The organism is Saccharopolyspora sp. NPDC045941 (assembly GCF_056431445.1).
On record NZ_JBWKKU010000009.1, the window covers coordinates 57524 to 170395 of the forward strand.

The following is a 112872-nucleotide window of genomic DNA, read 5'->3' on the forward strand; positions in this document are numbered from 1 at the left end:
GTCCGGGATCGTGCCGCCGGAGGTCACCGCGAGCCGCTGCGCGCCCGGCCGCGCGCGCAGCTCGTCGTTCACCCGGTCCCAGACGATGCGAGCCCGCAGCTCGCCGAACTCCTCGCTGGGATAGCGGCCCGCCAGCATGTCCAGCACCGCGTGCAGCGCAGAGTCCGGCAGCCCCGCGTAGGGCGCGGCGCGCCGCAGCAGCGCCGCCAGCTGCGGCACCGGCCAGGTGTCCATCGCGACCATCGCCACGACGTGCTGGGCCAGCACGTCCAGCGGGTTGCGCGGGAACGCGAGCGACTCGATCAGCCCGTCCGCCATCCGCTCGGACACCACGGCGCAGCCGACGAGATCGCCCCGGAACTTCGGGAACACCACGCCCCGCGACACCGCGCCGACCTGGTGCCCGCCGCGCCCGATGCGCTGCAGTCCGGATGCCACGCTCGGCGGCGTCTCCACCTGGATCACCAGGTCCACCGCGCCCATGTCGATGCCCAGCTCCAGCGACGAGGTGGCCACCACGCAGGCCAGCCGCCCGGACTTCAGCTCCTCCTCCACCACCGCCCGCTGTTCCTTCGACATCGAGCCGTGGTGCGCCTTCGCGACGATCGGCGGGGCGCCGCCGCCGATCCCGGAACCGCCCACCGCCTCGGCCGGGAACCGCTCCAGGGGCACCGGCTCCTCGGCCGCGAGTTCGTTGATCCCGGCGGTGAGCCGCTCGGCCAGCCGCCGGGAATTGGTGAACACGATGGTCGACCGGTGCTCGCGGATCAGCTCCAGGATCCGCTCCTGCACCGACGGCCAGATCGACGTGCGCTGCTCCGCGCCCGCCGCCGGGCCCTCGACCTCGCCGGTCGGCGCGCCCAGCTCAGCCATGTCCGGCACCGGCACCTCGACCCGGACCTCGACCTCCTTGGCGTTCGCGGGCTGGATGGTGCGCACCGGCCGGCCACCGGCCAGGAACGTCCGCACCTCTTCCACCGGGCGGACCGTCGCGGACAGCCCGATGCGCTGCGCCGGCTTCGGCAGCAGCTCGTCCAGCCGTTCCAGCGAAAGCGCCAGGTGCGCCCCGCGCTTGGTGGCGGCCACCGCGTGCACCTCGTCGACGATCACCGTCTCGACGCCGCGCAGCGACTCCCGGGCCGCCGAGGTCAGCAGCAGGAACAGCGACTCGGGCGTGGTGACCAGCACGTCCGGCGGGGTGCGGGTGAACGAACGGCGCTCGTCGGCCGGGGTGTCCCCGGTGCGGATGCCGACCCGGATGTCCGGCGGGGCGCTGCCGAGGCGTTGTGCGGCCTGCCGGATCCCGGCCAGCGGCGCGCGCAGGTTCCGCTCCACGTCGACGACCAGCGCCTTCATCGGCGACACGTAGAGCACCCGGCAGCGCTGCTTCGCGTCGGCGGGCGTGCCTTCCGCGGCCAGCTTGTCCAGGGCGGAGAGGAACGCCGCGAGCGTCTTGCCGGAGCCGGTCGGCGCGACGACCAGCGCGTGCTCGCCCCCGGCGATCGCCTCCCACGCCCCGCGCTGCGCCTCGGTGGGCGCGGCGAAGGCCCCGCGGAACCAGTCGCGGGTCGCCGCGGAGAAGCCGTCCAGCACATCGCTCACCACTACATGCTGGACCAACGCCCTGACACCGACACCCGCGACCGGCATCGCCGACCGTCCACAAGGGCCCGCCGGGAGGTGATTCGGCACGAATGCGGGGGATCGGTACTTCCCGCCGCCGCTGACGTGGCAGCATTCGAGCCCGGAAGCTTCAGCGTGGGAGGGGGACGGGTGCGCGTCCTGTCAGTGGATCTCGGCACCTCGAACACCGTCGCGGTCCTGTCCGCGCACGGTCGGCCGCCGCGGGTGGTCGAGGTCGACGGCTCGGCGACCATGCCGTCCGCGGTGTTCGCCACCGAGGACGGCGGGATCATCGTCGGCCGCGACGCCGAACGCCGCGCCCGGCTCGACCCGTCCCGGTTCGAGCCGAACCCGAAGCGCCGGGTCGACGAGAGCACCCTGCTGCTGGGCGACAACGTCATCACCGTCACCGACGCGCTGGCCGCGGTGCTGCACCGGGTCGCCGAGGAGACCACCCGGCAGCTCGGCGGCGCCCAGCCCGACGAGGTCCGGCTGACCCACCCCGCGCAGTGGGGCACGGTCCGCCGCAACGTGCTGCTGTCCGCCGCCCGGTTGGCCGGTTTCACCTGCAACCTGGTGCTGATCCCGGAACCGGTGGCCGCGGCCGCGCACTTCGCGTCCTTCCCGGACCGGACCCTCGGCGCCGGCCAGGCGCTCGCCGTCTACGACCTGGGCGCGGGCACCTTCGACTGCGCGATCGTCGGAGCCACGCAGAACGGCTTCGCGGTGCTGGCCGAGGACGGCCTGGCCGACCTCGGCGGGTTGGACGTCGACCAAGCGCTGCTGGAGCACGTCGGGCGGCAGGTCTCCAACAAGGACCCGCAGCGCTGGCAGCGGCTGCTGCGCCCGGAGAGCACCGGCGACCGGCGGGCCCAGCGCGCCCTGCGCGAAGACGTCCGCGCCGCGAAGGAAGCGCTCTCCCGGCACCCGCAGACCGAGGTGCCGATGCCGGAGCCCTTCGAGGACGTGCTGGTCACCCGCGCGGAGCTGGAAGCGCTGGTGCGGCCGAGCATGTTGCGCAGCGTCGAGCTGCTGGCCGCCGTGCTGCGCTCCAACGCGATGAACCCGGAGCGCCTCGCCGGCGTGTACCTGGTGGGCGGTTCCAGCCGGTTGCCGCTGGTCGCCAGCCTGATCGGCGAACAGCTGCGGATCGTGCCGACGACGCTCGACCAGCCGGAGACCGCCGTTGCGCTCGGGGCGCACCACGTGTCCCGCGACGGTGCCGCGATGTGGACCCAGGACATCCGGTCCAGCCCGCAGTCGGGCCCGGTCGCCATCCCGCAGACCGGCCAGCAGCAGGCGCCGTACCGGGAGCCCGACACGGTCCGCACGTACCCCGTCGCGCCGCCCCAGCAGCAGCCCCACCCCCAGCCGCCCGCGGACGTGTCCCGGCGCAACCGCAACATGCTGGTCGGCCTCGGCGCGGTCGCGACCGTCGCGGTGATCGTCGCGGTCGTGGCGATCGTGTTCCGCGCCACCAACGGCTCCAGCGCGCCCAGCGCGGCGGATTGCTTCCAGCCCGGCACCGTCAACGCCGAGGGCTTCACCGCCTGCCTGGGCAACCTCGCCGGCACCGTTCCGGAGCACGCCAACTGCGCGCCGGGCTGGCAGCGGATCATGCCCGGCCTGCGGGAGCTCGACGGCACCGTGGTGTCCTGCTCGATCGGCAATCCCAACGAGGGCACCCAGATCGTCTACACCCAGCTGGACACGATGGAGGCCGCGCAGCGGCGCGCCGACCTGCTGCTGGAGTTCAACGGCGTGACCAGCGACCAGGTCGAGGCGGAGTGGAGCGGCAACGGCCTGACCGGCACCTACCGCGCGGTCACCAGCGACACCTTCGGCACCCTGGTGTTCACGGTCGAGGACCGCCCGCTGGTCGGCATGGTGCTCAAGCCCAACGGCGACAAGCAGCTCGACCCGAACAAGCTGGCCGACGAGTTCGAGAAGTCGGTCCAGCCGGGCACGGCCTGATTCAGCGCCGGTTGCGGCGCTCCCACAGGAAGCGCACCGCGAGCACGATGACCGCCAGCAATCCGGCGCCGATCACCACCTGGCCCAGCGGCGTCGACAAGCCGGTCGGATCGGCCTGCAGCAAGAGCAGCACACCACCAGGGTACGGGCGCCGCGTAGGCTGGCGGGCGATGCGCCACACTGCTTTCCGCCAACGCATGGCCGACGAATTCGGCCGGGTCCGCGCCGAGATGCTGGCCCAGGATCACGTGTTCTCGTCCCTCGGCGGGCGGACCGTCGACCAGGCGCTCGAGGCCGGGCTGTCGACCAAGGAGGTCTGGCAGGCGGTCTGCGAGTCCTTCGAGGTGCCCGCCGAACGGCGCTAGGGAGTGTTTCGAAATTGGTTTGCGTAGCGGTGCGGGTGGCGGCCCCCCTGCGGGAATTACCGCTGCCCCCTCGCTGCGGGATCCCCGACATCATGAATGACCAATTCACCACGTCGGGGCTGTCCTCGCTGGGAGAACTCCAGAGGAGTGGGCACCGTGGACCCGCGGCGGTGCGAGTTGAGTCCCACGCCGCAAGCGGCTACCGCCGCTTATAAACCACGACCTAGGACCCCGCTTCCTCCGTGTGCTCCGCGGTGCGGGGCTCCGCGGGCCGGCGTTCCGGGATCTCGAAGTCGGCCCACAGGTTCTGCGCGCTGATCTGCTGCTCGGGACTGCGTCCGGCTTCCAGGTAGTGCTGGTAGGCGCGGCGCCGCTCCTCCTGCATGTGCCGCCACGTCTCGGCCTGCACCAATCGGCTCTGCTCCGGCGTGGGGTTGCCGTCGGCCACGGCCTTCTCGGCCTGGCACAGCGGCTCGATCTCGGCGATCCGCCGCTCGTCGGCCAGCCGCTGTTCGGGGGCCTCCTCGATGGGCGGCTCGTGGTGCCGGTAGCGGACGTAGGGGTTGTCCGGCGGCAGTCCGCCGCTGACCCGCCCGTAGAACCCGAAGAACATCAGCAGCAGGCCCGCGATCAGGCTGAACACCACGTTCTGCAGCTTGAAGGCGAACACGTTCCAGGGCGTGTTCAGCAGGCCCAGGTTGATCAGCCCGGACAGGAAGAACAGCACCCCGATCGCGGCGGTGGTGGTGGAGGCGACCGGGCCGCCCCAGGCGGCGGCGCCGACCAGGATCGCGCCGACCACCACCGAGACCACGGCCAGCAGGCCGTTGCTGGACAGGCCGATGACGTCGATGCCCCTGGTGGTGAACAGCGGCACCCGGTTGGCCAGCCCGAGCACGCCGAAGGCCAGCAGGAACGCGCCGAAGATGCCCGCGGCGACCCGGTAGAACCGGCTCAGCGGGTGGTCTGGTGGCAGGTAGCGGTCCATTCGCATGGTCGGCACCTCCTCGGGGCCGGGCGGCCGGTTCGCCAGTCGGTCTTCCGAGTGTCCGCCTCGAACACGGTGATCGCACTGTCACACGGTCGGGTGACATCGCTGGCGTGTCGGGAAGTTGATCGAACATCCGTTCGTCTAAGATGGGGCGCGTGGGATCGGACCGCCGACGCACCCCGCGACGGAATTGTCGGTCCCTGCCCGTAGCGTCTGATCTGACACACGACGACGAAGTTCGACTCGACCGAGGTGGACCCCCGATGGCAGCGACACCGGACAAGGGCAAGGCGCTGGAGCTCGCGCTCGCCCAGATCGACAAGCAGTACGGCAAGGGGTCGGTCATGCGGCTCGGCGACGAGTCGCGCGCGCCGATCGAGGTCATCCCGACCGGTTCCATCTCGCTGGACGTCGCGCTGGGGATCGGCGGTCTGCCGCGAGGCCGCATCGTGGAGATCTACGGTCCGGAGAGCAGCGGTAAGACCTCCGTCGCGCTGCACGCCGTGGCCAACGCGCAGAAGCTGGGCGGCACCGCGGCGTTCATCGACGCCGAGCACGCGCTGGACCCGGAGTACGCCAAGGCGATCGGGGTGGACACCGACGCGCTGCTGGTGTCCCAGCCGGACACCGGTGAGCAGGCGCTGGAGATCGCGGACATGCTGATCCGCTCCGGCGCGCTGGACGTCATCGTCATCGACTCGGTGGCCGCGCTGGTGCCGCGCGCCGAGATCGAGGGCGAGATGGGCGACAGCCACGTGGGTCTGCAGGCCCGGCTGATGAGCCAGGCGCTGCGCAAGCTGACCTCCGCGCTCTACAACGCCAAGACCACCGCGATCTTCATCAACCAGCTCCGCGAGAAGGTCGGCGTGATGTTCGGCTCGCCGGAGACCACCACCGGCGGTAAGGCGCTGAAGTTCTACTCGTCGGTGCGCCTGGACGTGCGGCGGATCGAGACGCTGAAGGACGGCTCGGACGCGGTCGGCAACCGGACCCGGGTCAAGGTGGTGAAGAACAAGGTCGCCCCGCCGTTCAAGCAGGCCGAGTTCGACATCATCTACGGCATCGGCATCAGCCGCGAGGGCTCGCTGATCGACATGGGCGTCGAGCAGGGCATCATCCGCAAGTCCGGCGCCTGGTACACCTACGAGGGCGACCAGCTCGGCCAGGGCAAGGAGAACGCCCGCAAGTTCATGCGGGAGAACCCGGACATCGCCAACGAGATCGAGAAGCGGATCAAGGAGAAGCTCGGCATCGGCGCGACGCTGGACGCGGAGAACGCCGAGCCGGCGCCGGTGGACTTCTGATCCGGCCGACCACCTGCTGATCGCCTCTTGGACATTGGGTGCAGATGAACGGTGACGGTACGCGTCGGGGGAGCGGTGCGCGGCGCCGCTCTTCCGGCGACGCCCCGCCGGAAGCCGCGGCCGACGAGAAGTCGCGGCGCAAGCCGGACGATCCGGAGCAGCTGGCCCGGGACACGGTGTACCAGCTGCTCGCGGCCCGGGCGCGCAGTCGCTCGGAGCTGCGAAAGGCCTTGCTGCGCAAGGAGATCGACGAGGAAGTCGCCGACGCCGTGCTGCAGAAGTTCGTCGACGCGGGCCTGGTCGACGACGCCTCGTTCGCCGAGGAGTGGGTGCACTCGCGGCAGCGGTACCAGGGGCTGGGGCGCAAGGCGCTGGGCTTCGAGCTGCGCCGCAAGGGCGTCGACGAGAACCTGGTCGACGCGGCGTTGTCCACTGTGGATGTCGATGCGGAGGAGGAGCGGGCGCGAGAGCTGGTCCAGCGCAAGCTCCGGGCGATGGCGAACCTGGACCACGCGACCAAGATGCGCCGCCTCGTCGGGATGCTGGCCCGCAAGGGCTATTCCGAAGGCCTCGCCTTCCGCGTGGTGCGGGAGGAGATCGAGCGCTCCGGCGACGACGGGCCGGACCCGGACCTCGAATCCCCGTGACCGACAGCGTCGCGGCTTCGTCCGCCCGCTGAGTGAGCAGACCTGCCGAGCGGCCGGTGCGCGATGGCGCGCCGCCGATATCAGGAAGGCGGCGGTCTGCGCGATGAGCTACACGCCGTCCGTCCGGTACGAGCCGATGCTGGGCTCACTGTGCGAGCGGGACCCCGATCCCGGCGTCCGGGCCGATGCCGACCTGCTGCTGGAGGTCATGGCCGAGGTCGGCACGGGCGGGGTGTGATCCAGCCGGGCGGGTCGCGTGTGGGCCGCCTCTCAGAATGGGACGACGGTACCGGAATGTCGCCGCCGGATCGTAGAGTCGCCAGCCATGACGACCTTCGCCGACGTGCGGCACATCGTGTGGGACTGGAACGGCACGCTCCTCGCGGACAACGACGCAGTGGTGGCGGCGGTGAACGCGGTCTGCACGGCCTACGACCGCGAGCACATCGACATCGACGAGTGGCGGTCGGTGTTCAGTCGCCCGCTGCTGCAGTGCTACGAGCGGCTGCTGCGGCGATCGCTCGGCGAACAGGACTGGGCGCGCATCGACGTGCTCTACCACGAGGCATACCGGGAACTGCTGCACACCTGCGGACTCGCGCAGGGCGTGCCGCACGCCCTGAAAGACTGGGCGTCCGCCGGACGCACCCAGTCGCTGCTTTCGATGTGGTTCCACGACGAACTGGTCCCGCTGGTGACCGATATGGGCCTGCATGCGCTCTTCGAGCGCGTCGACGGGCTCCGCGACGACATCGGCGGCGGGTCCAAGGCCGAGCACCTGCGCCGCCACCTCGCGGCGCAGGAGATCGACGCGCGCGGCGTGGTGCTCATCGGCGACGTGCTGGACGACGCGCACGCGGCGGAGCAGGCCGGCACCAAGTGCGTCCTGGTGACCACCGGTGTGATGAGCCGGGCGGCGCTGGAGACGTCCGGATTCCCCGTGGTGGATTCGATTCCCGAGGCGCTGACCACCATCGCCGCCTGATCCTCACCAGGCCGACGGCGGGCTCGTCGTGACGATCCGGGTCCACGGCCCCGGCGGCACGTCGACGTCGTCGACGAACCGCCAGTCGACGACGTCGTGCTGCCCATCGAGCTCGCGCAGGCCGAGGCAGCCGTTCAGCGCGGGCGAGACGTCCATGCCCGCTCCGTTGAACCGGGTGTTGGCGGGTCGGCGGTCGTCGGCGCCGAACACGTAGGCCGCGTCGTCGTACTCGCCCGGCCCGGCGTCCTCGATCTGCCCGAAGCAGACCGCGGTGCCGTGCTGGATCCGAACCCAGCGGTTCTTCATGAAGCTGGTGGAGCGGTCCGCGGCGCGGCCCGCGTAGCCCGGATCGCCGGCCCACGGCACCACCCGGCCGCGCCGCTCGAACGCGGCCGGATCGTTGCGGTCGTCGAAGGGAAGGTCCAGGTAGAACGGGTTCTGCCGCGGCGTCATCCTGGTGGGGAAGAAGTCGTTGGCGGCGGTGCGCCGTTCGGTGTCGCACCGGCCGGCCCGCTCCACGCCGTCGCAACCGCCGTAACTCGCCAGCCAGTCGGCGTCGTAGGCCGACAACCGCTGGCTGCCGTCCGGCGAGCCCGGGTCGAGCACCTCGCCGACCCAGAACGTGGTGGCCACGATGCCGGTGTGCGGCGGATACGCCCGGCCGCCCGGTTCTGCCGCGTCTCCGCCGCAGGCCGCCGCGATCAGGACGGCGACCACGATCGCGCTCGCCGTCAGCAGAGCCATCTCAACAGGTAGGTCCACGGCAGGCGGGCGCAGACGGCCTCGGCCTTCGGCCTGACGTTCTCCTTCAGCCGGTAGTCGTCCGTGGTCAGCGAACCGGCGCGGGTCAGGGTGAGCCCGAAGCTCAGCCCGGTGGTGCCGTCCGGGGCCGCCGGTGTCGTCCACACCGCGGACGCCCAGTTCGCCGAGGCGGCGAACCACGGGCTGGTCGTCCAGTAGCGCCAGATGCCGTCCTGATCGCGGCGGTAGACGGCGAGCTGGGTGGGCGCGGTCGACTTGTACCAGGTGCTGAGCTCGTAGGTGTTGTTCGGGTGCGCGGTCGGCGCGGCCTCGCCCATGTCGAGCTGCTGCAGGAGTTTCGCCTCGCCGCTGGCGTATTCGGTGATGTCCAGCCGCTGCGCCCAGTGCCCGTCGTGCGCGTCGGCGATGCGGGTCCATTGTGGATTGTTCTGGCCCCAGCTGCTCTGCACCCAGCCGCGCGGTCCCGGCTCTTCCAGCGACGCGTTGACCAGCCCGTCGCGCGGCGCGGGCGTCGGCGGGTGGACCAGCGGGCGGAACCCGCCGCCGATCACCTGGTCGACCGTGCGCACCACCGTGCCGTTCGCCCGTCGCTGCGCCAGCCAGGACGCGAACTGGTCCAGCACGGCCGGGCTGATCGACAGCGACCCGCAGAAGTCGCAGGTCTGGTGCAGCACCAGCGGAACCCAGCCGCCGCCGGAGGCTTCGGCCCGCAGCACCACCTGCTGCAGGTCCGCCAGCGTCCAGTCGGGGGTGACCGTGTCGGTGCCGCGCACCACCAGCGGGTTCACCGGCGGTATCGACTCGGCCGGGGCGCAGTCCGAGCAGCTGTTCTTGGTCCGGAGGCTGCCGGTGACCCGCGCGCTGTTGTAACCGCAGTCCGCGGCCGCCTGCTCGGCCTCGCGGCTGAAGCTGCCGTACGGGTAGGCGAACGAGGTGGGCCGGAAGCCCCAGCCGACGAGGTTGGCCCGGTCCTGGCAGATCTCCCGGCGGGCTTCGTCCGGTGCGTCCCCGGCGAGGTCGGGGTGGTTGACGGTGTGCCCGCCGATCTCGTGCCCGGCCGCGGCGAGCGAGCGCAGGTCGTCGAGGCTCAGGTAGCCGCGAGTGCCGATCGATCCGGACACGACGTAGAAGGTGCCGCGCATCCCGTGCTTGCTGAGGATCCGGGCGCCGGAGGTCTGCGAGACGCTCCCGTCGTCCACGGTGAAGGTGACCACGGTGTGCGGTGTCTGGGCGTCGGCATCGCCTGGCATGCCGAGGAAAACGGCCAGCAGGGTGGCGCTGGCGCAGGCGAGGGTTCTCTTCAAGCCTCTGCGAGCCGGGCGTGTTCCGTCCATCGCACCTGACCGCCAACTGGTCGACGGATACTGACCGGCATCACGCTACGGACGGCACAGGCGGAGGAGGAACCAGTCGCTGCGGGGTGCCGGTTACCGCGTTTGACGGAGGCCGTGAGACTTTTCGGGCTGCTGCAGCGGCTGCTCACAACTCGCCTCGTGGCTGCGGAGGCTGTGCACCTCGCCGCGCGGCTTGAAGTGAATGGCCTGTGCACCTCGATAGACGAGGTGAACAGGCCTCGCGCCATCCGCCCGCAGCGGCCTGGACCCGGCTAGGGGCGCAGCGCGGCCGCGTCGCGGGCGAGCTGCTCGATCTGCGCCCAGTCGCCGGCGGCCAGCACGTCCTTCGGCGCCAGCCACGAGCCGCCCACGCAGCCCACGTTGGGCAGCGCGAGGTAGTTCGGCGCGGTCTGCGGGCTGATCCCGCCGGTCGGGCAGAACCGCAGGTCCGGCAACGGCCCGGCGATCGCCTTGAGGAACGGCACGCCGCCGCTGGGCTCGGCGGGGAAGAACTTCATCGCCGTCGCCCCGCGCTCGGCCAGCCGCATCGCCTCCGACACGGTGCTCGCGCCGGCCAGGAACGGCGCCCCGGATGCCTCGACGTCGTCGAGCAGCCGGTCCGTCGTGCCCGGCGTGACGAGGTAGCGGGCGCCGGCGTCGGCGGCCCGCTTGGCCTGCCCGGGTTCGGTGATCGTGCCGGCCCCGGCGACCATCTCGGGCACCTCGGCGGCGATGCGCTCGATCGCGGGCAGCCCGGCAGGGGTGCGCAAGGTGACCTCGATGGTGCGGATCCCGCCGCGCAGCAGCGCCTCGGCCAGCGGCACCGCGTGCGCGACGTCGTCCAACGCCACGACCGGCACCACGGGCGCGAGTTCCAGCACGTCGGCTGCAGTGTTCATGGGTGGTTCATCCGTTCCTAGTGCGTGTGACGTTCCGCCGGGGACCCGTGCGCACTTCGTGTCGCCATAGCGGCTCGAAGTGCTCACGGGTCCTGACCAGCGCTGTCATGCTGTCACGTCGGCGGGCTGCGCCGTCGGCGGCGCGAACACGCTGGCACCGCGATCGGCCCGCCCCACCGCCTGCCGGAACGCCGCGAACAGCTCCCGGCCGGTGCCGTACTGCGTCCCGGGCGCGGCCGGTGCGTTGTCGCGCGCGGCGAGTTCGTCGTCGGGCACCAGCACCTCCAGGGTGCCGCGGTCGGCGTCGAGCCGGACCACGTCGCCGTCGCGGACGCGGGCCAGCGGCCCACCCGCGCTGGCCTCCGGGGTCAGCTGGATCGCCGCCGGGATCTTGCCGGAGGCGCCGGACATCCGGCCGTCGGTGACCAGCGCGACCTGGTGGCCGCGGTCCATCAGGACGCCCAGCGCGGGCGTCAGCCCGTGCAGCTCCGGCATCCCGTTGGCCTGCGGACCCTGGTTGCGGATCACCACCACGACGTCGTGGTCCAGCTCGCCGGCCTGGAACGCGGCCGTGAAGCCGTGCTGGCCGTCGAAGACCCGGGCCGGGGCGGTGACGGCGCGGTGTTCCGCGCTGACCGCGGAAACCTTGATCACCGACCGCCCGAGGTTGCCGTCGAGCACCCGCAGTCCGCCGTCGGGGGCGAACGGCTCGTCGACGCCGCGCAGCACGTCCGGGTCCAGGCTCTTCGCCGGCGCGTCCCGCCAGACGAGCTCGCCGTCCTCCAGGAACGGCTGCTGCCGGTAGCGGTCCAGCCCGGGGCCGGCGACCGTGTTGACTTCCGCGTGCAGCAGGCCCGCGTCGAGCAGCTCGCCGACGAGCGTCTGCACACCTCCGGCGGCGGCGAAGTGGTTGATGTCGGCCGAGCCGTTGGGGTAGACCTTCGCCAGCGACGGCACGACGGCGGACAGGTCGGAGAAGTCGTCCCAGGTCAGCTCGATGCCGGCCGCGGCGGCGATGGCCACCAGGTGCAGCGTGTGGTTGGTCGAACCGCCGGTGGCCAGCAGCGCGACGACGCCGTTGACGATGGCCCGCTCGTCGATGATCTCGCCGATCGGCGTGCGGTCGGGCTGCACGACGCGGCGGGCGGCCTCCTCGGTGAGCGCCTTGCGCAGCGGGGTGCCCGGCGGCACGAAGCTCGACCCCGGCAGGTGCAGGCCCATGACCTCGACGACGAGCTGGTTGGAGTTGGCGGTGCCGTAGAACGTGCAGGTGCCGGGCGAGTGGTACGACGCCGACTCCGCTTCCAGCAGGTCCTCGCGGCTGGCCTTGCCCTCGGCGAACAGCTGCCGGATGCGGCTCTTCTCCCGGTTGGGCAGCCCGGAGGGCATCGGCCCGGCAGGCACCAGCACGGTCGGCAGGTGGCCGAACGACAGCGCGCCGATGAGCAGGCCCGGCACGATCTTGTCGCACACCCCGAGCAGCAGGGCGCCGTCGAACATCTCGTGGGAGAGCGCGACGCCGGTGGCCATCGCGATGACGTCCCGGGAGAACAGCGACAGCTCCATGCCGGTGCGACCCTGGGTGATCCCGTCGCACATGGCGGGCACACCGCCCGCGAACTGCGCGACGCCGCCGGCCTCGCGGACCGCGTCCTTCAGCCACGCCGGGTACTCGGCGTACGGCTGGTGCGCGGAGAGCATGTCGTTGTAGGCGGAAACGATCGCGATGCCGGGCTTGACCGCTCCGCGCACCGCGAGCCGGTCCGGGCCGCTGCACGCGGCGAAGCCGTGCGCGAGGTTGCTGCAGGGCAGCTCGGTGCGCGCCGGACCGACGGCCCCGGCCGCGCGGATGCGCTCCAGGTACGCGGCGCGGGACGCGGAGCTGCGGTCCGCGATCCGCTGGGTGACCTGGTCGACGACGTGCTGCATTGGCGGCGCCATTGATCGCCTCCGGAAGAATTGCGAAATGCGGGGCGGCGACGACGGTGGCGCCTCATGACGGCCATCACACTAACGGGTGTGGCCTGCATTTCACAATCGATACAGCTTGTTCACCTGCGGCGACCTCGACGACTCCTGGCCGGCTCGGCGCCGTTGGGCGCTCCACGCCCCCACTGCGGCCGCCGTCGGCCTGGGTAGAGCGCGCCGGTTCCTGCGGCCGCGATGACGAGGCCGGTGGTCAGCAGGACCGATGGCCGGAACCGGCGGGCGAAGGTGGCGCGGCGAGGTCGGCGCTCAGCGTCGGCAACGCCAGGTGCAGCGCGGAGTTGTTGATGGCCAGCAGGGCGAGCACGGCCAGCCCCGCCCACTCCCGCCGCCCGGCTGCCCGTTTCGGCTGATCCATGGGCCTGCACGCTAGGAAGCCCGGTCGGTCGAGCTCCTCTGCTGACCGACCGGGATGCGTGGCCCGTCGAAACCAGGTCGGTTGACAGAGGCGGTCGTGCGGCGTGCATCCATAGCTTTGGCGGCGTCGGATCGAATGCCGGACCGCGACGGGACGGCGCATCGGAAGGCTCGTGGACGTGGATCGATACGCGGACATCCTCAACAGCGCGCTGGAGCGCGTGGCCGACCTCGGTTTCGAGCGCGCCGGCGGTGAGCTGGCGAACCACGCGCCGATGGGCGCCGAGGCGATCGCCGTGCTCGGCTACTTCGACGAGGTCGCCCCGTGGATCGAGCGGTACCGCACCGGGCAGGAGCACTACGACCCACCGGAGGGCTCGAACCGGATCGACGCGGCGGACGAGTCGTCGTGGCGATCGGCGCTGGGCTCGTTCGGGCAGGTGGGGGACTGGGAGCAGCTGTTCCGGCGGGAACTGGCGGGCGAACCGTGGCGCGCGGTGCTCGCCCGGTGGTGGCCGAGGCTGACGCCGGGGATCTTCGCCGGGATGACCCACGGCGTGATCCGCACCGCGCACGCCGTGCGCGGGCTGGCGTCCGTGGACGAGCCGAGCAGCCTGCAGCTGGACGAGCTCGCGCGGGGCATGGCCTACTGGGCGGCCCGCTTCGTGCACCTGGCGGGGCGCGTCGGCTTCGACGGCACGGCGGCGTTGTCCGACGCGGTCGCGACCCTTCCGCGGCGGGGCCTGCCGGAGGCGCGCAACGTCGAGGAGTTCCAACGCGCCTGGGCCCGGATGGACCAGATCCCCGGGTACGACGCGGCGTTGCGCGCCCCGGCGTCAGCCGGTCCGCAGCAGCTGCTGAGCGAGATGACCGCCGAGTTCGCGGGGGTCTTCCTCGCCCATCCCGACTTCGTCCCGGCGCCCGCGCTGGTCCACGCCGTCACCGCACCGGCCGCGGTCCGGCTCGTCCTGCCGCACCTCCCGGCGGAGCAGCACCTGCCTTCGGTGGGCGAGCTGTGGAAGATGCAGGCGGCGCTGCTGACCACGTTCTCCGTCGGGCGCAACGAGAGGGAGGCTTCGAGGACGCTGGCCGCCGAGGTCGAGACGCCCGGTTTCGGCGAACTCGCGGCCAGGGCGGTCGAGCACGGCGATGAGCACGTCATCAAGTTCACCGAGGCATGCATGCGAGAGAACGCGTTGCGGCCCGATGACCGCTATGCCGCGGCCGCCGCTTCTGCGCTGCAGCGCACGCCGCGCGGAGCCGGAGTCACCGCCCGTCGAATCGTCACGGGCAGCTGATGGCCGGGGCTAGCCTGCGAACATGATCGTGGGACGAGCGGACGAGCTGGCTCGCATCGACGAGCTGCTGGTCGCCGCCCGGGCCGGCTGCGGCGGCGCCATGGTGATCAAGGGCGAGGCGGGCATCGGCAAGACCACGCTGCTCGCCCATGCCGATACCGGCGGCATGCAGGTGCTGCGCATCGCTTGCGTGGAAGGCGAAGCCGAGCTGCCGCACGCCGGGCTGCGCCTGCTGTTGCGGGGCCAGCGCACGGATGAGCTTCCCGCCGAGCAAGCCGGTGCGCTACGCAGCGCCTTCGGGCTGGAACCAGCGCGCGATGCGGATCGCTTCCTGGCGGGAATGGCGGTGCTGACCCTGCTGGAGCAGTTGGCGGCGCATCGCCCGCTGTTGTGCGTGATCGACGACGCCCACTGGCTCGATGCCGCTTCAGCGGAGGCGCTGCTGTTCGCCGCGCGCCGATTGGACGGTGATCGCGTCGCCGTGCTGTTCGCCGCCCGCGACTCGTACGCCCCGGACTTCCCGGGCCCGGGCGTGCCCGAGCTGCGGCTCGGCGGGCTGGACGAGACGGCGGCAGCCGATCTGCTCGCCGCCGACCTGCCCGACCTCGCCCACGCCGCGATCCTGCGCGAAGCCCGGGGAAATCCGTTGGCGCTGCTGGAAATCCGGCGCACGGGCCTGGGCTACGACCCGGGTGCGCCGCCGCCGCGCCACCCGGTCCAGCGCGGCTTCGCCGCCCGGCTCGCCGAGCTGCCGCCCCGCACGCGGACCCTGCTGCTGGTCGCGGCCGCCGCCGACGCCGGTGAGGCCGAAGCGGTGCTCGACGCGGCGAGCCGGCTCGATTCGTCCATAGTGGATCTCGCGCCCGCCGAGAACGCCGGACTGATCAGGCTTTCCGGCGGGGTGTTCGTCTTCGGCCACCCACTGCTCCAGGCCACCGCCTACCAGAGCGCCGAGCTCGTCCAGCGGCTCGCGGCGCACCGCGCCCTCGCCGCCGCCTTCGCCGGTCGGGCGGATCCGGCCCGCCGGGCCTGGCACCTGGCCGCCGCCACCCTCGAACCGGACGAGGACGTCGCGAAGGAGCTCCAACGGATCGCGGCCGACGTGCGCGGATGCGGTGGCTACGCGGTGGCTGCCGAGCTCCACCGGCGGTCCGCCGCGCTGACGCCCGATCCGCGTCGGCGGGGCCGCCGGCTGCTCGCGGCGGCGCGGGCAGCGGCCAACGCGGGCCGGCTCCAGCTGGCTTCCGGCCTGGTCGAGGAGACCGGCAGGTTCCTCACCGACCCCGTCGATCTGGCCGAGGCGGTCGACGTGGCCGCGGTGCTCGCCCACGAACAGGGCCGCCGCCCGTACCGCGAGCTGGTCGACGCGGCGGCCGACATCGCGGAACGGGCTCCGGAGCTGGCCGGGCGCCTGTTGTTCCGCGCCGCCAAGAACGCCTGGGAATCCGGTGATCTGGCTGCCGTCGTCGACGCCGCGGGCAGCGCGGACGCGCTCGGCCGGAGCAACTCCGCGCTGGTCGGCGCGTTGGTCCGGACGGCGACCGGGTTCGGCAGGCTCACCACCGGCGGAGCCGTGGACGGGATGGCCGCGCTGCGGGAGATGCGCACCGAGCTCGGGGTGATGTCCGGTTCCCTGCGCAAGCGCGCGGTCATCGTGTGGTCGTACGTGCTGCTCGGGGACTTCCGCACCGCGCGCGAGCTCGCCGCCGCGTTGGAGGCCGGCTGCCGGACGGACGGCGCGATCGGGCTGCTGCCCAACGTGCTGGTGCTCTCGGCGATGGCCAACCTGCAGCTCGGGGATTTCCAGGAGGTGCGGAAAAGCAGTGGCGAGGGGCTTCGGGTGGCCGAGGAGATGGGGCAGACCGAGGTCGCGAGCACGCTGGCGATCGTCCTCGCGCACCTGGCGGCGCTGGAAGGGGACGACATCCGGTGCCGGGAACTGCTCGACGCCGCGGTGCGCGCCGGCGCGCCGGCGGCCGCGATCCGGGCGACCCGCGCGCTGGCCCTCGCCGACCTCGCGGCCGGCCGACCGGAGTCCATCGTGGACCGAGCCGACGACATTGCCGCTGGCTTGACCAGGATGGATGCCCGCAACGGCCTGCCCGAACTGATCGAAGCGGCAGCGCGGGTAGGGCAACCGGAACGCGCGCAGGGCCCCTGCGACTGGTATTCGGACTGGGCGGCCAACCTCGGGCGTCCCTGGGCCGAAGCGGTAGCCCTGCGCTGCCGGGCCCTGCTCAGCGAGGGCGACGTCGCCGAACGGCAGTACGCCGCAGCCGTGCACCTGCATCGGGAGGGCGACGAGTTGCCGTTCGAGCGAGCCCGCACCGAACTGCTCTACGGCGAGTGGCTGCGCCGCCAGCACCGCCGCACCGACGCCCGGCCGCACCTCCGCTCGGCCCTGGACACCTTCGACCGCCTCGGCACCCTGCCGTGGGCGGAGCGCGCCCGCGACGAACTGCGCGCCTCCGGCGAGGGCCGCGGCGCGTCGGCCGATCCCGCGGTACGCCTCACCCCGCAGGAACGCCAGGTCGCCCGCCTGGCCGCGACGGGTCTAACCAACCGGGACATCGCGGCCCGCCTGTTCCTCAGCCCGCGGACCGTCGGCTACCACCTGTCCAACGCCTACCCGAAGCTGGGCGTCGCCTCCCGCCTCGAACTCGCCCGCCTCCCGGGCCTTCCCGAATGACCGCGGCGGCCGTGATGACGATCACGCTGCGGATGTGGTGTGCGTTTCACGATCGATGCAGCTTCCCGGAAATCCGGCCACGAGCACCCCGCCGCGTGCGGGATCATGGGTGGGGGAGTCGAGGAGTGAGGAGCGGGCCCATGCGGATTCGCGTGCTCGCCGCGGTGGTCGCCGCGGCCGCGGTGCTGTCGGGCTGCGGGCAGGACGCGCCGGTCGAGCCGAACGCGCTGCCCGGACCGAAGCCGCCTGCGCCGACCGCGGCGCCGACGAGCCAGGCCCCGTCGGCCGGCAACTCGGTCGAACTCGACACCTCCCCGACCCTCGCGCGGATCAAGCAGCGGCGCTTGCTCCTGGTCGGCGTGCGGGAGGACGCGCCCCAGTTCGTCACCCGGGACGGGGCGGGCGAATACCGGGGATTCGACGTCGAAATGGCCCGTGACCTGGCGAAACGCATCGGCCTGGACCCGACGCAGGTGCAGTTCCGGCGGCTGCCGTCGACCCTGCTGCTCGACGGCGTGGCCGCGGGCAACGTGGACGTCCTGTTCGGCGGGACCGCCGACAACCCGCAGTTGGCCCAGGTCGGGCCGTACGTGATCACTGGCAGCGAACGCTACCTCGTGGTCAAGTCCGACGACCGTAAGCTGGTCGAGGAGCTGCAGCGGATGCTCGACGAGGCGGTCGCGGACGGCAGTTGGCAACGCGCCTACGACGCGACCCTCGGCGCGGCCGGGATCCAGGCCCGGCCGGGCTCGTGACGGGGATTCCCGAAATGCGCTGACCACCACGACGCGACCGGGTTCGGGGACGAGGCCCCGGAGCCGCCTGCTCTCCGGAAAAGGACGTGCCGATTCGTCGGCGGATGAGCAGACTCGTAGTCCACCCCTCGTGCTCGTTGCCGGGCGGGGCCGAAGGCGGCCGTGCCCGCGGTCGAGCGCGACCCGACTCCAGTGAGGTGCCCCCAACCATGATCGACTCCGCGAGCGCTACGACCGCGGATGCCGGCCGCGAAACGACGCCACCGCGCGCCCCAGTGCTGATAGCAGTGCTGGTGGCCTCGGCGTTCGTGATGATCCTCAACGAGACGATCCTGAGCGTCGCGCTGCGCGAGCTCACCGTCGATCTCGATGTCACCACCACGACGGTGCAGTGGCTGACCAGCGGCTTCCTGCTGACGATGGCCGTGGTCATCCCGGCCACGGGCTTCCTGCTCGAACGCTTCACGCCGCGCCAGGTGTTCCTGGCCGCGCTGACGCTGTTCAGCGTGGGCACGCTGCTCAGCGCGCTCGCACCGGGCTTCGCGGTCCTGCTGGTCGGGCGCGTCGTGCAGGCGTGCGGCACAGCGGTGATGATTCCGCTGCTGATGACCTCGGTGATGCGCCTCGTGCCGCAGGAGAAGCGCGGCGCGACGATGGGCACGATCAGCATCGTCATCGCCGTCGCGCCCGCGGTGGGGCCGACGATCGGCGGCGCGGTGCTGGTCTCGCTGGGCTGGCGCTGGATGTTCTGGATCGTGCTGCCGCTGGCGGTGCTCGCGCTGGTCATGGGCGCGGTCTGGATGCGGTTGGACACCGAAACGCGGTCGGTGCCGCTGGACGTGCTCTCGGTCGTGCTGTCGGCCATCGGCTTCGGCGGCGTCCTGTACGGGCTGTCCTCCATCGGGGAGTCCAGCGGTGAGCCGCACCTGGTGGCGCCGTGGATCCCGATCGCGGTCGGCGCCGTCTCGCTCGCGGTGTTCGTGGCGCGCCAGATCCGCCTGCAGCACGCCGACCGGGCCTTGCTCGATCTGCGCCCGTTCACCAACCGCGCGTTCTTGGTGGCCCTGATCCTGAGCCTCCTGCTGTTCATCTGCCTGCTGGGCGCCGGGGCGATCCTGCTGCCGATGTACCTGCAGGCCGTCCTGCACGCCAGCACCTTCGTCAGCGGGCTGGCCGTGCTCCCCGGCGGGCTGGTCCTCGGCCTGCTCGGTCGTCCGGTGGGCCGGTTGTTCGACCGCGTGGGCGCCCGGCCGCTGGTGATCCCCGGCGCGCTGGCCATGGCGTTGTCGCTGTGCCTGTTCGCCGCCCTCGGACCGGGTTCGCCGGTGATCGCGGTCGTCGGCATCCACATCGTGCTCATGACCGGGCTCGGGCTGATGATGACTCCGCTGATGACCGAGTCCCTCAGCGTGCTGCCCGATCACCTCTACTCGCACGGCAGCGCGATCCTGGCCACCCTCCAGCAGGTCGCGGGCGCGTTCGGCATCGCGGTGTTCATCACCATCGCCTCCGTGGCGACCACCGACCCCTCCGGCGCGCCCGACGCGGTCGGTCTGCGCATGGCGTTCATCGTCGCCGCCTGCATCGGCGTGCTCGCGTTCGTCGCGTCGCTGTTCCTCCACCGCAAGCCTGCTCCGGCGGCGGACCGCGAGGAGTCGCAGGAAGAAAGCCGAGCGGTGTCCAAGTCGTGACGCTCGCCGTGCCCGGCCGGTGACTGCCGGCCGGACACGGCTCACCGCTACTGGGCCGCTGTCGGGATGGCTGCGTCGAGCAGGGATTCCGCGGCGGCCCTCGCGTATCGACCGCAGCCGGCATCGTTGAGCACCATCGAGCGGCTGGCGGCGCCGTCGGCGAGGATCGCGAGCTGTTCGACCAGGATCGCGGGCTCGGCGGCCCCGAGCGCGCCCACCAGCTCGGCCAGCCGGTCGGCGAGCCGCCGCTTCTGCTCGGCCGCGTACCGGTGCACCGGGCTCTGCGGGTCCGGGAACTCGGCCGCCGCGTCGATGAAGGGGCAGCCCCGGATCGGGCCATCGCCCTCGTCCGGCACCGCGAACAGCGCGAGGAGCCGCTCACGCGGTGCGAGATCTTCGCGGTCCAGCACGGATTCCATCGTGCGCCCGGACTCGACGAGGTGCCGGAGGTAGCCCACGACCAGCTCGTCCTTGGTGGGGAAGTGCGCGTACAAGGTGCGCTTGGAGACCGGGGCGGCGGCCGCCACCTGTTCCATGCCCGTCGCGATGATCCCCTGGCTCTCGAAAAGCGCGGTGGCCGCGGCGATGATGCGCTCGCGCCCGCCCCGGCCTCGTCGGCGCTGGACCGTCTGTTGCTCACCCACCCGCAAAGTGTACATATCCGTTTACTTAAAGTGGGTTCTGCGTGGTAGCCTCGCGGCGCGTTATGTAAACGCTTCCGTTTATCACGATCGAAGGGGAGAGCCTTGGCGGGCACCACGATGCGGAACTACTCGCCCGATCACGCCGAGGAGCTGATCCGCGGCCGGCGAGCCGTCCGCTCCTTCCGGCCGGATCCGGTCCCGGACGCGACGATGCGCGCCGTCTTCTCGCTGGCGAGCGCGGCTCCGTCGAACTCCAATACCCAGCCCTGGAGCGTCGAAGTCGTCAGCGGCGCGGCGCGCGACCGGCTGAGCGAAGCGCTGCTGGCGGCGCACGCGCAGCAACGCCTCTCCGTGGACTTCCCGTTCCGGGAGGACCTCTACGACGAGGTGCACCAGCGGCGGCGCAAGGACTTCGGCGAAGCGATGTACGGAGCGCTCGGCATCGGTCGCGAAGACCGGGAAGCCCGCGACGCCTACAACGCGGAGAGTTTGCGGTTCTACGGCGCGCCGCACGTCGCGTTGGTGTTCGCACCGTCCAATGCGGACGCTCGGATGGCCGCGGACGTCGGCATGTACGGGCAGACGCTGCTCCTGGCGATGACGGCGTACGGGATCGCCAGCTGCCCGCAGGGTTTGCTGGGCTTCTACGGGGACGCGATTCGTGAGTCGCTGGAGATCCGGGGCGGCAAGGTGCTTTTCGGTGTCTCCTTCGGATACGCCCGCGAATCCGCTCCGGTGAACCACTTCGCGGTCGGCCGCGCGGAACTCGGCGAGACGACGAGGTTCCGCGCGTAGCCGCCGGCCGGATCAGGTGGCGGTGCGCCGGGTTTCGGCGAGGCGCTGCAGGCCGTCCAGCTGCCACTCCAGGTGCTGCTCGGGGGACACCACGTCGGCCAGGCAGTCCGGTTCGCCGAGCCACCGGATGTAGTGCGGGTACTTGCCTTCCGCCCTGATCCGCTCCAGGTAGGGGTGCGCCGCCTCGGCGAGCTGGGCATCGGACACCAACCCGGTCCGTTCCCGCATCGCGCGTTCTTCCAGCAGCGCGAGCCCGGACTTCAGGGCTTGTCCGAGCACCGTGTTGACGAAGCCGATGCGGGTCGCGGCGTCCAGGTCCAGCTCGTCGACGGCGGCGAGGGCTGCGTCGTAGAGGCGCAGCGCGTTCGGTCCCAGCGGCGGCCGGCTGAACGACATCCGCGCGAACCAGGGATGCCGTTGCACCGCCGCCCATGCGGAGCGGCCCATTTCGCGCAGGCAGGCCCGCCAGTCGCCGGGCGGCGGGACGGTGATCTCGCCGTAGACCTCGTCGACCATCAGGTCCGTCAGGCCGTCCTTGCTGCCGACGTAGCGGTACAGCGCCATCGGGCTGCGCGTGCCGAGGCGGCTCGCGATCGCACGCATCGTGATCTCGCCGGCCGGGCTTTCGTCGGCTAGTGCGATCGCCGCGGCGACGATCCGCTCACGGCTGAGCTGCGTGGTGGCCGGCGGGGGCGGCGGCTCGTCGAACCAGACCAGGCCGCCCGGAGGTTTCGCAGAAGTCATTTGCCTCGGATACTAACCCGCGTGTACAACGTACATCGTGAATGTACAACGTACACAGACTCAGGTCTTGATCGTCGGCGGTGGACTCGTCGGGCTGACGACGGCGTTGGTGCTGCGTCACCACGGCGTGGACGTGACGCTCGTCGAGAAGCGCGCGACGACCTCGCCGCAGCCCAAGGCGCGCCGTTTCCACGTGCGCAGCCTGGAGATCTTCCGGGAACTGGGGCTGGCCGAGACCGTCCACGAGGCCGCGCGAGGGCTCGCCGACCACGACTGCATGGCCACCGGGCGGACCCTGGCGGAGGCCGAGCAGTTGCCGCCGTGGCGGCCGTCCGGGGCGGGCGAGTCGATGGACGTCAGCCCGGAGCCGCCCTGCCTGGTGGCGCAGAACGTGCTTGAGCCGGTGCTGCGCCGGGCGGCCGAGGATGCGGGCGCGGACATCCGGTTCTCGACCGCTCTCGCGTCATTCGAGCAGGACGCCGATGGAGTCGTCGCCGAGCTCGCGGGCTCCCGGCTGCGCGCGGCGTACTTGGTTGCCGCCGACGGGGCGCGCAGCCCGGTGCGCTCGGCGCTCGGCATCGGCCGCTCCGGACGCGGCGCCATCGGCGAGGACAACGTGAACGTCTACTTCCGCGCCGATCTCGCGGATGTGGTGCGCGGCCGGGAGTTCAACATCTGCCAGATCCAGCACCCCGACGCGCCCGGCGGGCTGGTCTCGGTGGACGGCCGGCTGGACTGGGTGTTCATGACCCCGGGCGGCGAGGTCGACCGCGACTGGCCGGCGCTGCTGCGCACCGCGCTCGGCGTGCCCGCGCCGGACCTCGAAGTCATGAGCGTGCTGCCCTGGCGGCCCGAGATGCTCGTCGCCGACCGCTACTCGTCAGGGCGGGTGCACCTGGCCGGCGACGCGGCGCACGTCATGCCCCCGTACGCCGCGGTCGGTGCCAACACCGGCATCGCCGACGCGCACAACCTCGGCTGGAAGCTCGCAGCGGTGCTCTCCGGCGCTGCGGCGCCGTCGCTGCTGGACAGCTACGACGCGGAGCGCCGTCCGGCGGGCTGGTTCGCCGCGGACCAGTCGAGCAGGCGCTCGACGGACCTGACGGCTACCCCCGATCCGACACTGGCGCATCCGTTCGTGCTGGCGGCGGGCGGGTTCCAGTACTCGACCGGGGCGATCTCCGGTGGTCCGGCGGAGGGCGGCGAGGCGGAACCGGTCACCGAGTTCGCGCCGGCCGGACGGGTCGGCACCCGGATCCCGCACCGCTGGCTGGACGCCGCCCGCACCAAGTCCACAGTCGACCTCGCCGGTCCCGGGTGGGCGCTGGCCGTGGCCGACGATCCGCGGCGCTGGCAGCCCGCCGGGATCCCGGTCCACCGCCTCGACGCCGACTTCCTGCGAGCGGGCGAGGGCATCCTGATCCGCCCCGACGACGTGGTCGCCTGGCGCGGCACCGATCCCGCCGCGCCCACGAACGTCCTGGAGGAGCTGCTCCGCGCGTGACAAAGCGAAGGGCGCCTCCGACCGGTCCGGTCGAAGGCGCCCTCCACTCGGCGCGGTGCTCAGTCGCCCGCCGTGGCCTCCGCCAGCGGCTTGGCGGCAGGAGCGAGCTGCCTGGTCTTCTTGGTCCGGCGGTTGCGCCGGTCCAGGTACGTGGCGAACCACGTGAGCAGCAGGCACATCGTGATGTAGATCGCCGCCACCACCAGGCTGACCGGGATGATCGGTCGGTCCAGCGTGGGGATGCCGCCGAGGTAGCGGGCGTAGTACAGCAGCTCCTGGTAGGTGATCAGGAAGCCGAGCGCGCTGTCCTTGAGCAGCACCACGAGCTGGCTGATGATCGCGGGCAGCATCATCCGGATCGCCTGCGGCAGCACCACGGTCCGCATGACCTGGTTCTTGCGCATCCCGATCGAGTACGCGGCCTCGCTCTGCCCCTTGGGCAGCGCGGCGACGCCGGCCCGGAACACCTCGGCCAGCACCGAGCCGTTGTAGAGCGTCAGACCGAGCACGACCGACCAGTACTGGCCGAAGTTCACGCCCAGCCCCGGCGCCGCGTAGTACAGGAAGAAGATCAGGATGACCAGCGGGATCGCGCGGAAGACCTCCACGATCGCCGTGCACGGCACCCGGATCCAGGCGTGGTCGGAGAGCCGGCCGAGCGCGAACACCGCGCCGAACGCCAGCGCGAGCACGGCGCCCATGAGGAACGCGCGGACGGTGTTCCACAGCGCCCCGAGCAGTTCCAGCTGGATCTGCTCGTAGAGCAGCCATTCCCACTTGCTCGCGTCGAACTGCCCCGTCTGGTAGAAGCGGAACACCACGTAGCCGAGCAGGCCCAGCACCACGACGGTGCTGACGACGCTGATGAGCCGGTTGCGCACGCGAGCGCGCGGTCCGGGGGTGTCGAACAGGACGCTGCTCATCGGGCCACGCTCCACCGCTTCTCGAAGCTCCGCTGGACCAGGGTCAGCGGGATGACCAGGATCATGAAGCCGACGGCGATCCAGATGAAGGCGTTCAGCGTCGGCTCACCCTGCTCGTTGAGGTAGGGGATGACCGAGCCGACCTCGGCCACGCTGAACCCGGCCGCGACGGTCGTGTTCTTCAGCAGCGCGATCAGCACGCTGACCAGCGGCGGGACCACGGCGCGGAAGGCTTGGGGAAGGATCACGTTGGTCAGCGACTGGGCGAACCCGAGCCCGATGGAGCGCGCTGCCTCGGCCTGCCCGACCGGCACCGTGTTGATCCCCGCCCGCAACACCTCGCACACGAACGCGGAGGTGTAGATGGTCAACGCGATCACCGCGGCGGTGAAGAACGGGAACTGGATCAGCTCCAGCTTGGGGTAGGCGAAGACGAAGAAGAAGAAGATCAGCGTCAGCGGCGTGTTGCGGAGCAGGGTCACGTAGCCGGCGCCGACCGCCCGCAGCGCGGGGACGGGGCTCACCCGCAGTGTCGCCAGGATCGTGCCCAGCACCAGCGAGCCGGCGGTCGCCAGCAGGAAGAGCTCGATCGTCTGCAGGAAACCCCTGGCGAGGACGGCACCGTACTCCACCAAGATGTCGATCAATGAGTACTCCTGAAGTAATCGGATGCCCAGGGCGCGGTCCGGCCCTGGGCATCCGATGACGGGATCAGTAGCGGTCCACCTTGGGTGGCTCGGCGGGCGAGCCGGACTTGCCGAGGGTGGCGTCGTAGACGCGCTTCCACTCGCCGTTGGTCGCGGCCTGCTCCAGGATGTCGTTGATCTTGTTGCGCAGGGCGCTGTCGTCGTGCGCGAGGCCGACGCCGTAGGGCTCCTCGGAGAACGGCTTGCCGACGACCTTCAGCTTGTCCGGGTCCTGCGCGGCGTAGCCCTTGAGGATGGCGTCGTCCGTGGTGACCGCCTCGACCTGGCGGTCGAGCAGCTGCTGCACGCACTCCGAGTACCGCTGGAACTCGACGATGTTCTGCGGCTCGGTGAGCTGGTCCTGCTTGACCCGCTGGATCGGCGTCGAGCCGGTCGCGGAGCAGACCTTCTTGCCCTTGATCGACTCCTTGCCGGTGATGTCGGTGTTGTCCGCGCGGACCAGCAGGTCCTGCCCGGCCATGAAGTACGGCCCGGCGAAGCTGATCTGCTCCTTGCGCTTGTCGTTGATCGTGTAGGTGCCGACGTAGTAGTCGACCTCACCGGTGGAGATCGCCTGCTCGCGCGCGGTGGACGGGATCGGCTTGTAGTCGATCTGCGTGTTCGGGTCGAACCCGAGCTGCGCGGCGATCAGCCGGGCGACCTCGATGTCGAAACCGGAGTACTGGTTGGTGACCGGGTCGCGGAAGCCCAGGCCCGGCTGGTCCTCCTTGACGCCGATCGTGACGCGGCCCTTCTGCTTCATCCGGTCGAACGTCGGAGAGCCCTGGACCTGCACGTTCTGGGCGACGTTCTGCTGGACCTGCGGTTCGCCCCCGCCGGGACCGCCTTCGCGCCCGCAACCGGTCAGCGCCAGCGCCAGCGACGCCGCCAGCACCGTCACCAGACGCATTTTCTTGGCTCGCATTTCGTCTCGCTGCCTCTCTGTGCAGTGGTCGGTCAGTGGGTGAGGATCTTGCCGAGGAAGTCCTTGGCGCGGTCGCTCTTCGGTGCGCCGAAGAACGACTCCGGCTCGGCGTCCTCGACGACCTCGCCGTCGGCCATGAAGAGCACGCGGTGCGCGGCGCGGCGCGCGAAACCCATCTCGTGGGTGACGACCACCATCGTCATGCCCTCGGCGGCGAGGCCGGTCATGACCTCCAGGACCTCGTTGACCATCTCCGGGTCCAGCGCCGAGGTCGGCTCGTCGAACAGCATCACCTTCGGCTTCATCGCCAGCGCGCGAGCGATCGCCGCGCGCTGCTGCTGTCCACCGGAGAGCTGCGCCGGGTACTTGTCGGCCTGGTTGGCGATGCCGACGCGCTCCAGCAGCTCCATGGCGGTTTCCCGGGCGGCGTCCTTGGCCTGCTTGCGCACCTTGATCGGACCCAGCGTGACGTTCTCCAGGATCGTCTTGTGGGCGAAGAGGTTGAACTGCTGGAACACCATGCCGACGTCGGCGCGCAGTTCGGCCAGGGCGCGGCCCTCGGCGGGCAGCGAAACACCGTCGATCTCGATGCGGCCGGAATCGATCGGTTCCAGTCGGTTGATCGCGCGGCACAGCGTCGACTTGCCCGAGCCCGACGGCCCGAGCACGACGACGACCTGCCCTCGAGGCACCTCGAGATCGATCGCCCGCAGTACGTGCAAGGAACCGAAGTACTTGTCGACCGCGGACATCCGGATCATCGGGGAGTCCGTGGAAGCTGCGGCCATTCGTTCTCCTGAACGCATCGGAATTGGATTCGTTGGCCGAAACTTAAGCCTCTGCTGGGGGATAGTCCAGACAGAACGGGCCAGGTGAGATTGCAACTCGGTTACGCTCCGAAGTCGCCAGTCGTGCCTGGTGCCTCACTTGTAGTAACCGCGTCGCGTGCGTCGAGGCCGCCGGGCGGGTGAATCTGCGATCTGACCAGGCGCTACCGTGGAACGGTGAGCACGAGGACCTACGAGATCCGAACCTTCGGCTGCCAGATGAACGTGCACGACTCCGAGCGGCTCGCCGGCATGCTGGAGGACGCCGGGTACGTGCGCGCGGATTCAGATGCGGCTGACGTGGTCGTGTTCAACACCTGCGCGGTCCGCGAGAACGCCGACAACCGCCTCTACGGCACTCTCGGTCACATGCGGCCGGCCAAGGACCGCAACCCGGACATGCAGATCGCCGTCGGGGGCTGCCTGGCGCAGAAGGACCGCGACACGATCGTCAAGCGGGCCCCGTGGGTGGACGTCGTGTTCGGCACGCACAACCTCGGCTCGCTGCCGACCCTGCTGGAACGCGCCCGGCACAACCACGAGGCCGAGGTCGAGATCCTCGAATCGCTGGACGTCTTCCCGTCCACGCTGCCCGCGCGCCGCGAGTCGGCCTACTCGGGCTGGGTGTCGGTCTCGGTCGGCTGCAACAACACCTGCACGTTCTGCATCGTGCCCGCGCTGCGCGGCAAGGAGAAGGACCGCCGCCCCGGCGAGATCCTGGCCGAGGTGCAGGCGCTGGTGTCCGAAGGCGTGCTCGAAGTGACGCTCCTGGGCCAGAACGTCAACGCCTACGGCGTCGAGTTCGGAGACCGCTTCGCGTTCGGCAAGCTGCTGCGCTCCTGCGGCGAGATCGAGGGGCTGGAGCGGGTCCGCTTCACCTCGCCGCACCCGCGCGACTTCACCGACGACGTGATCGAGGCGATGGCCGAGACGCCGAACGTGTGCCCGCAGCTGCACATGCCGTTGCAATCCGGTTCGGACCGGATCCTCAAGGCGATGCGCCGCTCCTACCGCTCCGAGCGGTACCTGAACATCGTGCGGAACGTGCGCGAGGCGATGCCGGACGCCGCGATCACCACCGACATCATCGTGGGCTTCCCCGGCGAGACCGAGGAGGACTTCGAGCAGACGCTGGAGGTCGTGCGGCAGGCGCGGTTCTCCAGCGCGTTCACCTTCCAGTACTCCAAGCGGCCCGGCACGCCCGCCGCGGACATGCCCGACCAGCTGCCGAAGGAGGTCGTGCAGCAGCGCTACGACCGGCTGATCGAGCTGCAGAACGAGATCTCCTGGGACGAGAACAAGAAGCTCGTCGGCCGCCCGGTGGAACTGCTGGTCGCCGAGGGCGAGGGCCGCAAGGACTCGGAGACCCACCGGCTCTCCGGCCGGGCCCGCGACGGGCGCCTGGTGCACTTCACGCCGACCGGCGCCATCGACGGCGAGGTCCGGCCCGGCGACGTCGTGCACACCACGATCACCCGTGCCGCGCCGCACCACCTGGTCGCGGACGCGGACATCACCGGACACCGGCGAACCACCGCCGGCGACCACTGGGAGGCGGGCGTGCGGCCCAAGACCTCCGGAGTCAGCCTCGGGCTGCCGTCGTTCGGAACCCCGCCGCCGCAGCCCGCCGAGCAGCAGGGATGTGCGTGTTGAGCAAGCCGGAAGGCGCGGACGAGTCGCGCCGCGAGCTGACCAAGTCGGAGCGCGAGGTCCTGCGCCGCATCGACCCCGGCTCGCGCGCGCTGGTGATCGCGTCGGTGATGCTCGTGCTCATCCTGTGCTCGCTGCTGCCGTGGGCCGGCGGTGCCGCGGGATGGCAGGTGCTGATGGGGCAGGCCGACCCGGCGCTCAAGGTCGGCCTGCTGCCGCGGCTGTTCGCGATCAACTCGACGATCGTCGGGATCGGCCTGGGCGCCCTGGCGCTGATCACCCGGCGGTGGATCGTCGCGTTCCTGGCCGGGCTCGCCGGCGTGGTGGTGACCTTCGAAGGCGTGATCGCGATCTGGTCGCGTCAGACCAGCGGCGTGGAGAGCCCGTCGATCGGCCTGCTGCTCGCGGTGGCCTGCATGGCGATCCTGGCGGTCCAGTGGATGCGGATCGTCTGGTCCCGCGACTGACCTCCCGATTCCAGGCGGGATCGAGGGTTTCGCCGAGGTTCCCGGCCGGGACCGCGGTGATCGTCTGATCCGGCTCGTAGTCTCGGCGGCATGTCACGAGACCTCGCCTGGGACGGCGGCTACAACATCCGCGACCTCGGCGGGCTGCCCGCTGCGGCGGGCAGCAAGATCCGTCGGGGCGCAGTCGTGCGCTCCGCCAGCCCGGCGTTCCTGACCGAAGCAGGCTGGGCGCAGCTGTGGGCGCACGGCGTCCGCACCGTCGTAGACCTGACCGACGACGGCGAGTCGTTGCCCGAGCTCGCGGCGAGGCCACCGGGGCTGAACAGCCTGAAGATGCCGCTGAACCCGGTGCACGACACCGAGTTCTGGGAGAACTGGGGCAATCGGCTGCACGGCACGCCGCTGTACTACCGGCCGTTCCTCGACCGCTTCCCGGACCGCACGGCCAAGGTTGTCAGCGCGATCGCGCACGCCGAACCCGGCGGGGTGCTCGTGCACTGCACTGCGGGCCGCGACCGCACCGGGATCATCGCGCTGGTGCTGCTCGCGTTCGCGGGGGTGGCGGCCGACGACATCGTCGCCGACCACCAGCTCAGCCACGACCGGCTGCGACCGATGTTCCACCGGCTCGGCAAGCCCGACCAGGAACCGTTCATCGACGAAGCGCTAGCCGAACACGGCACCACCAAGCACGAGGTCCTGCACTCGGCGCTCGACGCCTTCGACGCCGAGCGGCACCTGCGCGCCGGCGGCTGCGCCGACGCCGACCTAGACGCCCTCCGGGCGAGGCTGCTCGCGCCGCCCGCCTGACGGCGCGAGCGAAACGCCTACCGGCTGGCGATCGCCTGCTCCGCAGCCTCCAGCCACTCGCGCCACTGCGCGGCCTGCGCCTCCGCCTGCTTCGCACGGCGTTCGTCGCCCGCTGTGCGGGCCTTCTCGGCCTGCGCCTCGAACTGCTCCACCCGGTCGCGGAACTGGTCGACGCGGGCCTGCGCCTCCGGGTCGGTGCGCCGCCACTGCGCGTCGGCTGCCGACCGCACCCGGTCGGCGACCGTGCGCAGCTTGCCTTCCAGCTCCCGCATCCGCTCCCGCGGCACCTTGCCGATCTCGTCCCAACGCTCCTGGACCCGCTGCAGGTGGGCCTGCGCGGCCTTGAGGTCGGCGGACGGATCGATCTGGTCGGCCTCGACGAGCAGCTCTTCCTTCAGCTTGGCGTTCGCGGCGAATTCGGCGTCGCGTTCGGAGAACGCCTCCGAGCGGCGGCTGAAGAACCGGTCCTGCGCGGCGCGGAAGCGCTGCCACAGCGCCTCGTCGCTGTCCTTCGGGGCGCGGCCGGCGGCCTTCCAGTCAGCCATCAGCTGCTTGTAGCGGTTGGCGGTCTCGCTCCAGTCGGTGGACTCGGTCAGCGATTCGGCTTCCTCGACCAGCTCCTGCTTGTGCGCCTTGGACGCCGCGCGCTGCCGGTCGAGCTCGGCGAAGTGCGAGCCCCGGCGGCGGCTGAAGGCGTCGCGCGCCTTCGAGAACCGGCGCCACAGCTGCTCGTCGGTCTTGCGGTCGACGCCGCGGACCTTCTTCCACTCGTCGAGGATCTGGCGCAGCCGGTCACCGGCGCTCTTCCAGTGCGTGGATTCGGTGGCGATCTCCTCGGCCTCGACGACCAGCGCCTCCTTGCGCGCGATCGCGTCCGCCCGGGCGCGTTCCTTCTCGTGCTTCGCGCCCTCGACGGCCTGCTCGGCACGCGCCAGCAGGTACTCGATCCGGGCGGTCAACGCCGCCAGGTCGCCGATCACCGCGGCTTCGGCCAGCGACTCGTGCAGGTGCTTCGCGCTGGTCAGGGTGTGCTTCGGCTCGCCGGCGTGGGTGCCCAGCCGGGTTTCCAGCAGTTCGACCTCGGTGAGCAGGTCGTCGAACTTGCGCGCGTAGAGGGCCAGGCCCTCGGCCGCGTCACCGGCTTGCCAGGAACCGATCGCGCGCTCACCTTCGGGGGTGCGGACGTACACCGTGCCATCGGCGTCCACCCGCCCCCACTTGGTGGGATCTGCGGAAGCGGTCGGTACCGCCGGCGCAGCCGTGGGTGACCCGGTGGTGCTGGTGGTCGAGTCCGCGGCCGCCTTGTTGGCGACTGCCTCGGGGGTCGTGTCCTGGTGCGTCATGGCCGGCTTCCTCCTTGCGTGCCCGCTCCGATGCCCGTGTCCGGCACGGGCGCCCCGCATCGGCGGGGCCCAGCAAGCGTCGACCCGAACCGTTCGGTGGTCCGGCCGCCGCTGGCGCATTCAAACAGGTCAGGGCGCGAATCGGTACTCCGTCGCGGAATCGGTTCGCCGATGGATCGGCGCGCCGCGCGACGCGGTGACCGGGCCGGGCGCGTGACCTGCACGGGTTCATTGTCATCAGGCACCTGTTCGGTCGCAGCGGGCAGGGGGCGGGAAACCCGCGCCGTGTCCTGCCGCCGGTTGCGACTCCCTGCTCCAGTCAACTCGCCCGTGACCTCTACCGTGCACAGGTGTGATCACCCGTGTCGCTGTGGTGCCCTACCCGCCGTTGCTGGTTCCCGAACTGACCGTGCGGGCCGACCCGGAAACCGCTCGCCTGCGGGGCGCCTGTCTGCGCGCCGTGTCCAGTCTGACTGAATCTGCCGCCGAATGGGTGGCCGTTGGCGTAGATCAGTCGGGACCGGTGGTGCTCGGGCCGGACGTGGCGGGCACGTTCGCGGGCTTCGGCGTCGACGTCCAGGTCACGCTCGGCGGCGCCGGTACGCCGGATCCGCGGCTGCCGCTGCATGCGCTGATCGCCGGTCTGTTGCGCGAGCAAGCGGGAGCGCGCTCGGTGACGACGCACCTGCTGGCGCCGGACACACCGGCCGACGAATGCCTGCGGCTCGGCACCGAGCTGGCGGCGGAGGACGTCGGCCTCCTAGTGCTCGCCGACGGCACCAACCGCTCCGACGAGCGTTCGCCGTACCCACCGGACGAGCGCGCGAAGCCGGTCGACGAGCAGATCCGCGCCGCACTGGCCGATGTGGACACGAACGCGCTGCTCGCGCTGGAGCCGGAGCTGTGCGCAGAGCTGGGCGTCGAGGGTCGTGCCGCGCTCCAGGTCCTGCCCGGCGTCGTCGAGGCCGCCGGCGGAACCTGGCGCGGCGAACTGCTGTACTCGGCCACCCCGTTCGGCGTCACCTACCACGTGGCGACCTGGACCCGCACGGCCTGAACGGGTGTTGCCGCTGGTCACCCCCGTGAGCCCCAAAAAACCCACGGGTCTCGGCCGACCGGTCCGGGGCCGGGCGGACCGCTGTGCGGAAGGCCCGGCAGGCGCTTCTAAGGTCGAGGGGTGCAGTCCCTTTCGCATCTGGTGGCGATCGTCGGTCCCACCGCCACCGGCAAGTCGGACCTCGGCATCGAGCTCGCCGCGGCGTTCGACGGCGAGGTGATCAACGCCGACGCCATGCAGCTCTACCGCGGGATGGACATCGGCACGGCCAAGCTGCCGCAGGCGGAGCGCCGCGGCATCCCGCACCACCTGCTGGACGTCCTCGACGTCACCGAGACCGCCTCCGTGGCGGCTTACCAGGAGCAGGCGCGCAGCGCCGTCGAAGACGTCCTCGCCCGCGGCCGGACGCCGGTGCTGGTGGGCGGCTCCGGCCTCTACGTGCAGGCTGTCGTCGACGACCTGTCGTTCCCCGGCACGGACGCCGAGGTGCGGGACAAGTACGAGCAGGAGCTGGCGCGGGTCGGCCCGGACGAGCTGCACCGGCGGCTGCGGGAGCTCGACCCGGTGGCCGCGGAAGCCATCCTGACCAGCAACGGCCGCCGCATCGTCCGGGCGCTGGAGGTCATCGAGATCACCGGCCGGCCGTTCTCGGCGAACCTGCCCAAGCCCGGACCGCCCCGCTACGGCGCGGTGCTGATCGGCCTGGACCGCCCGGTCGAGGACCTGGACGACCGCGTCGACCGGCGCGTCACCAGTATGTTCGACGCCGGGCTGGTCGACGAGGTCCGGCAGCTGGAAGCGCTCGGACTCCGGCGAGGCCGCACCGCCAGCCGCGCGCTCGGCTACCAGCAGGTGCTCGCCGAGCTCGACGGGGAGGGCGACATGACCGCCGCCGCGGCCGAGACCGCCAAGCTCACCCGCCGCTTCGTCCGGCGGCAGCGCTCCTGGTTCCGCCGGGACGGGTGGATCCACTGGTTCGACGCCGCCGTCCCAACCCTGGCCACCGACGTCCGAACGCTGCTGACCTCGGGCACGGCTGAGCGTCAAGAGCCATCCGGGCGAAAGTAGACTGGACCCGTGCATTCCTCCCAGGGCCCCGAGTTCATCAAGGGCCACGGCACCCAGAACGACTTCGTCATCCTGCCCGACCCGGACGGCGAGCTCGCCCTCACCGACGAGCGGGTCCAGGCGCTGTGCGACCCGCACCGAGGACTGGGTGCGGACGGCGTCCTGCGGGTGATCCGCGCAGGTGCGCTGGAGGACGCCCCAGCCGACGTGCCGGCCGACGTGTGGTTCATGGATTACCGCAACGCCGACGGCTCGATCGCCGAGATGTGCGGCAACGGCGTGCGGGTGTTCGCCCGCTACCTCGTCGACGCCGGGCTGGCCGCCCCCGGTGAGCTGCCGGTGGGCACGCGCGCGGGCGTTCGACCGGTCCGGATCCACGACGACGGCCGGGTCACGGTCGACATGGGCCCGGCCAAGGTCTTCGGCGAGTCCACCACCAGTGCCTCCGGCCACTCCTTCGCGGGAGTCGCGGTGGACGTCGGCAACCCGCACCTGGCCTGCGTGGGCGACGTGGACCTCGCCGAGCTCGACCTGAAGACGGCGCCGCCGCACGACCGCCACCTCTTCCCGCACGGCGTGAACGTCGAGTTCGTCCGGCCGCTCGAGGGCGACCACATCCAGATGCGCGTGCACGAGCGCGGGGTCGGCGAAACCCGCTCCTGCGGCACCGGCACGGTCGCCGCCACGGTCGCGGCCCTGCGCGCGGCCGGCGCGGAAACCGGGCGCCGGGTGGTCCACGTCCCGGGCGGTACCGTCGAGGTGGAGGTCACCGCGACGACCTCCACGCTCACCGGCCCCGCCGTGCTGGTGGCGCGCGGGAACCTCGATCCCACCTGGTGGCAGCGGCCGTAAGGTGGGCGTCACAACAGTGCAAACGGGTAATGGCGGGCGCGACACGTGAAAATCGGTCGCGGACCGTGGGACAATGGTTTTGATATGAAAAATTCCCTGACCTGGTCCGCCGAGCCCGACCGCGATGCGGTCGAACCCGACGAATACGACCCCATCCTCACTGCAGAACCGTCCACGGGCGAGATGGAGCGCGCAGACCGTGCGTCGCTGCGGCGGATCGCCGGGCTGTCCACCGAGCTCGCGGACATCACCGAGGTCGAATACCGCCAGCTCCGCCTGGAACGCGTGGTGCTGGTCGGAGTCTGGACCGACGGCGACGCGGCGCACGCCGACGCGTCGCTGGACGAGCTTGCGCGGCTCGCCGAGACCGCGGGCTCGCAGGTGCTGGAAGGCATCATCCAGCGTCGCGACCGCCCGGACCCCGGCACCTATGTCGGCTCCGGCAAGGTCCGCGAGCTACGCGACATCGTCGTCGCGACCGGGGCGGACACCGTCATCTGCGACGGCGAGCTCTCGCCCGGCCAGCTGCGGCAGCTGGAGGAGAAGCTCAAGGTCAAGGTGGTCGACCGGACCGCCCTGATCCTGGACATCTTCGCCCAGCACGCCCGGTCCAAGGAGGGCAAGGCGCAAGTCGAGCTCGCCCAGCTCCAGTACTTCCTGCCGCGCCTGCGCGGTTGGGGTGAGGCGATGTCCCGGCAGGCCGGTGGCCGGGCGGGGGCGAACGGCGGCGTCGGCACCCGTGGTCCCGGTGAGACCAAGCTGGAGACCGACCGGCGGCGCATCCACAAGCGCATCGCCAAGCTCCGCAAGGAACTCGCCGCCATGCGCACGGTGCGCGGCACCAAGCGCGGTCGCCGCGAATCCAACGAGGTCCCCAGCGTGGCCATCGCCGGCTACACCAACGCCGGGAAGTCCAGCCTGCTCAACGCGTTGACGGGCGCCGGGGTGCTGGTGGAGGACGCGCTGTTCGCCACCCTGGACCCGACGACCCGCAGGGCGGGCACGCCGGACGGCCGCGAATACACGCTGACCGACACGGTCGGTTTCGTCCGGCACTTGCCCCACCAGCTGGTCGAAGCGTTCCGCTCGACCCTCGAAGAGGTCGGCGGTGCGGACCTGCTGGTGCACGTCGTGGATGGCTCCGAGGCCTCGCCGCACGAGCAGGTCGCCGCGGTGCGCGAGGTGCTGAACGAGATCTCCGAGGACCACGAGACGGCGATGCCGCCGGAACTGCTGGTCGTCAACAAGATCGACTCGGTCGACGCCACCCGGATGGCCGAGCTTCGGCGGCTGTTGCCCGCCGCGGCGTTCGTCTCCGCGCGAAGCGGCAAGGGCATCGAGGAGCTGCGCGAGGCCATCGCCGAGCGGCTGCCCCGACCTGACGTCTTCGTCGACGCGCTGGTGCCGTACACCCGCGGCGAACTCGTCGCGCGAGTGCACGCGGACGGCGAAGTGGTTGACGAGGAGCACACCCCGGAGGGCACCAGGATCCGCGCGAAGGTCCGGCCGGACCTGGCCAGCGCGCTCCAGCCGTTCGTGGGAATCGGGTGAGCACTGCCGGTGCGGGTGGTGCGGCTGTCGCCGCGCTGCTGCTGTCGGTGGCGTCGGGAGTGGTTCCGGCCGCCGCCGCGGAGCAACCGCTCGCACCGGTCGGGAAGTGCCGTGTCGGGGACAAGCGCCTAGCCGAGCTGTCCGGTCTCGCGTCGGACGGCTCCGCCTGGTACGCCATCAGCGATGGCGGCAGCTCGCTGCGGGTGTTCGTGCTCGACCCGACCGATTGCTCGGTCCGCGGAGTCCGGACGGCCTCCAACGATCCGTACGACGTCGAAGACCTCGCGCTGGGGCCCGACGGATCGCTCTGGCTGGCCGACACCGGGGACAACCGCCGCCGCCGGGACAACATCGGATTGCACGTGATGCCGCCGGGCGGCGACGCGACGCTTTACCACCTCACCTACCCGGACGGGCCGCACGACGCGGAAGCGCTGCTGCTCGACCGGGCCGGCGTGCCGCACATCGTCACGAAGGAACCGCTCGGTACTGCCGGGGTCTACCGCCCGAGCGCTCCCTTGGCGGCGGACCGCACCGCTCCGTTGGAGCGGGTCGGTTCGATCTCGCTGCGCTCCACCCAAACCCCGGGCGGTCCGGTGCGCGGCGCGTTCGGTTCGGTGCTGGTGACGGGTGGGTCCGTGAGCCACGACGGCACGCTGGTCGCCATCCGCACCTACACCGAGGCGTACGTGTACAACGCGCCGGACGGCGACCTGGTCGCGGCGTTCCACCGCGAACCACTGCGCATCCCGTTGCCGAACGAGCAGCAGGGCGAGGCGATCGCTTGGGAACCGGACGGTGCATTGCTGTCCGGGTCCGAAGGAAACCAGCCGGTCCGCCACATCCCCGGAGTCGCGGCGGCCGCGCGAACGTCCGGTGCGCAGGGCGAAGACACTGCGGCTCCACCGCCGGGCGGCGACGTGGACCAGGCCCAGCCGCCGACCGCCCCGGGCGGTACCGGGATGTCGACGGGGCAGGCCCTGTTCCTCGCGGCCGCGCTGTCCGGACTGCTCATCTTCGTGACCCGTCGGCTGCGCCGCCGCGCCCGCTAGAACCGCCGACCCGAGCGGCCTTCACGGGTTTCCATCAATTGCGGGGTGACCACCGGAGTGCACTCGCCGTCGCCGCTGCGGGATTCCCCGGCTCATGCCGAGCCCGGGAATCCCGCAGCGAGCGTCCGGTGGGGGCGCCGGTTGCCTGAAGCTCAGAGGCGTCGCAGCACCGCGACGACCTTGCCCAGGATCGCCGCGTCATCGCCGAGGATCGGCTCGTAAGCCGGGTTGTGCGGCATCAGCCACACGTGGTCGTCGGTTCGCTTGAACGTCTTCACGGTCGCTTCGCCTTCGATCATCGCGGCCACGACGTCGCCGTTGTCCGCGTCGGGCTGCTGGCGCACGGCGACCCAGTCGCCGTCGGTGATGGCGAGGTCCACCATCGAGTCACCGACGACCTTGAGCAGGAAGAGCGTGCCGTCTCCGACGATCTCCTTCGGCAGCGGGAAGACGTCCTCGATGGACTCCTCCGCCAGGATCGGGCCGCCGGCCGCGATCCGGCCCACCACCGGCACGTACGCGGGCTTGGCCTGCCCGGCCATCTCGGGGGAGTCGGGCTCGCCGCCGACGAGCACGCCGACGGTGCGTGGTCGGTGCGGGTCTCGGCGCAGGTAGCCCTTTCGCTCCAGCACGCGGAGCTGGTACGCCACCGAGGACGTCGAGGTGAGCCCGACGGCGTCGCCGATCTCGCGGACGCTTGGCGGATACCCGTGCTCGCGCATCCACTTCCTAATGGCCTCCAGCACCTTCAGCTGGCGGTCGCTGAGCTCGTCGGTCCCGCTGGGCTGCTCGGGCAGGGTGTTCACGTCGGCCCGGGAGTCGTCGTCCTTGACGTCCTGTACGCGGCCCTTGATCGAGCCGGTCGCATTCCTCGCCACCGCTGCCTCCTGTCCGTGTGAACTGCTCCGTGTGAACTGCGGTGCTGATCGCGGGGGGAGTGTCGGTCCGCCCGATTTCCACAGTAGACGCGAGAAACCCAGAGATCAAACACCTGTTCGAGTTAATTTTGGGCCTTAAGTCTCGCCTTGCGGTGTGCTCGTGGTACACAATCGCACGCAGGTTCGATCGAACATTCATTCGATCATGAATTCAGGTGCGGGAGGCGTCATGACCACGTTCATCGATGCGGCGAGGCGGGCGCGTCCCGTCGAGCGGGAGGTCGCCGACCGGCGGCAGGTGGGCGAGTCGGTCGCGGCGCCGCGACCGCGCCACGGCGTCCGGCGGGCGCCCGGTCGCGTCGTCTTCCGCGCGCCGGATGCGCCGGCCGAGGAGCCCGTCGCGGCGTGCGGCCGGGCTCGCCGGAACGGCGAGTGGCTTTGGCTGACCTCGGTGGCGATCTTCACTTTCCTCATTGTCATGCTGGTGGGGTTCTTCGGGCTCGGCGACGCGCCGGTGGCGGGCGGCGACGCGGTCGTCGAAGTGCACGCCGGGGACACGTTGTGGGGGATCGCGGGCCGGGTGGCGCCGGACAGCGACCCGCGCGCCGTGGTCGCGAAGATCGTCGAGCTCAACGGGCTGGACGAGGCCGCCCTGGAGGCGGGCCGCCTGCTGGTGGTCCCGGTCGGCGATTGATCGGTGTCCGGGTCGGTGCCGGGGGTGGCGTCGGCTGGTGATCGATCGACTGCCGGGCACCGCCGGGTGGTCGTCGTCGGGTGGGCGTCGGTGTGATGGCGGCTGGTTGCGGCCCGGTGTCCGGGGGTCCGGAGTCGCGGCTTCGGCGGCGACCAGCGGGTTCTCGCGGTCGGTGTTGAGCGGCGTCGGCCGGGCGCGCCGAGAGGGCGTGTCGAGTTTGCGTCGCGGTACGCCGCGGATTAGAGTCGACCACAACATCTAGTAGTTACGTCCGTGTATTTAGTCCATAGGTTGGGCTTGTAGGGTGTTCGAGCGCCCACGGACGGTGAGTTGGTCGACGGTCGCCGAGGTGTGGTCGCGGCCAAGCTGGGGAAGGGGGGTGAGGGCCGGTGCGGTGCCCGTTCTGTCGCGGCGAGGACTCCCGGGTCGTCGATTCGCGCGAGGTCGAGGAAGGCCAGGCGATCCGGCGCAGGCGATCGTGCTCGACGTGTGGTCGGCGGTTCACGACCATCGAGGAGCTGGTGCTTTCGGTGGTCAAGCGTTCCGGCGTCACCGAGCCCTTCAGCCGCGAGAAAGTGGTCCGCGGCGTGCGGCGCGCCTGCCAGGGGCGCCCCGTCGAAGAGGACGCGCTGCAGCAGCTCGCGCACCAGGTGGAGGACACGGTCCGGTCCCTCGGGGTCTCCGAGCTGCCCAGCCACGAGGTGGGGCTGGCGATCCTGGGGCCGCTGCGGGAGCTGGACGAGGTCGCCTACCTGCGGTTCGCGAGCGTGTACCGGGCGTACTCCTCGGTGGAGGACTTCGAGAAGGAGATCGCCGACCTCCGCGCGGCGCGCCGCGCCGCGCAGGCCGGTGCGGAGCAGAACGCGGAGACCGGCCGTGAGTAAGCCGCGTCGGCGGACGCCCCGCCGAGGGGGCGGAAACGCAAAGCGTCAGCCGGCGGCCCAGGGTGGGGCGCCGCTGAGGATTGAGGCACGACCGAACCGGACGGGGAGCCCGGACGGGGCCGACGAAGCACGACGAGCGAGCGACACGCGCGCGATCAAGAAGGAAGAGGGTCAGGTCATGACAGAGACCGTCGGTAGCCCGGCCGGCGCATCGGGGGAGTCGGCAACAGGTGCCCGCGAGGGCATCCGGGTGCAGCGCGTCTACACCACGGAGGGGGTGCACCCCTACGACGAGGTCAAGTGGGAGCGCCGCGATGTGGTGATGACCAACTGGCGGGACGGGTCGGTCAACTTCGAACAGCGCGGGGTCGAGTTCCCCGACTTCTGGTCGCTGAACGCCGTCAACATCGTCACCAGCAAGTACTTCCGCGGCGCGGTGGGCAGCGACGAGCGGGAGAGCAGCCTCCGGCAGCTCATCGACCGCGTCGTGCTGACCTACGTCGCGGCGGGCGTCGAGCACGGTTACTTCGCGACCGACGCCGACGCCGAGATCTTCGAGCACGAGCTGACCTGGATGCTCATGCACCAGGTGTTCAGCTTCAACTCGCCGGTGTGGTTCAACGTCGGCACCAACTCCCGGCAGCAGGTGTCGGCCTGCTTCATCCTGTCCGTCGACGACACGATGGAGTCGATCCTCGACTGGTACAAGGAAGAGGGCCTGATCTTCAAGGGCGGTTCGGGCGCGGGCCTGAACCTGTCCCGCATCCGCTCCTCGCGGGAGCTGCTGTCCTCCGGCGGCACCGCGTCCGGCCCGGTGTCGTTCATGCGCGGTGCGGACGCGTCCGCGGGCACCATCAAGTCCGGCGGTGCGACCCGCCGCGCGGCGAAGATGGTGGTCCTGGACGTCGACCACCCGGACATCGAGGAGTTCATCGAGACCAAGGCGCGCGAGGAGCACAAGATCCGCGCGCTGCGCGACGCCGGTTTCGACATGGACCTCGGCGGCGCGGACTCCAACTCGGTGCAGTACCAGAACGCCAACAACTCGGTGCGCGTCTCCGACGAGTTCATGCGCGCGGTGGAGAGCGACGGCCGGTTCGGCCTGCGGGCCCGGATGACCGGCGAGGTGCTGGACACGGTGCAGGCCCGCGACCTGTTCCACAAGATGGCGAAGGCCGCCTGGGACTGCGCGGACCCGGGCATCCAGTACGACGACACGATCAACGACTGGCACACCTCGCCGGAGACGGGCCGGATCACCGCGTCCAACCCGTGCTCGGAGTACATGCACCTGGACAACTCCAGCTGCAACCTGGCCTCGCTGAACCTGCTGAAGTTCCTGCGTGATGACCTGACCTTCGACGCCGAGCTGTTCGAGAAGGCCGTCGAGTTCGTCATCACCGCGATGGACATCTCGATCTGCTTCGCGGACTTCCCGACCGAGGCGATCGGCGACACCACCCGCAAGTTCCGGCAGCTGGGCATCGGCTACGCCAACCTGGGCGCGCTGCTGATGGCGACCGGCCACGCCTACGACTCCGACGGCGGCCGCGCGCTGGCGGCGGCGATCACCTCGCTGATGACCGGCACCGCGTACAAGCGGTCGGCGGAGCTGGCCGGCGTGGTCGGCCCGTACGACGGTTACGCCCGCAACGCCGAGGCCCACCAGCGCGTGATGCGCAAGCACGCGGCGGCCAACGACCTGGTCCGCACCTACCACCGCAACGACGCCGCCGTGCACAAGCTGGCGACGAAGGTGTGGCAGGAGGGCCTGGAAGTCGGTGCCCGCAACGGCTGGCGCAACGCGCAGGCCTCCGTGCTGGCCCCGACCGGAACCATCGGCCTGATGATGGACTGCGACACCACCGGCATCGAGCCGGACCTGGCGCTGGTCAAGTTCAAGAAGCTGGTCGGCGGCGGCTCCATGCAGATCGTCAACCAGACGGTGCCGCGCGCGCTGCAGGCGCTGAGCTACCAGGACGAGCAGATCGAGGCCATCGTCGAGTACATCGCCGAGCACGGCCACGTGGTCGACGCGCCGGGCCTGCGGCAGGAGCACTACGAGGTCTTCGACTGCGCGATGGGCGAGCGCTCGATCGCGCCGATGGGCCACGTGCGGATGATGGCCGCGGTGCAGCCGTTCATCTCCGGCGCGATCTCCAAGACGGTGAACATGCCGGAGTCGGCGACCATCGAAGAGGTCGAGCAGCTGTACTTCGAGGGCTGGAAGCTGGGCCTGAAGGCGCTGGCGATCTACCGCGACAACTGCAAGGTCGGCCAGCCGCTGTCGGCGGGGAAGGGCGACAAGGGCGAGTCGGAGAAGGCGGTCGAGAAGCAGATCGAGTACCGCCCGGTCCGCAAGCGCCTGCCGAAGAAGCGCCCGAGCCAGACGGTGTCGTTCACCGTCGGCGGCGCCGAGGGCTACCTGCACGCCGGTTCGTACCCGGACGACGGGCTGGGCGAGATCTTCGTCAAGCTGGGCAAGCAGGGTTCGACGCTGGCCGGTGTCATGGACGCCTTCTCGATGTCGATCTCGGTGGGTCTGCAGTACGGCATCCCGCTGGAGTTCTACGTCTCGAAGTTCCAGAACCTGCGCTTCGAGCCGGCCGGGATGACCGACGACCCGGACATCCGGATGGCCAGCAGCGTGCTGGACTACCTGTTCCGCCGGCTCGCGCTGGACTACCTGCCCTACGAGAAGCGGGCCCAGCTGGGCGTCTTCACCGTCGACGAGCGGGAGGCGCAGGTCAACGGCACCGATGTGGCGCCGGCCGGGCAGGACGCGGCCGTCGAGCTGGACACGATGCGTTCCACTGTGGACTACTCGAAGAAGTCCGCGGAGTCGAAGTCCGAGGAGCAGCGGGCGGGCAGCTCGACCGAGCTGCTGGAGCTGCGCCTGGGCAAGGCCGCGGACGCGCCGCTGTGCATGACCTGCGGCACCAAGATGCGTCCGTCGGGCTCCTGCTACCTCTGCGAGGGCTGCGGTTCGACCTCCGGCTGCAGCTGAGGCCGGGATTCATCGCGAATAGCACAACATCGGGCACCTGAAGCCAAGGCGTGAAGGTGCTGCTGGAAGGGGAGTCGGCCGAATCGGCCGGCTCCCCTTCCACGTGCGTGGGGGAGTGGGCTCGACCGGCCGCAAGGTGACCGCGAACCTGGCTCTCACGCTGGACGGGCGTTGCGGGCCAGGCGATTTCGGTGCGATCGCCCCGTGCACGACCACCGAGGTCGCGCGGATACCGCTGGCCGCGGTGACCGTTCCGCCTTCTCTTGATCAGCCTCGACGTGCTGCAGCGGCCGAACTCAACGCGCCCTGCAGCGCGCCGAGGCACGTCTCCCGCAGTTCTGCGCGGGAAAACGCCTCATTCGCCAGCCATTCCACGCAGATCGCGCGGACGAACACCAGCCACGCGTGCAGCGCGGCCGATGCGACCTCGCGGCTCAGGCCGCTGAGTTCGGCCGAGTTGAGGATGCGTTGCCGGAGCTGCCCCATCTCGTCGGCGATGATCGCCTGGATCACCGGGTCGCCCGACAACGTCCGGTTCGCGGCCAGCACGGTCTGCCGGTTCGCGATGAAATAGTCGATGTGCGCGTCCAGGCCGGCCGACACCTGTTCGGTCATCGGGCGGGCAGGGTCGACCTTCGCCGCGTCCAGCAGTTCGTCGGCTGCGCGCTGGTAGATCGCGGCGAACAGGTCTCGTTTGCTCGCGAAGTAGCGGTACAGGTTGGCCCGGGAAATCCCGGCCAGCTCCGCTACCTCCTCCATCAGCACGTCGTCGTAGGGCCGCGTCGCGAACAGTCGCGCGCCGATTTCGAGCAGTTCGCCGCGGCGCTGGTCCGGTGGCAGTCGTCGTCGTGCTCCCATGCCGGAAACACTAATTGACGCGTGTCTCGTACGGGTCGTACGCTCATCTCATTACGAGACATGTGTCTAGTAAGGCGGGTGCGGTGACCGGTACCGAAACAGCGAGCGGCAGGGCGAAGGCGATCGCCGTCCCCGGCGACGTCAGATCGCGTGCCTCACTGCTGAACCCCGACTACCAGGACGCGTTCGTCGTCGAGACCGGCGAAGAGGTTCCTCGGAACGCCGAACGCTGGATCCGGGAGGTTTTCGAATCGGCCCCGGTGCCCGTCCGCGCCTTCCTCCGGATCGGCTGGTCGCTGTTCGGAGCGCAACTCGGCCCGTCGGGATCCCCAGCGCACGTCCTGGGTTGGCAGATCGGCGAGAACCACCCGGACTGGATTCGCCTGGAGGTCTTCTGGAAGCTCGGATTGCGGGCGAGCCTGGTGTTGCGCGCGCAATCCTCCTCGATCGTTCTGGCGACCTTCGTCGAGCACCAACGCAGGGCCGCTCGAATCCTCTGGCCGACGCTGATTCTTGTCCACCGCTGGACCCTTCGCTATCTGCTCTCCCGCGCCGCGCGGCCCACCGTCATCCACAAGACCAGGGGATGAGGAGTCGTTTCAGAGAGCCCACCCGAAGGCTCTCGATGGGCGATTTCGCGCGAAATCGGCAGGCGGTCACGGCCCGCGAACCCGTTCTCCCACCACCTCTATGCTGGGGTGGGTCGTGACTGGCGTTCGGGTGGAGCACCACCGGGGAACGGCCCGGGCCGGCTGATCGCCGGCTCGCAGCCGCGCGCCTGGGTGCCATCGGAAGACCGACGCCCGAGGAGCGAACGTGGCCGAAACCCTCGATGTCCCCCTGATGTCCGGTACCGAACCGGCACGCGAGATCATGGCTCGCGCCGCCGAGCGCGCAGCGCGATTCGAGCAGCAGACGGGCGAAAAGCCTTGTCTGGCGACCGTTCTGGTCGGCGATGATCCGGCATCGGCGACTTACGTGCGGATGAAGCGGAACCGGTGCGCGAAGCTCGACATCGGGTCGCGGCACGTTCCCCTGCCGGCTTCCACCACGACGGAAGCGTTGGTCGCCGTGATCACCGAGTTGGCCGGTGATCCTGCTGTGCACGGGATTCTGCTCCAGCACCCGGTTCCCGGGCACATCGACGAGCGCGCGGCGTTCGACGCCATCCCGGTCGGCAAGGACGTCGACGGCGTCGGCTCGTCGTCGTTCGCCGCGATGGCGTTCGGCCGCCACGGCTTCGCTTCGTGCACGCCGGCGGGGATCATGCGTCTCCTCGATGCCCACAGCGTGGATCCGAGTGGCAAGCATGCCGTCGTGATCGGGCGCAGTCCCATCCTGGGGAAGCCGATGGCCATGTTGTTGCTGGCGCGCGATGCCACCGTCACGGTCTGCCATTCGAAGACCGGCGATCTGCCGTCCATCGTGCGGACCGCTGACATCGTCGTCGCCGCGGTGGGAAAGCCGGAGTTCGTGCGGGGCGAATGGCTCAAGCCCGGCGCGGTCGTGGTCGATGCGGGCTACAACGAAGGCCACGCCGGGGACGTGGCGTTCGACGAGGCCGGTACCCGGGCGGGACTGCTCACCCCAGTCCCTGGCGGAGTGGGGCCGATGACGATCGCGCTCCTGATGGAGCAGACCGTCGAGGCAGCCTTCCGGCAGGCGGGGCTTCTCTGACGTTCAGCGAAGGTGCCCGTACCGCTCGTTCAGGTCTTCGGCCGTGTCCGGGCTCTCCTCGCTGTCGGTGTATCCGGATTCCCACGGCACCGCGCAGGGCGAGTTGTGCTCGGGATCCGGGCAGATGACGCGGGTGAGCTCGTCCCGGAGGACGTCCATCTGGGGACGGGAGGTGAGCAGGCCGACCCGGATCTGGTGGATGCGCCGGGATCCGGTGTCGGCTTCAGGGTGCCCGAACCCCCATTGCCGGGGAAGGTCCTCGTAGAACTCGGCGAGCGGCATGGACGCCGAGTTCTCCTGTCGCGCAACGGAGAGCTGGTACGGCACTGCGCGGCCGTCCAGCAGCCGGGTCCATCCTTCGGTGAGCCGCGCTGTGTCTTCTTCGGTCGCGTAGAAGCCGATTTGGATCTCGAAGAGGCTTTCAGGCGGCACGGGTTCTCCAGGACGGGCAGCGGTTGGCAGTGCACTCGACGGTAGCGCGGGGCACGGGGCTACCGCTCGTCATTTGTTCGTTGCCGGGGGTTCTCCGCCGGTTGGCGTGGTGAGACCGAACTTCCGGCGGTACGTAGTGGGCGTGAGGCCGGTCCGGCGACGCATCTGGGCGCGCAGGTTGGCTGCCGTCCCCAACCCGCTCGCTGCGGCCACGCGGTCGATCCGGAGCTCGCCGCGCTCGATCAACCGGCAGGCCAGCGCCACGCGCTCGGAGGTGAGCCATTGCAGCGGCGTGGTTCCCAACTCGACCTGGAACCTGCGGTGCAGCGTCGCCGGGCTCACCGCGGCTCGCTCGGCCAGGTCGGCCACCGCCATCGGCTGGTCGAGCCGTCGCTGCGCCCAGGCCAGCACCGGGCCCAGGGATGCGTCCGGCACGGCCGCGACCGGCCGTTCGATGAACTGCTGCTGTCCGCCATCGCGGTGCGCGGCGAACACCAGTCGGCGGCTCACCGCATTCGCGATCTCGGCGCCGTGGTCGCGGCGGATGAGGTGCAGGCCGAGGTCCAGCGCGGCAGCGCTGCCCGCGGCGGTCAGGACATCGCCGTCGTCCACGTACAGAACATCCGGCTCCAGCCGGACCGCCGGGTAGCGGGCGGCGAACAACTCAGCCCACCGCCAGTGCGTCGTCGCCCGGCGACCGTCGAGAACGCCTGCTGCGGCCAATGCGAAGGTCCCAGTGCAGAAACTCACCAACCGGGCGCCCCGCTCGGCGGCCCGCCGGATGGCCTGCAGCACCGCAGGTGCCGGTGCCACCTCGGGATCGGGCCTGTTCGGGACGATCACGGTGCCGGCCTCCTCGACCGCTTCCAGGGTGGCCACCCCGGACATCGTGAACAGCCCGCGGTGCATGCGCACCGCCGGTTCGGCCGCGCAAAGCGTGCACTCGTACCACGGCCGGTCCAGCTCGGGTCGGCGCAATCCGAACAGTTCCGTGGCCACACCCAGCTCGAACGGGTTCGAGCCCTCGTCGACGATCACGGCAACCCGGTGCGAGGATTCTTGCGGCATGTGCAATTCCTAGCACTCCCGCGACGACTCGTCGCCGGACAGGATCGCGTCGTGAGTGATGAACCGATCGACCTGCAGGCCGCGCTGGGGGCCTTCGATGCCCTGTGGAGCCCCAGGATCGTCACGCAGGTCAACGACTACGACGTCCGGATCGCCAAGGTGGCCGGCGAGTTCGTTTGGCACAGCCATGACAACACCGACGAGTTCTTCCTCGTCCTAGAAGGAGAACTGGGCATCGGGCTGCGTGACGCCGACGGCGAGCGCGTCGTCACCCTGCCCCGAGGATCGGTCTTCGTCGTCCCCCGCGGCGTCGAGCACCGCCCGTTCTCGACCGGCGGTGCGTCCATCCTGATGTTCGAGCCGACCGGGACGTCGAACGTCGGCGACCGGCACGACCGGATCCCCGACCACATCACGGCGACCACCGGACACGCGCTCGCCTGACCAGTGATCGCGCAGCCGAGGCCCGCGCCGGTTGGTTCCGGCTCACGCGAATCCCCCGTCAAGCGGAGGGCGGCTCGGGTCAGGCGGTTACCGACCGCAGGCCTTCCCGGTACGTCGGGAACTGGGGCGCCCAGCCCAGCTCGCGCTTGGCCTTGCCGTTGTCCAGCCGGATGTGCGTGCGGACCAGCAGGGCATGCAGGTAAGGGGTGACGCGCAGCAGCCAGCCGGGAATCCGCCGCGGAGCGGGTGCGCCGACGGCGGCCGCCACGGCGTCGAGGTAGTCGTCCATGCCGACGGGCTCGTCGTCGACGATGTTGTACGCCTGGCCGGCGCGGCCGCGTTCGAGCGCGGCGACCGTCGCGGAGGCCGCGTCGGCGATGTGGATGAGGTGCATGGTCCCCGCCGGGCGGGGCACCGGAAGCCGGCGCCGCCGGGCCATGTCCATCATCGAGAGGGTGGACCGCTCGGGCCCGTAGAACAAGCCGTAGCGCAGCGCGATGCCGTCGATGCCCGCCGTGCCGAGCACCTGGTCCTCATTGGACCGGAGCGATCGCAGGTGGCGGTCGAATGCGCCGCGACCGGGCTGCCCGTACGGGTGTTCTTCGGTGAGGCGGGCCGGGCCGTGGTCGCGCCAGCCGTAGCCGAGGAAGAACGACTGCGTGATGAAACGGGTTGCGCCCAGGTTCTTCGCCGCGCGCAGCAGGTTGCGTGTGCCTTCCTCCCGCAGTGCATCGGTGGCGTAGAGATCGCGGTGGAACGTCGGCGTGCGGGTGATCGCCGTGGCCTGGTGGATCACCGCGTCGGCGGTTCGCCCGTCGAGGGCGGTGAGCAGCGCGTCCGCATCCATCACGTCGGCGACCACGGGTTGGACCCCGGCGGCGCGCAGGCGTTCGGCTCCGCTAGTCGTGCGGGTGAGTCCGAGCACGGTATGGCCCGCGGAGAGAAGTAGGGGGAGCAGCTCGGAGCTGATCGTCGCCGTTGCGCCGGCGAGCACGATTCTCATGTCAGATCTCCGTTCTGGTCGTCGAGCGGCGCAGGCTGCGCACCCGGGCCGCGAGCGCGACCGCGGCGATGGCCGAAACGGCCAGCAGGGACCACCCGTCGGACGGGTGGCCGCCGTCCGTGTCGAGCATGTGGTTGATCGCGTGCAGGATGTTGGTGAGCGCGAAACCCGCCAGCACGACGGCGAGGACGTCGCGCCACCACAGCGCGGCGAGCATCATCAGACCGATGCCGATCTGGAAGACCCCGGCGTCGTGGAGGAAGTGCTCGTGGTTCGGCCAGTTGGCCCACTGCGCGAAGCTCGCGGGCGCGAAGCGGCACCAGGCGCCGAGGATCACCATCATGGCCGCTCCCAGGACGGTGACCGTCGTGATGAAGGCGTGTCTGCGGGTTCTCATCTGCTGCCCTCCCGGGTCGGGTGAAATCCGGCGTTCGTGCAACAGACGAGACCGGCCGGGCGGATGTGACAGGGCCTCTCGTCGAGCGGACCGGGTGTCCAGCCGACCGATATTGGACAGCGCGTTCCAAAAATTGGTAGGGTCGCCGCATGGCACGACCGAGGTTGTTCGACGAGGAGCGGGCGCTGGAAGCGGCGATGCGCACCTTCTGGGCGAATGGCTACGAGGCCACCTCCACGCAGGACCTGTGCGAGGCGACCGGTCTCGGGCGCAGCAGCATCTACAACACCTTCAGCAGCAAGCACGACCTGTTCATGCGCGCGCTGGCCCGCTACATCAACACGACCTCGACCGTTCAGCTCGCGATCCTGGAGGATTCCGGGCGATCCGAGGTGGATCGCATCCGCGCGCTGCTCGCCGTGATCGTCGACACCGAGCTGGAGAACCGCCGCGACGGGCGCAGCTTCGGCTGCCTGACGGTCAACTCCACCGTTGAGCTCGCCGGGCGCGATCCGGAGGCTGCGAAGCTGCTCGATCGCGACAACGAGGCGCGGCTGGCCGCCCTGCGGGCCGTGATCGAGGCGGGGCAGCGGGATGGTGGGATCGCGTCCGCGCGTGATGTCGATTCGCTGGCCCGCTTCGTCAACGCGGTGATCGGCGGCATGCGGATCGCCGGGCAGGCGGGTGCCGATCGGGCCGTACTCGAGTCCATCGCCGAAACCGCCATGGACGCGTTGGTCCGCTGAAATCGCGTTCGCCCACCGCATGACTTTTTGTGCCCAAGTTTTGAACTGATCAATCTAAAATCTGGAGAGCGTCATGCCACGCGCCGTGTACATACTCGCCCTCGGCATCTTCGCCATGGTGACCAGCGAATTCGTGGTCGCCGGGCTGATGCCGCAGATGGCCGAGGGGCTTTCGGCCACCATCCCGCAGATCGGCTACCTCATCACGGCCTTCGCGGCGGCGATGGCCTTCGGCGGGCCGTTCCTGACCGTCGCGCTGCTGAAGATGAGCCCGAAACTCGCGCTGCTGGCCCTGTTCGCGATCTTCCTCGCAGGCAACCTGCTAGCGGCCACCGCCACCGGCTACAGCCTCATGCTGGTGGCCCGCATCGTGACCGGTGTGGCTTCCCAGGCGTTCTTCGGGATCGCCATCTCGCTCAGCGCGCAGCTGACCCGCCCGGAGGTGCGCGGTCGGGCCATCGCGGTCGTGATGAACGGCCTGATGCTCGGCACCTTGCTGGGCATGCCGCTGTCCACATTGGTCGGTGAGCGGTTCGGCTGGCGGGCGGCGTTCTGGGCCATCGCCGCGCTCGCCGTCATCGCCGCGCTGTGCACCGCGCTCGGCGTGCCGAAGCTGGGGCTAGCCGGCGATGAGGGGTACTTCCGGCAGGAGATCGTCGCGTTCCGCAAGCCGAAGCTGTGGCTGGTGCTGACCACCAGCACGCTCATCATCGGCGCCACCTTCGCCGCCTTCAGCTACTTCAACCCGATCCTCACCCAGGTCACCGGGTTCAGCACCGGCGCCGTCCCGCTGCTGCTCGTCGCCTACGGCGCCGCCACGGTGGTCGGCAACACGATCGTCGGACGCCTCGCCGACCGGTACACGATCCCGGTCCTGCTCGGCGGGCTGGTCCTGAACGCGGGCTTCCTCATCGGCTTCGCGCTGCTGGCGCACCTCAGCGTGCCCGCGGTCGTCTTCATGCTCGGCATCGGCCTGGTCGGGGTCACCATGAACCCAGCGATGATCACCCGAGTGCAGCGCACCGGCAACGCGCGGCCGCTGGTCAACACGGTGCACTCGTCCTTCATCACGTTCGGCGTGATCACCGGGTCCTGGATCGGCGGTCTGGTCATCGACGGATTCGGCCTGCGAGCGCCGCTCTGGCTGGGCGCGGGCCTGGCCGCGCTCGGCATCGTCACGCTCCTGCCCGACCTCGCCCGCCGGCGGCGGCCCGCGGCGCAACCTGCCGCGGAGCCGAGCCTCGCGAGCCAGTAGCCCGCAGTCGTGAGTGGCGGTGGCCGCCCTGGCGAGCCACTGCCGCTCATGCCGTCCGGCTAGACTCCGTGGCGTGATGACACCCGTTCATGCTGCTGTGGTCGATTAGTTACGGGCTGCTGCCCCGACCGGCCGACCGACGTGCCCGTGCCCCTTGGCCGGGATGTTCGTGCTGATCCAGCGACTCCGCTGTTGCTCGCCGGGTGCCGGGGCGCAAGCCGTCCACTTCTCACCTTTCGCAGGTCGCTGACCTGCGCTCGGCCGCATCAGCAGGAGCGGTTCATGAATCTTTCCCCTGGCAGTGCTGCGCGCCCGCAGCACGTCGTTTCCGAAAGCGGTGTCCTCCGCTGGCTTTCGGCGAACGGTTCGCGCCCACCGGCACGGATCGTCGACGCGGATGACCGGATGTCCGCGAACGAGGCGCACCGGTTGGTCTCGCGAGGAACGGGCTTGCTGTGGCACGGCGACTTCCACAACGCGCGCCAACTGCTCAGCGCCGTGTCTCGCCGCCTCCAGCGGAATCTGCGAGGCGGCTCGTCCGCTGCCGAGTCGTTCCGGCTGCATCGACAGCAGCAGGCGCGCCGAGCACGCGCGCTGGCGCTGGTTCTGGTGCGGCTCGATCCCGGTCATGCGCTGAACCTGCGGCGCGCGCCGGATGTCCGGACGGCGTGCCAGGAGGCGTACGGCCCGGCGGACACCCCGTACGTGGTCCCGCTGCGGGAGCTGCTCGGCGTGATCGGGGCTAGCGAATGGCGCCGGAAGGGCGTTCCGGTCCCGGCGCTCGGCGCGCGAATCCACCCGCACTACGGCGTTTTCGCCCCCACCAGAAGTGAGTACGTGGACCTGGTCGCCGGAAGCCCGATGCCCCCGGCGGAACTCGCCTTCGACATCGGCACCGGGACGGGTGTGCTGGCGGCGGTGCTCGCCCGCCGCGGCGTCGAACGCGTCGTGGCCACGGACACCTCGGCGCGAGCGGTCCGGTGCGCCGAGGACAACGTCGGGCGGCTGGGTCTCGCCGGGCGGATCGAGCCGGTGCAGGCCGACCTGTTCCCGCCCGGGCACGCGGAACTGGTCGTGTGCAACCCGCCGTGGCTGCCGGCGAAACCCCATTCGCTGCTCGACCACGCCGTTTACGACCCGGGAGGCCGGATGCTCCTGGAATTCCTCGCCGGGGTGCCGGGACATCTGAAACCTGGCGGCGAGGCTTGGCTGATCCTCTCGGATCTCGCCGAACGCCTCGGATTGCGCACCCGAGACGAACTGCTCACGGCCATCAGCGGGGCCGGGCTCCGCGTCGTCGGGAGATCGGAAGCCCGGCCGAGCCATCCGAAGGCTGGGGATCCCACCGATCCGCTGCACGCCGCCCGAGCCGCCGAAGTCACGACGTTGTGGCGGCTCGCGCCGGTTGGGGACGACACCATCCGGACGTAGCCTCGGGTCAGTCGTCTTGCTGCACGCGGTGTTCGCCGTAGCTTTCGTGCGCTGGCGGGAGCGGCGATTCGGTGCGGACCGCGTCGGTTCCGGCGAGGGTGCTGCAGCCGTGGCACCCTCGCCGGGCGGATGACCTGTCACATCCGGCAGGGCCGCCTCGTCCTACCGGTGACCAGCTCAGGAAGGACGGGTAAATGCAGAAGCCGATCCTGGTGACAGGTGGGACTGGCACGTTGGGCAGGGCAGTGGTGCGGCAGCTGCTCGACGCCGGGCACGAAGTGCGGGTGCTCAGCCGCGGTCCGCGCCCCGCGAACGTCCAGCACGGGTGGGCGACCGGGGATCTGCGCACGGGAGCGGGCATCGACGCGGCGACCTCCGATGTGGACGCGATCGTGCACTGCGCCACCACGCTGGGGCGCAAGGACGTGGCGGCCACCCAATGCCTGATCGACGCCGCGCGCCGCAACGAGGTCCCGCACCTGGTCTACATCTCGATCGTCGGCGTGGACCAGGTGCCGATCCCGTACTACCGCGCCAAGCTCGAAGCGGAAGAGCGGGTGACGAACTCGGGGCTGCCGTGGACGATCCTGCGGACCACCCAGTTCCACGACCTGATCGCCCGCATCACTTCGGCGCAGCGCCGGTCCCCGGTGGTCGCGGCGCTCGCCGGGGTGAACTTCCAACCCATCGACGTCCGCGACGTCGCAGAGCGCCTGGCAGAGCTCGCGGCCGGGGCACCGGCCGGCCGGGTAGCGGACATGGGCGGGCCGGAGGTCCGCAGTCATCGCGACCTGACCCGGGCCTACCTGGCTTCGACCGGGCGCCGCCGAATCCTGCTGCCGGTGAGGTTGCCGGTCGCGGCGTTCGACGCCTACCGCCGAGGCGGTCACCTCGCTGCGGACAACGCCGTCGGCCGCATCACCTTCGACGACTTCCTGGCCGGGCGGTGACGGCGCGCGCCTGGCTGCGGGCAGGCTTGATCTTCCTGACGTTCGTGCACGTCACAGTGGGTTCCTGGACGTTGCTCTTCCCGCACTCGTTCTACGGCCGGGTACCGACGGTGGGCGACTACCCGCCGTTCAACGAGCACCTCTTCCGCGATTTCGGCGCGATGAACCTCGCCATGGCCGTGGTACTCGGCACGAGTGCGGTGCTCCTGGAACGGACACTGGTCTACGTCGCGCTGACGTCGAACCTCGTCTGGGCGGTTCCGCACCTGGCGTTCCACGCCGCGCATCCGCCGCACACCGCGGGGATGTTGCTGGTGGTGGCGCTCGGCGTGAACGCGACGATCCCGGTGGTGCTGCTGGTGCTCACCCGCGGCGCTTTGCCAGCAGGTGAGCGGCGACGGCTGTCGCACCGGTGACCGCGAACACCGACGGCCAGGCACCGACCTTCTTGGCCAGCGGGTGCGAGCCGGCCAGTGCCGCCGTGTAGGTGGCGCCCAGCGCGAGGGCCGGCGCCACTCCGGTCCGGCGGCGGCACAGCTCCATCGCGCCCAGGCCGGCGCCCGCGGCCACCACGCCGCCCCAGTGCCGGTGCTTGGTCGCGCGGGCGACCGCGAAGCCGCCGATCAATCCGGCCGAGGTCAACAGGCTGGACGGAATGGACATACTCGCTCCTCGCGGGTTCGGTTGCGGCCCCCGATCCGACTCTACTGGGCGGCACGCGGTGAGTTCTGGCGTAAACCCGCCGGGAGAGTGTTTGACTTCGCTTTCCGCTGTAAGAAAGTGCTGGTGTCGATTCCCCTTCGGTCCCCGGGAGCCTGCATGCGACGCGTTCGGATGGGTCTGCTGGCGGCGGTTTGCGTCCTGCCGCTCACCGGGATGCCGGCTCTCGCGGAACCACCGCAGGGCCCGGTGTTCCAGGACGGCGAGGCACAACCGGTGTTCGACCCGGCGCAGGCGGTGCGCGAGGACCTGTTCGTCACCGCGCCGGTGGACAGCGATCGCGACGGGCAGGACGACGTCGTGCACGTCCAGGTGGTGCGGCCGGCGGAAACGACGCAGGGCCTGCGGGTGCCGGTCGTCTACCAGGCCAGTCCGTATTTCTCGGGCGGGAACGACGTGCCGAACCACAACGTCGACACCGAGCTGTACGTGCCCGAGAAGCCGGGCAACCGGACCATCCGCACCGCCGGTGGCGACGAACGCATCGCGGCGGCAGCCGACATCAGCTGGGCCTACGAGGAATATCTGCTGGCCAGGGGATATGCGGTGGTGTACGGCGAATCGCTGGGCACCGGGCTGTCCAGCGGTTGCCCGACCACCGGCGCCGAGAACGAGACGATCGGCGCCAAGTCGGTGGTCGACTGGCTGAACTCCCGCGCACCCGGGCACGACGCCTCCGGCGCGCCGGTCGAGGCGGCCTGGGCGACCGGCAAGGTCGGCATGATGGGCGTCTCCTACAACGGAACCCTGCCGAACGCGGTGGCCAGCACGGGCGTCGAAGGGCTGGAGGCGATCGTGCCGATCGGCGCGATCTCGAACTGGTACGACTACTACCGCTCGGACGGAGCGGTGGTGGCGCCCGGCGGCTACCAGGGCGAGGACGCCGACGTGCTGGCCGAGTACGTGCATACCCGGGCGGACCGGGAGCCGTGCCGGACGGTGCTCGACCAGCTCACGGCGGACCAGGACCGGATCACCGGCGACTACAGCCCGTTCTGGGACGAGCGGAACTACCTCGACGACGTCGACAAGGTCCACGCCGCGGTGCTGTCCGTGCACGGGCTCAACGACTGGAACGTCAAGACCCGGCAGGCCGCGCAGTGGTACGCGGCGCTGCGGGAACACGACGTGCCGCACAAGATCTGGTGGCACCAGTCGGGGCACACCGACCCGCTCCGGCTGCGGGAGCAGGAGTGGCTTCGCACGTTGAACCGGTGGTTCACCCGGTACCTGTACGACGTGCCCAACGGCGTCGAAGGCGAGCCGAGGGCCACCGTGCAGCGGGAGGACGGCAGCTGGTCGGACGAGGCCGAGTGGCCTGCGCCGGACGCCCGCGAGGTGACCTTGCGGCCCACCCCGGGTGGCCCCGAGCGAGGCGGGCTCACGGCCGCGCGGGCTCCGGGCCGGGTTTCGGAGGGCCTGCGCGACGACGCGGGCCAGTTGGCGGAAGACCTGGCGGCGGCGCCGAGTTCGCCGAACCGGCTCGCCTACTTCGGCGCCCCGTTGGCTGCTCCGGCCCGGGTCAGCGGCACGGTCCGGGCCGAACTGGCGCTGACTTTCGACCGGCCGGCCGCCAACGTGACGGCGCTGCTGGTGGACCAGGCGCCGGACGGCGCGGTCACGGTGGTCACCCGGGGCTGGGCGGATCCGCAGAACCGGCACGCGATCGACCGGACGTCGCCGATCGAGCCGGGGAAGAACTACTCGATCAACGTGGTGATGCAGCCCGACGACTACGTGTTCGCGCCGGGGCACCGGCTCGGGATCGTCGTGCTGTCCAGCGACCACGACTTCACGTTGCGCCCGAAGCCGGGTGCCGGGCTGGAGCTCGACCTGTCCCGCACTCGGTTCCAGCTGCCGGTCGTCGGGTCGGTCGAGTAGGCCGACCGCGACGAAGATTCGCGATTGAGGCGCCGAAACGGAGAGTAAGCGCCGAAGTAGTGATTCGATTGGCCCGTCCGATCGTCACTCCATAGTGGATATATCGGCCTATGCGGCCGAGTTGTCCACAGCGGACGGACCTGTCCACAAATTCCGAAAATGCCCTTTCGTCGACGCGGGTTCGGCGTCGATCGTTGCGGCATGACAACACGACTCAACGCCACCCTCTCGCTGACCGAGCCCGCCGACCTGATCGCCGCCGTGCCGCACATGCTCGGATTCCACCCGGCGCATTCGCTGGTCGTGCTGACCCTGCACGACGTGGCGGAAACGCCGACGTTCGGCGTGACGCTGCGCACCGACCTGCCATGCCCGATGGGTGTTTGCGGCTTCGGTGAGCACCTGCTCGACGGACCATTGGGCCAGCGGCGGATAGAAGCCGTGATCCTGGTCGTCGTCGGGGAGAAAACCAGCACCGCGGCCTGCGGCGACGCCTGCGCCGGTCGGTGCGAAAGCCTCGAACGATCCACAGTGGATGATCGCGATACCGGTCCGCCGCACGCAGACCTGATCGAAGTGATCCGCGGCGCGTTCCACCGCGCCGGGGTCGTGACGGCCCACGCGTTGTGGGTGCCGGAGATCCGAGCCGGTGCCGAGTGGGAGTGCTACGCCGATCCGGGCTGCTCCGGTGTGATCGCCGATCCGCGGGGTTCCGCGGTCGGCGCGGCGCTGGCCGCGGAGGGGGCGGTGACCTTCGGCAGTCGCGATGAGCTGCGGACGCTCGTCGCGCCGGAGTCCGACGAGGTCTTGGCGCGCTGGTCGGCGAAGCTCGACCTGCTGGCCGAGGAACGCGCCGAGGGCTATGACCCGGGAAAGGTCGCCCGCGACGTCCGGATCGTCTTCGCGGCCATCGAGCGCGTCGGTTCCGGTGCCGCGCTCACCGAGGACGACCTGCTGCGCGTGCTGGTCGCGGTGTCCGACACCAGGGTCCGCGACATCGCCCTGGGCACAGCGCTGGGCGATGCGGCCAGGGCAGCCGAAGAGCTGTGGCTGACCCTGGTCCGCAAGGCCCCCGACCCGGAACTGCCCGAGGTCGCCGCGCTGCTGGCGTTCTCCGCCTACCTGCGGGGCGAAGGGGTGCTGGCCGGCGCCGCATTGGAGCGGATCGAGCGGGCCCAACCCGACCACCGGCTCGGGATCCTGCTGCGGCAGGCCATCGAAGCCGGGATCTCACCGGCCGACTTGGCGGTCATCGCCCGCGACGCCGCCGAAGACGCCCAGATCATGCTCGAAGAGGACGGAGCCTGGTGATGAATCACGACGAGACGATCCGAAGCGAAATGCCTTGGCGGCGTTCAGGATCCCTGGCGCTGCCGGGTGAACTCCCAAGCGTCCCGCACGATCACCTCGAGGTCGGCGCGCTGCGGCGTCCAGCCCAGTTCCTCCCGCGCGCGCTGGCTCGACGCCACCAGCGTCGCCGGGTCACCGGCCCGGCGCGGCGCGACCTTCGCCGGGATCGGGTGGCCGGTCACCTCGCGGCAGGTGTCGATCACCTGCTTGACGGAGAAGCCGGTGCCGTTGCCGAGGTTGTAGATTCGGTGCCGGCCCGGGGCTGCGCTCTCCAGCGCCAGCAGGTGGGCGTCGGCGAGGTCGGTGACGTGGATGTAGTCGCGGACGCAGGTGCCGTCGGCGGTGGGCCAGTCCTCGCCGAAGATCTGCACCTGCTCCCGCTGGCCGAGCGCGACCTGCAGCACGATCGGGATCAGGTGCGTCTCGACCGTGTGCCGCTCGCCGAACGCCCCGTGCGCGCCGGCGACATTGAAGTACCGCAGGCTGACCGCGCCGATGCCGTGGGCGGCGGCGTAGGACGTGATCGCGTGGTCGATCGCCAGCTTCGTCGCGCCGTAGGTGTTCGTCGGGCGCGTCGCGGTGTCCTCGGTGATCGGCGTGACCTCCGGCTCGCCGTAGGACGCGGCGGTGGAGGAGAACACCAGCCGCGGCGTGCCGTGCTCGCGCATCGCGTCCAGCAGCCGCAGCGAGGTGACCACGTTGCCCTGCCAGTACTTCTGCGGATCCTGCATGGATTCGCCGACCAGCGACTTCGCCGCGAAGTGCAGCACGCCGTCGAACGGCTCCGAGAGCAGCTCGCTCGCCGCCGTCGAGATGTCGGCCTCGACGAACTTGCAGCCGCCCGGGATCGCGTCGGCGTGCCCGGTGGACAGGTCGTCGACCACGACGACCTCGTGGCCGGCTTCCACCAAGCGCGCCGAGCACACGCTTCCGACGTAGCCTGCGCCGCCTGTGACGAGGAGCTTCACCTGCGTACTGCCTTCCGTGGGAGATCTTCTGAGGGCGCCGTCAACCGGCAAGCGGGAGCGGTCACCCGGTGGTCACCGGTCCCGCCCCGCACCGGCGGAGGGTACCGCTGTGAACAAGCGGGGCGCCGCGAGGTGCTGCCCCTCGAAAGCGTCCCGGACGGCGCGCTCGATGCGGTTCCTGTCGTCGACCCGCACCAGCGCGATCGCCGAGCCGCCGAAGCCGCCGCCGATCATCCGGGAGCCCAGTGCACCGGCGGCCAACGCGCTGTCCACCACGAGGTCCAGCTCGGGGCTGGAAACCCGGTAGTCGTCGCGGAGGCTGGTGTGGGAGGCGATCAGCAGCGGGCCGATCTCGGCGTACCGCCCGGCGCGGAGTTCGTCCACAGTGGCCAGCACCCGGCCGTTCTCGGTGACGATGTGCCGGACAAGCGGTCGGAGCTCTTCCGGAAGCTTCGGCAGGGTCGTCGCGAGGTCATCGCCGGGCACGTCGCGAAGTGCTTTGATCCCCAGCAGTTCCGCCGCGCGTTCGCAGCCCTGCCGCCGCTGTCCGTAACCGGACTCGCTGTGCGAGTGCTTCACGCGAGTATCGATCACCAGCAACTCCAGGCCGGCGCTGCGGGGATCGAACGGGATCTGCTCGGAGTCGCCGGAGCGGACGTCGTAGAACAGCACGTGTTCCGCGGTGCAGGCCAGCGACGCGGTCTGGTCGAGCAGGCCGGTCGGCGCTCCGGCGAAGTCGTTCTCCGCACGCTGCACCAGGCGCGCGATCTCGCCCAGGCTCGGGGCGTTCGGCTCGCCAGGCGCCAGCCGCGCGGTGTCGAGCAGCGCCAACGCCACAGCGCATTCCAGGGCGTGGGAGGACGACAGGCCGGCACCGGTCGGCACCTCGCCGACGATCACCAGGTCGGCGCCGCCGAGCGGGAACCCGGCCTCGCGCAGGGCCCATGCGACGCCGGCCGGGTAGGCGACCCAGCCGGTGGTGGTGCCGGGGTTCAGTTCGTCGATCGACACGACGGGGGCGCGGTGCACTCGTCCGTCGCTGCCGAGAGTGGCGACGGAGAGGAGCCGGTCGGGACGGGGACGGATCGCGACGGCGGTGCGGTGCGGCAGGGCGAAGGGGAGCACGAACCCGTCGTTGTAGTCGGTGTGCTCCCCGATCAGGTTCACCCGCCCAGGGGCGGACCAGACCGCGCTCGCCGCGCCGCCGTGCTCGTCGATGAACAACGCCGCCGCGCGGTCCGCCGTATTCACTTGGTGCGCACCATGACCGCGTGCGCGATGCTGACCGACAGTTCGGTGCTGCCGTTCTGGCCGCGGACCTCGATCGGCTTGTTCGGCCCGACCACCGACATGATCTCCACCTCGTTGCCCGGCACGATGCCGGCGTCCTTCAGTTCGGTCATCAGGTCGGGGTCGAGCTGGACGTGCTCGGCGATGCGGCGGATGACGGCGCGGCCCCCGCCGTTGCGGGCGATCTCGTCGACCCGCTGCAGGTCGCCGTCGGCCGGCGCCTCGACGTGGTCAACGCCGAGCTCGTCGAGCCCCGGGATCGGGTTGCCGTAGGGCGAGGTCGTGGGACCACCGAGCAGCTTGACGAGCTTGCGCTCGACGGCTTCGCTCATCACGTGCTCCCAGCGGCACGCTTCATTGTGGACGTGCTCCCACTCGAGGCCGATCACGTCGACGAGAAGCCGTTCGGCGAGGCGGTGCTTGCGCATCACGCTGATCGCGCGGGCGCGGCCGGCCTTGGTGAGTTCGAGGTGGCGGTCCTCGGCGACGGTCAGCAGCCCGTCGCGTTCCATGCGGGCGACCGTCTGGCTCACCGTGGGGCCGCTCTGCTCCAACCGTTCGGCGATGCGGGCCCGGAGCGGAACCACGCCCTCTTCTTCGAGGTCGTAGATGGTGCGGAGGTACATCTCAGTGGTATCGATGAGATCGTTCACGTCGGCTCCCCATTCAGTCCCAACCACGATGCTAGTCGCCCCGGGCGACAGCGGTCAGTGGTCCGGGAGTTGACTTCCAGGATTTCCGACAGACCTCGTCGCCGGGCTACGAAAGGGCCGTCATGCATCCTTTGATCAGTACTGATGATCTCATGGCCGCGTTGCGGCGGCAGCCGCCCCCGACGCTCCTCGACGTCCGGTGGTCGCTGCTCGGGCCGCCGGGCCGGGAGGACTACGAAAAGGGGCATCTGCCCGGTGCGGTGTTCGTCGATCTGGACGCCGAGCTTGCGGCTGAACCGGGCCCAGCGGGACGTCATCCACTGCCCGCCCCGGCCGATTTGGAGGCGGTGTTCCGCAGGGCGGGCGTCGACGCCGAGCGCCCGGTGGTCGTCTACGACGCGGACAACGGTTCGGTGGCGGCCCGCGCTTGGTGGCTGCTGCGCTGGGCGGGGCACGAGTCGGTGGCGGTGCTCGACGGCGGCTACGCGGCCTGGGTGGCGGCGGGGCAACCCACGACGACGGACCTGCCGCAGCCCGCGGAGGGCGACTTCCGGGTCCGGCCGGGCTCGATGCCGGTGGTGGACGCGGACGCCGCTGCCCGGCTCGCCAGGGAAGGCACGCTGCTGGACGCCCGTGCGCCGGAGCGCTACCGCGGCGACGTCGAGCCGGTGGATCCGCGGGCCGGGCACATTCCGGGCGCGCTGAACGCGCCGTTCGCGGCGCACGTGGCGGAGTCCGGCCGGTGGCGGTCCCCTGCGGAGCTGGCGAAGCACTTCGCCGACCTGGGCGTCGATGCGGCGGGCCCGGTCGGGGCGTACTGCGGGTCGGGCGTGACCGCCTGTTCGGTCCTGCTCGCGTTGGAACACGCGGGCCTGTCCGACCGGCAGCGTCCGGCGGTGCTGTACGCGGGCTCGTGGTCGAACTGGTCGGCGGACCCGGCGAGGCCGGCCGCGACCGGATCGGAGGCCGGATGACAGATCGTTCCGCCGGTGCGCGCGGGTGACTCGGAACACTGTGTTGGTCGACACAGGGCAGGTAGCGTCCGGGGCATGGGTTCTCAGTGCGCGGTCGTGTGGGACGAGTCGGTGCTCGGCTACGACCTAGGTGGGCAACATCCGCTGCATCCGATCAGGCTGGAACTGACGATGCGGCTGGCCCGTGCACTCGGGGTGCTCGACGGCGTCGAGACGATCAAGCCCGAACCGGCCACCGACGCGGACCTGAAGCGCGTGCACACCGCCGAATACATGGCGGCCGTGCGCTCGGCGCCGATGGCGGGCTGGGAGGTCGGCCACGGGCTGGGCACCGACGACAACCCGATCTTCGACCGGATGCACGAGGCATCGGCGCTGATCGCGGGCGCCTCGATCCGGGCGGCCGAGCAGATCGTGTCGGGCAAGGCCGACCGGGCGGTCAACATCGCCGGCGGACTGCACCACGCGATGGCAGACCGCGCGGCTGGCTTCTGCGTCTACAACGACTGCTCGGTGGCCATCGCGTGGATGCTGGAGCAGGGCGTGGAGCGCATCGCCTACCTCGACGTCGACGTGCACCACGGGGACGGCGTGCAGGCGTCGTTCTACGACGACCCGCGGGTCATGACCATCTCGTTGCACCAGCACCCGCTGACGCTCTGGCCGGGCACCGGGTTCTCCACGGAGATCGGCTCCGGCCGGGCCGACGGCACCGCCGTCAACATCCCGCTGCCGCCGGGCACGGGTGACGCCGACTGGCGACGGGCCTTCCACGCGGTGGTGCCGTCGGTGCTCGACGCGTTCCGGCCGCAGGTGCTGGTGACGCAGTGCGGTGCGGACGCGCACCGGGAAGACCCGCTGGCGGAGCTGTCGATGAGCGTCGACGGGCAGCGCGCGACCTACCAGGACCTGCGGGAACTCGCCGACAGCTACGCGGGCGGCAAATGGCTTGCGCTGGGCGGCGGTGGCTACTCGCTGTTCCGGGTGGTGCCGCGCGCCTGGACGCACCTGCTGGCGACGCTGCTGGACCGCGACCTCGACCCGGAGACGACCATCCCGGAGGACTGGATCGCGCACACCGTGCGCGTCGCGGACAACGTTCCGCTGCCGACTTCGATGACCGACGGGGCCGACCCGGCCTTCCAGCGGTGGTCGGGGGTCACCGCGTCCGCGGTGGACACCTCGATTCGCGACACCCGGCATGCGGTGTTTCCGTTGCATGGTCTCGACCCGGTCGACAGCCGCGACTGAGGAGTCCGAAGTGGACGGAGTAGTGGAGCAGCAGGAAGCAGCCACCCCGCGGGCGGACTACCCCCGCCGGTGGGAGGCGGACGTGGTGCTGTCCGACGGCGGCACCGTGCACCTGCGGCCGATAACCGAAGCCGATGCCGAGAAGCTGGTGGCCTTCCACGGGCGGCTCAGCGACCGGACCAGGTACTACCGCTACTTCGGCCCGTACCCGCGGATGCCCCAGCGCGACGTGGAGCGGTTCACCCGCGTCGATTACGTCGACCGCGTCGCGCTGGTGGCGCTGCTCGGCGACGACATCGTGGCGGTGGGCCGCTACGACAGGCTCGGCGAGCAGCAGTCGGCCGAGGTCGCGTTCGTGGTGCAGGACCAGCACCAAGGGCGCGGCCTGGGATCGATCCTGCTGGAGCACCTGGCCGCCGCGGCGCGGGAACGCGGGCTGCGGCGCTTCGTGGCCGAGGTGCTCGCCGAGAACTCGACCATGGTCCGGGTCTTCCGCGACGCCGGTTACCAGGTGAGCCGGGCCATGGAAGAGGGCGTGGTGCACCTGGAGTTCGACATCGACCCGACCGAGGAGTCGGTGGCCGTGGCCCGCGCCCGTGAGCAGGCGGCCGAGGCCCGCAGCGTGCACAACCTGCTGCGGCCGCGTTCGGTGGCGGTGATCGGGGCGTCCACCGATCACGCCAAGATCGGTCACGCGGTGCTGACCAACCTGCTCACGGCGGACTTCACCGGCCCGGTCTACCCGGTCAACCCGGAGCACCGCTCGGTGCGCGGCGTGCGCGCCTACGCCTCGGTGCTCGACATCCCCGACGAGGTCGACCTGGCGGTGGTGGCGATTCCGGCCGCCAGCGTGACCGGGGTGCTCGACGACTGCCTGGCCAAGGGCGTGAAAGCCCTGGTCATCGTCAGCGCCGGGTTCAGTGAGGCCGGCCCGGACGGCCGCGAGGTGGAACGCGAGATGGTGCGGGCTGCGCGCGTGCACGGCATGCGCGTGGTCGGCCCCAACGCGCTGGGCGTGGTCAACACCGACCCGGAGTTCCGGCTGAACGCGAGCCTGGCGCCGCAGCTGCCCGGCCGCGGCCGCACCGGCTTCTTCTGCCAGTCCGGTGCGCTCGGGGTGGCGATTCTGGCCACCGCGACCGAGCGCGGCCTCGGGCTGTCGACGTTCGTCTCGGCGGGCAACCGCGCCGACGTGTCCGGCAACGACCTGCTGCAGTACTGGCAGACCGACCCGGCCACCGATGTCGTGCTGCTGTACCTGGAGTCATTCGGCAACCCGCGCAAGTTCGGCCGGCTGGCGCGGCGGCTGGCCCGCAGCAAGCCGGTCGTGGTGGTGAAGTCGGGTCGTAACGCGGTGCGTCCCGGCTTGGCGGCCACGTCGGTGCAGATCGACGAGACCAGCGTGCAGGCGTTGTTCGAGCAGTCCGGCGTCATCCGGGTCGAGTCGGTTGCGCAGATGTTCGACACGGCACTGCTGCTGGCGCACCAGCCGCTGCCGCAGGGCGACCGGGTCGCGATCGTGGGCAACTCCTCGGCGCTGGGCATGATCGCCGCCGACGTGGCGCAGGCCCAGCAGCTGGAACTGGCCTGCGACCCGGTCGACGTGGGGGCGTCGGCGGGGCCGGAGGAGTTCGCGGCGGCGGTCCGCGACGCCGCCTTGCGCCCGGACGTCGACGCGTTGGTGACGGTGTTCGCCCCTCCGGTGGCGGTTCCCGGCACCGCGTACGCCCGCGCCTTGCGAGAGGCGTTGCAGGAAGCCGGTGTCGCGCGTTCGAAGCCGGTGGTGACCACGTTCCTGGCCGCTGAAGGCGTGCCCGACGAGCTCGTGGTTCCCGGCCCGGACGGATTGACCGGCAAGGGCTCGGTGCCGTCCTACCCGAGCCCGGAGCGGTCGGTGCTGGCGCTCGCGCGGGTCACCAGGTACGCGCAGTGGCGCGCCGCGCCGAAGGGGCATTTCGTGCGGCCGCCGGAGATCGACGAGGACCGGGCGCGGGCGCTGGTCGACGGCTGGCTCGCGGAGGGCATCACCGATCTCGACGACGACCAGGCGGTGCGGCTGCTCGGCTGCTACGGCATCGACCTGGTGCCGTTCCGCCTGGTCACCGGCGTCGAAGAAGCAGTCGCGGTGGCGGAGGAGCTGGGCTACCCGGTGGCGCTGAAGTCGGCGAGCGATCAACTGCGGCACCGCAACGACCTGGTCGGCGTCCGACTCGACCTGGGCAGCGCCCATGCGGTGCGGTCGGCGTACGCCGACATCCGGCAGGTTTCGGGGATCGACGAGGTCTACGTGCAACGCATGGCGGCCCGGGGCACTTCGTGCGTCATCGACCTGACCGAGGACCCGTCGTTCGGCACCCTGGTGTCGTTCGGCCTTTCCGGGGTGGCCAGCGAATTGCTCGGGGACAAGGCATATCGCGCGCTGCCGCTGTCCGATGTGGACGTCTCCGCGCTGGTGCGCGCGCCGCGGGCGGCGCCGCTGCTGGCCGGGTACCGGGGCACCGAGCCGGCCGATCTCCCGGCGCTGGAGGACCTCGTGCTTCGGGTGGCGACCCTGGCCGAGGACTTGCCGGAGGTTCGCGACCTGGCGCTGCAGCCGGTGCTCGCTTCGCCGACGGGTGCCGTGGTCGCCGGGGCCAGGGTCGGCATCCGGGCGTCGCCGGCGGCGCTGGACGCCGGTCCGCGGCGGCTTCGCTGATCGCTGCGATGCGGCACACTGCCCGAAACTGACTGGTTCCGTTAATCTGGCGGCGTGGACGAGCAGACCGTCGAGAACAACGCCGAGAGCGGTTCGGGCGACCAGGCTTCCCTGGTGCTCGGGCAGGTTTCGGCCGGCACGCACCGGCTGACCGTGCGCGCCGCCAAGCAGGACGATCCCGCCAGCCCGGTGGTCGTCCTGCTCCCCGCGATGGGCGTGCCCGCCAGGTACTACCGCCCGTTCGTCGCCGATCTCCACGCCCAGGGCCTGGCGGTGGTGACCTTCGACGTGCGCGGGCAGGGCGAGAGCAAGCCGTCGGCCGCCCGCGGTGTGCGTTTCGGCTACCAGAGCATGATCGACGACGTGGATGGCGTGCTCGATCTCGTCGACGCTGCTTTCCCGCAGGCGCCGCGGTTCCTGCTCGGGCACAGCCTGGGTGGCCAGATCGCCCTGCTGCACGCGGCATGCCGCCCGGACCGGGTGCAGGGTGTGGCGCTGGTGGCTTCCGGCTCGGTGTGGTTCGGGAGCTTCCCCGGGATGTACAAGCTCCGCACCCTGTTCGGCACGCAGTTGGTGGCGGCCACGTCGGCGCTGCTCGGCTACTGGCCCGGCCACCGGTTCGGCTTCGGCGGCCGCCAAGCGACCGACCTGATGCAGGACTGGGCGCGGCAGGCCCGCACCGGCCGTTACCTGCTCAACGGCTCGACGACCGAGTACGAGGCGGCGCTGCGGGAAGTCCGGCAGCCGCTGCTGACCGTCAGCGTCGCGGGCGACCGGCTGGCCCCGAAGTCCTCAGTGGACCACCTGGCGGCGAAAGCCGGGCGGGCGCGGCGCACCGACAAGCACTACACCCGGGCGGCGTCCGGCGCGGAGAACCTCGGCCACTTCAACTGGGTGCGCAACGGCGGCGAACTGTCCCGCTGGGTCCGGGACTGGATCGCCGCCGTCGATTCCTCGGTCCACGCGTAGCGAGATCGCGGAAGCCGATCGATTCGGTGGGGTGGGGAAATCCGCCCCACCGGTCGTCAGCAGACCGAGTCGGTCGGCTTGGGGACGTCGAGCCCGAACAGCGGGCGCAGCTTCAGCCCGACCCAGGTGCCGACCAGCGCCAGCAGGCCCCAGGCCCAGCCGTGCAACGAGAACGAGGCGATCCCGGAGAAGTAGGCGCCGATGTTGCAGCCGTACGCCAGCCGCGCGCCGTAGCCCATCAGCAAGCCGCCGATCACGGCAGCGAGCACGACCTTCGCGGGCAACCGCTTGGCCAGCACGAAAGCGCCCGACGCCGCCGACGCCACGAGTGCGCCGACGATGATCCCGAAGTCCAGCACCGAGGTGGAGTCGGCCAGCACCGGACCGGTCAGGGCCGCTGCGCGTTCTCCTTGCCAGTACGGCCAACTCGCCACGTCCACACCCACAGCCTGCAGGGCCTTCGAGCCCCACAGGACGAAGGCCGAGGTGATGCCCCACGGGCTGCCGCGGGTCAGCAGCACGACCGCGTTGAGCCCGGCCAGCACGAGAGCCCCGACCCAAAGCGGCCACGAGCCGCGCAGCACGCGCCAAAGCCCGCGCGACGTCGGCGGGCGGCCCGCCGGCGGCGCGTTGCGGCGCCGAGCCCATCGCGTTGCGGCGTAACCGATCGCGCCGAGCACGGCGAGCTGAACCACCAGTGCGCCGAAGTAACCGAGCCCGGTGTCGTCGGCGAGGGAGAACGATCCGAGGGTGATCGCGTCCGAGGTCCACAGTGGAAGGTGCAGCGCGCCGAGCACCGAGCCGCAGATGAAGAAGAAGAGCGTGACCACCAGCAAGGTGTTCCCGCCGCCGACGGCGAACAAGGTGCCCGATGCGCAGGCGCCCCCGAGCTGCATCCCGATGCCGAACAGGACCGCGCCGACGACCAGTCCGAGCCCCAGCGGTTCGACGTTTCCCTTCGGCGTGGCGCCGAAGAACGTCACACCGCCGGCCAGGATCGGGGCGAACAAGATCGACGCCGCGCCGAGCATCAGCAGGTGCGCCTGGACGCCCGACGTCTGTCCAACCGAGACGAGTTGCCGCCAGGCCGAGGTGAAACCGAAGCGGGAGTGGAAAAGCGTCAGCCCGAGCGCGAGACCCAGACCGGCCAGCACGGCGGACTTCACGCCGACCACAATGGCCGCAGCGGTCACGAGCGCCACGGCCGCGATCACCCCGATGGTCAGCGGAACCCACTGCGGCTTGCCCTGCGGTGCTGGGGCCGCGTCGGCGGATGTGGCAGGTGTGGCGGTGGTGGACATTCCTCACTCCCGAATGTGAAGCGGATTCGTCGACGAAACCACGCGCGGGCTGTCGACCACCAGCTGTTTCGAAATGTGGGAAAGATGTGGATTCAACTCGGTGCGGATTTCGCGCAACCGGCCACGCGGGGCGCTCCGTCCTTAGGGCATGAGACGCCTACAAACCGCAGTGGGCGCGGGTGTTCTGCTCGTAGCGTTGGCAGCCTGCGCCCAACAGCCATCCAATGAAGTTGGTTTCGGTGGCCAGCCCCCGGCTCCGCCCGGCCCGGTACAGCCGAAACCCGAACAGGAACGCGCTCCGGTCGCCGAGACCGCGGTCGACGCGTTGTTGCTACCCAGGGGATATCCGAAGAAGGTCTGGACCCAGGACGGCGGAGCGGTCGTCGTGGCCACCGGTCAGGAAGGCGGCTGCAGCAAGGTGCACGCCGAGCTGGCCGAACAGACCGCCGACCACGTGAAGGTGGTGCTGGTCGAAGAAACCCCGGAACCGCCGGGAATGTGCACGATGGACCTTCGCTACCCGCCGGTGGCGGTGCAGCTCGACGCACCGCTGGACGCGCGGAAGGTCGTTCTGGAACAACGAGATGTCAAGGTTCCCCGCTGATCGGTGACCGCGTGATACCTGCCAATCGCGTCGATCGGCTGAGCTGAAACCTGTACTCCCGCAGGAGGTGGGGCTCCTGCGGGAGTACAGGTGTGTGGTCAGCGGCCGAAGGAGATCTGCAGGGTCGGCTTGGTGGAGTTGGCGAAGAAGTCGTTGCCCTTGTCGTCGACCACGACGAACGCGGGGAAGTCCTCGACCTCGATGCGCCACACCGCTTCCATGCCGAGCTCGGGGTACTCCAGCACCTCGACCTTGCGGATGCAGTCCTGGGCCAGGCGCGCGGCGGGGCCGCCGATGGAACCGAGGTAGAAGCCGCCGTGGGTGTGGCAGGACTCGGTCACCTTCGCCGACCGGTTGCCCTTGGCGAGCATGACCAGCGAGCCGCCCGCGGCCTGGAACTGCTCGACGTAGGCGTCCATGCGACCGGCGGTGGTGGGACCGAACGAGCCGGAGGCGTAGCCCTCCGGCGTCTTGGCCGGGCCCGCGTAGTACACGGGGTGGTCGCGCAGGTATTCGGGCATCGGCTCGCCGGCGTCCAGCCGCTCGGCGATCTTGGCGTGCGCGATGTCGCGGGCGACGACCAGCGGGCCGGTCAGCGACACGCGCGTCTTGACCGGGAGCTTGGACAGCTCCGCGCGGATCTCCACCATCGGCCGGTTCAGGTCGATCTTGACGACCTCGTCGGAGAGCTGCTCGTCGACCACGTCCGGCAGGTAGCGGGCCGGGTCGCGCTCCAGCTGTTCCAGGAACACGCCCTCGGGGGTGATCTTGGCCTTGGCCTGGCGGTCCGCGGAGCAGGACACCGCGACACCCACCGGCAGCGAGGCGCCGTGCCGTGGCAACCGGATGACCCGCACGTCGTGGCAGAAGTACTTGCCGCCGAACTGCGCGCCGATGCCGAACTGCCGGGTCATCTCCAGCACCTGCTGCTCCATCTCGACGTCGCGCAGGGCGTGCCCGGAGGCCGAGCCCTCCCGCGGCAGCTCGTCGAGGTAACGGGCCGAGGCGAGCTTCGCGACCTTGAGGTTGAACTCGGCGGACATGCCGCCCACCACGATCGCCAGGTGGTACGGCGGGCAGGCCGCGGTGCCCAGCGAGCGCAGCTTCTCCTCCAGGAACCGCCCGAGCCGCGTCGGGTTCAGCAGCGCCTTGGTCTCCTGGTACAGGAACGTCTTGTTGGCGCTGCCGCCGCCCTTGGCCATGAACAGGAACTCGTAGGCCGGGTCGGTGCCGGGCTTGTTGTACAGCTCGATCTGCGCGGGCAGGTTGCTGCCGGTGTTGCGCTCGTCCCAGAAGTTCAGCGGCGCCATCTGCGAGTACCGCAGGTTGAGGTCCTGGTAGGCGTCGAAGACGCCCCTGGCGATCGCCTCTTCGTCGCGACCGCCGGTGAGCACGGTCTCGGTGCGCTTGCCGATGACGATCGCGGTGCCGGTGTCCTGGCACATCGGCAGCACGCCGCCGGCGGACACGCACGCGTTGCGCAGCAGGTCGGTGACCACGAACCGGTCGTTCGGGCTGGCCTCCGGGTCTTCAACGATCGCGCGCAGCTGCGCCAGGTGGGACGGGCGCAGCAGGTGCTGGATGTCCTTGATCGCCTCGGTTGCCAGGGCGGTGAGCGTGGTCGGCTCGACTTCGAGGAATCGTCGCCCGGCCGCCTCGACGACTCGGATGCCTTCGGTGGTCACCAGGCGGTAGTCGGTGTTGTCGGGGCCGAGGGGGAGCACCTCGGTGAAATCGAACGTGGTGGGCACGTCGCGGCTCCTTTGCGCGCGTTCGGGTTACGCGATGACCAATAAAACCGCGCGGTCGATCAGCGCGTCCACGGGGGTGGCCCAGGTGTGACGGATCGCCCGCCCTGGTGGCGCGGCGGAGCACCTGCGAGGCTGGCGGCCGAACGTCTCATCGCACCCCGGACGCGGGGCCGGAGCAACGGAGGTCGCCTTGCCGACGACAGATCCCCTCGATGCGCTGGTCAACCTTCGTGACCTGGGCGGGCAGCCCGCCGGTGACGGCGTGGTGACGAGGGCCGGCGTGGTGTTCCGGAGTGATGCTCCGCACAACGCCGACCGGGTGCCGGAGGGAGCGTCGCCGTGGCCGCCGAAGGTCGTGGTGGACCTGCGGGATTCGGTGGAGACCCGTGACCAGGAACACCCGCTCGCGTCGGTGGCCACCGTGCACCACGTGCCGCTGCTGGAGGAGGCGCGGGACGCGGACATCGACGTCGACGAGGCGGCCCACGAGCTGACGGCGCTGTACCAGTCGATCCTGCAGGGCGCCCCGAAGAAGCTGGTCGAGGTGTTCCGCATCGTCCTGGAGGCGGACGGTCCGGTGCTGATCCACTGCGCGGCGGGCAAGGACCGCACGGGAGTGGTCTCGGCGATGCTGCTGGGCGCGGTGGGAGTGCGCCGCGACGCGATCGTGGCGGACTACGTGCGCACGGACCGGAACATGTTTCGCGTCCTGCAGCGCCTGAACGTGGCGCCGGAGCTCCCGCCGGGCGTGGACGAGGAGATGGTCCACGAGCTCCTGTCGACGCCGACGGAGGCGATCGAGAGCGTCCTGAGCGCCTTCGAGACCCACGAGGAGGGCGCCAGGGGCTGGCTGCGGACGCACGGGGCCACGAACGACGAACTGGACCGCTGGCGGGCCAAGTTCATCGGCTGAGACGACGCGACCAGAAGCCTGCAGCGAACGGCCTGTTCACCTCGGAAGAAGAGGTGAACAGGCCGTTCGCGCAGAAGCGGTGTGGATCTGGAAAAGGTCGGGAGGCCGGACCCGCCCCGACGACGAGTCCGCCCTCCCGTGGCGAGCGGCGAACCCGCCGCTAAGACCGAAGCGGAAGAACAAAAAAGGGGGGAAGAACGATGTTCCCGCCGAAACCCAACATGGTCAACAAGCCATCCGGGTGTACGAAACCCCGAACGACAAGAGAACGAACTCCCAACCCGAAGGTCCGAACCACCCACAAGATCGAGAGCCGAACGCAAAGCCCCCGAACCCAAACCCGGAAGCTCGGTACCCCGAAAGCCCAGAACCCAAAAGGTTCAGAACTACGAAGGTTCGGAGCGAGGAAGGGGCAGAACCCCCCGGAGGCTGGTCGGTGAGCAGGCCGGGAACGCTCAAGAACGTGAGGAGCGATCCCGAAGACGACCACCGCACCGTGGGGGTCTGCGGGGGCTCGGCCCCCGCAAAATCATCCTGACCGCGCCGTGGTCCGCGCTTTCCGCGGACACGCGACGCCCAGAAATCGCGCGGTCAGCTCGCGTACGCGCGCAGGCGGTCGGCGCGGTCGCCCTGGCGGAGCTTCGCCATGACTTCCCGCTCGATCTGCCGGACCCGCTCGCGGGACAGCCCGAACGACTTGCCGATCTGGTCCAGGGTGCGGGGCTGGCCGTCGTCGAGGCCGTAGCGCATCCGGATCACCGCCTGCTCGCGCTCCTCGAGCGTGGCCAGCACGCGGCGCAGGTCGTCCTGCAGGAACCCGGAGATCACCGCGTTCTCGGCGTCGGCCGATTCGGCGTCCTCGATGAAGTCACCGAGCGGCGCGTCCTCCTCGGCCCCGACCGGCATGTCCAGGCTGACCGGGTCGCGGGAGTGGTCCATCAGGTCGAGGATCTTCTCCACCGGGATGCCGGCCTCTTCGGAGAGCTCCTCGTCGGTGGCCTCGCGGCCGAGCTTCTGGTGCAGGTCGCGCTTGATCCGGGCCAGCTTGTTGACCTGCTCGACCAGGTGGACGGGCAGCCGGATGGTGCGGCTCTGGTCGGCCATGCCGCGGGTGATGGCCTGCCGGATCCACCAGGTCGCGTAGGTGGAGAACTTGAAGCCCTTGGTGTAGTCGAACTTCTCCACCGCGCGGATCAGGCCGAGGTTGCCCTCCTGGATGAGGTCCAGGAGCGGCATGCCGCGGCCGGTGTAGCGCTTGGCCAGGCTGACGACCAGGCGGAGGTTGGCCTCCATGAGGTGGTTCTTCGCCCGGCGGCCGTCGCGGACCACGGCGCCGAGGTCGGAGCGCCGCTCGGGGGAGAGGTTCTTGCTGGTCTCCAGCAGGTGCTTGGCGAAAACCCCGGCCTCGATCCGCTTGGCGAGGTCGACCTCTTCCTGTGCGGTGAGCAGCGCGGTGCGCCCGATGCCGTTGAGGTAGACGCGCACCAGGTCGGCCGATGGGCCCTGGGTGTCCAGGTCTTCGGTGACGGTGACGTCTGGCTTGGTGGTCTGCGGGACGGTCATTGAGCTCCCTCCCTGGCGGGCTGGCTTGGCGGGCGCAAATCACACTCGCGCGTCGTTGCGCGGTGTGGAGGACGCGTACGCTCGGTTGTACGGGCTCCGCGTCGACGTCTTCTCCGGCGCTGCCGATCGGTTTGGTGGCCTGTCGGCATGGCCGTCGAAGCTTCGTTACCTGGAAAACGACCGGCGTGCCGAATTCGTTCCCGAAGTTCTAGACGAAGAGACGTCATGGCGGTCACATCCGTTGCGCCGCCAAGCCTGAGGATTTCCTGAGAGCCCTCGTTACCTTTAGACCTCAACCAAAAGTGTGAATGGTCCGTCGTTCGCGCTCTCCACCGCCATCATCGCCCCGAACATCCCGGTGGCCACTCGCGCACCCCGCTCGCGCAGCGCCGCCACAACCCCGTCTACCAGCGGTTCGGCCTGTTCGGGCCGGGCCGCCTCGGTCCACGACGGGCGGCGTCCCTTCTTGGTCGAGCCGTAGAGCGTGAACTGGCTGACGACGAGCAGCGGTGCCCCGGTCGTGGCGCAGGACTCCTCGTCCCGCAGCGCCCGAATCTCGTGCAGTTTGCGCGCCATATTGACGACTTCTTGAGGCCCGTCTGAATGCGTCACACCCAATAGCACTAACAGCCCGGGTTCTTCGATCTTGCCGACCACGACGCCGTCGACAGTTACCGAGGCGCGAGTGACTCGGGTGACGATTGCTCTCATTGGTCGCCGCCCGCCCATTCCGCAGGCAGCAGCATTCCGTGCCGAACGAGTTCGCGCACCATCGGGATCGCGGCCCGGGTCAGGTCCTCGGAGTCCTCGCCGTAGCCCATCGCGAGCAGTTCGAGGAGTTCGCCGAGCGGCAGCGCGCCGCGGCACCCGGCGAGCAGCCGCACGCCCAGCTCGTCGATCTCGTGCTGCCAGCCCGGTCCGTCGGTGCGGTGCAGCCGGTGCACGAGCGGCTGCCAGCCTTCGTCGCCGGGCTCGGAGACCGCTTCCAGCACGGTGCTGTCGGCGGTGACCAGGCGGGCCGCCAGCAGGGCCTCGGCGGAGTCGTGGGCGCGCAGCCACTCGACGCGGCGCAGCCACTGGTCCGATTCCGGGCCCAGCGGGTCGTCGAAGGCGTGCCGGAGGTCCTCGCAGACGACCTCGCCGCGCGCGTCGGTGCGGCGCAGCGTGACGAACCCGAAGCCGATGCCGATCACGTCGTTGGCCTCGAACCAGTCCAGCCACTCGGCCGCCTTCTGCAGGCCCTGCGGGGACCTCAGGTCGTACCCGGCGTCGCGCAGCCAGGTGCCCACGTAGAGGGCTGGGTCGGCGACGTCGCGCTGCACGAACCAGGCGTCGACCCCGGCGCCGGGCGGCAGCCACCGGGACACCCGGTCCTGCCAGTCCTCGCCGTCCCGGTGCACCCAGGAGGCCAGCAGCTGCCCGGTGCCGCCCTCGGCGAGGAAGCCGGGCAGCTGCCGCACGACCAGCGCGCTCGCATCGTCCCCGGCCAGCCCCGAGTCGCGGTAGGTGAAGTCGGTGCGCGGCGGGCCGACGACGAACGGCGGATTGCACACGACCTGGTCGAACTTGCGGCCCCGGACCGGGTCGAACCACTCGCCCTCGGCGAGCTCGACGTCGACACGGTTGAGCCGGAACGTCGCCTCGGCCAGCGCCAGCGCCCGCTTGGACACGTCGGTCGCGGTGATCCGCTGCGCGTGCGTGCTCGCGTGCAGGGCCTGCACGCCGCAACCGGTGCCGAGGTCGAGCACCGAGCCCACCGGCCGCCGAGAGGTCGCCCGGACCAGGCTCAGCGACGCGTGCCCGACGCCGAGCACGTGGTCGGCCTCCACCGGGCGGCCGCCGCGAAGGTCCGAATCCAGGTCCGAGACGACCCACCACGATTCGTCGTCGACACCGTGCGGGCGGACGTCGAGCCCGGCACGCAGCCGGTCGCCGTCGTCGACGAGCAGCCCAGCGTCCTTCGCCTCGGCCAACGGCAGCGGGGCGAGCGCGGCCTCGACGGCGGCCTGCGACTCGGCCTGGCCGAGCAGGAACAAGCGGACCAAGGTGCCGAGCGCGCCGGCATCGCTGGTGGCGCGCAGCGCCGGAACGGGCTCGCCCCGGCCCAGCGCGGCGTGCGCTTCGGGACCGAGGAGCTCCACGACGCCGTCGGCGTCGTAGCCGGCGGTTTGGAAGGCGTCGCGAAGTCGATCGATGCGGTCATGGGACAGGTCTGGAATCACGATCCCGATCCTCACACGGCCACCCGTTCGCGCATCTGGGCGCACCCGCGGCGCGGAGCTCCGGAAAACCGGTCGCGCCCCGAGCTCGCCCTGCACGAACATGGGCGGATGAGACCTGCGATCGGTGCCGCCCTCGTCCGGTGCGGCGAATGCGGTGGGCACGAATACAGCGGCGCGCCCGATTGCGGCCGCTGCCGGACGCTGGTGGACGACGTCGTCGAAGAGGAGTGGCGGCGCTTCCGCGCCGAGTGGGCGGCGGAACCGGAGGCGGAGGTCGCCGGACTGGTGGTGGCCGAGCCGGACCGGCACGACTGGCGGGTGGTGGACGCCGCGCTCGACCGGATCGCCTGCGACGAATGCGGAGGCCGGCTCGGCAGCGGACCGGCGGACTGCGGCGCGTGCAACCTCGCCCACGGCTTCCGGTACGCCGCCGTCGAGACCGATCGTCCCGGTGCTTCGCCGCTCAACGAGCACGCGGTGCGCGTGAACGTCTCGGTCGTCCGCCGGCCGCAGGTGACGTCGGCGCAGGAACTGCTCGTCAGGCGGCTGCTGCTGCCTGCGCTGCTGGTCGGCTTCCTGCCGCCGACCGCGGAGGCCCAGCGCGTGAGCGCCCTGGTCAAAGGAGGAGCCACACCGGATCGGGTCGTCGAGCTGATCGACGACTTGCTCGGAACGTGGCGTCCCGGAGGGCCGAGCGCGACTCACCCGTGAGGCAAGACGCCTGGGGAATCAGCAGAACGCGAGAAGGCTTTTCCCGGCACCGCTGGAGGCCTGCCCCATTCCGTTGGCTGAGGAACTCGTCTCCGAGGTCGATCCGCGACGCATCCATTGCCGCGCCGATACCGCATCGATTGTTCGCGCCTGCTTACTTTTTGGTGCGTACCGACACTTTGAAGGTGAGCGCGACGTTCTCGAACCCACCCTCTCGCACGCGCAGTGGCATATGCGGACGTCCGAAACGAGTCGATCTGCGTTGCTGATGTGGAGGAACGCTGGAGAGCGATCCAACTTTGGTTTATTCCGGCTATTTGTACGACCACATGTCCGGCGCGGGGACGTGAAGACCCTGGTCACAGAGGGCGACGTCTGGGCCAGCTGCGAAAGCGTATGACTGCTCGACGCAACAGCCGGGAGGCTCCACGAATTGGCCCCGGGGTGTCCGCTGCGAGCACCGAAGCCGCGTTTGCGTCCGCCGCCGGAACTTCTTGGTCCGGGGCAGTCGGTCGCGCTGCTCCTCGCTGGCGAAAATCATGCGCTCTCGGCTCTGTTCCACGGCGTTGCGCACGATGCCCACAAGCTTGCCGGTCGCCTGGCGTATGACGGCTTTCTCGCCCAAGAGGTCGCTGCCGAGGGCCACGACGCGATGCGGGCTGACCGGCCAAACGATGTAGTGCGCGGCCAAGAGGCTTGGTCGCACGTTGCCCCGGAACGGGACCAGCACCGGGACATCGCACGTCATGAAACGGCCCTGGGGGTCGTGCCATACCTCGATCTGCCGAGTCGTAAGCACGTCGGCTGCCTCCCAAATGGCCGAAAACAACAACTCGGTGTGGATGCCCGCCGCCAAGTACGGGTTCTCGGGATCATTCATCGACTTGAAGTCATGTGGATTCTGTGCGACGAGCCACGCGTTGTGCTGCTGTTGAAGGCGGCGCTCTTGCAGGGTGCGCATGCGCTGGACAGCCACAGCGACTCCGAGCGCGATCAGGTCATCGAACTCCAGCTCGTCTGGGTCCTCGAGCTGGACGAACAAGGTCTGCACTCGCCGGAGTTCGACGTCCGCGACACCGAACAGCAGCTCCACTCGGTTGTGGGCAGCACCGTCTGGCCCGACGACCCGGTAGAAGTTCTCCTCGACACACACGTTAGCGAGACCGAGTGGCTTCACCGAACCTGTGACTGTGTCGAGGGCCCACACCCGCTTGCCATCGAATGACCACTGTCGAAGGTATGTCTTCGGTACGTAGTGGTGGCGTCTACTGACTGTGTCCTTGGCATTCTGCAGGCTTAGCAGCTTGTCCATGTAGTCACGTGCCCCTCCGCGCAGGGACTTGCCCCCCGCAGTGAGGGGCACCTGCCCCCACGGGTTCCGGACTCGCTTGACGACCTCCCAGTTGTCGCGGCCGACAGAATCCGAATGTGTCGTCACGTTGTCAAGATAGTCAGTGACACCGACACCGAGGTCACCATGCTGACTCGGTACAGAAAGGGGCCAACTCCGCAGTAACTGGGTCGGTGAGCGTTCCCGATGCCTGAAACAACTCAAGCGGACGCTGGTCCGCGGTCTGGCCTGACGATTTCCCACTAATCGGCAAAAGCGTGCATCGGCGGCGCCGCGTGCCAGGATGGGGACATGCCGAAGAAGCTCAACCTCACCGGCGACGCCGACGCCGACAAGCTGCTCAGCGACGACCCGTTCGCCCTGCTCACGGGCATGCTTCTCGATCAGCAGGTCGCGATGGAGGTCGCGTTCGCCGGGCCGAAGAAAATCGCCGACCGGATGGGCGGGTTCGGCGTCACCAAGATCGCGGAATCCGATCTGGACGAGTTCGTCGAGCTGTGCGTGCAGAAGCCGGCGATCCACCGGTACGGCGGGTCGATGGGGCGGCGGGTGCACACGCTGGCCCAGCACGTCGTCGAGCACTACGACGGCCGGACCGAGGCGATCTGGACCGAGGGCGACCCGGACGGCAAGGAGGTGCTGAAGCGGCTCAAGGCGCTGCCCGGTTACGGCGACCAGAAGGCGCGGATCTTCCTCGCCCTGCTGGGCAAGCAGCGGGGTGTCCAGCCCACTGGGTGGCGCGAGGCCGCCGGGGCCTATGGCGAGGACGGGTCGAGGCGCTCGATCGCCGACGTCGTCGACGAGCAGACGCTGAACGAGGTCCGGTCCTGGAAGAAGGAGCAGAAGGCCGCGGCCAAGGCCGCCAAGGGCTGACTCCCGGAATTCGCTCTCGCCGCGCTGCGCCCGCGCGCTAGTGTCCGGCTGGGGAGGCGTTCATGGACGAGCGAAGGCTGGTGCGGGTCTCGAAGTACCTGGCCAAGCACCTGCGCCACCAGCCCGAGCGGATCGGGATCGAGCTCGACGAGCACGGTTGGGTGGCGGTCGACGAGCTGCTGGCGGCGGCAGGGTCGCACGGGTTCCCGATTTCGCGGGCGGAGCTGGTGCGGGTCGTCGAGGACAACGACAAGCAGCGGTACGTGATCGACGGCGACCGCATCAGGGCCAGCCAGGGGCATTCGGTCGAGGTGGATCTCGACCTGCCGGTGGCGCAACCGCCCGCGTGGCTGTTCCACGGCACGGTCGCGCACAGCCTGACCGGCATCCGCGCCGAGGGGCTGCGGCCGATGAACCGGCATCACGTTCACCTGTCGGTCGATCGCGAGGCCGCGAAGCGCGTCGGCGGGCGCCGGGGAAGGCCGGTCGTGCTGACCGTGGACGCTGCCGGGATGCACGCGGCCGGACACGAGTTCCGGGTCAGCGCCAACGGCGTCTGGCTGGTGGACCACGTCCGGCCCGAGTTCATCCGCTACCCGGACTGACCCGGCGGCGGCACTACGGGTGGTAACCGGATAACGCCCGGCAACGTCAACGCGGAAGCCAAGGCAGGGCCTGCGAACGCGCGGGCCTTCGCACTGGGGGACCGCCTATGACTCGCTACGCCGTTGCCGCCGCATTGTCGGGACTGATGCTCGCGATAGGGGCGTGCAGTACTCCGCCGCCGCCGCGTTTGCTGCCGCCCCGCGTCGCACCGTCGTCGATGCCGTTGCCGGCCAAGATGTCGGCTCGGCCGGTCGCACCCGTGGCCGCTCGCGCTCCGGGGCCAGTTGCTCTGACCTGCGAGCCGGACGCCGCGCCGCGCTTCGACGACCCGGACAACCCGAACGCCATCACGAACAAGGCGTGCGGCTCGGTCGACGGGAACGGCACCGCGCGCTCCGCAGATCCGTGGATCGACGACCAGCTGACGGCGACGCGCGACGCGACGCCGGCCTCCTCAGACCCGTGCGCCGGGCTGACCTACGAGCAGTGCCACGGCATTCCGGATCCGCCCGCGAGCTCCACGCCCGACGAACCGTCCACCACGCCGGTCACCACGACCGCGGTGCCGACGACCAGTCACCCGCCGATCAGCTCGGCACCGGCGGAGGCGAGGACCAGTTCGCCGACGCCCTCCGGATCGGCGCCCACCACGACCGGATGAGCTCAGGCCGCTGCGGCGGCGCCGGGGCTCTGATAACGGTCGACGTACTCCTGCTCGGAAAGCTCGGCGATCGCGTACATGATCTCGTCGGTGATCGAGCGCAGCACCGGCAGCGACGACTCCATCCCGGCGTAGCGGGAGAAGTCCAGCGGGTCGCCGAAGCGGACCGTCACCGGGTGCGGCCGGGGGATCTTCTTGCCGCGCGGCTGGAGCTTGTCCGTGCCGGTCAACCCGACCGGCACCACCGGCGCGCCGGCGGCCAGCGCCAGCCGGGCCACGCCGGTCCGCCCCCGGTACAGCCGCCCGTCGGGCGAGCGGGTGCCTTCCGGGTGGATGCCGAACGCGCCGCCGTCGAGCAGCACCTGCTCGGCGGTGTCCAGGGCCTCCTTCGCAGCGCGCCCGCGACCGCGCTCCACCGGGATCGCGCCTAGCGAGCCGAACAGCCACTTGACCAGCGCGCCCTTCGTGCCGGTCCCGTTGAAGTACTCGGCCTTGGCCAGGAACGACACCGGCCGCGGCAGCACCAGCGGCACGATGAAGCTGTCGAGCACGGCGAGGTGGTTCGGGGCGAGGATCACCGGGCCGGTCGTCGGCACCTTGTCGGCATCGATCACGGTCGGCCGGTAGATCGTCCGCGCCACCGCGCCCACGACCCGCTTGCTCACCGAGTACAGCATTCGCCCTCCCGCACCGTTGATCCCGATCGAATCTAACCCGGCGAGGTTTCGGAGGTGCGTCCTGCCGGTCAACCTCTGAGTCTGGCCGGTCGGCCCGGCTCCCGGGGTTGTGGGACACGCGAACCCGGGGTATCCGAGGACGCGATCGGGTGGCAGCATGGGAGGCGGAGGTAACGTCGTGAACAGCTCACATCGTGACGACACCCCGGTGCTGATCACCGAGGCACAGCCGTCCTACGACGATCAGCAGGCGCAGCGGCGCCGCAGGTACGCGATCATGATGGCCAGCCGGATTCCGTGCCTGGTGATCGCCGCAGTGGTGTTCCAGCTATGGCAATTGTGGTGGTTGTCACTGATCATCCTGGCGATTTCCATCCCGCTGCCGTGGATGGCGGTGCTCATCGCCAACGACCGCCCGGCCAAGAAGAGCGAGCACGTGAACCGGTTCCGCCGTTCACGGCACTCGATCGAATCCCGCAGCCACCAGGTCATCGAGGGCGCCTGACGGGGAACACCCGGCCGGATGCGGACATGCGTCGATGCTGTGCGGCATCATTGGGGGCATGAGCACGATGACGATGCCGGAGACCGATACCCGGACCGAGACCACTGATCAGACCAGTGACGACCGTCCGGAGGTGTTCCACTACGTGCAGAAGGACAAGATCGCGGAGAGCGCGGTCATGGGCACGTTCGTGGTCGCGCTGTGCGGCGAGGTCTTCCCGGTCACCAAGTCGCCGAAGCCGGGCTCGCCCGTCTGCCCGGACTGCAAGGAGATCTTCGCGTCCCTCCCCCCAGGCGGCAAGGACTGACCTTCCGGACCCGCGCGGCGGCCCTCAGCCGCCGTGCGGTTCGGCCTGCTTGTCGATCGGTTTCTTCGGTAGCGGCGCGCCGTTGCGCGGCCGCTCCGCGGGCGGGCTCGGCTGCTGGCCCTCCTCGGCCTGGCCGTTGCGCCACGCGCGGTAGCCCTCTTCGGTGTGCATCCGCTGCGCGAGCCGCTTCATCTCCAGGCGCCGCCACTTCCGGCGCTCCCGGCGGGTCATCTTGGCCGGCCACATCTCCTGGATCGCGTTGTTGAACTGCGCGCCCATGATGATCGCCATCCCGATGAAGAACGCGAACAGCAGGAACGCGATCGGGGTCGCCAGCGCGCCGTAGGTGTACCCGGTGCCGGTCACCCACGTGATGTAGAGCCGCAGGCCGATGCTGGCGCACAGGAAGATCGCCATCGCCAGCAGCGCCCCAGGCAGGCCGCGATGCCACGGCAGCTTCCTGGGCAGCGCCACCTTGTACAGCGTCGCCAGCGCGACCGCCAGGCCGATCCCGGTCGCCGGGTAGTAGAACGCCTGGATCAGCCAGGCGATGTCGTCCTGGAAGTCCTGCGGGAAGAGCGTCGGCAGCCAGTCCGGGCCCAGCGCGACCACGGGCAGCCCGACCACCGCGAGGATCAGGCACACCAGGTACAGCAGCAGCGCGAAGATCCGCTGCCAGACGCTGTTGCGCACCAGGTACTGGTCGTAGGCGAGCGTGATCGAGTCGACCAGCGACGCCAGCGCCGACGAACCCGCCCACAACGAGATCAGGAAGCCGACCGAGACTATCTCGCTGCGCCCCTTGGTGAGGATGTCGGCGACGGTCGGGCCGATGATCTGGTCCACCACGTTCGCCGTGAACACCGAGCGGGAGAGCGCGAGGATCTTGTCGTGCACGGCGTCGACGACCTCGGGGCCGAACCAGTCGCCGACGAAGCCCAGGCTGCCCAGCAGCCCGAGCAGCAGCGGCGGCATGGACAGCGTCTGCCAGAACGCGGCGGCTGCCGATTCCGAGAAGATGTTGTCCCACCACGCCTTGTCGAGCGTGCGCATGACCAGGCGCAGTGGCCCGCGCCGCACCGGAGCTTCCCGTGGTGCGACGGTCGCACTGCGCCCCTGGCGGTCTGGTGGACTCGGCTGACCCATGGCACCCATAAGGATGCTGCATCGGCTGGCGCCGCGGGCGTCGGCCCGTCAAAACCGCCGGGAACACGGAGTGTCGCGCACCTCTCGTCCGGGCATGCCGGTGCCCGCCGGGCTCGAAAGGTAGGCTGCACGACGGCCCGCTTCGAGTCGATCGACGCTGAACGCGCGTGCGGGCGGTCGCGGGGCAGCGCAGGGCGCGCCCTCACCATCCAGCAGGGGAGCAAGAAGGAAGGGGCGGCGACCCGGCGTGTCCGAAGCGCAACTCGACCATTCCGTTCGATCCGTGCTCAGCGACCCCTCGCAGGCTCCATCCCGGCCACTGCGTGCCTGGCAGCGCCGGGCGCTCACCAAGTACCTGTCGAGCAGGCCCCAGGACTTCCTGGCGGTGGCGACGCCGGGCGCGGGCAAGACGACGTTCGGCCTGCGGGTCGCCGCGGAGCTGCTGGCCGACCGCACGGTCGAGGCGGTGACCGTGGTTGCGCCCACCGAGCACCTCAAGCACCAGTGGGCCATGGCCGCCGGCGGCGCGGGCATCCCGCTGGACTCCAACTTCCGCAACAGCGACGGCATCACCTCCAGCGACTACCGCGGCGTCGTGGTCACCTACGCGCAGGTCGCGGCGCACCCGACGCTGCACCGGGTGCGCACCGAGCGCCGCAAGACGCTGGTGATCCTCGACGAGGTGCACCACGCGGGCGACGCGAAGTCCTGGGGCGACGCGATCCGGGAGGCGTTCACCCCGGCCGTGCGGCGCCTGTCGCTGACCGGAACGCCGTTCCGCAGCGACGACTCGCCGATCCCGTTCATCGGCTACGAGCCCGACGCCGACGGCTCGCTGCGCAGCCGGGCGGACCACTCCTACGGCTACTCCGACGCCCTCAACGACGGCGTCGTCCGGCCGGTGCTGTTCCTGGCGTACTCCGGCGAGGCCCGGTGGCGGACGAACGCCGGCGACGAGTTCAGCGCCCGCCTCGGCGAGCCGCTGACCGCCGAGCAGACCGCGCGGGCCTGGCGCACCGCGCTGGACCCGTCGGGCGAATGGATCCCGGCTGTGCTGCAGGCCGCCGACACCCGGCTGACGCAGCTGCGCAACGGCGGCCTCCCGGACGCCGGCGGTCTGGTGATCGCCACCGACCACGTCACGGCCAAGGCCTACGCGAAGGCCCTGTACCGGATCACCGGGCACGATCCGGTGGTGGTGCTCTCCGACGATCCGCAGGCATCCGGCCGCATCGCCGACTTCGCCGAGTCCGAGGACCGCTGGATGGTCGCGGTCCGAATGGTGAGCGAAGGCGTCGACGTGCCGCGGCTGGCGGTCGGCGTCTACGCCACGAGCGCCTCGACCCCGCTGTTCTTCGCCCAGGCCATCGGCCGCTTCGTGCGGTCCCGGCGGCCCGGCGAGACGGCGAGCATCTTCCTGCCGAGCGTCCCGGTGCTGCTGGAGCTGGCCAGCCAGCTGGAGGCGCAGCGCGACCACGTGCTCGGCAAGCCGCACCGGGAGAAGGACGGCTGGGACGACGAGCTGCTGGCCGCGGCCAACAGCAAGCGCGACGAGCCCGGCGAGGAGGAGAAGGCGTTCACCTCGCTGGGTGCCGACGCCGAGCTGGACCAGGTGATCTACGACGGCTCGTCGTTCGGCACCGCGGCGTTCAGCACCTCCGAGGAGGAGCAGGACTACCTCGGCCTGCCCGGCTTGCTGGAACCGGACCAGGTGCGGGCGCTGCTGCGGCAGCGCCAGGAGCAGCAGCTGGAGGACGTGGGCAAGCGCGAAGCGGTCGCGAAGGCGGCGAAGGCCGCCGAGCAGGCGGAGCAGCGCGCGCGGCCGCAGACCGTGCAGGAGCGGCTGCAGAAGCTCCGCAAGGAGCTGAACACGCTCGTGTCGCTGCACCACCACCGCACCCGGAAGCCGCACGGCAAGATCTACAACGAGCTGCAGAAGTCCTGCGGCGGCCCGCCCACCGCGATGGCCACCGTGGAACAGCTCGAGGAACGCATCGCCACCCTGCGCTCCTGGTGATATCGGCCCCGAACGGCGCAGCGCGATCGGTTTGGTCGCCGATCCGGGTCTCATAGGGTCGGGACATGGCTTTCGACGTGGAGAAGATCCGGGCCCAGTACCCGGCGCTGGCGGACGGTCGGGCGTGGTTGGACGGCGCGGCGGGCACTCAGGTCCCGCAGTCGGTGATCGACGCGGTGAGCGACGCCTACCGGGTGGGCACGTCCAACGTGGGCGGCCCGTACGAGTCCAGCCGACGCTCCGCCGGGATCGTCGCCGAGGCGCGGGCGGCCGTCGCCGATCTGGTCGGCGCCCCGGAGCCCGGGTGCGTGGCGTTCGGCCCGAGCATGACCGCCCTGACCTACCGGTTCGCGGGCGTGTTCGCGGCGGGCTGGCGGCCCGGCGACGAGATCGTGGTGACCCAGCTGGACCACGACGCCAACGTGCGGCCGTGGGTGCAGCACGCGCAGCGGGCGGGCGCCGCCGTGCGGATGGCGGAGCTCGACCCGGCGACGGGGGAACTGCCCGTCGAGAACGTCACCGGACTCATCGGCGAGCGCACCAAGCTGGTCGCCGTCACGGCGGCCTCCAACGTGCTGGGCGTCATGCCCGATCTGCGGGCGATCACCGACCGGGCCCGGCAGGCCGGCGCCGTGTCCTACGTCGACGGGGTGCAGCACTGCCCGCACTCCCACGTGCGGCTGGACGAGCTGGGCGCGGACCTCTACGCGACCAGCGCCTACAAGTGGGCCGGCCCGCACTTGGCCGCGGTGGTGGCCGCCGACCCTTGGTCGCTGGAGAACCTGCACCCGGACAAGCTGGCGCCGTCGCCGGACACCTCGCCGGAGCGGTTCGAGCTCGGCACCAACCCGTTCGCCGCGATGGCCGGTGTGGTCGCCGCGGTGGAGCACCTGGCCGGCCTGGACAGCGACGCCGACGGCAGCCGAGCCGAGCGGCTGGCGACCTCCCGCCGGTCCGTGCAGGCCCACGAGGACGAACTGGCCAGGGAGCTCTTCGACGGTCTCGCGGCGCTGGACGGCGTAGTGCGCTACGGCGCTCCGCAGGGCTCGTGCACTCCTACGGCGTTCTTCGGGCTTCCGGGTAGGGAACCCTCGGATGTGGCAGAGCAGCTGGCTGAGCGCGGTCTGAACGTCTCGCACGGCCATTCCTACGCCTGGGAGGCAGTGCACGCCCTCGGCATCGGCCCGAAGGGCGGCGTGCGCGCCAGCCTCTCGCACTACACGAGCCAAGCGGAGGTGCGGCGGCTGCTCGACGCCTTGGCGGAGATCAGCGGATGACCGGACGCCCCTAGCCGGAAAACGACCGTGCCCCCGCAGGGCTCCTGCGGGGGCACGGCCTTCTCGGTCTGACGGGTGTTTACTGCTCGTCCTGCTGGAGGTCGGCCTGCGCGTCGCGCAGCCCCGCCTCGTACGCACGGGCGTGGTGCCCGCAGAACAGAAGCTCGCTACCGGATGGCAGTACGGCGCGAAGCTTCGCAGCGGCCCCGCAGCGGTCGCAGCGGTCGGCGGCGGTCAGCTCGGGGCGGGTGAGCGTTCCCGGCATCGTGATCTCCCTCCGTCCCGGCGTCGGAATCACCCGACGCCCTCGATCCTGCTACGACCACCGTTGGCCCACTGGCTGCGGGAGCGGTGCTCGTTGGCTCCACTCTTCCAGACGCTTGGGCCCGAGTCAGTGTTCCCGCGCCGGGTGGCGACGGTCGTCACGATGAAGCACCCGGTTGCAGCAGCGCCGCTCGCGGAGCGTGATCAACACCGCGAAAAGCCTTGTGACATGGGGAAATGAGCTCTCGCGGGTCGGGCGGCGGGAAAGCGGAGTCGATCGACAAACGGACATTCAGTGGTTCAGATCACAGATCGGGCGCCGTTGCGGGCCCGTCATTTCCGCTGGAAGCGAACAGGAAATCCCACCAGGCGGACCGATTTTCGGCGTTTTCCGGCCCCGAAGCGCCGCCGCGGACGCGAAGAGGGCCGCCGACCGGATCGGTCGGCGGCCCTCTTCGGTGCCGTGTTCGTCAGTCCAGGTAGTCGCGGAGCACCTGGGACCGGGACGGGTGGCGCAGCTTCGACATCGTCTTGGACTCGATCTGCCGGATCCGCTCCCGGGTCACCCCGTAGACCTGGCCGATCTCGTCCAGCGTCCGCGGCTGGCCGTCGGTGAGCCCGAACCGCAGCCGGACCACGCCGGCCTCGCGCTCGGACAGCGTCGCCAGCACGGACTGCAGCTGGTCCTGCAGCAGCGTGAAGGACACCGCGTCGACCGCGACGACCGCCTCGGAGTCCTCGATGAAGTCGCCGAGCTGGCTGTCGCCCTCGTCGCCGATCGTCTGGTCCAGGGAGATGGGTTCCCGGGCGTACTGCTGGATCTCCAGCACCTTCTCCGGGGTGATGTCCATTTCCTTGGCGAGCTCTTCGGGCGTGGGCTCGCGGCCCAGGTCCTGCAGCAGCTCGCGCTGGATGCGGCCGAGCTTGTTGATGACCTCGACCATGTGCACCGGGATGCGGATGGTGCGGGCCTGGTCGGCCATCGCGCGGGTGATGGCCTGCCGGATCCACCAGGTCGCGTAGGTGGAGAACTTGTAACCCTTGGTGTAGTCGAACTTCTCCACCGCGCGGATCAGGCCGAGGTTGCCCTCCTGGATGAGGTCCAGGAACGCCATGCCGCGGCCGGTGTAGCGCTTGGCGAGGCTGACGACCAGTCGGAGGTTCGCCTCCAGCAGGTGGTTCTTCGCCCGCTCACCGTCGCGCACGATCCAGCGCAGGTCGCGGCGCATCTGGGTGGTCAGCTGCTCGCCGGCCTCCTCGACCTGCCGCAGCCGCTCCGCGCCGTAGAGCCCGGCCTCGATGCGCTTGGCCAGCTCGACCTCTTCCTCGGCGTTGAGCAGCGCGACCTTGCCGATCTGCTTCAAGTAGGCGCGGACCGAGTCGGCGGAAGCCGTCAGCTCGGCGTCCTTGCGAGCCTGCCGGAGCGCCTCGGATTCCTCTTCGTCCCAGACGAAGTCGCCGGACTCCTTGGTCTCCTCCTCCGGAACGGGCTCTTCCGGGATTTCCACCTCGACGTCGGCGAGGTCGCCGACGTCCGGGGACGTCAGGTCGGTCTCGATCGGTTCGTCGATCTCCATGCCCTCGCCGCTGCCCTTGGCGGAGGCCGACTTCGTCGACTTCTTCGCCGGGGCCTTGGCGCCCTTCTTGGCCCCCGCCGACTTCGCGGCGGTGGTCTTGCGGGCCGTCGGCTTCGCCCCCGTCGAGCTCTTGGCAGGGCTCTTGCGCGCGGCGGTGGAGTTCGTCTGCTCGGTGTCAGACGAAGCAGCCGCCTCCGAACCTGGGGTGGCCTGGGACTGGCCCGACTGGGACTGGGCACCGCCGGTTGTTGCAGCGGAGCGTCGGGTTGCTGTTTCTGCGGCTGCCACGTACGCCCTTTCGCGACGGTCGATCAGGGCAGGCCGGAGGGCGCGAAACCTCGGCCGCCGAAGGTCGGGGAACAAACCCACTGGATTCAGCCCTGCGGCTGATGAGGAATCACCCGGTGCCTGCCTCGGTGTTTCCTCGACGAGGACTTCGAATCAAGTGGGCCGTGTTCCATTGTAGCCGCGATGCGGGGGTGCGGTTCCGCTGCAAGGCGGAGTCCGCGCGTCCCGCGATGTGCTAGGCGGTCGGAAGGTCAGGCGTTGTGCCTGGTCGCGGCCGCCGTCGCGGCACCGACGATGCCCGCGTCGTTGCGGAGCGCCGCGGCGACGACCGGCGTGCGTGTCTCCAGCCGCGGAATCCACTTGTGCCCCTTCTTGCTGACCCCGCCACCGGCGATGATCAGGTCGGGCCAGAGGAACTTCTCCAGCCCCTGGATGTAGGTGCTGACCCGCGGCGCCCACTCCTCGTAGGTCAGCTCCAGGTCGTCCTTGACCGAGGCCGCGGCCTGCGTCTCCGCGTCGTGGCCGTCCACCTCGATGTGCCCGAACTCGGTGTTGGGCACCAGCTTTCCGTCGATGAACATCGCGCTGCCGATGCCGGTGCCGAAGGTCAGCACCACCACCAGGCCGCGGTGCCCGGCGCCGGCGCCGGAGCGCATCTCGGCGGTGCCGGCCGCGTCCGCGTCGTTGAGCACCAGCACGTCGTCCCGGGTGCGGCCGAGCCGCTCGGCGAACAGCTCCTGGGCGTCGGTACCGATCCAGCCCTTGTCGACGTTCGCCGCGGTGAGCGCGGTGCCGTCCTTGATCACGCAGGGCAGGGTGATGCCGACCGGGCCGGTCCAGGCGAACTTCTCGACGATCTCCGCCACGGCGTCCGCCACGGCGGACGGGGTCGAGGGCTGCGGGGTGGGGATCCGCATCCGCTCCTCGGCCAGCACACCACCGTCGATGTCGACCGGACATCCCTTGATGCCGGACCCGCCGATATCCACACCGAAACCGCGGGCAGTCGCCATGGCTGAATCCTTCCTATTCGATTCAGATGAAGGTGTGCAGACCTTAACCGGGTTGTGTTGCGATGTGTACGTGGGATTGGCAGCAGAAGTAGACGCGAAAGCCTTGTGCCAGGTAGCGGTGCGGATCGCCCGCGAAGCCGCGGAACTGGCGCGCACGGTGCGTGACGAAGCGGTCACCGATGGTGCGGTAGACACGAAGAGTACCGAGACGGACGTCGTCACCGCAGGTGATCGCGCGGTGGAGCGGCTCGTGCGGGAACGGCTGGCGGAGTTGCGCCCCGGCGAATCGGTGCTGGGGGAGGAGGAAGGCGGCGAAGGCGCGCTGGACGGTCTGCGCTGGGTCGTGGACCCGATCGACGGCACGGTCAACTACCTGTACGGCTTCCCCTGGTACTCGGTGTCGCTGGCCGCGCAGCTCGACGGGGTTTCGGTGGCGGGCGCGGTGGTGGAACCGGCGTCCGGCCGGGTGTGGAGCGCCGCGGCCGGGCACGGCGCGTTCCTGGACGGCCGCCGGCTCCGGGTCTCGTCCGCCGACCGGCTCGACCTGTCGCTGATCGGCACCGGATTCGCCTACGCGGTGGAGCGCCGCACGGCGCAGGCCGAGGTGCTCGGCCGGCTGCTGGGCCAGGTGCGCGACATCCGGCGGGCCGGGGTGGCGTCGCTGGACCTGTGCGCGGTCGGCGCGGGCTGGCTGGACGGCATGTTCGAGGTCGGGCTCAACCGGTGGGACTGGGCGGCGGGCGCGCTGGTCGCCGCCGAGGCCGGTGCCCAGCTGCGGCTGCCCCAGCAGGGGTCGGCGGACGGGCTGGGGGACGGGATGATCGTCTGCGCCGCACCGGGCATCGCCGGTGAGCTGACCGAGGCTCTGCTCCGCGCGGACGCCGGCCGCGTCTGAGAGCGGTCCCTGAGACGCGAAGGCGCCTGCGGCCGGTGTGGTCGCAGGCGCCCTTCGAGCGTCGTCAGCAGTGCACTTCGCGGGCCTTGTTGAGGAGATCGTTGCTGATCTGCGGCAGGGTCACCTCTTGGTGGGCGCCGTCCTGGTGGTCCCGCTGGGGCACCCAGTTCTCCAGCTCCTGGAGCACCTGCTTGGCCTCCGAGGTGGTCTTGATGTCCTTGAAGTCCGCCCCCAGTGCGAAGTCGACGGAGGCGTCCTGGCGTTCGTCGCGCACCAGCTGGGCGCACGGCGCGATCAGGCTCAGCGTCCGCGCCGCGCTCACCCCGGCGCCGCCGAAGCGGATCTGGCCGTGGCACTTCAGGTCGTAGTTGACGTAGACCGGGTCGTTGTCCGCGCCGCCCTTGGCGAAGCCGAGGCTGGAGAGCTCGTCGCTGACCAGCGACGCCTGCCGGGCCTCGCCGTTGCCGTTGAGCACCCGGACCTGCACGTCCTGCTGCGGGATCGGGTTGGTCGAGTCGAGCGCGTTGCGCGGCAGCATCGACCCCAGCGGAACCGGCTCCGGCGCGGCGCCGCCCTGCGGCGCGGCCGTCGGCGTGGTGGGCGGATTGCAGGTCGTCGCCGCCTCGATGTCCTTCACCGAGTCGAAGACCCGGGTCCACAGCAGGCCCGACAGCAGCACGAGCGCGACCAGCACCACCAGGGCGGGCACCGGCCGACGCCGTCGGTACCGGGCTCGTCGACCCGACCTTGCACTCACGGCTGACACGTCCCGCCCCTCCCTGGATGCTTCGACCAGCGTGCGCCCGTCTTCGCTAGATCAGCCTAGGCGCACAACCGGCGCCGTGCGGCGCTGGACGCCCCCACCATGTCGGAGCCGTCCGCGGCGGGTCGCTGAATCGATGCCGAGCGGCGAACTTCCTGCGCACCGCTTCGCGAGGCGAGGTGCCGGGCAACCGAAGAAGGCGACCGGGCGGCATCCGGGGATTGATCTTCGGCGGTCGGCGGATGCAGCGAACACCACACCTATGGGTGACCTGATGCGTGCGCGGACTCGGCATGAGCTACCCTCTCGGCGCCTCACGGAGTGCCGGATGAGGCGAGTCGCTCATTACGGGGGAACTGAACGCGTTGCAGGGCGAGACCACGATCACTGCGCCAACGGGCACAAATCCTGGTCCTGGAACGTTTACCAGCGGCACACCATTGCAGTCTCCACTAACGCAGGGGTGAATCACGATGGCGACCGACTACGACGCTCCGCGCCGCGAGTCCGAAGACTTGGCAGAGGACTCGTTGGAGGAGCTGAAGGCGCGACGCAACGATGCGCAATCCGGCGTCGTCGACGAGGACGAAGGGGCGATCGCGGAGAACTTCGAATTGCCGGGCGCAGACCTGTCCGGCGAGGAGATGACCGTCAAGGTGCTCCCGAAGCAGGCTGACGAGTTCACCTGCTCGAGCTGCTTCCTCGTCCACCACCGCAGCCGGCTGGCCGAAACCCGCAACGGCCAGTTCGTCTGCCGCGACTGCGCCGCCTGATCCAGGCGGCCAGGAGTCGACGAGACCGGGAAGTGGCTGGGCACACGCTGACGGCGTGTGCCCAGTTGTCTTCACGGCTCCCCGCCGGCCGGTCGGACCTGCTCACCGGCGGGGGAGGCCGGGTTGGTCAGGACTTCTTCAGGGCGGCGATGAGCCGTTCGGGACGGCGCGTGCTGATCACCCAGTACGGCGTGGGGTCGTCCGGGTCGTTCAGCCAGATCCGCACCGAGGTGCGGATCGACGACCGGTGCACCATGAACGCCGCCGGGTCCAGGTCCGGGCCGAGCGCCCGGCGCTGCTCGGCGGGGGTGATGACCTCCGCGTCCTCGACGAACCGCAGCGGCAGGTGCGCGTCGCCCACCCAGAACTCGCCGTCGACGACCTCGATCTTGGTGCGACCCAGCCAGAGCGGGATCGCGATGGCCAGCGGGATGAGCACGGCGTAAGGCAGCCATGCGCGCACGCCCGGGTAGCCCATGTGCACCGTGGCGGCCATGATCGCGGCTCCGATGACCGGTAGCGGCCACGCCCACCAGGACGTGTACAACCGCTCGCGGAACACGGGATGCCCCTTCGAATTCGCCTGACCGGGCACGTCCCCGGCGATGCTGGCCGCTTCTACGCTTTCCGACACGTCTTCAGGGTAGTCTCGCCGCCCGTGTCGAACGTGAAGGTCCTGCTGACCCGACTTGACCCCGATGTGCCGCTGCCCGCGTACGCGAAATCAGGCGACGCCGGCGCGGATCTGGTGACCACCAGCGACGTGGTGCTCGAACCCGGCGAACGCGTCGTCGTGGGCACGGGGATCGCGCTGGCCCTGCCGGAGGGCTACGCGGGCTTCGTGCACCCGCGCTCGGGCCTGGCGGCCAAGGCGGGGTTGAGCGTGGTCAACGCGCCCGGCACGGTGGATTCCGGGTACCGCGGTGAGGTCAAGGTCTGCCTGATCAATCATGATCGTGCACAACCGCTGTCGCTGCGGCGCGGCGACCGGATCGCTCAGCTCGTGGTGCAGAAGGTCGAGCACGCGGTGTTCGAGGAGGTCGACGAGCTGCCGGCGTCGCAGCGGGGTGCCGGGGGCTACGGGTCCACCGGCGGGCACGAGGTGCTGGCGGTCTCGGGTGCCGAGACCGGTCACAGGACGGAGGTCTGAGGGGATGTTCGGGTGGGGCCGGAAACGGGGCGAACGTGAGGCCGCGGACGAGGCGCTGAACGCCGAGGAAGCGGAAGTCGTGGAGGGCGGTCCGTTCGACTCGAACGAGGCGCCCGACGACGAGGTCGAGCGGCTCGACCTCGGTTCGGTGCGGGTGCCGGTGCCCGAGGGCGGCCAGCTGCAGGTCGAGGTCGACCCGGCCGGGCCGGTGCGCGCCGTGCACCTGGTCACACCGGTCGGCCGGCTGACCGTCAGCGCGTTCGCGGCGCCGCGCAGCAGCGGGCTGTGGACCGAGGTCAGCGCCGAGCTCGCCGAGCAGCTGCGCAAGGACGGCGCCCGGGTGTACGCCGAAGAGGGCGACTGGGGCTCTGAACTGGTTGCGGACTCGCCGAACGCGGCGCTGCGGTTCGTCGGGGTCGACGGGCCGCGCTGGCTGCTGCGCGGCGTCGCGGCCGGGCCGGCGGAGCACGCCGAGGAGTGCGCGAAGCTGCTGTACGCGGTCCTCGACGAGACCGTCGTGGTCCGCGGCGACGACCCGCTGCCGGTGCGCACGCCGCTGCCGATCCAGCTGCCGGAAGCGATCCTGCGCCACATCCAGCAGGCTCAGAACAACGGCCAGCAGGGCTAGGGAGTCGGCGTCGGGCGCCGCCGGAGAACCGGGACGGCGCCCGAGGCGGTTTCGCCGCAGCCGAGACCGGATCGGTTCGGGCGCGGGAATTTTTCGCTTTTCACCGGAAAGAACCAGTGCGAAGCCGAACACCCAGCGTGGCCGTGTTGATCAAGGTTTAGCCGATCGGGCGGGTCAAGTCGGTTATCCCGCCGGGCCCGCGACTACGCCGTTCTCGGCGGCTACGCTGGGGGTGCACGGGCTTCGAGTCGAGCCCCGGAAGCGCACGGGAGCGCTAGATGAGCAAGACCGACGGCGGCTACTGGCGTCGCCTCGTACGCCGCTTGACCAGCGACGTCGCCGAGTTGGACGCCGATGACCTCTCGGAGCGGTCCCAAGCCGGCGGAGCCCAGCGCGCCAGCGACTGCCAGTGCGGGCAGGAGGCCGTGGTGCTCGGTCGGGTGCGCAGCGTGGGCCTGTGCCCGAAGGCGTCGGCACCGACGCTGGAGGCCGAGTTGTACGACGGCACCGAGGACGTGACCCTGGTCTGGCTCGGGCGCCGCCGGATCGCCGGCATCGAACCCGGGCGGATCATCAAGGCCCGGGGCCGGATCGCGGTCCGCGACGGCCGCAAGGTGCTTTACAACCCCTACTACGAGTTGCAGAACACCGCATGAGCGAACGCGACGCATCCGCCGCCGGGACACCAGCCCAGGACGCGGCCGACAACCAGCAGGACCCGACCGCGCAGCGGGCCGGCGATCCCGAGAAGACCCTGCTCGAACAGATGGGCGGCGTCGGCGGGCTGGCCTACTCCGCGGTCCCGATCGTGGTCTTCGTGCTGGTCAGCTCCTTCACCTCGCTGATGCCGGCGATCTGGTCGGCGATCGGTGTCGCGATCGCGATCGCGATCTTCCGGCTGGTGCGCAAGGAGCCGCTGCAGCCCGCCATCTCCGGCGTGCTCGGGGTGGCGGTGTGCTCGTTCATCGCCTACCGCTCGGGCGATGCCAAGGGCTTCTTCCTGCTGGGCATCTGGACGAGCCTGATCTACGGCGGCGTGTTCCTGGTGTCGGTGCTGGCCCGCTGGCCGCTGGTGGGCGTGGCCTGGTCGGCGCTGAACGGGCTGGGCTTCTCCTGGCGCAAGCAGCGCCGGGCGCTGCGCGGCTACGACCTGGCGACGCTGGCCTGGACCGTGGTGTTCGCCGCGAAGTACGTGGTGCAGCAGTGGCTGTACGACTCCGACCAGACCGGCTGGCTGGCGTTCGCGCGGATCGCGATGGGCTATCCGCTGACCGGCCTGGCGCTGATCGTCACGGTGTGGGCGGTCCGCCGCGCTTCGAAGGTCGCCGAGCAGGAGAAGGCCGAAGCCCTGCCGGAGCCGGGAGCCATCGACTCCAAGCCCTCGCTGGGCTGACCCGCCCGGTTCGAGCCGACCGGCAGGGCCGCCGTCCTCGCGCGAGAACGGCGGCCCTGCCGGTCTGGAAACCCGTCAGTCGGTGGGTTGGCGGTCGTGGATGATCGCCCGGATCTGCTGCTCGACGTCCGCGATGGCCACGAACAGCATCTCGTCGCCGGCTTCCAGCGGGTCGTCGGCCTGCGGCACGATCACCCGGCCGCCGCGCAGGATGGTGACCAGCGCCGCGTCGGACGGCAGCTTCAGGTCGCGGACCCGGCGGCCCGCCAGCGGCGTGGAATCCGGCAGCGTCACCTCGACCAGGTTGGCCTGGCCCTGCCGCAGCGTCATCAGCCGCACCAGGTCGCCGACGTTGACCGCTTCCTCCACCATCGCGGCCAGCATCCGCGGCGTGGACACCGCGACGTCGACGCCCCAGGCCTCGGTGAACAGCCACTCGTTGAGCGGGTCGTTGACGCGGGCCACCACGCGGCGCACCGCGAACTCCGTCTTCGACAGCAGCGACACCACCAGGTTGACCTTGTCGTCCCCGGTGGCCGCGATGACCACGTCGCAGGACTCCAGTCCGGCTTCCTCCAGCGACGCCAGCTCGCAGGCATCGGCGAGCATCCACTCGGCGCCGGGGATGTTCTTCGGGTGGTAGTTCTGGATGCTCCGCTCGATCAGCAGGACCTCGTGGTCGCCTTCGAGCAGCTCCCGTGCGATGGACTGGCCGACCGCGCCGGCGCCCGCGATCGCGATGCGCATTACTCGCTCTCCTCGGGGGTGCGGCGGCCCGCCGCCGTGACGTCGGTGACGGTGCCCGACAGCGCCGCCACGTAGACGGTGTCGTCGGCCTGGATGACGGTCTTGGCGTCCGGCAGCACGCCGTTGCCGAACCGCATGATGAACGCGACCCGGGCGCCGGTGGCGGATTCCAGCTCGGCGATCCGGCGGCCGACCCAGCCGTCGTCCAGCGGCAGCTGCAGGACCGCGACGGTGCCGGAGGGCTCGCGCCACGCGGTGGCGACGCCCTCGGGCAGCAGCATGCGCAGGAACCGGTCGGTCGTCCACGGCACGGTGGCCACCGTCGGGATCCCCAGCCGCTGGTAGACCTCGGCGCGCTTGGGGTCGTAGATGCGTGCCACGACGTGTTCGATGCCGAAGGTCTCGCGGGCGACCCTGGCCGAGACGATGTTGGAGTTGTCCCCGTTGGACACCGCGGCGAATGCGGTCGCCCGTTCGATCCCCGCCTCGACCAGGATGTCCCGGTCGAAGCCGTTGCCGGTGACCTGCTGGCCGCGGAAGTCCTTGCCCAGGCGGTGGAACGCCTGGGGGTTCTTGTCGACCACGGCCACGGTGTGATCGAGCCGTTGCAGGGCCGTGGCCAGGGAGGCCCCGACCCGGCCGCAGCCCATGATCACCACGTGCACGACCTTGTCTCCTCGCTGCGGGGGGTGTGGGGTTGTCGGCCACGACCTCGCGATCGTCTGCCGACCGTACCGGCACGGGCGCTGATCCGGTCCGGTTCGCGCCCATCGGTTCCAGGCTGGTGCACCGTACCGGGTGAGACGCCCCCGGGGGCAGGGCGGCGCGCAGGATGTGACCTGAGAGCAATTCCGGCAGCCAGGGTCGTCAGTCGACCCGCCTTTGCGCTTACGCTCTGTGCCGTGTCCAAGCTCGCAACCGCGGCGAAACGGTTGATCGTAGGTCGGCCGTTCCGCAGCGACCGCCTCTCGCACACGCTGCTGCCCAAGCGCATCGCCCTGCCGATTTTCTCATCGGATGCGATGTCCAGCGTTGCGTATGCGCCTGAAGAGATCCTGCTGGTGCTCTCGGCGGCCGGTGTGTCGGCGTTCGCGGTGAGCCCGTGGATCGGGATCGTCGTCGCGCTCGTGATGATCACGGTGGTCGCCTCCTACCGGCAGAACGTGCGCGCCTATCCCTCCGGTGGTGGCGACTACGAGGTCGCCACCGTCAACCACGGTCGCCAGTTCGGCCTGGTGGTGGCCAGCGCCCTGCTGGTCGACTACATCCTCACCGTCGCGGTGTCGATCTCCTCGGCCGCGGCGAACATCGGATCGGTCATCCCGTTCGTGGCCGAGCACAAGGTGCTGTTCGCGGTCGGGGCGATCGCGCTGCTGACCGCGATGAACCTGCGCGGCGTCCGGGAGTCCGGGTCGCTGTTCGCGGTCCCGGTCTACGCCTTCCTCATCGGCGTGCTCGGCATGATCGCCTGGGGGTTCTTCCAGGTGTTCGTGCTCGGCCGCGAGCTGCGCGCCGAGAGTGCGAGCTTCCAGATCCTGCCCGACGAGACCCAGATGGCCGGCGTGGCGTTCGTGTTCCTGGTGCTGCGGGCGTTCTCCTCCGGTAGCGCTGCGCTGACCGGTGTCGAGGCGATCAGCAACGGGGTGCCCGCGTTCCGCAAGCCGAAGTCCCGCAACGCGGCCACCACGCTGGCGATGATGGGCGGCTTCGCCATCGCGATGTTCCTCGGCCTGATCGTGCTGGCCCAGCTGACCGGCGCGGTGATCGCGGAGAACCCGGCGCACCAGCTGATCGGCGCCCCGCCGGGCTACGAGCAGAAGACGCTGGTCGCTCAGCTCGCCGGCGCGGTGTTCACGGGCTTCGCGCCCGGCGTCTGGTACCTGGTGTTCTTCACCGGCCTGATCCTGGTGCTGGCCGCCAACACCGCGTTCAACGGCTTCCCGGTGCTGGGTTCGATCCTGGCGCAGGACCGCTTCCTGCCGCGCCAGCTGCACACCCGCGGCGACCGGCTGGCGTTCTCCAATGGCATCCTGTTCCTGGCCGCCGGCGCGATCATCCTGGTGTTCGCCTTCGAGGCCGAGGTGACCCGGCTGATCCAGCTCTACATCGTCGGCGTGTTCGTGTCGTTCGTGCTCAGCCAGAGCGGCATGATCCGGCATTGGAACAGGTTGCTGCGCAAGGAAACCGATCCGCAGGCCCGGCGCCGGATGCGGCGCGCGCAGGCGATCAACTCCTTCGGCCTGTTCATGACGGCCAGCGTGCTGGTGATCGTGCTGATCACCAAGTTCACCCACGGCGCCTGGATCGCGATCGCCGCGATGGCCGCGATCTACGTGCTGATGACCGCGATCCGCCGGCACTACGACCGCGTGGCCGACGAGCTCAAGCAGCAGGAGGCGGACGCGGTGCTGCCGTCGCGCAACCACGCGCTGATCCTGGTCTCCAAGCTGCACCTGCCGACCATGCGCGCGATCGCCTACGCCCGCGCCACCCGGCCGGACGTGCTCGAGGGCGTCACCGTCAACGTGGACGACGAGGACACCCGCGAGCTGACGAAGCGGTGGGAGGCGGAGAATCTCCCGGTGCCGTTGAAGGTGCTGGAGTCGCCGTACCGGGAGATCACCCGGCCGGTGCTCGAATACGTCAAGCGGATCCGGCGGGACAGCCCCCGCGACGTGGTCACCGTGTTCATCCCCGAATACGTCGTCGGCCACTGGTGGGAGCAGTTGCTGCACAACCAGAGCGCGCTGCGGCTGAAGAGCCGCCTGCTGTTCCAGCCGGGCGTGATGGTCACCAGCGTGCCGTGGCAGCTGGAGTCGTCCGCGCGGGTCCGCCAGAAGCAGCTCACCTCGATGCCGGGCGCGGCCCGGCGCGGGTTGGGTACGAACGGGAAGGTGAACAGTGACCGAAAGGCCGGACTGGACCGGTAGGCGGCTGGAGGTCGAGATCGGGCCGGTCGCGCACGGCGGCCACTGCGTGGCCCGGCACGAGGGCCGGGTGATGTTCGTCCGCCACGCGCTGCCCGGCGAGGTCGTCGTCGCGGAGGTCACGGAGGACGCCGGCGGCGGCTTCTGCCGCGCGGACGCGGTCGAGGTGCTGACCGCGGCGCCGGGGCGGGTCAGCCCGCCGTGCCCGATGGCGGACATGGCGCTCGGCCGCGACCGGTGCGGCGGCTGCGACTGGCAGCACGCCTCCGGCGAGGCGCAGCGGGAGCTGAAGGCCGCGGTGATCGCCGAGCAGCTGCAGCGGATCGCCGGGATCGACTGGCCGGTCCGGGTGCGGGAACTGCCCGGCGGGCTGCTGCGCTGGCGCAGCCGCGCGCGGCTGGCGGTGGACCGCAAGGGCCGGGCGGGATTCCGCGCGCACCGCAGCCACCGGGTGATCCCGGTGGAGGACTGCCCGATCACCGTCGAGGGCGCGCTGGACGGGGTCACGAACCGCCGGTGGCGTCCGGGCGCGGAGCTGACGGTGGCCGCCGATGCCACCGGTGACGTGCACGTCACGGCCGTGGACCACAAGCCGCAGCGCCGGCACGGGCGGGCCGTCGCCCGGCAGGTGCAGGGCAGCGGGGTGGCCCGCGAATCCGCCGGCGGACGGTCCTTCGACGTGGCGGTGCAGGGCTTCTGGCAGGTGCACAAGGCCGCTCCGGACGTCTTCACCGAGGTCGTCGCGCGGCTGGCGGCCGCGCCGGCGGGCGGCGTGGCGTGGGACCTCTACGGCGGGGTCGGCCTGTTCGCGGCCGTGCTCGCCGAGCAGGTCGGCCCGGCGGGCTCGGTGGTGCTGGTCGAGTCGTCGAAGCGCGCGGTGGAGGACGCGGTGGCGAACCTGCGGGACCTGCCGCAGGTGTCGTTCCGGGCGGGCACGGTGGAGGCGGTGGCCACCGACGAGGACCTGCAGGCGCCGGACGTCGTGGTGCTGGACCCGCCGCGCAAGGGCGCGGGCCGGGACGTGGTGGAGTCGGTGACCGCGCGTCGCCCGGCGCGGATCGTGCACGTCGCGTGCGATCCGGCGGCACTGGCGCGGGACGTCGGCCTGTTCGCGGAGCGCGGCTACCGGATGACCGAGCTGGAGGCCTTCGACGCCTTCCCGATGACGCACCACATCGAATGCATCGCACTGCTGGAGCCGGATCCGCGCTGAGCCGGGTCGGGGCCGGGAACGGGATCCATGAGATGACGCAACGCGAACACAAGCCAGAGGTCCTCCCGGCCCCGCCCGCTACCGGGCCCGCGGTGCAGCCCGTCCCGGCACCAGGGACGACGGCGCCGGACGCCGTGCCAGGGCGTCGGGCGACCGCGTTCCTGTCGGCGGCGCTGGGAATCGTGCTGGTCCCGGCCGGTCTGCTGCTGCTCGGTTCGTCGACTGTGCCCGGTTATTTCACCGGGTGGGCCGCGGGCTGGATCGTGGTCGCCGCGGCGGCGTGGCTGGCCGACTCCCGCACGCCGCGCCGCTGGCCGGGCTGGGCGCTGCTGGCAGCCGTGCCGCAGGCGATCGTCAACGTCGTGTTCGCCGCGCCGATCGGCGCGGTCTCGCTGGTTGCCGTGATCGCCTCGCCCGCGCTGGCGGTGCTGGCGCACCGCCGGCTCGTCGGGCTCGCGGGGGATCTCGCGGAGCTGGACGTCGAGATCACGGTGCCGCTCGACGCGCTCGGCAGCGGGCGCCTGTTGATCGGCCGGGACCGGATCGTGCTCGACCGGACCGGCAGCGCCGGACGGGTCCGGCAGGCGCTGCCGCTGGCCGAGCTGGCCTTCGCGCAGGCGGGGGAGATCAGCGGGGAATCGGGCGGCTGGTGGCCGCTACCCGGCGGCACCGGCATCCGCCTGCGCAGCGGCCCGGCGCTCCGGCTGGTCGCCGGGCCGCAGCAGTGGGTGGTCCACGTCGCCGATCCGCAACTGGTCGCCGCGATCGTCCGGCGGCGCGCCACCGCGGCGTGGCCGCTGCGCACCGGCCCGCAGGACCTCGCCGCCTGGCACCGGCTGCGCGGCTGGGCCGCCGCTCGCACCACGACGGTGCGGGGCGGCAGCCGGGCGCACGCCTACCCGGCGTTCCGGATCCTGCTCGGCGGCGTGCTGGTGGTGTTCGGCTCGATGCTGCTGACCACCGCGATCGGCCGGGGCATCGGCGACCCGGCGCTGTGGATCATCGCGGTGGCCGTGCTGGGCGCGGGCGCGTTCCTGGCCGTCGATTGGCTCCGGGTGCGGCGCCGCCTCGATCAGGCCGAATTGCACCAGCTGCCGCCCGGCAGCCCGCCTTGGGGAGACCTCCGCCCGGATCACGCCCCGCTGCCCGAGTGGCGGCCGTTCCCGCGGTGATGACCCCCACAGCGCTGGGCGCCGCCCGGTGAGCAGGGCGGAAAACCGTTCGCGCGGGGCCGGGTCGATCGCTTGGGCCGCATCGGATGCTCCGCCGGCCCCCCGCGGTCCGGGGGAATGCGCAGGTGGCGCTCAGGGTGGTCGCACGGTTACGCACGGTGCCGCGTACCACGCCGGGCCGTCGGCAGGCCCCTCCGTAGACTGGGACGCGCTATGCATCGCGGCGGAGCCAGGCAGCCAGCCCGGCCCCGGCATGCGAATGAACCCGACCGGCACGACGAGTGAGGTGGAACGGTGACGCTGCTGGGGTCCGTGCACAGTCCGGCCGATGTAAAGCGCCTGACGCACCCTGAGCTGGCGCAACTGGCTTCGGAGATCAGGCGTTTCCTGATCGAGAAGGTGTCCCGCACCGGCGGGCACCTGGGGCCGAACCTGGGCGCGGTGGAACTGACCCTGGCCGTCCACCGGGTCTTCGACTCGCCGCGGGACGCCATCGTGTTCGACACCGGGCACCAGGCGTACGTCCACAAGATCATCACGGGTCGGCAGGACGGATTCGACCAGCTGCGCAAGCGCGACGGCCTCTCCGGCTACCCGTCGCGCACCGAGAGCGCCCACGACTTCGTGGAGAACAGCCACGCCTCCACAGCGCTGTCCTACGCCGACGGCCTGGCCCGCTCCTTCCAGCTCGGCGGCAAGCCGCAGCACGCGGTGGCGATCGTCGGCGACGGCGCGCTCACCGGCGGCATGTGCTGGGAGGCGCTGAACAACATCGCCGCGGACCAGGAGCGTCCGGTGGTGATCGTGGTCAACGACAACGGCCGGTCCTACGCGCCGACGATCGGCGGCCTCGCCGAGCACCTCGCCGCGCTGCGGCTGAACCCCAGCTACGAGAAGGCGCTGGAGAGCGGCCGCCGCACGCTGCGCAACCTCCCGGTCGTCGGGCGCTCGCTCTACACCGGACTGCACGCGGCCAAGAGCGGCATCAAGGACGCGATCAGCCCGCAGGTGATGTTCTCCGACCTCGGCATCAAGTACCTGGGCCCGGTCGACGGCCACGACATGCGCGCGATGGAGCACGCGCTGCAGATGGCCAAGTCCTTCGGCGGCCCGGTGATCGTGCACGCGGTGACCCGCAAGGGCAACGGGTTCGCGCCAGCCGAGAACGACCAGGCCGAGCAGATGCACCAGGTCAAGGTCATCGACCCGGAGACCGGGCTGCCGACCAAGCCGGCCCCGAAGAGCTGGACGGACGTCTACGCCGAGGAGCTGGTGCGCATCGGTGCCGAGCGCCCGGACGTGGTGGCCATCACCGCGGCGATGCTCGGCCCGACCGGGCTGAAGAAGTTCGCCGAGGCGTACCCGGACCGCTGCATCGACGTGGGCATCGCCGAGCAGCACGGCATGACCGCGGCGGCCGGGATGGCGATGGGCGGCCTGCACCCGGTGTTCGCGGTGTACTCGACGTTCCTGAACCGGGCGTTCGACCAGCTGCTGATGGACGTGGCGCTGCACAAGCAGCCGGTCACGGTCACGCTGGACCGCTCCGGCATCACCGGTGACGACGGCGCCAGCCACAACGGCATGTGGGACCTGTCGATCCTGGGCCTGATCCCGGGCATCCGGGTCGCCGCGCCGCGCGACGCCGTGACGCTGCGCGAGGAGTTGCGCGAGGCGGTCGCCGTCGACGACGGCCCGACCGTGATGCGGTTCTCCAAGGGCTCGGTGGTCGAGGAGGTCCCGGCCGTGGAGCGGGTCGGCGGCGTCGACGTGCTGCGCCGCTCGGGGGACTCGGACGACGTACTGCTGGTCGCGGTCGGCGCGTTCGGCAAGCTGGCGGTCGCCGCGGCGGAGCGGCTCGCCGCGCAGGGCATCGGGGTGACCGTGGTCGACCCGCGCTGGGTGCTGCCGGTCCCGGAGCAGATCGTCGAGATGGCCGCGCAGCACCGGCTGGTGGTCACCCTGGAGGACTGCGGTCGGCACGGCGGGTTCGGCTGGTCGCTGGCGGCGGCGCTGCGCGACGCGGAGCTGGACGTGCCGCTGCGCGACATGGCGGTGCCGAACCGCTTCCTGACGCACTCCTCGCGCGAGGAGGTGCTGGCCGACCTCGGCCTCACCGAGCAGGACATCGCCCGCCGGATCACGGAGTGGGTCGCCAAGCGCGGTGACGGGCGCGTCCCGCTGCGGGTCGCGGCCGACCCGGACCGCCCGGAAGCCGCCAACGGCTGACCCGTCGGCGTTCCGGTCTCGCCACAGATCAGCGGGTGTCGCCCAGCCCGGGCGACACCCGCTGATCACTGTTCACGTCAGGACTGGCGGGCCAGGTGGTCGGAGAGGTTCCAGGAGCGCCAGCCCTCGTCGGACAGGTCCTCGGTGATCTCCGCGACGACCGGCCCGCGGGCCTCCTCCGGCAGGCCCTGCAGCGCGGGAAGCGCGTCCGCCGACAGCCTCTCCAGGTACTCCTGGTCGAGCCTGCCGGTCGCCTCGAAGCGGGCGATGTTGCGCTCGGCGATGAACGCGTCGGGGTTGAGCGCCGCCAGCCCGAGCAGCGCCGCCATCGCCGTGCCGACCACCGCGGCGGGCAGCCAGCTGGCCCGCAGCCGGGCGCCGGCTGCGATGACCAGCAGGTACACCACGCCCAGCCACAGCTCGCAGGACATCACCAGCAGGCGCATCACGGTGTAGCCGTAAGCGTCCTGGTAGGCCCACATGCGGATCAGCGCGGAGAACACGATGAGCAGCGTGAGCACGGCGAGCGCACCGCCCAGCCCGCGCAGCAGGTTGCGATCGAACTCGGTGCTCTTGGGCGCCCAGCGCGCCGCGGCGCCGATGATCGGCAGGGTGAGGATCGTGACGAACGTCAGCTGCCAGAAGCCGCTGCGGGCGTAGCCCGCATAGGTCAGCTGCTCGGTGTGCTGAACGTGCTGCTCGCCGCCGAACATCGGAGTGCTCTGCACCGCGATGAACGCCGCGAACAGCACAACCAGCACGCCGATCGGCAGCGCCCATTCGAGCCGCCGCAGCGTCTTGACCTCGCGGGTCGTCTCCGCCGGTTCCGGCGGGCGGAGCAGGGTGAAGGCGGCACCCAGGGTGGCCGCCCCGAAGACGACCAGCACGAACGTCCAGCGGAAGAAGGACTCCCCGTCGAGTCGCGGCAGCACGGCCGAGGCCAGCGCCGCGAAGTTCTCGTCGGCGCCGGCGAACAACGCGCCGAAGATCAGCAGCAGCAGAACCGTGACCGCCAGCGACGCCACTAGCCGCAGGCCGACCGAGCCGCGGCCGCGTTCGCGCACGCCCCGCACCGCCCAGGGCAAGGCTCGGAGGGCCGCTACCGGGATCGCGATGGCGGCCAGTCCAAACCCCCGTACGCTCCGCCCACCGGTCACCGCGAGCACTCCGGCGACCCCGGCGGTCAGCACGCACCATGCCGTGAGCCAGTCCGCCGACCGGAAAGCGCACACCGACAGCAGCAGCAAGGCCGTCACCGCCCAGCACACCTGTCCGATGTGGACCTTCCGTTCCGCCTTGCGGCCCACCAGGAACATCCCGGCGGCGATGGTCAGGCCGAGCAGCGGCCAGCCGATCCCGGGCCCGCCCAGCGGCACGAAGATCGCCGCGGCGGCGCCGCCGATCACCGCCGCGAGCAACGCCACGGGAGCGCCCGAGAACCCCGGCCGCGGCCAGAAGGCGTCGAACAGCGGCGGCGGTGGGGCGAACGGCGGATGGGGTGGGGCGAACGGCGGATGGGGTGGCGGATAAGGAGTTCCCGCGGGCATCGGCAGCTGCGCCAGCTGCGCCATCGGCACCGGAGCTCCCTGCACCGATTGCATCGGCGGCAACGGCGCGCCCTGGGCGGCCGGGGGAGGACTCGGCTCGGGGGCTTCCGGAGCGGCGGCAGGTTGATCGGGTTCGACCGCCGGCTCCGGCTGTTCATCCGGTTCGGCCGCGGTGTCCTCACCTGGTGCGGATTCCGCGGACGATCCGTCCGGCGCGTCGGACTCGCCGACCGGCCGCTCGTCCTCCTCGGGCGTCACCTCGCGCCCTGCGGCGTCATCCGGTTCCGGCGCTTGGTTCGGTTTGCCGGGCATGATCCTCCAGCGGTGCGTTGAGCGCTTTTCCATTGGACGCACGAAGGCCGAATCGGTTCACTGGATTTGCCGGATTTCGGGAGGATTTTCCTCCCGGCCCCGGCCCCGGCCGAAGGCGTTGACGTCGGTCCGCTCGGCGGAACGGGCTCGCGGCCGACCGGTCGCGCAGCCGCGCACGTCGTCCCGGCTCCGCCGCCGGGCTGTGGCAGGGTGAACAGGTGCGAATCCTGGTCGTCGAGGATGAGAAGCCGCTGGCCGATGCGATAGCTCGCGGGCTGCGCCGGGAAGGCATGGCCGTGGACGTCGCCTACGACGGCGAGAGCGGGCAGGAGAAGGCGTCGATCACCCGCTACGACGTGCTGGTGCTCGACCGCGATCTGCCGGGCATGTCCGGCGACGAGCTGTGCCGCCGGCTGGTGTCCTCCGGCGAGCTGACCAGGGTGCTGATGCTCACGGCCAGCGGCACCGTCGCCGACCGCGTCGCCGGGTTGTCCCTGGGCGCCGACGACTACCTGGCCAAGCCGTTCGCGTTCGCGGAGCTGATCGCCCGGGTCCGGGCGCTGGGGCGGCGGGCCACGCCGGCGCAGCCGCCGTTGCTCACCGCGCTGGAGCTGGAGCTGGATTCCGCGCGGCGCACCGTGCACCGGCGCGACGGCGAGGTGGAGCTGACCCGCAAGGAGTTCGGCGTGCTGGAGGTGCTGCTGTCGGCCGGCGGCGGCGTGGTCAGCTCCGAGGAACTGCTGGAACGGGTGTGGGACGAGAACGCCGACCCGTTCACCACGACGGTGCGGGTCACGATGATGACGCTGCGCAAGAAGCTGGGGGAGCCGGGCATCATCGAAACCGTGGTCGGCTCCGGCTACCGGGTGCCGTCCGCAGGCGGCGCCGAGCATGCCCGGGACTGAGCCGATGCGCACGGCCGCCCGATCGATCACGCGCCGCGGTCCGGGACTGCGAACCCGGCTGACGCTGCTGGCCACGGCCCTGGTCGCCGCGGTGAGCGGGCTGCTGCTGTGGCTGGGCTGGATGCTGGTCGGCAACGTGGTCGCCGCGGTGCCCCGGCTGCCCGCCGGGACGCTGGTCCGGGTGCACGGCGTGGACGTGCCCGCCGAGCTGCTGGGAGAGGCGCTGCGCGACTCCGCGCGGCAGCAGGTGCTGTTGATCGGCGGATTCGCCTTCGTAGCAGTGGTTCTGGCGGCCGCGCTGCTGGCGTGGACGGTGACCGGCCGGGTCCTGCGCCCGCTGCACGACGTGACTGCGGCGGCGCACCGGTTGTCCGCGGAGTCGCTGGACGAGCGGATCGCGCTGAGCGGCCCGCGCGATGAAGTCGCCCAGCTGGCCGACACCTTCGACGCGATGCTCGACCGGTTGCAGGCGGCGTTCGACTCGCAGCGCCGGTTCGTGGCCAACGCGAGTCACGAACTGCGCACGCCGTTGTCGGTGATCCGCACGGAACTTGACGTCACGCTGTCGGACCCGGACGCCGATGAGGCGGAGCTGCGGCGGATGGCCGATGTGGTCCGGGAAGCGACGGCCCGCGCGGAGCGGCTGGTGGAGGCGCTGCTGCTGTTGGCCCGCACCGAAGGCGTGGAGTTGGCGGTGCGGGAGCCGGTGGACCTCACGGAGCTCGTGGGCCGCGCGCTGCGCGCGGTGGAACAGGAGGCGCGGCAGCGCGGACTGCGCATCAAGTGCTGCGAGGAACCGGCTTTCGCCGTCGGCGATCCGGCGCTGCTGGAGCGCGTCGCGGGCAACCTGCTGGAGAACGCGGTGCGGCACAACGTGGATGGCGGCTGGGTGGAGATCAGCACCGGCAGCGATCCACAGTGGACGACTCTGCGGGTCGCGTCGTCCGGGCCGCGGATTCCGGACGATCAGGTGGAATCGCTCTTCGAACCCTTCCGCCGGGCCGGCGTCCAGCGCACGGCCAGGAACGGCGCGGGCCTGGGCCTGTCGATCGTCCAAGCGGCGGCGAAGGCGCACCACGGCCGGGTCCGGGCGGAATCCCTCCCGGCCGGCGGCCTCGCGGTAACGGTCCAGCTCCCTGCCGCGCCGTAGCACCGTCGGGCCGAGCACGCTCAGACGTCGATGCGATCTGCCACCACCTGCTGGAAATGGGCGCACCGGGTGACGTCCTCGTGATCGCAGCCGAGGGCGCAGTCGATGAGTTCGAGGGACGCCTGCGCGGCGGCGATGCGGGAGCGGAGAGCCGCTGCCTCCTCCCGCAGGACGTCCCTCCGCTTCACGGGATCGCCGGTGGCGGCCAGCGAACGGATGGTGTCGAGGGACAGCCCGGCCTCCTTGGCGCGCAGGATGACGGCGACGCGGGTGAGGTCGGCGGTGTCGTAGCGGCGGCGTCCGGCTGCGTCGCGTGCGGGGGCGAGGAGCCCCATTGCCTCCCAATGGCGCAGGACGTGCGTGGCCAGGCCGAAGCGACCGGCGAGGGCACCGATGCTCATCGGCTCGTGCTCGCTTGACTTCATGCCGACATTAAGGCGCAGCCTGGTGCCCATGATCAAGCGATCGACGGACGACCTCATCGCACGGCTCGACGCGGCCGACCGGCTGCCGGGCGCTGCGGAACTGCGAAGCCTCTCCTACGACCTGCTCGGCGTTGGCCCCGGGAGGTCGGCGGTGGACGTCGGATGTGGTGCCGGACGTGCCGTGGCGGAGCTGGCCGAACGAGGTGCGCGCGCCATCGGTGTCGACCCGGACGAGCAGATGATCGCCGTCGCCCGCGACCGGTGGCCCGGGGCGGACTTCCGGATCGCCCGGGCGTGCGAACTGCCGCTGGCGGACGCCTCGGTGGACGGTTACCGGGCCGACAAGGTGTTCCACGAACTGGCCGAGCCGGAGCGGGCCTTGGCGGAGGCGCGCCGGGTTCTCGCACCCGGTGGGCGGATCGTGCTGCTGGGCCAGGACTGGGACGACATCCTCATCGACTCCGACGATCCGGTCCTCACCCGGACCATCGTGCACGCCCGCGCCGACCTGATCACCAGCCCGCGCGCCGCCCGCCGCTACCGGAACCTGCTGCTGGACGCCGCGTTCGACGACGTGGCGGTCGAGGTGCGCACCGGCGTGTTCACCGGGAAGCCGATGCTGCCCATGCTCACCGGACTCGCCGCAGGAGCCCGCTCCACCGGCGCCATCACGCGCGAGCAGGCGGACGGCTGGATGGCCGAGCAGCGTGCGCGGGCGGAGGCCGACCGGCTCTTCCTCGCGCTGCCGATGTTCGTGGCAGCGGCCGTCAAGCGAGCCGGGCCGGTGCCGAACGCTCGCGGGGCTATGGAGCCTGTTTTGGATGTCGTGGTGTGAGGTGCGGTATCGCGGGGTTTTGTCTTTGAAGCGGCGCAGCCGCTTAGCCCACCCTCGCAGCTTGCACCGCTGCGGGTTCTCAGGGGTCTTCTCGCGAGGACAGCCCCGGCGTGGTGAATTGGCATGAGTCGGGGATCCCGCAGCGAGAAGGCGACCGTAATTCCCGCAGGGGGGCCGCTACCGGCACCGCCACGCAGAGCGAGTTTCGAAACAGGCTCTATAGCCGGAGCGAGGCCACATCGAGTTCGAACGGGACCGGGCTGGCGGTGATCCGCGCGCCCCCATGACCGGCCTTCGCGGTCGCGTCGCACACGTAGCGATCGTTCTCGAGGCGGTAGGCGGCGAGTTCGACGGGGCCGCTGTGGTCCTGGGCGACGCTCCAGAAGTACGGGATGCCGGCTCGCTCGCAGGCCTGGAACTTCTCCTGCTGCTCGCTGGAGGTGTTGCCCGGGGACCAGATCTCGCCGATGAGCAGGGCGTTCCCGGGCTGGAACGACGTGCCGACGGGCGGCGTGTCGAGGACGACGAAGTCGGGGATGAGGGCGGAGCGGTAACTCGTGCTGATCTCGATCCCGATGCCACCGACCACATAGAGACCGGTCCGCCCGGCAGCGGTGATGGCCTGGTCGAAGAGCGAGATGATCCGCTTCTCGGCCCACTGGTGCTGCCCGGTCGGCGGCGGCGTCACGAGCCAGTACCCCTCGATGAGCTCCAGGCGCGACCCATCCTCCCGGGCGGGCAGCGCGTGCCAGTCGGCGATCGTGAACGGCCCCAGTTCGTGCCGGACAAGCGCGGTCACCGGCCATCACCTCTTCTCCGTCCGGCTCCATCATGGCAGAACACGGCACCGAGCTCGCGCACGCGAACGGGGCCGGGGCGAAACGCCCCGGCCCCGTCGGCTGCGAATCGCCGGTCAGGCGGACACGGAGGCCACGCCCGGGGCGAGGAATCGCTTGCCGTTGATCTTCTCCGAGACGCCGGCCCGGTCCAGGTACGGCGTGATGCCGCCCAGCCAGAACGGCCAGCCCGCGCCGAGGAGCATGCACAGGTCGATGTCCTGCGCCTCGATGACCACGCCCTCGTCGAGCATGATCCGGATCTCCTCGGCCAGCGCGTTCAGCGCCCGGTCGCGGACCTGCTCGGACGTCGACGGCTTGTCGCCCTGCTCCCACAGCGCCGCGACCTCGGGGTCCACGACCTGCCCGCCCGTCGCCCGGCCACCGCCCCCCACGGAGGCGCTTTGCGCCGCTGACTGATTGGACTCGTCGGTGATCCACACCGCGGCCTTGCGCGCGTCGACGAACCGCCGCATGTTGTCGCTGAGCCCGAACCGGTCCGGGTAGGCCGCGTGCATCGTCTCGTTGACGTGCTGGGCGACCGCCGGGCCGACCAGCTGCAGCAGCACCATCGGGCTCATCGGCAGGCCGAGCGGCACCAGCGCGTTGTCGGCCACCTCGAACGGCGTGCCCTCGTCGATGGTCGCGATGACCTCGCCCATGAACCGGGTCAGCAGCCGGTTCACCACGAACGCCGGCGCGTCCTTGACCAGCACGCACGACTTCTTCAGCTGCTTGCCGACCTTGAACGCGGTCGCCAGCGCCGCGTCGTCGGTCTGCTCGCCGCGCACCACCTCCAGCAGCGGCAGCACCGCGACCGGGTTGAAGAAGTGGAAGCCGACGACCCGCTCCGGGTTCTTCAGCTTCGAACCCATCTCGGTGATCGACAGCGACGAGGTGTTGGTGGCCAGGATCGCCTCGGGGGAGACGTGCTCCTCCAGCTCGGCGAACACCTGCTGCTTGACCGACATCTCCTCGAAGACGGCCTCGATGACGAAGTCGGCGTCGGCGAACGCCTTCTTGTCCAGGGAGCCGGTGACCAGCCCCTTGAGCCGGTTCACCGCGTCCGGCGACAGGCGGCCCTTGGCGGCGAGCTTGTCGATCTCGCCGTGGATGTAGGCCACGCCCCGGTCGATGCGCTCCTGGTCGATGTCGGTGATCACCACCGGCACCTCGAGGCGGCGCACGAACAGCAGCGCCAGCTGACCGGCCATCAGCCCGGCGCCGACCACGCCGACCTTGGTGACGTTGCGAGCCAGCGACTTGTCCGGCGCCCCGGCGGGCCGCTTGGCGCGCTTCTGCGTCAGGTCGAAGGAGTAGAGCCCCGAGCGCAGCTCGTCGGACATCAGCGCGTCGGTCAGCGCCTCGGTCTCGGCGGCGTAGCCGGCGTCCAGGTCGTTGCCGCGGGCCAGCTCGATCAGCTCGACGGCCTTGGTCACCGCGGGGGATGCGCCGTGGGTGCGCGTCTCGACGATGCCCTTGGCGCGGGCGACGGCGTCGTCCCAGGCCTTGCCGCGGTCGATCTCCGGGCGGGTCACGGCCTGCTCGCCGTTGATCACGCGGACCGCCCAGCGCAGCGACTCCTCCAGGAAGTCCGGGCTGGCCAGCAGCTCGTCGAAGATGCCCAGCTGACGGGCCTTCTTCGGGTTGAGCATCCGGTTCTGGCTGAGCGCGTTCTCGATGATCACCGTCACCGCGGCGTCCGGGCCGATCAGGTTCGGCAGCAGCTGGGTGCCGCCCCAACCCGGGAACAGGCCCAGGAAGCACTCCGGGAAGGCGATGGCGCCGGCGTTCGCCGCCACCGTCCGGTAGTGGCAGGACAGCGCCAGCTCCAGGCCACCGCCGAGCGTCGCGCCGTTGACGAAGGCGAAGGTCGGGATCTTCGACTCGGTGAGCCGCCGGAACACGTCGTGCCCGGTCTGCGCGATCTGGTGGGCGTGTTCCCGCTCGGTGATCCGCCCGATGCCGGAGAGGTCCGCGCCCACGGCGAACACGAACGGCTTGCCGGTGACCGCGATGGCCGCGGGCTCGGCGGCGAACGCCTCGTCCAGTGCGGCGTTCAGGCTGGTCAGACCGCCGGGACCGAAGGTGGACGGCCGGGTGTGGTCGTGGCCGTTGTCGATGGTGATCAGCGCGAGCTTGCCGGCCAGGCCGGGCACGTCGACGAGCCGGGTGAACGCCTTGGTCACCACTTCGTCGGGGAACAGCGCCGCGAAGTCGTTGGTCATCGGGCGTCTCCAGCGTTGTAGTTCGGGTTCTCCCAGATGACCGTGCCACCCATGCCGAAGCCGATGCACATGGTCGTGATGCCGTACCGCACCTCGGGGCGCTCGGCGAAGTGCCGGGACAGCTGCGTCATCAGCCGCACGCCGGAGGAGGCCAGCGGGTGGCCGCAGGCGATCGCGCCGCCCCACGGGTTGACCCGCGGGTCGTCGTCGGCGATGCCGAAGTGCTCCAGGAAGGCCAGCACCTGGACCGCGAAGGCCTCGTTGATCTCGAACAGGCCGATGTCGTCGATGCTCAGCCCGGCGCGCTGCAGCGCCTTCTCGGTCGCGGGCACCGGCCCGACGCCCATGACCTCGGGCTCGACGCCCGCGAAGGAGTAGCCGACCAGCCGCATCCCGACCGGCAGGCCGAGCTCGGCCGCGGTGTCGGCGTCGGCCAGCAGGCAGCCCGTCGCACCGTCGTTGAGGCCCGCGGCGTTGCCCGGGGTGACCCGGCCGTGCGGGCGGAACGGCGTCTTCAGGCCGCTCAACGCCTCGACGGTGGTGCCCGGGCGCGGCGGCTCGTCGGTGGTGGCCAGTCCCCAGCCCTGCTCGGAGCGGGTGGACACCGGGACCAGGTCCGGGGTGATCTTCCCGGCCCGCAGCGCCTCGTCGTAGCGCTGCTGGCTCAGGGCCGCGTAGGCGTCGGTGCGCTGCTTGGTCAGCGTCGGGTACCGGTCGTGCAGGTTCTCCGCGGTCGAGCCCATGATCAGCGCTGACGGGTCGACGATCTTGTCGGAGACGAAGCGCGGGTTGGGGTCGACGCCCTCGCCCATGGGGTGGTTGCCCATGTGCTCGACGCCGCCTGCGATCGCCACGTCGTAGGCGCCGAAGGCGATGCCGCTGGACACGGTGGTCACGGCCGTCATGGCACCGGCGCACATCCGGTCGATGGCGAAGCCGGGGACCGACTTGGGCAGCCCGGCCAGCAGCGCCGCGCTGCGGCCGATGGTCAGGCCCTGGTCGCCGATCTGGGTGGTGGCGGCGATGGCGACCTCGTCGATGCGCTCCGCCGGCAGTTCCGGGTGCCGCCGCAGCAGCTCCCGGATGACCTTGACGACCATGTCGTCGGCGCGGGTCTGGGCGTACTGGCCCTTCGAACCGGCCTTGCCGAACGGCGTGCGTACGCCGTCGACGAAGACCACGTCCCGAACCGCTGGGCGGCTGCGGCTGTCGGCGGGTGCCGACGCAGGTGCGGCCACGGCGTGCTCCTCACTGGCTTGGTGGATGGTGCTGGCCGGATCGTCGGTCGATTACCGGCCGGTAACCGCACTCTAGCGCTTATTACCCGTCGGTAACCACACGGGCCGACCGTGTCGGCTGTCTCACATTCTGATCAACACCGCCGACGGCGACCAATCCAGGCCGACCCGGATCCGCCCGCGCCAGGCGACGCGTCGCGGCGCAGGCTGTGGGCATGAGTAGCCCTGTGTCAACCCGAGTCCTCCTCAACCGCACCTCAGGGGAACGTGACGCAAACCAGCCACAAGAAGCTGCGAAACGCGAGACCGAGCTGGACTCAGCCACAACTGTGAAACGCGGAGAGGCGGAACTGACATGAGCGAAACTTCCGAGCGCTACCGCGCGCTGGCCACCGAGTTCACCCGCCGCGTCGAGGCGGTGCCCGCCGGGGGGTGGTCGGCGCAGTCCCCGTGCGAGGGCTGGACCGCGTTGGACGTCCTGCGCCACGTCGTCGACGTGCACCGCGACATCCCCAACTGGGCCGGGGAAGCGATCACCCTGGCGAAGGTCGTGGACGACGACCCGCTGGGTGCGTGGCTGGAGGCCCGCTACGCGGTCCAGGCGCTGCTCGACGATCCGCAACGGGCGGGCCGCGAGTACGAAGGGATGTTCGGGCGCACCACTGCCGAGGCGACGATCGACAGGTTCCTCTGCTTCGACCTGCTCGTGCACGGGTGGGACATCGCCAGGGCCACCGGGCAGGACGAGGCGCTGCCGGCGGACGAGGTCACCCGGGTTTTCGCCGATGCCCGCGCCCTCGGCGACAACATCCGGCACAAGAGCGTCTGCGGTCCCGAGGTGCCCATCGCCGAGAGCGCACCCGAGCAGGACCGCATGCTCGCATTCCTCGGCCGCAATCCGTGACCGGCGCCCCCGGGTGGCGGTTCGGTGCGAACCGCCACCCGGCGGGCCTCAGTCGGCCGTTGCCGCGGGCGTCGCGTGGAGGGCCTTGCTCAGGTCCTCCACGGTGAGCTCGATCTGCCACTCGCGGGCGCCCTTGTCGCGCAGCAGCTCCGTCACGACGGTGACGCTGCGGTCTTCCGGCGGAATCCAGCAGGTCCGCCGGACCAGGTCGGGGAGCAGCAGGTTCTCCACCGGCAGGTGGTGGCGCTCGGCGATCTTCGACAACGCCGAACGCGCCGCGGACAGCCGCGCGGCGGCGTCGGGATCCCGATCGCTCCACCGGTTGGTCGGAGGCGGCCCGTCGTGCGGCGAAGCCGGTGCCGGCAGCTCGTCGTTCTCCAGCCGGCGTGCCGCCCGCAGCGCCTGCAGCCACAGCGACGCCCGGCGCCGCTGCTGCCGCCCGCCGAACACCGGCAGGGCGACCAGGTCGGCCTCGGTCTTCGGATTGGCCTGCGCGGCTTGCACGATCGAGGAGTCCGGCAGCACGCGGCCCGGCGCGAGATCGCGGTCCCGGGCGACGGTGTCGCGGGCTTCCCACAGCGCTCGAACGGCGGCGAGCTGCCGGGGACTGCGCAGCCGGTGAATCCCGGACGTGCGGCGCCACGGTTCGGCTCGCGGCGGTGCAGGTGCGGCGTTGCGGACCGCCTCGAACTCCTGGTGCGCCCAGTCCAGCTTCCCCTGCCGCTCCAGCTCGTCGCGCATCGCGTCGCGCAGGGCGATCAGCAGTTCCACGTCGAGGGCGGCGTACACCAGCCAGTCCTGGGGGAGCGGTCGGCGGGACCAGTCCGCCGCGCTGTGCCCCTTCTCCAGCCGGTAGCCCAGCATGCGTTCCACGAGCGTGCCCAGTGAGACCCGTTCGAACCCGGCGAGCCGGCCGGCCAGCTCGGTGTCGAACAACCGCGCCGGTCGAAGGTTGAGCTCGGCCAGGCACGGCAGGTCCTGGGACGCCGCGTGCAGCACCCACTCCGTGTCTTCCAGCGCCGGCGGCAGCGGATCGAGCGCACCGTCCAGCGCGATCGGGTCCACGAGCACGGTCCCGGCACCCTCTCGGCGGAGTTGCACCAGGTAAGCGCGTTGCGAGTAGCGATAACCCGAAGCGCGCTCCGTGTCCACGGCGACCGGTCCGGTCCCCGCGGCGAGTGCTGTCGCGGCGGCTTTCAACGCGGCAGGTGTGTCCACCACCGGCGGCACGCCGTCGGTGGGTTCGGTCAACAACACCGGTTCCGGGCGGTCGGACCCGACGGTCTCGGGGCTTGCAGCTTCCACGGCTATCAGACCTTACGTGCTTCGGCCCGCGCCGTGGGGCTACTCCACCCGAGCTCGTCGGGTCGACCGCACCGGTGCAGGTGCGTCAGCGTCCGGTCACCGGATCACGCCGGCCCGCATGGCCAGCGCGACCATCTGCGCCCGGTCGCCGGTGCCCAGCTTGCGCCCTATCCGCGACAGGTGGCTCTTCACCGTGAGCGCGGACAGGTTCAGCGCCTCGCCGATCTCCTTGTTGGAACGGCCGTCGGCCACCAACTGGAGCACCTCGACCTCGCGCCCGGACAGCTCGCGAGGCGTGTTGTCCGTTCCCGGCACGCGGGTACCGGCGGCAAGCACCGGCGCCACGCTGGGATCGGCGTACACGCCGCCATCGAGCACGCGGCGCACGCCGTCGGTGACCACCATGGGCGAGGCCGACTTCAGCAGGTACGCCTGCGCACCTGCCTGGAAGGCGGCCCGGACCGCATACGGGTCATCGGACGAAGCGAGCACCACGATCCGTGGCCAGCCCTGGCTCCGGAGTTCGGTTACCAGCTCGATGCCGGTCCCGTCCGGGAGTCCGAGATCGAGAATTGCGAGGTCGCACGGACCGGTCGCCAGGGCGCGAGCCCTGGCTTCGGCCATGGATGCGGCCTCG

The 112872-nt window shown here is 70.7% G+C and carries 108 protein-coding genes (2 of these 108 only partly in view); 61 read left to right on the forward strand and 47 right to left on the reverse strand.

From position 1 onward, the window contains the following. On the reverse strand, window positions 1-1650 hold the 5' end (the start) of the coding sequence (locus AC07FN_RS09475) for an ATP-dependent helicase (protein WP_478395212.1). 2967 nt of this gene lie to the left of the window's left edge; the window shows 1650 of its 4617 coding nt (coding positions 1-1650); it begins with the start codon at window positions 1648-1650; the stop codon falls past the left edge of the window. A gap of 123 nt (window positions 1651-1773) precedes the next feature. Between AC07FN_RS09475 and AC07FN_RS09480 the strand changes: the two genes are divergently transcribed. Beyond that, the gene (locus tag AC07FN_RS09480) at window positions 1774-3597 is read left to right on the forward strand and encodes an Hsp70 family protein (RefSeq protein WP_478395213.1); all 1824 of its coding nucleotides are present in this window, start codon (window positions 1774-1776) and stop codon (window positions 3595-3597) included. 1 nt (window position 3598) lies between these two features. On the opposite strand, the gene AC07FN_RS09485 is transcribed toward AC07FN_RS09480, so the two are convergent. Then, a complete protein-coding gene (locus AC07FN_RS09485) occupies window positions 3599-3730 on the reverse strand; it encodes a hypothetical protein (protein ID WP_478387228.1) in 132 nt (43 codons plus the stop codon). A gap of 37 nt (window positions 3731-3767) precedes the next feature. Here AC07FN_RS09485 and AC07FN_RS09490 point away from each other — a divergent pair, with 37 nt between their 5' ends. Next, window positions 3768-3962 carry a DUF3046 domain-containing protein gene (locus AC07FN_RS09490; RefSeq protein WP_358570271.1) on the forward strand — a complete coding sequence of 65 codons (195 nt, stop codon included), beginning with the start codon at window positions 3768-3770 and terminating at the stop codon, window positions 3960-3962. A gap of 223 nt (window positions 3963-4185) precedes the next feature. Here the strand turns inward: AC07FN_RS09490 and AC07FN_RS09495 are convergent, their stop codons facing one another. Then, entirely contained in the window at window positions 4186-4956 is a 771-nt protein-coding gene (locus AC07FN_RS09495) for a DUF4383 domain-containing protein (RefSeq protein ID WP_478395214.1), read from the reverse strand. A 260-nt stretch (window positions 4957-5216) separates the two neighbouring features. Here AC07FN_RS09495 and recA point away from each other — a divergent pair, with 260 nt between their 5' ends. The 4 genes from recA (at window position 5217) to AC07FN_RS09515 (ending at window position 7889) form a co-directional block, all read left to right on the forward strand. After that, on the forward strand, window positions 5217-6257 hold the full coding sequence (gene recA, locus AC07FN_RS09500) for a recombinase RecA (RefSeq protein ID WP_190817403.1): 1041 nt from the start codon (window positions 5217-5219) through the stop codon (window positions 6255-6257). Window positions 6258-6295: 38 nt separating this feature from the next. After that, a complete protein-coding gene (locus AC07FN_RS09505; RefSeq protein ID WP_478395215.1) occupies window positions 6296-6904 on the forward strand; it encodes a regulatory protein RecX in 609 nt (202 codons plus the stop codon). Window positions 6905-7007: 103 nt separating this feature from the next. Further along, window positions 7008-7142, forward strand: coding sequence for a hypothetical protein (locus AC07FN_RS09510; protein WP_478395216.1), 135 nt, complete (start codon window positions 7008-7010; stop codon window positions 7140-7142). A gap of 87 nt (window positions 7143-7229) precedes the next feature. Next, window positions 7230-7889, forward strand: coding sequence for an HAD family hydrolase (locus AC07FN_RS09515; protein ID WP_478395217.1), 660 nt, complete (start codon window positions 7230-7232; stop codon window positions 7887-7889). 3 nt (window positions 7890-7892) lie between these two features. On the opposite strand, the gene AC07FN_RS09520 is transcribed toward AC07FN_RS09515, so the two are convergent. From AC07FN_RS09520 to AC07FN_RS09540, 5 genes are all read right to left on the reverse strand, one after another. Next, window positions 7893-8633, reverse strand: coding sequence for a hypothetical protein (locus AC07FN_RS09520; RefSeq protein ID WP_478395218.1), 741 nt, complete (start codon window positions 8631-8633; stop codon window positions 7893-7895). Then, complete coding sequence (locus AC07FN_RS09525) at window positions 8621-9955, reverse strand: polysaccharide deacetylase family protein (RefSeq protein WP_478395219.1); 1335 nt, start codon at window positions 9953-9955, stop codon at window positions 8621-8623. Before AC07FN_RS09525 ends, AC07FN_RS09520 begins: the two co-directional genes overlap by 13 nt. Before the next feature lie 302 nt (window positions 9956-10257). Continuing rightward, on the reverse strand, window positions 10258-10884 hold the full coding sequence (eda, locus tag AC07FN_RS09530) for a bifunctional 4-hydroxy-2-oxoglutarate aldolase/2-dehydro-3-deoxy-phosphogluconate aldolase (RefSeq protein ID WP_478395220.1): 627 nt from the start codon (window positions 10882-10884) through the stop codon (window positions 10258-10260). Window positions 10885-10989: 105 nt separating this feature from the next. Next, window positions 10990-12825, reverse strand: a complete 1836-nt coding sequence (gene edd, locus AC07FN_RS09535; RefSeq protein WP_478395221.1) for a phosphogluconate dehydratase — start codon at window positions 12823-12825, stop codon at window positions 10990-10992. Between the two features lie 238 nt (window positions 12826-13063). Then, window positions 13064-13228 carry a hypothetical protein gene (locus tag AC07FN_RS09540; RefSeq protein ID WP_478395222.1) on the reverse strand — a complete coding sequence of 55 codons (165 nt, stop codon included), beginning with the start codon at window positions 13226-13228 and terminating at the stop codon, window positions 13064-13066. Window positions 13229-13406: 178 nt separating this feature from the next. On the opposite strand from AC07FN_RS09540, the gene AC07FN_RS09545 reads away from it, so the two are divergent. The 4 genes from AC07FN_RS09545 (at window position 13407) to AC07FN_RS09560 (ending at window position 19660) form a co-directional block, all read left to right on the forward strand. Next, window positions 13407-14525, forward strand: coding sequence for a questin oxidase family protein (locus AC07FN_RS09545; protein WP_478395223.1), 1119 nt, complete (start codon window positions 13407-13409; stop codon window positions 14523-14525). 22 nt (window positions 14526-14547) lie between these two features. Further along, a complete protein-coding gene (locus AC07FN_RS09550) occupies window positions 14548-17214 on the forward strand; it encodes an AAA family ATPase (protein WP_478395224.1) in 2667 nt (888 codons plus the stop codon). Between the two features lie 140 nt (window positions 17215-17354). Then, entirely contained in the window at window positions 17355-17969 is a 615-nt protein-coding gene (locus tag AC07FN_RS09555) for a substrate-binding periplasmic protein (protein ID WP_478395225.1), read from the forward strand. 209 nt (window positions 17970-18178) lie between these two features. Then, window positions 18179-19660, forward strand: coding sequence for a DHA2 family efflux MFS transporter permease subunit (locus AC07FN_RS09560; protein WP_478395226.1), 1482 nt, complete (start codon window positions 18179-18181; stop codon window positions 19658-19660). 47 nt (window positions 19661-19707) lie between these two features. Here AC07FN_RS09560 and AC07FN_RS09565 read toward each other — a convergent pair whose 3' ends face one another. Further along, complete coding sequence (locus AC07FN_RS09565; RefSeq protein ID WP_478395227.1) at window positions 19708-20304, reverse strand: TetR/AcrR family transcriptional regulator; 597 nt, start codon at window positions 20302-20304, stop codon at window positions 19708-19710. Between the two features lie 102 nt (window positions 20305-20406). On the opposite strand from AC07FN_RS09565, the gene AC07FN_RS09570 reads away from it, so the two are divergent. After that, entirely contained in the window at window positions 20407-21099 is a 693-nt protein-coding gene (locus tag AC07FN_RS09570) for a nitroreductase (protein WP_452612883.1), read from the forward strand. Window positions 21100-21111: 12 nt separating this feature from the next. On the opposite strand, the gene AC07FN_RS09575 is transcribed toward AC07FN_RS09570, so the two are convergent. Next, window positions 21112-21843, reverse strand: coding sequence for a TetR/AcrR family transcriptional regulator (locus AC07FN_RS09575; protein ID WP_478395228.1), 732 nt, complete (start codon window positions 21841-21843; stop codon window positions 21112-21114). Between the two features lie 67 nt (window positions 21844-21910). Between AC07FN_RS09575 and AC07FN_RS09580 the strand changes: the two genes are divergently transcribed. After that, on the forward strand, window positions 21911-23347 hold the full coding sequence (locus tag AC07FN_RS09580; protein WP_478395229.1) for an FAD-dependent monooxygenase: 1437 nt from the start codon (window positions 21911-21913) through the stop codon (window positions 23345-23347). A 59-nt stretch (window positions 23348-23406) separates the two neighbouring features. On the opposite strand, the gene AC07FN_RS09585 is transcribed toward AC07FN_RS09580, so the two are convergent. The 4 genes from AC07FN_RS09585 to AC07FN_RS09600 form a co-directional block, all read right to left on the reverse strand. Beyond that, the gene (locus AC07FN_RS09585; RefSeq protein WP_478395230.1) at window positions 23407-24270 is read right to left on the reverse strand and encodes an amino acid ABC transporter permease; all 864 of its coding nucleotides are present in this window, start codon (window positions 24268-24270) and stop codon (window positions 23407-23409) included. Continuing rightward, window positions 24267-24914, reverse strand: coding sequence for an amino acid ABC transporter permease (locus AC07FN_RS09590; RefSeq protein ID WP_478395333.1), 648 nt, complete (start codon window positions 24912-24914; stop codon window positions 24267-24269). The genes AC07FN_RS09585 and AC07FN_RS09590 overlap by 4 nt, the downstream gene beginning before the upstream one ends. A gap of 67 nt (window positions 24915-24981) precedes the next feature. Then, on the reverse strand, window positions 24982-25866 hold the full coding sequence (locus tag AC07FN_RS09595; RefSeq protein ID WP_452612981.1) for a glutamate ABC transporter substrate-binding protein: 885 nt from the start codon (window positions 25864-25866) through the stop codon (window positions 24982-24984). 47 nt (window positions 25867-25913) lie between these two features. After that, window positions 25914-26642, reverse strand: a complete 729-nt coding sequence (locus tag AC07FN_RS09600) for an amino acid ABC transporter ATP-binding protein (protein ID WP_478395334.1) — start codon at window positions 26640-26642, stop codon at window positions 25914-25916. Window positions 26643-26885: 243 nt separating this feature from the next. Between AC07FN_RS09600 and miaB the strand changes: the two genes are divergently transcribed. The 3 genes from miaB to AC07FN_RS09615 all read left to right on the forward strand — a co-directional run bounded on the left by miaB (window position 26886) and on the right by AC07FN_RS09615 (window position 29635). Beyond that, window positions 26886-28361 carry a tRNA (N6-isopentenyl adenosine(37)-C2)-methylthiotransferase MiaB gene (gene miaB / locus AC07FN_RS09605; protein WP_268951807.1) on the forward strand — a complete coding sequence of 492 codons (1476 nt, stop codon included), beginning with the start codon at window positions 26886-26888 and terminating at the stop codon, window positions 28359-28361. Further along, window positions 28349-28825, forward strand: a complete 477-nt coding sequence (locus AC07FN_RS09610; RefSeq protein ID WP_452612878.1) for an Rv2732c family membrane protein — start codon at window positions 28349-28351, stop codon at window positions 28823-28825. Before miaB ends, AC07FN_RS09610 begins: the two co-directional genes overlap by 13 nt. 90 nt (window positions 28826-28915) lie before the next feature. Further along, window positions 28916-29635 (forward strand): tyrosine-protein phosphatase, encoded by a 720-nt coding sequence (locus AC07FN_RS09615; RefSeq protein ID WP_478395231.1) that lies wholly within the window; start codon window positions 28916-28918, stop codon window positions 29633-29635. Window positions 29636-29652: 17 nt separating this feature from the next. On the opposite strand, the gene AC07FN_RS09620 is transcribed toward AC07FN_RS09615, so the two are convergent. Next, on the reverse strand, window positions 29653-30978 hold the full coding sequence (locus tag AC07FN_RS09620) for a DUF349 domain-containing protein (protein ID WP_478395232.1): 1326 nt from the start codon (window positions 30976-30978) through the stop codon (window positions 29653-29655). A 352-nt stretch (window positions 30979-31330) separates the two neighbouring features. Between AC07FN_RS09620 and AC07FN_RS09625 the strand changes: the two genes are divergently transcribed. From AC07FN_RS09625 to AC07FN_RS09645, 5 genes are all read left to right on the forward strand, one after another. Next, the gene (locus AC07FN_RS09625; RefSeq protein ID WP_478395233.1) at window positions 31331-32035 is read left to right on the forward strand and encodes a class III extradiol ring-cleavage dioxygenase family protein; all 705 of its coding nucleotides are present in this window, start codon (window positions 31331-31333) and stop codon (window positions 32033-32035) included. A 120-nt stretch (window positions 32036-32155) separates the two neighbouring features. Further along, a complete protein-coding gene (miaA, locus tag AC07FN_RS09630; protein WP_478395234.1) occupies window positions 32156-33103 on the forward strand; it encodes a tRNA (adenosine(37)-N6)-dimethylallyltransferase MiaA in 948 nt (315 codons plus the stop codon). 9 nt (window positions 33104-33112) lie between these two features. After that, on the forward strand, window positions 33113-33955 hold the full coding sequence (dapF, locus tag AC07FN_RS09635; protein WP_478395235.1) for a diaminopimelate epimerase: 843 nt from the start codon (window positions 33113-33115) through the stop codon (window positions 33953-33955). 183 nt (window positions 33956-34138) lie between these two features. Beyond that, window positions 34139-35506, forward strand: coding sequence for a GTPase HflX (gene hflX, locus AC07FN_RS09640; RefSeq protein ID WP_478395335.1), 1368 nt, complete (start codon window positions 34139-34141; stop codon window positions 35504-35506). Further along, on the forward strand, window positions 35503-36558 hold the full coding sequence (locus tag AC07FN_RS09645) for a hypothetical protein (protein WP_478395236.1): 1056 nt from the start codon (window positions 35503-35505) through the stop codon (window positions 36556-36558). Before hflX ends, AC07FN_RS09645 begins: the two co-directional genes overlap by 4 nt. Before the next feature lie 152 nt (window positions 36559-36710). On the opposite strand, the gene lexA is transcribed toward AC07FN_RS09645, so the two are convergent. Continuing rightward, window positions 36711-37436 carry a transcriptional repressor LexA gene (gene lexA / locus AC07FN_RS09650; protein WP_478395237.1) on the reverse strand — a complete coding sequence of 242 codons (726 nt, stop codon included), beginning with the start codon at window positions 37434-37436 and terminating at the stop codon, window positions 36711-36713. 229 nt (window positions 37437-37665) lie between these two features. On the opposite strand from lexA, the gene AC07FN_RS09655 reads away from it, so the two are divergent. From AC07FN_RS09655 to AC07FN_RS09665, 3 genes are all read left to right on the forward strand, one after another. After that, window positions 37666-38130 carry a LysM peptidoglycan-binding domain-containing protein gene (locus tag AC07FN_RS09655; RefSeq protein WP_478395238.1) on the forward strand — a complete coding sequence of 155 codons (465 nt, stop codon included), beginning with the start codon at window positions 37666-37668 and terminating at the stop codon, window positions 38128-38130. Between the two features lie 389 nt (window positions 38131-38519). Beyond that, complete coding sequence (gene nrdR / locus AC07FN_RS09660) at window positions 38520-39014, forward strand: transcriptional regulator NrdR (protein WP_132482893.1); 495 nt, start codon at window positions 38520-38522, stop codon at window positions 39012-39014. A 178-nt stretch (window positions 39015-39192) separates the two neighbouring features. Next, the gene (locus tag AC07FN_RS09665) at window positions 39193-42021 is read left to right on the forward strand and encodes a vitamin B12-dependent ribonucleotide reductase (protein WP_478395239.1); all 2829 of its coding nucleotides are present in this window, start codon (window positions 39193-39195) and stop codon (window positions 42019-42021) included. Between the two features lie 267 nt (window positions 42022-42288). On the opposite strand, the gene AC07FN_RS09670 is transcribed toward AC07FN_RS09665, so the two are convergent. Then, window positions 42289-42879 (reverse strand): TetR/AcrR family transcriptional regulator, encoded by a 591-nt coding sequence (locus AC07FN_RS09670; RefSeq protein WP_478395240.1) that lies wholly within the window; start codon window positions 42877-42879, stop codon window positions 42289-42291. Between the two features lie 83 nt (window positions 42880-42962). On the opposite strand from AC07FN_RS09670, the gene AC07FN_RS09675 reads away from it, so the two are divergent. After that, the gene (locus tag AC07FN_RS09675; RefSeq protein ID WP_478395241.1) at window positions 42963-43469 is read left to right on the forward strand and encodes a hypothetical protein; all 507 of its coding nucleotides are present in this window, start codon (window positions 42963-42965) and stop codon (window positions 43467-43469) included. 226 nt (window positions 43470-43695) lie between these two features. Then, window positions 43696-44556, forward strand: coding sequence for a bifunctional 5,10-methylenetetrahydrofolate dehydrogenase/5,10-methenyltetrahydrofolate cyclohydrolase (locus AC07FN_RS09680; protein WP_478395242.1), 861 nt, complete (start codon window positions 43696-43698; stop codon window positions 44554-44556). Between the two features lie 3 nt (window positions 44557-44559). Here AC07FN_RS09680 and AC07FN_RS09685 read toward each other — a convergent pair whose 3' ends face one another. Continuing rightward, window positions 44560-44988 carry a hypothetical protein gene (locus AC07FN_RS09685; RefSeq protein ID WP_478395243.1) on the reverse strand — a complete coding sequence of 143 codons (429 nt, stop codon included), beginning with the start codon at window positions 44986-44988 and terminating at the stop codon, window positions 44560-44562. Window positions 44989-45057: 69 nt separating this feature from the next. After that, window positions 45058-46056, reverse strand: coding sequence for a helix-turn-helix domain-containing protein (locus AC07FN_RS09690; RefSeq protein WP_478395244.1), 999 nt, complete (start codon window positions 46054-46056; stop codon window positions 45058-45060). A 51-nt stretch (window positions 46057-46107) separates the two neighbouring features. On the opposite strand from AC07FN_RS09690, the gene AC07FN_RS09695 reads away from it, so the two are divergent. Next, a complete protein-coding gene (locus tag AC07FN_RS09695; protein ID WP_478395245.1) occupies window positions 46108-46500 on the forward strand; it encodes a cupin domain-containing protein in 393 nt (130 codons plus the stop codon). Window positions 46501-46579: 79 nt separating this feature from the next. On the opposite strand, the gene AC07FN_RS09700 is transcribed toward AC07FN_RS09695, so the two are convergent. Further along, on the reverse strand, window positions 46580-47503 hold the full coding sequence (locus AC07FN_RS09700) for an NAD-dependent epimerase/dehydratase family protein (RefSeq protein WP_478395246.1): 924 nt from the start codon (window positions 47501-47503) through the stop codon (window positions 46580-46582). 1 nt (window position 47504) lies between these two features. Continuing rightward, window positions 47505-47900: a hypothetical protein gene (locus AC07FN_RS09705; protein WP_478395247.1), complete on the reverse strand. Its 396-nt coding sequence runs from the start codon at window positions 47898-47900 to the stop codon at window positions 47505-47507. Window positions 47901-48049: 149 nt separating this feature from the next. Between AC07FN_RS09705 and AC07FN_RS09710 the strand changes: the two genes are divergently transcribed. From AC07FN_RS09710 to AC07FN_RS09730, 5 genes are all read left to right on the forward strand, one after another. Further along, entirely contained in the window at window positions 48050-48646 is a 597-nt protein-coding gene (locus AC07FN_RS09710) for a TetR/AcrR family transcriptional regulator (RefSeq protein ID WP_478395248.1), read from the forward strand. A 73-nt stretch (window positions 48647-48719) separates the two neighbouring features. Beyond that, window positions 48720-49901 carry an MFS transporter gene (locus AC07FN_RS09715; protein ID WP_478395249.1) on the forward strand — a complete coding sequence of 394 codons (1182 nt, stop codon included), beginning with the start codon at window positions 48720-48722 and terminating at the stop codon, window positions 49899-49901. A gap of 282 nt (window positions 49902-50183) precedes the next feature. Then, window positions 50184-51332, forward strand: coding sequence for a methyltransferase (locus AC07FN_RS09720; RefSeq protein WP_478395250.1), 1149 nt, complete (start codon window positions 50184-50186; stop codon window positions 51330-51332). Between the two features lie 194 nt (window positions 51333-51526). Then, window positions 51527-52282 (forward strand): SDR family oxidoreductase, encoded by a 756-nt coding sequence (locus AC07FN_RS09725; RefSeq protein WP_478395251.1) that lies wholly within the window; start codon window positions 51527-51529, stop codon window positions 52280-52282. Continuing rightward, entirely contained in the window at window positions 52279-52698 is a 420-nt protein-coding gene (locus AC07FN_RS09730; protein ID WP_478395252.1) for a hypothetical protein, read from the forward strand. The genes AC07FN_RS09725 and AC07FN_RS09730 overlap by 4 nt, the downstream gene beginning before the upstream one ends. On the opposite strand, the gene AC07FN_RS09735 is transcribed toward AC07FN_RS09730, so the two are convergent. After that, on the reverse strand, window positions 52646-52945 hold the full coding sequence (locus tag AC07FN_RS09735; protein WP_452612854.1) for a hypothetical protein: 300 nt from the start codon (window positions 52943-52945) through the stop codon (window positions 52646-52648). The genes AC07FN_RS09730 and AC07FN_RS09735 overlap by 53 nt on opposite strands. Window positions 52946-53101: 156 nt before the next feature. On the opposite strand from AC07FN_RS09735, the gene AC07FN_RS09740 reads away from it, so the two are divergent. Together AC07FN_RS09740 and AC07FN_RS09745 are read left to right on the forward strand one after the other, a co-directional pair. Then, window positions 53102-54883 carry a Xaa-Pro dipeptidyl-peptidase gene (locus AC07FN_RS09740; protein WP_478395253.1) on the forward strand — a complete coding sequence of 594 codons (1782 nt, stop codon included), beginning with the start codon at window positions 53102-53104 and terminating at the stop codon, window positions 54881-54883. A gap of 201 nt (window positions 54884-55084) precedes the next feature. Continuing rightward, on the forward strand, window positions 55085-56194 hold the full coding sequence (locus AC07FN_RS09745) for a DUF4192 domain-containing protein (RefSeq protein ID WP_478395254.1): 1110 nt from the start codon (window positions 55085-55087) through the stop codon (window positions 56192-56194). 44 nt (window positions 56195-56238) lie between these two features. Here AC07FN_RS09745 and galE read toward each other — a convergent pair whose 3' ends face one another. The 3 genes from galE to AC07FN_RS09760 all read right to left on the reverse strand — a co-directional run bounded on the left by galE (window position 56239) and on the right by AC07FN_RS09760 (window position 59144). Continuing rightward, window positions 56239-57201 carry a UDP-glucose 4-epimerase GalE gene (galE, locus tag AC07FN_RS09750; protein WP_478395255.1) on the reverse strand — a complete coding sequence of 321 codons (963 nt, stop codon included), beginning with the start codon at window positions 57199-57201 and terminating at the stop codon, window positions 56239-56241. 72 nt (window positions 57202-57273) lie between these two features. Then, window positions 57274-58452, reverse strand: coding sequence for a galactokinase (gene galK / locus AC07FN_RS09755; RefSeq protein ID WP_478395256.1), 1179 nt, complete (start codon window positions 58450-58452; stop codon window positions 57274-57276). Beyond that, window positions 58449-59144, reverse strand: a complete 696-nt coding sequence (locus AC07FN_RS09760; RefSeq protein ID WP_452612849.1) for an iron-dependent transcriptional repressor DtxR — start codon at window positions 59142-59144, stop codon at window positions 58449-58451. Before AC07FN_RS09760 ends, galK begins: the two co-directional genes overlap by 4 nt. Window positions 59145-59266: 122 nt before the next feature. Between AC07FN_RS09760 and AC07FN_RS09765 the strand changes: the two genes are divergently transcribed. The 4 genes from AC07FN_RS09765 (at window position 59267) to AC07FN_RS09780 (ending at window position 65033) form a co-directional block, all read left to right on the forward strand. Further along, window positions 59267-60118, forward strand: coding sequence for a sulfurtransferase (locus tag AC07FN_RS09765; RefSeq protein WP_478395257.1), 852 nt, complete (start codon window positions 59267-59269; stop codon window positions 60116-60118). A 75-nt stretch (window positions 60119-60193) separates the two neighbouring features. Next, window positions 60194-61369, forward strand: a complete 1176-nt coding sequence (locus AC07FN_RS09770) for an acetoin utilization protein AcuC (protein WP_478395258.1) — start codon at window positions 60194-60196, stop codon at window positions 61367-61369. Beyond that, window positions 61338-64064 (forward strand): bifunctional acetate--CoA ligase family protein/GNAT family N-acetyltransferase, encoded by a 2727-nt coding sequence (locus tag AC07FN_RS09775; protein WP_478395259.1) that lies wholly within the window; start codon window positions 61338-61340, stop codon window positions 64062-64064. The genes AC07FN_RS09770 and AC07FN_RS09775 overlap by 32 nt, the downstream gene beginning before the upstream one ends. 54 nt (window positions 64065-64118) lie before the next feature. After that, the gene (locus AC07FN_RS09780; protein ID WP_478395260.1) at window positions 64119-65033 is read left to right on the forward strand and encodes an alpha/beta hydrolase family protein; all 915 of its coding nucleotides are present in this window, start codon (window positions 64119-64121) and stop codon (window positions 65031-65033) included. 56 nt (window positions 65034-65089) lie between these two features. On the opposite strand, the gene AC07FN_RS09785 is transcribed toward AC07FN_RS09780, so the two are convergent. Then, the gene (locus tag AC07FN_RS09785) at window positions 65090-66334 is read right to left on the reverse strand and encodes a YeeE/YedE family protein (RefSeq protein ID WP_478395261.1); all 1245 of its coding nucleotides are present in this window, start codon (window positions 66332-66334) and stop codon (window positions 65090-65092) included. A gap of 148 nt (window positions 66335-66482) precedes the next feature. On the opposite strand from AC07FN_RS09785, the gene AC07FN_RS09790 reads away from it, so the two are divergent. After that, window positions 66483-66938 (forward strand): hypothetical protein, encoded by a 456-nt coding sequence (locus AC07FN_RS09790; protein WP_478395262.1) that lies wholly within the window; start codon window positions 66483-66485, stop codon window positions 66936-66938. A gap of 98 nt (window positions 66939-67036) precedes the next feature. On the opposite strand, the gene AC07FN_RS09795 is transcribed toward AC07FN_RS09790, so the two are convergent. Further along, window positions 67037-68689 carry a fumarate hydratase gene (locus tag AC07FN_RS09795; protein ID WP_478395263.1) on the reverse strand — a complete coding sequence of 551 codons (1653 nt, stop codon included), beginning with the start codon at window positions 68687-68689 and terminating at the stop codon, window positions 67037-67039. 190 nt (window positions 68690-68879) lie between these two features. On the opposite strand from AC07FN_RS09795, the gene AC07FN_RS09800 reads away from it, so the two are divergent. Next, on the forward strand, window positions 68880-69602 hold the full coding sequence (locus AC07FN_RS09800) for a tyrosine-protein phosphatase (protein WP_478395264.1): 723 nt from the start codon (window positions 68880-68882) through the stop codon (window positions 69600-69602). Window positions 69603-70193: 591 nt separating this feature from the next. Here the strand turns inward: AC07FN_RS09800 and AC07FN_RS09805 are convergent. The 3 genes from AC07FN_RS09805 to AC07FN_RS09815 all read right to left on the reverse strand — a co-directional run bounded on the left by AC07FN_RS09805 (window position 70194) and on the right by AC07FN_RS09815 (window position 73387). Continuing rightward, complete coding sequence (locus AC07FN_RS09805) at window positions 70194-71165, reverse strand: sigma-70 family RNA polymerase sigma factor (protein WP_358570106.1); 972 nt, start codon at window positions 71163-71165, stop codon at window positions 70194-70196. A 285-nt stretch (window positions 71166-71450) separates the two neighbouring features. Continuing rightward, window positions 71451-71876: a D-aminoacyl-tRNA deacylase gene (gene dtd, locus AC07FN_RS09810; RefSeq protein WP_478395265.1), complete on the reverse strand. Its 426-nt coding sequence runs from the start codon at window positions 71874-71876 to the stop codon at window positions 71451-71453. Further along, entirely contained in the window at window positions 71873-73387 is a 1515-nt protein-coding gene (locus tag AC07FN_RS09815; RefSeq protein ID WP_478395266.1) for a DUF7782 domain-containing protein, read from the reverse strand. The genes dtd and AC07FN_RS09815 overlap by 4 nt, the downstream gene beginning before the upstream one ends. Before the next feature lie 108 nt (window positions 73388-73495). On the opposite strand from AC07FN_RS09815, the gene AC07FN_RS09820 reads away from it, so the two are divergent. After that, a complete protein-coding gene (locus AC07FN_RS09820; RefSeq protein WP_478395267.1) occupies window positions 73496-74098 on the forward strand; it encodes a hypothetical protein in 603 nt (200 codons plus the stop codon). Window positions 74099-74411: 313 nt separating this feature from the next. On the opposite strand, the gene AC07FN_RS09825 is transcribed toward AC07FN_RS09820, so the two are convergent. Further along, on the reverse strand, window positions 74412-75410 hold the full coding sequence (locus AC07FN_RS09825; RefSeq protein ID WP_478395268.1) for a DUF4238 domain-containing protein: 999 nt from the start codon (window positions 75408-75410) through the stop codon (window positions 74412-74414). 330 nt (window positions 75411-75740) lie between these two features. Between AC07FN_RS09825 and AC07FN_RS09830 the strand changes: the two genes are divergently transcribed. From AC07FN_RS09830 to AC07FN_RS09840, 3 genes are all read left to right on the forward strand, one after another. Further along, on the forward strand, window positions 75741-76322 hold the full coding sequence (locus AC07FN_RS09830) for an HhH-GPD-type base excision DNA repair protein (protein ID WP_478395269.1): 582 nt from the start codon (window positions 75741-75743) through the stop codon (window positions 76320-76322). A 62-nt stretch (window positions 76323-76384) separates the two neighbouring features. Continuing rightward, window positions 76385-76927 carry an RNA 2'-phosphotransferase gene (locus tag AC07FN_RS09835; RefSeq protein ID WP_478395270.1) on the forward strand — a complete coding sequence of 181 codons (543 nt, stop codon included), beginning with the start codon at window positions 76385-76387 and terminating at the stop codon, window positions 76925-76927. A gap of 260 nt (window positions 76928-77187) precedes the next feature. Continuing rightward, a complete protein-coding gene (locus AC07FN_RS09840; protein ID WP_478395271.1) occupies window positions 77188-77589 on the forward strand; it encodes a hypothetical protein in 402 nt (133 codons plus the stop codon). Between the two features lie 2 nt (window positions 77590-77591). Here the strand turns inward: AC07FN_RS09840 and AC07FN_RS09845 are convergent, their stop codons facing one another. Next, a complete protein-coding gene (locus tag AC07FN_RS09845; RefSeq protein WP_478395272.1) occupies window positions 77592-78266 on the reverse strand; it encodes a lysophospholipid acyltransferase family protein in 675 nt (224 codons plus the stop codon). Between the two features lie 157 nt (window positions 78267-78423). Here AC07FN_RS09845 and AC07FN_RS09850 point away from each other — a divergent pair, with 157 nt between their 5' ends. Continuing rightward, window positions 78424-78771 carry a DUF3099 domain-containing protein gene (locus AC07FN_RS09850; RefSeq protein ID WP_478395273.1) on the forward strand — a complete coding sequence of 116 codons (348 nt, stop codon included), beginning with the start codon at window positions 78424-78426 and terminating at the stop codon, window positions 78769-78771. A 58-nt stretch (window positions 78772-78829) separates the two neighbouring features. Further along, the gene (locus tag AC07FN_RS09855) at window positions 78830-79078 is read left to right on the forward strand and encodes a DUF3039 domain-containing protein (protein ID WP_478387310.1); all 249 of its coding nucleotides are present in this window, start codon (window positions 78830-78832) and stop codon (window positions 79076-79078) included. Window positions 79079-79102: 24 nt separating this feature from the next. Here AC07FN_RS09855 and AC07FN_RS09860 read toward each other — a convergent pair whose 3' ends face one another. Then, on the reverse strand, window positions 79103-80158 hold the full coding sequence (locus tag AC07FN_RS09860) for a YihY/virulence factor BrkB family protein (RefSeq protein ID WP_478395274.1): 1056 nt from the start codon (window positions 80156-80158) through the stop codon (window positions 79103-79105). Window positions 80159-80471: 313 nt separating this feature from the next. Between AC07FN_RS09860 and AC07FN_RS09865 the strand changes: the two genes are divergently transcribed. Further along, window positions 80472-82241, forward strand: coding sequence for a DEAD/DEAH box helicase (locus AC07FN_RS09865; RefSeq protein ID WP_478395275.1), 1770 nt, complete (start codon window positions 80472-80474; stop codon window positions 82239-82241). A gap of 65 nt (window positions 82242-82306) precedes the next feature. After that, entirely contained in the window at window positions 82307-83518 is a 1212-nt protein-coding gene (locus AC07FN_RS09870; protein ID WP_478395276.1) for a cysteine desulfurase-like protein, read from the forward strand. A gap of 79 nt (window positions 83519-83597) precedes the next feature. Here AC07FN_RS09870 and AC07FN_RS09875 read toward each other — a convergent pair whose 3' ends face one another. The 3 genes from AC07FN_RS09875 to ppgK all read right to left on the reverse strand — a co-directional run bounded on the left by AC07FN_RS09875 (window position 83598) and on the right by ppgK (window position 86660). Further along, window positions 83598-83783 (reverse strand): DUF7455 domain-containing protein, encoded by a 186-nt coding sequence (locus tag AC07FN_RS09875; protein ID WP_093265227.1) that lies wholly within the window; start codon window positions 83781-83783, stop codon window positions 83598-83600. A gap of 469 nt (window positions 83784-84252) precedes the next feature. Beyond that, window positions 84253-85674, reverse strand: a complete 1422-nt coding sequence (locus tag AC07FN_RS09880; protein ID WP_452612978.1) for an RNA polymerase sigma factor — start codon at window positions 85672-85674, stop codon at window positions 84253-84255. Between the two features lie 224 nt (window positions 85675-85898). Next, window positions 85899-86660, reverse strand: a complete 762-nt coding sequence (gene ppgK / locus AC07FN_RS09885) for a polyphosphate--glucose phosphotransferase (RefSeq protein ID WP_478395277.1) — start codon at window positions 86658-86660, stop codon at window positions 85899-85901. Between the two features lie 64 nt (window positions 86661-86724). Here ppgK and AC07FN_RS09890 point away from each other — a divergent pair, with 64 nt between their 5' ends. Further along, entirely contained in the window at window positions 86725-87555 is an 831-nt protein-coding gene (locus AC07FN_RS09890) for an inositol monophosphatase family protein (protein ID WP_478395336.1), read from the forward strand. A 64-nt stretch (window positions 87556-87619) separates the two neighbouring features. Here the strand turns inward: AC07FN_RS09890 and cei are convergent, their stop codons facing one another. Next, window positions 87620-88321, reverse strand: coding sequence for an envelope integrity protein Cei (cei, locus tag AC07FN_RS09895; RefSeq protein ID WP_478395278.1), 702 nt, complete (start codon window positions 88319-88321; stop codon window positions 87620-87622). Window positions 88322-88791: 470 nt separating this feature from the next. Between cei and AC07FN_RS09900 the strand changes: the two genes are divergently transcribed. After that, on the forward strand, window positions 88792-89091 hold the full coding sequence (locus AC07FN_RS09900) for a DUF4193 domain-containing protein (RefSeq protein ID WP_093265014.1): 300 nt from the start codon (window positions 88792-88794) through the stop codon (window positions 89089-89091). Between the two features lie 127 nt (window positions 89092-89218). On the opposite strand, the gene AC07FN_RS09905 is transcribed toward AC07FN_RS09900, so the two are convergent. Next, window positions 89219-89725 carry a DUF3093 domain-containing protein gene (locus AC07FN_RS09905; protein ID WP_478395279.1) on the reverse strand — a complete coding sequence of 169 codons (507 nt, stop codon included), beginning with the start codon at window positions 89723-89725 and terminating at the stop codon, window positions 89219-89221. Window positions 89726-89749: 24 nt separating this feature from the next. Between AC07FN_RS09905 and dut the strand changes: the two genes are divergently transcribed. The 4 genes from dut to AC07FN_RS09925 all read left to right on the forward strand — a co-directional run bounded on the left by dut (window position 89750) and on the right by AC07FN_RS09925 (window position 92262). Next, window positions 89750-90241 (forward strand): dUTP diphosphatase, encoded by a 492-nt coding sequence (gene dut, locus AC07FN_RS09910; RefSeq protein ID WP_478395280.1) that lies wholly within the window; start codon window positions 89750-89752, stop codon window positions 90239-90241. A gap of 4 nt (window positions 90242-90245) precedes the next feature. Beyond that, on the forward strand, window positions 90246-90869 hold the full coding sequence (locus tag AC07FN_RS09915) for a DUF3710 domain-containing protein (RefSeq protein WP_478395281.1): 624 nt from the start codon (window positions 90246-90248) through the stop codon (window positions 90867-90869). Window positions 90870-91147: 278 nt separating this feature from the next. Beyond that, window positions 91148-91525: an OB-fold nucleic acid binding domain-containing protein gene (locus AC07FN_RS09920; RefSeq protein ID WP_093265007.1), complete on the forward strand. Its 378-nt coding sequence runs from the start codon at window positions 91148-91150 to the stop codon at window positions 91523-91525. After that, window positions 91522-92262, forward strand: a complete 741-nt coding sequence (locus AC07FN_RS09925) for a DUF3159 domain-containing protein (RefSeq protein ID WP_478395282.1) — start codon at window positions 91522-91524, stop codon at window positions 92260-92262. The genes AC07FN_RS09920 and AC07FN_RS09925 overlap by 4 nt, the downstream gene beginning before the upstream one ends. Before the next feature lie 75 nt (window positions 92263-92337). Here the strand turns inward: AC07FN_RS09925 and AC07FN_RS09930 are convergent, their stop codons facing one another. Together AC07FN_RS09930 and AC07FN_RS09935 are read right to left on the reverse strand one after the other, a co-directional pair. Further along, window positions 92338-93009 carry a potassium channel family protein gene (locus tag AC07FN_RS09930; RefSeq protein ID WP_132482984.1) on the reverse strand — a complete coding sequence of 224 codons (672 nt, stop codon included), beginning with the start codon at window positions 93007-93009 and terminating at the stop codon, window positions 92338-92340. Beyond that, window positions 93009-93674 carry a potassium channel family protein gene (locus tag AC07FN_RS09935; protein ID WP_478395283.1) on the reverse strand — a complete coding sequence of 222 codons (666 nt, stop codon included), beginning with the start codon at window positions 93672-93674 and terminating at the stop codon, window positions 93009-93011. The genes AC07FN_RS09930 and AC07FN_RS09935 overlap by 1 nt, the downstream gene beginning before the upstream one ends. 237 nt (window positions 93675-93911) lie before the next feature. Here AC07FN_RS09935 and AC07FN_RS09940 point away from each other — a divergent pair, with 237 nt between their 5' ends. The 4 genes from AC07FN_RS09940 (at window position 93912) to dxs (ending at window position 100550) form a co-directional block, all read left to right on the forward strand. Then, complete coding sequence (locus AC07FN_RS09940) at window positions 93912-95939, forward strand: APC family permease (protein ID WP_478395284.1); 2028 nt, start codon at window positions 93912-93914, stop codon at window positions 95937-95939. After that, window positions 95911-97149, forward strand: coding sequence for a class I SAM-dependent RNA methyltransferase (locus AC07FN_RS09945; RefSeq protein WP_478395285.1), 1239 nt, complete (start codon window positions 95911-95913; stop codon window positions 97147-97149). Before AC07FN_RS09940 ends, AC07FN_RS09945 begins: the two co-directional genes overlap by 29 nt. 32 nt (window positions 97150-97181) lie before the next feature. Next, window positions 97182-98321 carry a hypothetical protein gene (locus AC07FN_RS09950; RefSeq protein WP_478395286.1) on the forward strand — a complete coding sequence of 380 codons (1140 nt, stop codon included), beginning with the start codon at window positions 97182-97184 and terminating at the stop codon, window positions 98319-98321. A 294-nt stretch (window positions 98322-98615) separates the two neighbouring features. After that, the gene (dxs, locus tag AC07FN_RS09955) at window positions 98616-100550 is read left to right on the forward strand and encodes a 1-deoxy-D-xylulose-5-phosphate synthase (protein ID WP_478395287.1); all 1935 of its coding nucleotides are present in this window, start codon (window positions 98616-98618) and stop codon (window positions 100548-100550) included. 77 nt (window positions 100551-100627) lie between these two features. Here the strand turns inward: dxs and AC07FN_RS09960 are convergent, their stop codons facing one another. Then, on the reverse strand, window positions 100628-102409 hold the full coding sequence (locus AC07FN_RS09960) for a DUF4153 domain-containing protein (protein WP_478395288.1): 1782 nt from the start codon (window positions 102407-102409) through the stop codon (window positions 100628-100630). Window positions 102410-102627: 218 nt separating this feature from the next. On the opposite strand from AC07FN_RS09960, the gene AC07FN_RS09965 reads away from it, so the two are divergent. Continuing rightward, window positions 102628-103314 carry a response regulator transcription factor gene (locus AC07FN_RS09965; RefSeq protein ID WP_452612812.1) on the forward strand — a complete coding sequence of 229 codons (687 nt, stop codon included), beginning with the start codon at window positions 102628-102630 and terminating at the stop codon, window positions 103312-103314. Further along, complete coding sequence (locus AC07FN_RS09970) at window positions 103301-104464, forward strand: sensor histidine kinase (RefSeq protein WP_478395289.1); 1164 nt, start codon at window positions 103301-103303, stop codon at window positions 104462-104464. Before AC07FN_RS09965 ends, AC07FN_RS09970 begins: the two co-directional genes overlap by 14 nt. 20 nt (window positions 104465-104484) lie before the next feature. Here the strand turns inward: AC07FN_RS09970 and AC07FN_RS09975 are convergent, their stop codons facing one another. Beyond that, window positions 104485-104889, reverse strand: coding sequence for a MerR family transcriptional regulator (locus AC07FN_RS09975; protein WP_478395290.1), 405 nt, complete (start codon window positions 104887-104889; stop codon window positions 104485-104487). 28 nt (window positions 104890-104917) lie between these two features. Here AC07FN_RS09975 and AC07FN_RS09980 point away from each other — a divergent pair, with 28 nt between their 5' ends. Then, the gene (locus AC07FN_RS09980) at window positions 104918-105724 is read left to right on the forward strand and encodes a methyltransferase domain-containing protein (RefSeq protein ID WP_478395291.1); all 807 of its coding nucleotides are present in this window, start codon (window positions 104918-104920) and stop codon (window positions 105722-105724) included. 217 nt (window positions 105725-105941) lie between these two features. On the opposite strand, the gene AC07FN_RS09985 is transcribed toward AC07FN_RS09980, so the two are convergent. From AC07FN_RS09985 to AC07FN_RS09995, 3 genes are all read right to left on the reverse strand, one after another. Then, the gene (locus tag AC07FN_RS09985; RefSeq protein ID WP_478395292.1) at window positions 105942-106523 is read right to left on the reverse strand and encodes a Uma2 family endonuclease; all 582 of its coding nucleotides are present in this window, start codon (window positions 106521-106523) and stop codon (window positions 105942-105944) included. 114 nt (window positions 106524-106637) lie between these two features. Next, a complete protein-coding gene (locus AC07FN_RS09990; protein ID WP_478395293.1) occupies window positions 106638-108788 on the reverse strand; it encodes a 3-hydroxyacyl-CoA dehydrogenase NAD-binding domain-containing protein in 2151 nt (716 codons plus the stop codon). Then, on the reverse strand, window positions 108785-110026 hold the full coding sequence (locus AC07FN_RS09995) for a thiolase family protein (protein WP_452612806.1): 1242 nt from the start codon (window positions 110024-110026) through the stop codon (window positions 108785-108787). The genes AC07FN_RS09990 and AC07FN_RS09995 overlap by 4 nt, the downstream gene beginning before the upstream one ends. Window positions 110027-110381: 355 nt before the next feature. Here AC07FN_RS09995 and AC07FN_RS10000 point away from each other — a divergent pair, with 355 nt between their 5' ends. Then, a complete protein-coding gene (locus tag AC07FN_RS10000; protein WP_478395294.1) occupies window positions 110382-110930 on the forward strand; it encodes a TIGR03086 family metal-binding protein in 549 nt (182 codons plus the stop codon). A gap of 48 nt (window positions 110931-110978) precedes the next feature. On the opposite strand, the gene AC07FN_RS10005 is transcribed toward AC07FN_RS10000, so the two are convergent. Together AC07FN_RS10005 and AC07FN_RS10010 are read right to left on the reverse strand one after the other, a co-directional pair. After that, the gene (locus AC07FN_RS10005; RefSeq protein ID WP_478395337.1) at window positions 110979-112241 is read right to left on the reverse strand and encodes an HRDC domain-containing protein; all 1263 of its coding nucleotides are present in this window, start codon (window positions 112239-112241) and stop codon (window positions 110979-110981) included. A 90-nt stretch (window positions 112242-112331) separates the two neighbouring features. Further along, window positions 112332-112872, reverse strand: partial view of a response regulator gene (locus AC07FN_RS10010; protein WP_093264979.1) — the 3' portion only. 176 nt of this gene lie beyond the right edge of the window; 541 of the gene's 717 nt are visible here — the last part of the coding sequence; the start codon falls outside the window, past its right edge; its stop codon occupies window positions 112332-112334.

What these genes read in the sequence shown, in the direction of transcription:
- AC07FN_RS09490 (WP_358570271.1), top strand. Translation starts at nt 3,768, where the DNA reads ATGCGCCACACTGCTTTCCGCCAACGCATGGCCGACGAATTCGGCCGG.
- AC07FN_RS09495 (WP_478395214.1), bottom strand. Translation starts at nt 4,956, where the DNA reads ATGCGAATGGACCGCTACCTGCCACCAGACCACCCGCTGAGCCGGTTC.
- recA (WP_190817403.1), top strand. Translation starts at nt 5,217, where the DNA reads ATGGCAGCGACACCGGACAAGGGCAAGGCGCTGGAGCTCGCGCTCGCC.
- AC07FN_RS09510 (WP_478395216.1), top strand. Translation starts at nt 7,008, where the DNA reads ATGAGCTACACGCCGTCCGTCCGGTACGAGCCGATGCTGGGCTCACTG.
- AC07FN_RS09515 (WP_478395217.1), top strand. Translation starts at nt 7,230, where the DNA reads ATGACGACCTTCGCCGACGTGCGGCACATCGTGTGGGACTGGAACGGC.
- AC07FN_RS09520 (WP_478395218.1), bottom strand. Translation starts at nt 8,633, where the DNA reads ATGGCTCTGCTGACGGCGAGCGCGATCGTGGTCGCCGTCCTGATCGCG.
- eda (WP_478395220.1), bottom strand. Translation starts at nt 10,884, where the DNA reads ATGAACACTGCAGCCGACGTGCTGGAACTCGCGCCCGTGGTGCCGGTC.
- edd (WP_478395221.1), bottom strand. Translation starts at nt 12,825, where the DNA reads ATGGCGCCGCCAATGCAGCACGTCGTCGACCAGGTCACCCAGCGGATC.
- AC07FN_RS09540 (WP_478395222.1), bottom strand. Translation starts at nt 13,228, where the DNA reads ATGGATCAGCCGAAACGGGCAGCCGGGCGGCGGGAGTGGGCGGGGCTG.
- AC07FN_RS09550 (WP_478395224.1), top strand. Translation starts at nt 14,548, where the DNA reads ATGATCGTGGGACGAGCGGACGAGCTGGCTCGCATCGACGAGCTGCTG.
- AC07FN_RS09555 (WP_478395225.1), top strand. Translation starts at nt 17,355, where the DNA reads ATGCGGATTCGCGTGCTCGCCGCGGTGGTCGCCGCGGCCGCGGTGCTG.
- AC07FN_RS09560 (WP_478395226.1), top strand. Translation starts at nt 18,179, where the DNA reads ATGATCGACTCCGCGAGCGCTACGACCGCGGATGCCGGCCGCGAAACG.
- AC07FN_RS09575 (WP_478395228.1), bottom strand. Translation starts at nt 21,843, where the DNA reads ATGACTTCTGCGAAACCTCCGGGCGGCCTGGTCTGGTTCGACGAGCCG.
- AC07FN_RS09585 (WP_478395230.1), bottom strand. Translation starts at nt 24,270, where the DNA reads ATGAGCAGCGTCCTGTTCGACACCCCCGGACCGCGCGCTCGCGTGCGC.
- AC07FN_RS09595 (WP_452612981.1), bottom strand. Translation starts at nt 25,866, where the DNA reads ATGCGTCTGGTGACGGTGCTGGCGGCGTCGCTGGCGCTGGCGCTGACC.
- AC07FN_RS09600 (WP_478395334.1), bottom strand. Translation starts at nt 26,642, where the DNA reads ATGATCCGGATGTCCGCGGTCGACAAGTACTTCGGTTCCTTGCACGTA.
- AC07FN_RS09610 (WP_452612878.1), top strand. Translation starts at nt 28,349, where the DNA reads ATGTGCGTGTTGAGCAAGCCGGAAGGCGCGGACGAGTCGCGCCGCGAG.
- AC07FN_RS09615 (WP_478395231.1), top strand. Translation starts at nt 28,916, where the DNA reads ATGTCACGAGACCTCGCCTGGGACGGCGGCTACAACATCCGCGACCTC.
- AC07FN_RS09620 (WP_478395232.1), bottom strand. Translation starts at nt 30,978, where the DNA reads ATGACGCACCAGGACACGACCCCCGAGGCAGTCGCCAACAAGGCGGCC.
- hflX (WP_478395335.1), top strand. Translation starts at nt 34,139, where the DNA reads ATGGAGCGCGCAGACCGTGCGTCGCTGCGGCGGATCGCCGGGCTGTCC.
- AC07FN_RS09655 (WP_478395238.1), top strand. Translation starts at nt 37,666, where the DNA reads ATGACCACGTTCATCGATGCGGCGAGGCGGGCGCGTCCCGTCGAGCGG.
- AC07FN_RS09665 (WP_478395239.1), top strand. Translation starts at nt 39,193, where the DNA reads ATGACAGAGACCGTCGGTAGCCCGGCCGGCGCATCGGGGGAGTCGGCA.
- AC07FN_RS09670 (WP_478395240.1), bottom strand. Translation starts at nt 42,879, where the DNA reads ATGGGAGCACGACGACGACTGCCACCGGACCAGCGCCGCGGCGAACTG.
- AC07FN_RS09690 (WP_478395244.1), bottom strand. Translation starts at nt 46,056, where the DNA reads ATGCCGCAAGAATCCTCGCACCGGGTTGCCGTGATCGTCGACGAGGGC.
- AC07FN_RS09700 (WP_478395246.1), bottom strand. Translation starts at nt 47,503, where the DNA reads ATGAGAATCGTGCTCGCCGGCGCAACGGCGACGATCAGCTCCGAGCTG.
- AC07FN_RS09705 (WP_478395247.1), bottom strand. Translation starts at nt 47,900, where the DNA reads ATGAGAACCCGCAGACACGCCTTCATCACGACGGTCACCGTCCTGGGA.
- AC07FN_RS09710 (WP_478395248.1), top strand. Translation starts at nt 48,050, where the DNA reads ATGGCACGACCGAGGTTGTTCGACGAGGAGCGGGCGCTGGAAGCGGCG.
- AC07FN_RS09715 (WP_478395249.1), top strand. Translation starts at nt 48,720, where the DNA reads ATGCCACGCGCCGTGTACATACTCGCCCTCGGCATCTTCGCCATGGTG.
- AC07FN_RS09720 (WP_478395250.1), top strand. Translation starts at nt 50,184, where the DNA reads ATGAATCTTTCCCCTGGCAGTGCTGCGCGCCCGCAGCACGTCGTTTCC.
- AC07FN_RS09725 (WP_478395251.1), top strand. Translation starts at nt 51,527, where the DNA reads ATGCAGAAGCCGATCCTGGTGACAGGTGGGACTGGCACGTTGGGCAGG.
- AC07FN_RS09735 (WP_452612854.1), bottom strand. Translation starts at nt 52,945, where the DNA reads ATGTCCATTCCGTCCAGCCTGTTGACCTCGGCCGGATTGATCGGCGGC.
- AC07FN_RS09740 (WP_478395253.1), top strand. Translation starts at nt 53,102, where the DNA reads ATGCGACGCGTTCGGATGGGTCTGCTGGCGGCGGTTTGCGTCCTGCCG.
- AC07FN_RS09745 (WP_478395254.1), top strand. Translation starts at nt 55,085, where the DNA reads ATGACAACACGACTCAACGCCACCCTCTCGCTGACCGAGCCCGCCGAC.
- AC07FN_RS09765 (WP_478395257.1), top strand. Translation starts at nt 59,267, where the DNA reads ATGCATCCTTTGATCAGTACTGATGATCTCATGGCCGCGTTGCGGCGG.
- AC07FN_RS09770 (WP_478395258.1), top strand. Translation starts at nt 60,194, where the DNA reads ATGGGTTCTCAGTGCGCGGTCGTGTGGGACGAGTCGGTGCTCGGCTAC.
- AC07FN_RS09775 (WP_478395259.1), top strand. Translation starts at nt 61,338, where the DNA reads ATGGTCTCGACCCGGTCGACAGCCGCGACTGAGGAGTCCGAAGTGGAC.
- AC07FN_RS09785 (WP_478395261.1), bottom strand. Translation starts at nt 66,334, where the DNA reads ATGTCCACCACCGCCACACCTGCCACATCCGCCGACGCGGCCCCAGCA.
- AC07FN_RS09790 (WP_478395262.1), top strand. Translation starts at nt 66,483, where the DNA reads ATGAGACGCCTACAAACCGCAGTGGGCGCGGGTGTTCTGCTCGTAGCG.
- AC07FN_RS09805 (WP_358570106.1), bottom strand. Translation starts at nt 71,165, where the DNA reads ATGACCGTCCCGCAGACCACCAAGCCAGACGTCACCGTCACCGAAGAC.
- dtd (WP_478395265.1), bottom strand. Translation starts at nt 71,876, where the DNA reads ATGAGAGCAATCGTCACCCGAGTCACTCGCGCCTCGGTAACTGTCGAC.
- AC07FN_RS09820 (WP_478395267.1), top strand. Translation starts at nt 73,496, where the DNA reads ATGAGACCTGCGATCGGTGCCGCCCTCGTCCGGTGCGGCGAATGCGGT.
- AC07FN_RS09825 (WP_478395268.1), bottom strand. Translation starts at nt 75,410, where the DNA reads ATGGACAAGCTGCTAAGCCTGCAGAATGCCAAGGACACAGTCAGTAGA.
- AC07FN_RS09830 (WP_478395269.1), top strand. Translation starts at nt 75,741, where the DNA reads ATGCCGAAGAAGCTCAACCTCACCGGCGACGCCGACGCCGACAAGCTG.
- AC07FN_RS09835 (WP_478395270.1), top strand. Translation starts at nt 76,385, where the DNA reads ATGGACGAGCGAAGGCTGGTGCGGGTCTCGAAGTACCTGGCCAAGCAC.
- AC07FN_RS09845 (WP_478395272.1), bottom strand. Translation starts at nt 78,266, where the DNA reads ATGCTGTACTCGGTGAGCAAGCGGGTCGTGGGCGCGGTGGCGCGGACG.
- AC07FN_RS09850 (WP_478395273.1), top strand. Translation starts at nt 78,424, where the DNA reads ATGGGAGGCGGAGGTAACGTCGTGAACAGCTCACATCGTGACGACACC.
- AC07FN_RS09855 (WP_478387310.1), top strand. Translation starts at nt 78,830, where the DNA reads ATGAGCACGATGACGATGCCGGAGACCGATACCCGGACCGAGACCACT.
- AC07FN_RS09870 (WP_478395276.1), top strand. Translation starts at nt 82,307, where the DNA reads ATGGCTTTCGACGTGGAGAAGATCCGGGCCCAGTACCCGGCGCTGGCG.
- AC07FN_RS09875 (WP_093265227.1), bottom strand. Translation starts at nt 83,783, where the DNA reads ATGCCGGGAACGCTCACCCGCCCCGAGCTGACCGCCGCCGACCGCTGC.
- ppgK (WP_478395277.1), bottom strand. Translation starts at nt 86,660, where the DNA reads ATGGCGACTGCCCGCGGTTTCGGTGTGGATATCGGCGGGTCCGGCATC.
- AC07FN_RS09900 (WP_093265014.1), top strand. Translation starts at nt 88,792, where the DNA reads ATGGCGACCGACTACGACGCTCCGCGCCGCGAGTCCGAAGACTTGGCA.
- AC07FN_RS09915 (WP_478395281.1), top strand. Translation starts at nt 90,246, where the DNA reads ATGTTCGGGTGGGGCCGGAAACGGGGCGAACGTGAGGCCGCGGACGAG.
- AC07FN_RS09920 (WP_093265007.1), top strand. Translation starts at nt 91,148, where the DNA reads ATGAGCAAGACCGACGGCGGCTACTGGCGTCGCCTCGTACGCCGCTTG.
- AC07FN_RS09925 (WP_478395282.1), top strand. Translation starts at nt 91,522, where the DNA reads ATGAGCGAACGCGACGCATCCGCCGCCGGGACACCAGCCCAGGACGCG.
- AC07FN_RS09930 (WP_132482984.1), bottom strand. Translation starts at nt 93,009, where the DNA reads ATGCGCATCGCGATCGCGGGCGCCGGCGCGGTCGGCCAGTCCATCGCA.
- AC07FN_RS09950 (WP_478395286.1), top strand. Translation starts at nt 97,182, where the DNA reads ATGACGCAACGCGAACACAAGCCAGAGGTCCTCCCGGCCCCGCCCGCT.
- AC07FN_RS09960 (WP_478395288.1), bottom strand. Translation starts at nt 102,409, where the DNA reads ATGCCCGGCAAACCGAACCAAGCGCCGGAACCGGATGACGCCGCAGGG.
- AC07FN_RS09970 (WP_478395289.1), top strand. Translation starts at nt 103,301, where the DNA reads ATGCCCGGGACTGAGCCGATGCGCACGGCCGCCCGATCGATCACGCGC.
- AC07FN_RS09975 (WP_478395290.1), bottom strand. Translation starts at nt 104,889, where the DNA reads ATGAAGTCAAGCGAGCACGAGCCGATGAGCATCGGTGCCCTCGCCGGT.
- AC07FN_RS09980 (WP_478395291.1), top strand. Translation starts at nt 104,918, where the DNA reads ATGATCAAGCGATCGACGGACGACCTCATCGCACGGCTCGACGCGGCC.
- AC07FN_RS09990 (WP_478395293.1), bottom strand. Translation starts at nt 108,788, where the DNA reads ATGACCAACGACTTCGCGGCGCTGTTCCCCGACGAAGTGGTGACCAAG.
- AC07FN_RS10000 (WP_478395294.1), top strand. Translation starts at nt 110,382, where the DNA reads ATGAGCGAAACTTCCGAGCGCTACCGCGCGCTGGCCACCGAGTTCACC.